The 115343-nt window shown below is 66.3% G+C and carries 101 protein-coding genes, 2 tRNA genes and 9 pseudogenes (1 of these 112 running past the window's edge); 43 read left to right on the forward strand and 69 right to left on the reverse strand.

Annotated elements, in window-relative coordinates; translation table 11 throughout:
- Positions 1-32 precede the first annotated feature (32 nt).
- The 5 genes and pseudogenes from H7J89_RS17700 to H7J89_RS17720 all read right to left on the reverse strand — a co-directional run bounded on the left by H7J89_RS17700 (position 33) and on the right by H7J89_RS17720 (position 4503).
- Positions 33-1196: pseudogene (locus H7J89_RS17700) on the reverse strand (IS3 family transposase).
- 259 nt (positions 1197-1455) lie between these two features.
- Positions 1456-1777 (reverse strand): annotated as a pseudogene (locus H7J89_RS17705) (hypothetical protein); the annotation flags it as partial.
- A pseudogene (locus H7J89_RS26010) lies at positions 1776-2134 on the reverse strand (AMP-binding protein); the annotation flags it as partial. The pseudogenes H7J89_RS17705 and H7J89_RS26010, both read right to left, overlap by 2 nt.
- 557 nt (positions 2135-2691) lie before the next feature.
- Entirely contained in the window at positions 2692-2889 is a 198-nt protein-coding gene (locus H7J89_RS17715; RefSeq protein WP_264045079.1) for a hypothetical protein, read from the reverse strand.
- A gap of 51 nt (positions 2890-2940) precedes the next feature.
- The gene (locus tag H7J89_RS17720; RefSeq protein ID WP_264045081.1) at positions 2941-4503 is read right to left on the reverse strand and encodes a helicase HerA-like domain-containing protein; all 1563 of its coding nucleotides are present in this window, start codon (positions 4501-4503) and stop codon (positions 2941-2943) included.
- A 121-nt stretch (positions 4504-4624) separates the two neighbouring features.
- On the opposite strand from H7J89_RS17720, the gene orn reads away from it, so the two are divergent.
- From orn to H7J89_RS17735, 3 genes are all read left to right on the forward strand, one after another.
- A complete protein-coding gene (orn, locus tag H7J89_RS17725; RefSeq protein WP_264045083.1) occupies positions 4625-5272 on the forward strand; it encodes an oligoribonuclease in 648 nt (215 codons plus the stop codon).
- A gap of 45 nt (positions 5273-5317) precedes the next feature.
- Positions 5318-5393, forward strand: a tRNA-His gene (locus H7J89_RS17730).
- A gap of 90 nt (positions 5394-5483) precedes the next feature.
- Complete coding sequence (locus tag H7J89_RS17735; RefSeq protein ID WP_264045085.1) at positions 5484-5882, forward strand: Rv1352/Rv1906c domain-containing protein; 399 nt, start codon at positions 5484-5486, stop codon at positions 5880-5882.
- A gap of 8 nt (positions 5883-5890) precedes the next feature.
- Here the strand turns inward: H7J89_RS17735 and H7J89_RS17740 are convergent, their stop codons facing one another.
- From H7J89_RS17740 to H7J89_RS17750, 3 genes are all read right to left on the reverse strand, one after another.
- A complete protein-coding gene (locus H7J89_RS17740) occupies positions 5891-7087 on the reverse strand; it encodes a L,D-transpeptidase (RefSeq protein ID WP_264045087.1) in 1197 nt (398 codons plus the stop codon).
- A gap of 144 nt (positions 7088-7231) precedes the next feature.
- Entirely contained in the window at positions 7232-8134 is a 903-nt protein-coding gene (locus tag H7J89_RS17745; RefSeq protein ID WP_264045089.1) for a DMT family transporter, read from the reverse strand.
- A 64-nt stretch (positions 8135-8198) separates the two neighbouring features.
- A complete protein-coding gene (locus H7J89_RS17750; RefSeq protein ID WP_264045091.1) occupies positions 8199-10553 on the reverse strand; it encodes an MMPL family transporter in 2355 nt (784 codons plus the stop codon).
- A 278-nt stretch (positions 10554-10831) separates the two neighbouring features.
- Between H7J89_RS17750 and H7J89_RS17755 the strand changes: the two genes are divergently transcribed.
- The 3 genes and pseudogenes from H7J89_RS17755 to H7J89_RS17765 all read left to right on the forward strand — a co-directional run bounded on the left by H7J89_RS17755 (position 10832) and on the right by H7J89_RS17765 (position 14218).
- A complete protein-coding gene (locus H7J89_RS17755) occupies positions 10832-12070 on the forward strand; it encodes a GNAT family N-acetyltransferase (RefSeq protein ID WP_264045093.1) in 1239 nt (412 codons plus the stop codon).
- 176 nt (positions 12071-12246) lie between these two features.
- Positions 12247-12322: transfer RNA gene (locus H7J89_RS17760), tRNA-Lys, on the forward strand.
- Between the two features lie 155 nt (positions 12323-12477).
- Positions 12478-14218 (forward strand): annotated as a pseudogene (locus H7J89_RS17765) (DUF3556 domain-containing protein).
- Positions 14219-14222: 4 nt separating this feature from the next.
- Here the strand turns inward: H7J89_RS17765 and H7J89_RS17770 are convergent.
- Positions 14223-14450, reverse strand: coding sequence for a DUF3618 domain-containing protein (locus H7J89_RS17770; protein WP_264045095.1), 228 nt, complete (start codon positions 14448-14450; stop codon positions 14223-14225).
- A 98-nt stretch (positions 14451-14548) separates the two neighbouring features.
- Between H7J89_RS17770 and bcp the strand changes: the two genes are divergently transcribed.
- Both bcp and H7J89_RS17780 read left to right on the forward strand, forming a co-directional pair.
- The gene (gene bcp, locus H7J89_RS17775; RefSeq protein WP_264045097.1) at positions 14549-15022 is read left to right on the forward strand and encodes a thioredoxin-dependent thiol peroxidase; all 474 of its coding nucleotides are present in this window, start codon (positions 14549-14551) and stop codon (positions 15020-15022) included.
- Positions 15023-15164: 142 nt separating this feature from the next.
- The gene (locus tag H7J89_RS17780; RefSeq protein ID WP_264045099.1) at positions 15165-15452 is read left to right on the forward strand and encodes a hypothetical protein; all 288 of its coding nucleotides are present in this window, start codon (positions 15165-15167) and stop codon (positions 15450-15452) included.
- 14 nt (positions 15453-15466) lie between these two features.
- Here H7J89_RS17780 and H7J89_RS17785 read toward each other — a convergent pair whose 3' ends face one another.
- The 5 genes from H7J89_RS17785 to H7J89_RS17805 all read right to left on the reverse strand — a co-directional run bounded on the left by H7J89_RS17785 (position 15467) and on the right by H7J89_RS17805 (position 28699).
- Positions 15467-16792, reverse strand: coding sequence for a dipeptidase (locus H7J89_RS17785; RefSeq protein ID WP_264045101.1), 1326 nt, complete (start codon positions 16790-16792; stop codon positions 15467-15469).
- A 10-nt stretch (positions 16793-16802) separates the two neighbouring features.
- Positions 16803-17201 carry a holo-ACP synthase AcpS gene (gene acpS, locus H7J89_RS17790; protein ID WP_046182674.1) on the reverse strand — a complete coding sequence of 133 codons (399 nt, stop codon included), beginning with the start codon at positions 17199-17201 and terminating at the stop codon, positions 16803-16805.
- Positions 17202-17232: 31 nt separating this feature from the next.
- On the reverse strand, positions 17233-26469 hold the full coding sequence (locus tag H7J89_RS17795) for a type I polyketide synthase (protein WP_264045103.1): 9237 nt from the start codon (positions 26467-26469) through the stop codon (positions 17233-17235).
- A 544-nt stretch (positions 26470-27013) separates the two neighbouring features.
- Complete coding sequence (locus H7J89_RS17800; protein WP_264045105.1) at positions 27014-27736, reverse strand: DUF1906 domain-containing protein; 723 nt, start codon at positions 27734-27736, stop codon at positions 27014-27016.
- Positions 27737-27796: 60 nt separating this feature from the next.
- Positions 27797-28699: a MerR family transcriptional regulator gene (locus H7J89_RS17805; RefSeq protein ID WP_264045107.1), complete on the reverse strand. Its 903-nt coding sequence runs from the start codon at positions 28697-28699 to the stop codon at positions 27797-27799.
- Positions 28700-28739: 40 nt separating this feature from the next.
- Here H7J89_RS17805 and H7J89_RS17810 point away from each other — a divergent pair, with 40 nt between their 5' ends.
- Positions 28740-29945: an aromatic ring-hydroxylating oxygenase subunit alpha gene (locus tag H7J89_RS17810; RefSeq protein ID WP_264045109.1), complete on the forward strand. Its 1206-nt coding sequence runs from the start codon at positions 28740-28742 to the stop codon at positions 29943-29945.
- On the opposite strand, the gene H7J89_RS17815 is transcribed toward H7J89_RS17810, so the two are convergent.
- Positions 29928-31289: a lipocalin-like domain-containing protein gene (locus tag H7J89_RS17815; protein WP_264045111.1), complete on the reverse strand. Its 1362-nt coding sequence runs from the start codon at positions 31287-31289 to the stop codon at positions 29928-29930. The genes H7J89_RS17810 and H7J89_RS17815 overlap by 18 nt on opposite strands.
- Positions 31290-31380: 91 nt before the next feature.
- Here H7J89_RS17815 and H7J89_RS17820 point away from each other — a divergent pair, with 91 nt between their 5' ends.
- Positions 31381-32847 carry an aldehyde dehydrogenase gene (locus H7J89_RS17820; protein ID WP_264045113.1) on the forward strand — a complete coding sequence of 489 codons (1467 nt, stop codon included), beginning with the start codon at positions 31381-31383 and terminating at the stop codon, positions 32845-32847.
- 107 nt (positions 32848-32954) lie between these two features.
- On the opposite strand, the gene H7J89_RS17825 is transcribed toward H7J89_RS17820, so the two are convergent.
- The 6 genes from H7J89_RS17825 to H7J89_RS17850 form a co-directional block, all read right to left on the reverse strand.
- Entirely contained in the window at positions 32955-33377 is a 423-nt protein-coding gene (locus H7J89_RS17825; protein ID WP_264045116.1) for a maleylpyruvate isomerase family mycothiol-dependent enzyme, read from the reverse strand.
- On the reverse strand, positions 33367-33816 hold the full coding sequence (locus H7J89_RS17830) for a MaoC family dehydratase (protein ID WP_264045118.1): 450 nt from the start codon (positions 33814-33816) through the stop codon (positions 33367-33369). The genes H7J89_RS17825 and H7J89_RS17830 overlap by 11 nt, the downstream gene beginning before the upstream one ends.
- A complete protein-coding gene (locus H7J89_RS17835; protein WP_264046063.1) occupies positions 33813-34343 on the reverse strand; it encodes a MaoC family dehydratase in 531 nt (176 codons plus the stop codon). The genes H7J89_RS17830 and H7J89_RS17835 overlap by 4 nt, the downstream gene beginning before the upstream one ends.
- A 5-nt stretch (positions 34344-34348) precedes the next feature.
- A complete protein-coding gene (locus H7J89_RS17840) occupies positions 34349-34774 on the reverse strand; it encodes a nuclear transport factor 2 family protein (protein ID WP_264045120.1) in 426 nt (141 codons plus the stop codon).
- A gap of 95 nt (positions 34775-34869) precedes the next feature.
- Positions 34870-36456, reverse strand: coding sequence for an AMP-binding protein (locus H7J89_RS17845; RefSeq protein ID WP_264045122.1), 1587 nt, complete (start codon positions 36454-36456; stop codon positions 34870-34872).
- Between the two features lie 21 nt (positions 36457-36477).
- The gene (locus H7J89_RS17850) at positions 36478-37605 is read right to left on the reverse strand and encodes an aromatic ring-hydroxylating oxygenase subunit alpha (protein ID WP_264045124.1); all 1128 of its coding nucleotides are present in this window, start codon (positions 37603-37605) and stop codon (positions 36478-36480) included.
- Positions 37606-37756: 151 nt separating this feature from the next.
- Here H7J89_RS17850 and H7J89_RS17855 point away from each other — a divergent pair, with 151 nt between their 5' ends.
- Positions 37757-38998 carry a cytochrome P450 gene (locus tag H7J89_RS17855; protein WP_264045126.1) on the forward strand — a complete coding sequence of 414 codons (1242 nt, stop codon included), beginning with the start codon at positions 37757-37759 and terminating at the stop codon, positions 38996-38998.
- A gap of 51 nt (positions 38999-39049) precedes the next feature.
- Here the strand turns inward: H7J89_RS17855 and H7J89_RS17860 are convergent, their stop codons facing one another.
- Together H7J89_RS17860 and H7J89_RS17865 are read right to left on the reverse strand one after the other, a co-directional pair.
- Positions 39050-39241, reverse strand: coding sequence for a ferredoxin (locus tag H7J89_RS17860; RefSeq protein ID WP_046185638.1), 192 nt, complete (start codon positions 39239-39241; stop codon positions 39050-39052).
- A gap of 17 nt (positions 39242-39258) precedes the next feature.
- Complete coding sequence (locus tag H7J89_RS17865; protein WP_264045132.1) at positions 39259-41643, reverse strand: CaiB/BaiF CoA-transferase family protein; 2385 nt, start codon at positions 41641-41643, stop codon at positions 39259-39261.
- A 99-nt stretch (positions 41644-41742) separates the two neighbouring features.
- Between H7J89_RS17865 and H7J89_RS17870 the strand changes: the two genes are divergently transcribed.
- Positions 41743-42564, forward strand: a complete 822-nt coding sequence (locus H7J89_RS17870) for a FadR/GntR family transcriptional regulator (protein ID WP_264045134.1) — start codon at positions 41743-41745, stop codon at positions 42562-42564.
- Between the two features lie 10 nt (positions 42565-42574).
- Complete coding sequence (locus tag H7J89_RS17875; RefSeq protein WP_264045136.1) at positions 42575-43294, forward strand: SDR family oxidoreductase; 720 nt, start codon at positions 42575-42577, stop codon at positions 43292-43294.
- 3 nt (positions 43295-43297) lie between these two features.
- Here the strand turns inward: H7J89_RS17875 and H7J89_RS17880 are convergent, their stop codons facing one another.
- The gene (locus H7J89_RS17880; RefSeq protein WP_264045139.1) at positions 43298-44155 is read right to left on the reverse strand and encodes an LLM class flavin-dependent oxidoreductase; all 858 of its coding nucleotides are present in this window, start codon (positions 44153-44155) and stop codon (positions 43298-43300) included.
- A 77-nt stretch (positions 44156-44232) separates the two neighbouring features.
- On the opposite strand from H7J89_RS17880, the gene H7J89_RS17885 reads away from it, so the two are divergent.
- The 6 genes and pseudogenes from H7J89_RS17885 (at position 44233) to H7J89_RS17905 (ending at position 49979) form a co-directional block, all read left to right on the forward strand.
- Positions 44233-45306: an acyl-CoA dehydrogenase family protein gene (locus tag H7J89_RS17885; protein ID WP_264045140.1), complete on the forward strand. Its 1074-nt coding sequence runs from the start codon at positions 44233-44235 to the stop codon at positions 45304-45306.
- Positions 45303-45926, forward strand: a pseudogene (locus H7J89_RS26015) (acyl-CoA dehydrogenase family protein); the annotation flags it as partial. The gene H7J89_RS17885 and the pseudogene H7J89_RS26015, both read left to right, overlap by 4 nt.
- 60 nt (positions 45927-45986) lie before the next feature.
- Positions 45987-46400: pseudogene (locus H7J89_RS26020) on the forward strand (acyl-CoA dehydrogenase family protein); the annotation flags it as partial.
- Positions 46397-47554: an acyl-CoA dehydrogenase family protein gene (locus tag H7J89_RS17895; RefSeq protein ID WP_264045143.1), complete on the forward strand. Its 1158-nt coding sequence runs from the start codon at positions 46397-46399 to the stop codon at positions 47552-47554. The pseudogene H7J89_RS26020 and the gene H7J89_RS17895, both read left to right, overlap by 4 nt.
- Positions 47551-48486, forward strand: coding sequence for an acyl-CoA dehydrogenase family protein (locus tag H7J89_RS17900; RefSeq protein WP_264045145.1), 936 nt, complete (start codon positions 47551-47553; stop codon positions 48484-48486). Before H7J89_RS17895 ends, H7J89_RS17900 begins: the two co-directional genes overlap by 4 nt.
- Positions 48483-49979 (forward strand): class I adenylate-forming enzyme family protein, encoded by a 1497-nt coding sequence (locus tag H7J89_RS17905; protein ID WP_264045147.1) that lies wholly within the window; start codon positions 48483-48485, stop codon positions 49977-49979. The genes H7J89_RS17900 and H7J89_RS17905 overlap by 4 nt, the downstream gene beginning before the upstream one ends.
- Before the next feature lie 18 nt (positions 49980-49997).
- Here the strand turns inward: H7J89_RS17905 and H7J89_RS17910 are convergent, their stop codons facing one another.
- The 10 genes and pseudogenes from H7J89_RS17910 to H7J89_RS17955 form a co-directional block, all read right to left on the reverse strand.
- Entirely contained in the window at positions 49998-50420 is a 423-nt protein-coding gene (locus tag H7J89_RS17910; protein ID WP_264045149.1) for a hypothetical protein, read from the reverse strand.
- A 39-nt stretch (positions 50421-50459) separates the two neighbouring features.
- Positions 50460-51305: a TauD/TfdA dioxygenase family protein gene (locus tag H7J89_RS17915; protein WP_264045151.1), complete on the reverse strand. Its 846-nt coding sequence runs from the start codon at positions 51303-51305 to the stop codon at positions 50460-50462.
- Between the two features lie 28 nt (positions 51306-51333).
- Positions 51334-51669, reverse strand: coding sequence for a hypothetical protein (locus H7J89_RS17920; RefSeq protein ID WP_264045153.1), 336 nt, complete (start codon positions 51667-51669; stop codon positions 51334-51336).
- Between the two features lie 3 nt (positions 51670-51672).
- Positions 51673-52941 carry an aromatic ring-hydroxylating oxygenase subunit alpha gene (locus H7J89_RS17925; RefSeq protein WP_264045156.1) on the reverse strand — a complete coding sequence of 423 codons (1269 nt, stop codon included), beginning with the start codon at positions 52939-52941 and terminating at the stop codon, positions 51673-51675.
- Between the two features lie 19 nt (positions 52942-52960).
- The gene (locus H7J89_RS17930; protein ID WP_264045158.1) at positions 52961-53704 is read right to left on the reverse strand and encodes an SDR family NAD(P)-dependent oxidoreductase; all 744 of its coding nucleotides are present in this window, start codon (positions 53702-53704) and stop codon (positions 52961-52963) included.
- Positions 53705-53735: 31 nt separating this feature from the next.
- Positions 53736-54002 (reverse strand): annotated as a pseudogene (locus H7J89_RS17935) (2Fe-2S iron-sulfur cluster-binding protein); the annotation flags it as partial.
- A 117-nt stretch (positions 54003-54119) separates the two neighbouring features.
- A complete protein-coding gene (locus tag H7J89_RS17940) occupies positions 54120-54572 on the reverse strand; it encodes a MarR family winged helix-turn-helix transcriptional regulator (protein WP_264045161.1) in 453 nt (150 codons plus the stop codon).
- Positions 54556-55818, reverse strand: a complete 1263-nt coding sequence (locus H7J89_RS17945; RefSeq protein ID WP_264045163.1) for a metal-dependent hydrolase family protein — start codon at positions 55816-55818, stop codon at positions 54556-54558. The genes H7J89_RS17940 and H7J89_RS17945 overlap by 17 nt, the downstream gene beginning before the upstream one ends.
- A complete protein-coding gene (locus tag H7J89_RS17950) occupies positions 55815-56153 on the reverse strand; it encodes a hypothetical protein (protein WP_197089730.1) in 339 nt (112 codons plus the stop codon). Before H7J89_RS17950 ends, H7J89_RS17945 begins: the two co-directional genes overlap by 4 nt.
- Positions 56150-57418, reverse strand: coding sequence for an aromatic ring-hydroxylating oxygenase subunit alpha (locus tag H7J89_RS17955; protein ID WP_264045165.1), 1269 nt, complete (start codon positions 57416-57418; stop codon positions 56150-56152). The genes H7J89_RS17950 and H7J89_RS17955 overlap by 4 nt, the downstream gene beginning before the upstream one ends.
- Positions 57419-57586: 168 nt before the next feature.
- Between H7J89_RS17955 and H7J89_RS17960 the strand changes: the two genes are divergently transcribed.
- On the forward strand, positions 57587-59032 hold the full coding sequence (locus tag H7J89_RS17960) for an aldehyde dehydrogenase (protein ID WP_264045166.1): 1446 nt from the start codon (positions 57587-57589) through the stop codon (positions 59030-59032).
- A 73-nt stretch (positions 59033-59105) separates the two neighbouring features.
- On the opposite strand, the gene H7J89_RS17965 is transcribed toward H7J89_RS17960, so the two are convergent.
- Entirely contained in the window at positions 59106-59963 is an 858-nt protein-coding gene (locus tag H7J89_RS17965; protein ID WP_264045169.1) for an SDR family NAD(P)-dependent oxidoreductase, read from the reverse strand.
- Between the two features lie 185 nt (positions 59964-60148).
- Between H7J89_RS17965 and H7J89_RS17970 the strand changes: the two genes are divergently transcribed.
- The 3 genes from H7J89_RS17970 (at position 60149) to H7J89_RS17980 (ending at position 63048) form a co-directional block, all read left to right on the forward strand.
- Positions 60149-61180, forward strand: a complete 1032-nt coding sequence (locus H7J89_RS17970; RefSeq protein ID WP_264045171.1) for a hotdog fold thioesterase — start codon at positions 60149-60151, stop codon at positions 61178-61180.
- 169 nt (positions 61181-61349) lie between these two features.
- Complete coding sequence (locus H7J89_RS17975) at positions 61350-62555, forward strand: amidohydrolase family protein (protein ID WP_264045173.1); 1206 nt, start codon at positions 61350-61352, stop codon at positions 62553-62555.
- A gap of 112 nt (positions 62556-62667) precedes the next feature.
- Positions 62668-63048 carry a hypothetical protein gene (locus H7J89_RS17980; protein ID WP_264045175.1) on the forward strand — a complete coding sequence of 127 codons (381 nt, stop codon included), beginning with the start codon at positions 62668-62670 and terminating at the stop codon, positions 63046-63048.
- On the opposite strand, the gene H7J89_RS17985 is transcribed toward H7J89_RS17980, so the two are convergent.
- From H7J89_RS17985 to H7J89_RS17995, 3 genes are read right to left on the reverse strand one after another with little or no spacing between them, the layout of a single operon-like run.
- A complete protein-coding gene (locus tag H7J89_RS17985; RefSeq protein WP_264045177.1) occupies positions 63005-63310 on the reverse strand; it encodes a hypothetical protein in 306 nt (101 codons plus the stop codon). The genes H7J89_RS17980 and H7J89_RS17985 overlap by 44 nt on opposite strands.
- A gap of 1 nt (position 63311) precedes the next feature.
- Entirely contained in the window at positions 63312-64805 is a 1494-nt protein-coding gene (locus H7J89_RS17990; RefSeq protein WP_264045179.1) for a molybdopterin-dependent oxidoreductase, read from the reverse strand.
- 13 nt (positions 64806-64818) lie between these two features.
- On the reverse strand, positions 64819-65319 hold the full coding sequence (locus H7J89_RS17995) for an oxidoreductase (protein ID WP_264045181.1): 501 nt from the start codon (positions 65317-65319) through the stop codon (positions 64819-64821).
- 209 nt (positions 65320-65528) lie between these two features.
- Here H7J89_RS17995 and H7J89_RS18000 point away from each other — a divergent pair, with 209 nt between their 5' ends.
- Complete coding sequence (locus H7J89_RS18000) at positions 65529-67499, forward strand: SpoIIE family protein phosphatase (protein ID WP_264045183.1); 1971 nt, start codon at positions 65529-65531, stop codon at positions 67497-67499.
- Here H7J89_RS18000 and H7J89_RS18005 read toward each other — a convergent pair.
- From H7J89_RS18005 to H7J89_RS18030, 6 genes are all read right to left on the reverse strand, one after another.
- The gene (locus H7J89_RS18005) at positions 67496-68740 is read right to left on the reverse strand and encodes an acyl-CoA dehydrogenase family protein (protein ID WP_264045186.1); all 1245 of its coding nucleotides are present in this window, start codon (positions 68738-68740) and stop codon (positions 67496-67498) included. The two genes, H7J89_RS18000 and H7J89_RS18005, sit on opposite strands and share 4 nt — an antisense overlap.
- Positions 68737-69879: an acyl-CoA dehydrogenase family protein gene (locus H7J89_RS18010; protein ID WP_264045188.1), complete on the reverse strand. Its 1143-nt coding sequence runs from the start codon at positions 69877-69879 to the stop codon at positions 68737-68739. The genes H7J89_RS18005 and H7J89_RS18010 overlap by 4 nt, the downstream gene beginning before the upstream one ends.
- A 96-nt stretch (positions 69880-69975) precedes the next feature.
- The gene (locus H7J89_RS18015; RefSeq protein ID WP_264045190.1) at positions 69976-70947 is read right to left on the reverse strand and encodes an alpha/beta hydrolase; all 972 of its coding nucleotides are present in this window, start codon (positions 70945-70947) and stop codon (positions 69976-69978) included.
- 138 nt (positions 70948-71085) lie between these two features.
- Complete coding sequence (locus tag H7J89_RS18020; protein ID WP_067260962.1) at positions 71086-72234, reverse strand: amidohydrolase family protein; 1149 nt, start codon at positions 72232-72234, stop codon at positions 71086-71088.
- Positions 72231-73277: an amidohydrolase family protein gene (locus tag H7J89_RS18025; RefSeq protein ID WP_264045194.1), complete on the reverse strand. Its 1047-nt coding sequence runs from the start codon at positions 73275-73277 to the stop codon at positions 72231-72233. Before H7J89_RS18025 ends, H7J89_RS18020 begins: the two co-directional genes overlap by 4 nt.
- The gene (locus H7J89_RS18030; RefSeq protein ID WP_264045197.1) at positions 73274-73657 is read right to left on the reverse strand and encodes a Rieske (2Fe-2S) protein; all 384 of its coding nucleotides are present in this window, start codon (positions 73655-73657) and stop codon (positions 73274-73276) included. The genes H7J89_RS18025 and H7J89_RS18030 overlap by 4 nt, the downstream gene beginning before the upstream one ends.
- Positions 73658-73782: 125 nt before the next feature.
- On the opposite strand from H7J89_RS18030, the gene H7J89_RS18035 reads away from it, so the two are divergent.
- A complete protein-coding gene (locus H7J89_RS18035; protein WP_264045199.1) occupies positions 73783-75009 on the forward strand; it encodes a cytochrome P450 in 1227 nt (408 codons plus the stop codon).
- On the forward strand, positions 75006-76163 hold the full coding sequence (locus H7J89_RS18040) for a Zn-dependent alcohol dehydrogenase (RefSeq protein WP_264045201.1): 1158 nt from the start codon (positions 75006-75008) through the stop codon (positions 76161-76163). Before H7J89_RS18035 ends, H7J89_RS18040 begins: the two co-directional genes overlap by 4 nt.
- Here the strand turns inward: H7J89_RS18040 and H7J89_RS18045 are convergent.
- The 8 genes from H7J89_RS18045 to H7J89_RS18080 form a co-directional block, all read right to left on the reverse strand.
- Complete coding sequence (locus H7J89_RS18045) at positions 76156-76893, reverse strand: SDR family NAD(P)-dependent oxidoreductase (RefSeq protein ID WP_264045203.1); 738 nt, start codon at positions 76891-76893, stop codon at positions 76156-76158. The genes H7J89_RS18040 and H7J89_RS18045 overlap by 8 nt on opposite strands.
- Positions 76890-77330: a VOC family protein gene (locus H7J89_RS18050; RefSeq protein WP_264045205.1), complete on the reverse strand. Its 441-nt coding sequence runs from the start codon at positions 77328-77330 to the stop codon at positions 76890-76892. The genes H7J89_RS18045 and H7J89_RS18050 overlap by 4 nt, the downstream gene beginning before the upstream one ends.
- Before the next feature lie 68 nt (positions 77331-77398).
- Positions 77399-79303 (reverse strand): YhgE/Pip domain-containing protein, encoded by a 1905-nt coding sequence (locus H7J89_RS18055; RefSeq protein WP_264045207.1) that lies wholly within the window; start codon positions 79301-79303, stop codon positions 77399-77401.
- Positions 79304-79305: 2 nt separating this feature from the next.
- Positions 79306-79983, reverse strand: a complete 678-nt coding sequence (locus H7J89_RS18060) for a hypothetical protein (protein ID WP_264045209.1) — start codon at positions 79981-79983, stop codon at positions 79306-79308.
- Positions 79970-80626: a TetR/AcrR family transcriptional regulator gene (locus tag H7J89_RS18065; RefSeq protein ID WP_264045210.1), complete on the reverse strand. Its 657-nt coding sequence runs from the start codon at positions 80624-80626 to the stop codon at positions 79970-79972. The genes H7J89_RS18060 and H7J89_RS18065 overlap by 14 nt, the downstream gene beginning before the upstream one ends.
- 155 nt (positions 80627-80781) lie before the next feature.
- Entirely contained in the window at positions 80782-81603 is an 822-nt protein-coding gene (locus H7J89_RS18070) for an SDR family NAD(P)-dependent oxidoreductase (protein WP_264045212.1), read from the reverse strand.
- A 47-nt stretch (positions 81604-81650) separates the two neighbouring features.
- Entirely contained in the window at positions 81651-82886 is a 1236-nt protein-coding gene (locus H7J89_RS18075) for a cytochrome P450 (protein WP_264045214.1), read from the reverse strand.
- Complete coding sequence (locus H7J89_RS18080) at positions 82883-83905, reverse strand: LLM class F420-dependent oxidoreductase (RefSeq protein ID WP_264045216.1); 1023 nt, start codon at positions 83903-83905, stop codon at positions 82883-82885. Before H7J89_RS18080 ends, H7J89_RS18075 begins: the two co-directional genes overlap by 4 nt.
- Positions 83906-84046: 141 nt before the next feature.
- Between H7J89_RS18080 and H7J89_RS18085 the strand changes: the two genes are divergently transcribed.
- The gene (locus tag H7J89_RS18085; RefSeq protein ID WP_264045218.1) at positions 84047-85543 is read left to right on the forward strand and encodes an acyl-CoA carboxylase subunit beta; all 1497 of its coding nucleotides are present in this window, start codon (positions 84047-84049) and stop codon (positions 85541-85543) included.
- Positions 85544-85547: 4 nt separating this feature from the next.
- Here H7J89_RS18085 and H7J89_RS18090 read toward each other — a convergent pair whose 3' ends face one another.
- From H7J89_RS18090 to H7J89_RS18105, 4 genes and pseudogenes are all read right to left on the reverse strand, one after another.
- Entirely contained in the window at positions 85548-86591 is a 1044-nt protein-coding gene (locus H7J89_RS18090; RefSeq protein ID WP_264045220.1) for a TIGR03857 family LLM class F420-dependent oxidoreductase, read from the reverse strand.
- The gene (locus H7J89_RS18095; RefSeq protein WP_264045222.1) at positions 86588-86968 is read right to left on the reverse strand and encodes a nuclear transport factor 2 family protein; all 381 of its coding nucleotides are present in this window, start codon (positions 86966-86968) and stop codon (positions 86588-86590) included. Before H7J89_RS18095 ends, H7J89_RS18090 begins: the two co-directional genes overlap by 4 nt.
- On the reverse strand, positions 86968-88086 hold the full coding sequence (locus H7J89_RS18100) for an alpha/beta hydrolase family protein (protein ID WP_264045225.1): 1119 nt from the start codon (positions 88084-88086) through the stop codon (positions 86968-86970). Before H7J89_RS18100 ends, H7J89_RS18095 begins: the two co-directional genes overlap by 1 nt.
- A 9-nt stretch (positions 88087-88095) precedes the next feature.
- Positions 88096-88452, reverse strand: a pseudogene (locus H7J89_RS18105) (cyclohexanone monooxygenase); the annotation flags it as partial.
- A gap of 89 nt (positions 88453-88541) precedes the next feature.
- Between H7J89_RS18105 and H7J89_RS18110 the strand changes: the two are divergent.
- The 7 genes from H7J89_RS18110 to H7J89_RS18140 all read left to right on the forward strand — a co-directional run bounded on the left by H7J89_RS18110 (position 88542) and on the right by H7J89_RS18140 (position 96127).
- The gene (locus H7J89_RS18110) at positions 88542-89552 is read left to right on the forward strand and encodes a Rieske 2Fe-2S domain-containing protein (RefSeq protein WP_264045227.1); all 1011 of its coding nucleotides are present in this window, start codon (positions 88542-88544) and stop codon (positions 89550-89552) included.
- The gene (locus tag H7J89_RS18115; RefSeq protein WP_264045229.1) at positions 89549-90169 is read left to right on the forward strand and encodes a cysteine hydrolase family protein; all 621 of its coding nucleotides are present in this window, start codon (positions 89549-89551) and stop codon (positions 90167-90169) included. Before H7J89_RS18110 ends, H7J89_RS18115 begins: the two co-directional genes overlap by 4 nt.
- Positions 90166-90786 (forward strand): PaaI family thioesterase, encoded by a 621-nt coding sequence (locus tag H7J89_RS18120; RefSeq protein WP_264045231.1) that lies wholly within the window; start codon positions 90166-90168, stop codon positions 90784-90786. Before H7J89_RS18115 ends, H7J89_RS18120 begins: the two co-directional genes overlap by 4 nt.
- A gap of 8 nt (positions 90787-90794) precedes the next feature.
- On the forward strand, positions 90795-92447 hold the full coding sequence (locus tag H7J89_RS18125) for an acyl-CoA synthetase (RefSeq protein ID WP_264045233.1): 1653 nt from the start codon (positions 90795-90797) through the stop codon (positions 92445-92447).
- Positions 92448-92540: 93 nt separating this feature from the next.
- Positions 92541-93746 carry a cytochrome P450 gene (locus tag H7J89_RS18130; RefSeq protein WP_264045234.1) on the forward strand — a complete coding sequence of 402 codons (1206 nt, stop codon included), beginning with the start codon at positions 92541-92543 and terminating at the stop codon, positions 93744-93746.
- Positions 93747-93767: 21 nt separating this feature from the next.
- Positions 93768-94985, forward strand: a complete 1218-nt coding sequence (locus H7J89_RS18135; RefSeq protein WP_264046065.1) for a CaiB/BaiF CoA transferase family protein — start codon at positions 93768-93770, stop codon at positions 94983-94985.
- Positions 94982-96127, forward strand: a complete 1146-nt coding sequence (locus tag H7J89_RS18140; RefSeq protein WP_264045236.1) for a thiolase family protein — start codon at positions 94982-94984, stop codon at positions 96125-96127. Before H7J89_RS18135 ends, H7J89_RS18140 begins: the two co-directional genes overlap by 4 nt.
- 32 nt (positions 96128-96159) lie before the next feature.
- Here H7J89_RS18140 and H7J89_RS26055 read toward each other — a convergent pair whose 3' ends face one another.
- From H7J89_RS26055 to H7J89_RS18150, 3 genes are all read right to left on the reverse strand, one after another.
- Complete coding sequence (locus tag H7J89_RS26055) at positions 96160-96291, reverse strand: DUF8730 family Cys-rich protein (protein WP_504928407.1); 132 nt, start codon at positions 96289-96291, stop codon at positions 96160-96162.
- Between the two features lie 38 nt (positions 96292-96329).
- Positions 96330-96704, reverse strand: coding sequence for a thioredoxin (gene trxA, locus H7J89_RS18145; RefSeq protein WP_264045238.1), 375 nt, complete (start codon positions 96702-96704; stop codon positions 96330-96332).
- A gap of 98 nt (positions 96705-96802) precedes the next feature.
- Positions 96803-97180 carry a carboxymuconolactone decarboxylase family protein gene (locus H7J89_RS18150; RefSeq protein WP_264045240.1) on the reverse strand — a complete coding sequence of 126 codons (378 nt, stop codon included), beginning with the start codon at positions 97178-97180 and terminating at the stop codon, positions 96803-96805.
- 207 nt (positions 97181-97387) lie between these two features.
- On the opposite strand from H7J89_RS18150, the gene H7J89_RS18155 reads away from it, so the two are divergent.
- Positions 97388-98845, forward strand: coding sequence for an NAD(P)/FAD-dependent oxidoreductase (locus H7J89_RS18155; RefSeq protein WP_264045242.1), 1458 nt, complete (start codon positions 97388-97390; stop codon positions 98843-98845).
- An 11-nt stretch (positions 98846-98856) separates the two neighbouring features.
- Positions 98857-99030 carry a hypothetical protein gene (locus tag H7J89_RS18160; RefSeq protein ID WP_264045244.1) on the forward strand — a complete coding sequence of 58 codons (174 nt, stop codon included), beginning with the start codon at positions 98857-98859 and terminating at the stop codon, positions 99028-99030.
- 42 nt (positions 99031-99072) lie between these two features.
- Here H7J89_RS18160 and H7J89_RS18165 read toward each other — a convergent pair whose 3' ends face one another.
- The 6 genes from H7J89_RS18165 to H7J89_RS18190 are packed head-to-tail and all read right to left on the reverse strand — an operon-like array spanning position 99073 to position 105914.
- The gene (locus tag H7J89_RS18165; RefSeq protein ID WP_264045246.1) at positions 99073-100272 is read right to left on the reverse strand and encodes an acyl-CoA dehydrogenase family protein; all 1200 of its coding nucleotides are present in this window, start codon (positions 100270-100272) and stop codon (positions 99073-99075) included.
- A 14-nt stretch (positions 100273-100286) separates the two neighbouring features.
- Positions 100287-101345, reverse strand: a complete 1059-nt coding sequence (locus H7J89_RS18170; protein WP_264045247.1) for an acyl-CoA dehydrogenase family protein — start codon at positions 101343-101345, stop codon at positions 100287-100289.
- 2 nt (positions 101346-101347) lie between these two features.
- Complete coding sequence (locus H7J89_RS18175; RefSeq protein ID WP_264045249.1) at positions 101348-102178, reverse strand: amidohydrolase family protein; 831 nt, start codon at positions 102176-102178, stop codon at positions 101348-101350.
- A complete protein-coding gene (locus H7J89_RS18180; RefSeq protein WP_264045251.1) occupies positions 102175-103827 on the reverse strand; it encodes an acyl-CoA synthetase in 1653 nt (550 codons plus the stop codon). The genes H7J89_RS18175 and H7J89_RS18180 overlap by 4 nt, the downstream gene beginning before the upstream one ends.
- A gap of 11 nt (positions 103828-103838) precedes the next feature.
- Positions 103839-105041: an amidohydrolase family protein gene (locus tag H7J89_RS18185; RefSeq protein ID WP_264045254.1), complete on the reverse strand. Its 1203-nt coding sequence runs from the start codon at positions 105039-105041 to the stop codon at positions 103839-103841.
- A gap of 30 nt (positions 105042-105071) precedes the next feature.
- On the reverse strand, positions 105072-105914 hold the full coding sequence (locus tag H7J89_RS18190; protein WP_264045256.1) for an enoyl-CoA hydratase: 843 nt from the start codon (positions 105912-105914) through the stop codon (positions 105072-105074).
- A 283-nt stretch (positions 105915-106197) separates the two neighbouring features.
- On the opposite strand from H7J89_RS18190, the gene mbp1 reads away from it, so the two are divergent.
- Complete coding sequence (mbp1, locus tag H7J89_RS18195; RefSeq protein ID WP_067203966.1) at positions 106198-106434, forward strand: microaggregate-binding protein 1; 237 nt, start codon at positions 106198-106200, stop codon at positions 106432-106434.
- Between the two features lie 84 nt (positions 106435-106518).
- Here the strand turns inward: mbp1 and H7J89_RS18200 are convergent, their stop codons facing one another.
- Both H7J89_RS18200 and H7J89_RS18205 read right to left on the reverse strand, forming a co-directional pair.
- On the reverse strand, positions 106519-107526 hold the full coding sequence (locus H7J89_RS18200) for a dihydrodipicolinate synthase family protein (protein ID WP_264045259.1): 1008 nt from the start codon (positions 107524-107526) through the stop codon (positions 106519-106521).
- Between the two features lie 42 nt (positions 107527-107568).
- Positions 107569-107649, reverse strand: a pseudogene (locus tag H7J89_RS18205) (short-chain dehydrogenase); the annotation flags it as partial.
- A 239-nt stretch (positions 107650-107888) separates the two neighbouring features.
- Between H7J89_RS18205 and H7J89_RS18210 the strand changes: the two are divergent.
- A complete protein-coding gene (locus H7J89_RS18210; RefSeq protein WP_264045261.1) occupies positions 107889-108701 on the forward strand; it encodes a TetR/AcrR family transcriptional regulator in 813 nt (270 codons plus the stop codon).
- Positions 108702-108720: 19 nt separating this feature from the next.
- Here the strand turns inward: H7J89_RS18210 and H7J89_RS18215 are convergent, their stop codons facing one another.
- Together H7J89_RS18215 and H7J89_RS18220 are read right to left on the reverse strand one after the other, a co-directional pair.
- On the reverse strand, positions 108721-109617 hold the full coding sequence (locus H7J89_RS18215; protein WP_264045263.1) for an enoyl-CoA hydratase/isomerase family protein: 897 nt from the start codon (positions 109615-109617) through the stop codon (positions 108721-108723).
- Entirely contained in the window at positions 109614-110321 is a 708-nt protein-coding gene (locus tag H7J89_RS18220; RefSeq protein WP_264045265.1) for a hotdog family protein, read from the reverse strand. Before H7J89_RS18220 ends, H7J89_RS18215 begins: the two co-directional genes overlap by 4 nt.
- Before the next feature lie 131 nt (positions 110322-110452).
- Between H7J89_RS18220 and H7J89_RS18225 the strand changes: the two genes are divergently transcribed.
- The 5 genes in view from H7J89_RS18225 to H7J89_RS18245 are tightly spaced (at most 9 nt apart) and all read left to right on the forward strand, a layout consistent with a single transcriptional unit that may run on beyond the window.
- A complete protein-coding gene (locus tag H7J89_RS18225) occupies positions 110453-111265 on the forward strand; it encodes an enoyl-CoA hydratase/isomerase family protein (protein WP_264045267.1) in 813 nt (270 codons plus the stop codon).
- A gap of 9 nt (positions 111266-111274) precedes the next feature.
- A complete protein-coding gene (locus H7J89_RS18230) occupies positions 111275-112087 on the forward strand; it encodes an enoyl-CoA hydratase/isomerase family protein (RefSeq protein ID WP_264045268.1) in 813 nt (270 codons plus the stop codon).
- Positions 112084-112878, forward strand: a complete 795-nt coding sequence (locus tag H7J89_RS18235; RefSeq protein WP_372513794.1) for an enoyl-CoA hydratase/isomerase family protein — start codon at positions 112084-112086, stop codon at positions 112876-112878. Before H7J89_RS18230 ends, H7J89_RS18235 begins: the two co-directional genes overlap by 4 nt.
- The gene (locus H7J89_RS18240; RefSeq protein WP_264045274.1) at positions 112878-114359 is read left to right on the forward strand and encodes a class I adenylate-forming enzyme family protein; all 1482 of its coding nucleotides are present in this window, start codon (positions 112878-112880) and stop codon (positions 114357-114359) included. Before H7J89_RS18235 ends, H7J89_RS18240 begins: the two co-directional genes overlap by 1 nt.
- On the forward strand, positions 114349-115343 hold the 5' portion of the coding sequence (locus tag H7J89_RS18245) for a class I adenylate-forming enzyme family protein (RefSeq protein WP_264046066.1). The gene runs 610 nt beyond the window's last position; the window shows 995 of its 1605 coding nt (coding positions 1-995); it begins with the start codon at positions 114349-114351; the stop codon falls past the right edge of the window. Before H7J89_RS18240 ends, H7J89_RS18245 begins: the two co-directional genes overlap by 11 nt.

The raw sequence follows: 115343 nt of genomic DNA on the forward strand, positions 1-115343 counted from the left end.
GGGTCTGCTGCACGAATAGGTGACATGTCCAGTTACGCGGCCTGATCGGCCGGTGGGGTCATGATTGCTTCGAATTCGACGGGGGTCAACCGGCCCAGGGCGAGTTGACGGCGTCGTCGGTGGTAGGTGCGTTCGATCCAGGTGATGATGGCGATGCGCAGTTGCTCGCGGGTGTCCCATCGGCGGCGGTCGAGGACGTTTTTTTGCAGCAGGCTAAAGAAGCTCTCCATGGCGGCGTTGTCGCCGGCGGCCCCGACGCGGCCCATCGATCCGGCCATGTCGTGGCGGCCGAGGGCATGGACGAATTCCCGGCTGCGAAATTGGCTGCCGCGGTCGCTGTGGAGCACAGCCCGCGACCACGCCGCGGCGTGCGACCGCACCGTCCAACGCCTGGGTTGCCAGCTGTGACTTCATCGTCGAGTCCATTGAGTAGCCGACGATTCGGTTGGAGAACAGGTCCTTGATCGCACACAGATACAGCTTGCCTTCACCGGTCGGATGTTCGGTAATGTCGGCCAGCCACAACGTGTTTGGTTCCTGGGCGGTGAAGACGCGGCCGACGAGATCATCGTGCACGGGCGGCCCTGTCTTGCCGTTCTTGCCCCGTTTCTTNTTGCCGAACACGCTCCACCACTGATTGGTAGAACAGATCCGCCAGGCGGTGCGCTCAGCCATTGATGTCCCGGCATCGCGAGCCTCGGCGACCAGGTAGCGGTAGCCGAACTCCGGGTCATCGCGGTGCGCGTCGAACANGGCGTTGGCGCGGTAGGCCTCGGCCAACTCGGCGTCGGTCACCGGATCGGCCAGCCAGCGGTAGTAGGGCTGGCGGGCGAGCTTGAGTACCCGGCACGTCACCGCCACGGCGATCCCGTCAGCGGCGAGCTCTTTTACGAGCGGGTAGAGCCTTTTCCCGGCAGAGTGGCCTGCGACAGATACGCCGCGGCCCGGCGCAGCACCTCGTTCTCCTGCTCCAACAACCGGTTGCGTCGGCGCAGATGACGCAGTTCGGCCGATTCGGCGCGGCTGGCGCCGGGTTTGGCGCCATCGTCGATATCGGCCTGGCGCATCCACTTCGTCAAGGTCATCGGATGAATCCCGCAATCGCTGGCGATCTGCTCGATCGTCACCCCGTCCTCGCGGTTACGGGCGACCCGCACGACATCGTCACGGAACTCTCGGGGATAAGGCCTAGGCACAGCGACATCCTTCCAGCCCACCCCACCAGGGCAAGCCAACTCAGATGTCACCTATCCGTGCAGCAGACCCCNCGGGCGACCCGCACGACATCGTCACGGAACTCTCGGGGATAAGGCCTAGGCACAGCGACATCCTTCCAGCCCACCCCACCAGGGCAAGCCAACTCAGATGTCACCTATCCGTGCAGCAGACCCCACCCCCCGCTACTTACACCACTCACCGGGACATGAACTTTCCTACCCATGAGCCAGGAGTCTGTATCTGCACCGGCTCGCCAAACCCCCTCACAGAATCGGGCCGCCAGGTTGGGACGCCGGATGACGACCATTCGCACGGCATCACACAGCCGCTGCTGGTCGAGGGCACCGCTCAACGTGATATCCAGCTGCACCGCGTACACGTCGTCGCGGCCGTGCGCTGTGCTGGTGAGAAAGTGGAGCCCCTGTTGCAGCGGGGTCGGCGGCAAAATATCGGCGATCCGGTATTGCCGCTCGAGCTCGTCGATGTCCTGCTGGCTCAGCCGAACAAGCTCGAAATCCGACGAGGCGAAACCGCCCCCGCCGCGCATGACATGCGCGCAGGTAGGCGGCGCCAGCCTTCAGCACCGCCAGCATGGCGACGACAGCCTGAACCGAGCGCTCCAACAGCAACGCCACGCACGTGCCCGGGCCGATACCTTGCCCAGATGGCAAGTACGCCAACCGATTTGCGGATTCATTCAGTTCCCGGTAGGTCAGGTACAGGGCCCCGCAGACGACCGCCACCGACTGCGGCCTCCGGGCACCTGCGCGGCAAACACCGCCGGGACCGACGCGGGCGCGGGCGGGGTCAACGCCGCGCGATTACCCCACCCACCCAACCGGGCGTGCTCGGCCTCGTCGAGCGCATCTATCGACGGCAAGCGTCGGGTAGCGTCCGCGGCCATTGCCGCCACCACCCGGTCCAGCCGCTTGGCTAAATCGACGTCGCCACGGTTGGGAAACAACTGCCCAGCACCCTGGGCGCTGAGAAAAAGCTGATCGCCGTCCTTGAAGAACACCAGTCCGGACTGGTCCACCAGCCCCGAATGGGTCAGGGTCGCCGATGCCGGAGCACCAGCAAAATCGCCCATATGTGCGGTCGGAATGATGTTGACGACAACGCGATTCGACACCGGCCTGGTGTCGCCGCCCCACGCCCTGCTCTCGAGAGCGTGCACCGGAAAACGCTGATGGCGCAGTGCCTCTCGCATTCGCGCGTCGACGTGCTCGCAAAAACCGGCGATCGTAGAATCGGGCCGAGCCTGGAACACCACGGGCAGGACCCCGGAAGTCATTCCGGGGACCGTCCGCGCCTGACGACGCACCCGCCGGCTGACGGGAAAATCGAGCGCCAATTCCGGACGCTCGATGCCGCAGCCACGCACCAGGAGCGCGCACGTCGCGATGATCATCGACGAGCTTCGCACCGCGAAGGTTCGCGACAACTCATGAATCCCGGCGACGGCCAACGGGTCTAGCCGAACCGGGTGCGGTCGGTGTCACGGGTCAGGAGCCGCGCATTTTCCAAACCGGCGTCACCGACGAACACATTCATCACGCCGTCGAGCGGCGCCAGGTACGACAGACGCTTGCCATCCGGTGAGATCTTCGCCCCGACGCGCTCTGCATTGCCCAGCAGCACTTCGAGCGGGATGAGCCTCACATCGACCATGCCGGCCTCCCTGTCGACGTCGAGCTCAAACCTAAGACCAAAAGGCGGGTGTTACTTCCGGCGGCGACGGCCGGTGCCGAACTTGGCTCTGATGAGTTCGCGGATCCCGGTGTTCACCGCACTTTGCACTTCCCGGTCGTGCCACAGCCGTGCTAACAGGCTGGGGCCTTTGGGCTCCGCCGGCTGCGGCATCGGCGGCGGCGGCTCGTTCGCCGGGACCGGCGGACAGTCGGACTGGGCCTGCGGCGGCTGGGTCGGCCGATCAGGCGCGCCGACCTGCGGCGGGGCCGATCGTTCGATCGTCTGGCCGTATTTCTGTTGCAGCGGACTGGCTTTCGCCGCGGCGGCGATCGCGTCGGCACCGATCGAGGCCATCAGCGACCGAGGCACCCGCATCCGGGTCCACGCGACCGGTGTCGGCGCGCCCTTCTCGGACAGCACGGTGACGACGGCCTCACCGATGCCCAGCGACGTCAACGCCGACTCCAGGTCGTACACATCGGTTTTCGGATAGGTGCGGACGGTCTTGCTCAGCGCTCTCTGATCGTCCGGGGTGAATGCCCGCAGCGCGTGCTGGATGCGGGCGCCCAGCTGGGAGAGCACGTCGTTGGGCACGTCGGTGGGGAGCTGGGTGCAGAAGAACACCCCCACACCCTTGGAGCGGATCAGCTTGACGGTCTGTTCGACCTGTTCGAGGAAGGCCTTGGAGGCATCGGCGAACAACAGGTGGGCCTCGTCGAAGAAGAAGACCAGCTTGGGCTTGTCGACGTCACCGACCTCCGGCAGCGCCGCGAACAGGTCGGTCAGCAGCCACATCAGGAAGGTGGAGAAGATGACGGGGCGCAACGACTGACCACTGAACTCCAGCAACGAAATGGTGCCGCGGCCCTGCCCGTCGACGCGCAGCAGATCGTTGGGGTCAAGCTTCGGCTCGCCGAAGAAGGTGTCCCCGCCCTCGCCGCCCAAGTTCACCAGTGCCCGCAGAATGACGCCCGCCGTCGTCGACGACACCCCGCCCAGGTCTTTCAGGTCCGCCTTACCCTCCTCGCTGGCCAGGTGGCTGATGACGCCCCGCAGATCGTCCAGCGTCACCAGCGGACGATTGTTCTCGTTGGCCCAGTGAAAGATCAGTCCCAGCGTCGACTCTTGAGTAGGGTTGAGCCCCAACACTTTCGACAGCAGAACCGGACCGAAGCTGGCGACGGTCGCGCGTACCGGTACGCCCACTCCCCCGGTGCCCAGCGACAGGAACTCGACCGGGAATCCGGTCGCCGCCCAGTCGTCGCCGGTGTCTTTGGCCCGGGCGGCGGTCTTGTCGTTGCCCTCACCCGGCCGGGCCAGCCCCGAGAGGTCGCCCTTGACGTCGGCCATCATCACCGCAACGCCCGACGCGCTGAGTTGTTCGGCGATCAGCTGCAGCGTCTTGGTTTTGCCGGTTCCGGTCGCACCGGCCACCAGACCGTGCCGGTTGATCGTGGCGAGCGGGATGCGGATCTGTGCCGTCGGGTCGGCCGCGCCGTCGACGACGACCGTGCCCAATTCGAGTGCCTGTCCGTCGACGGCATAGCCGTCGGCGATCCGGCGTGCGGGTGTCTCCGCTGATTCGGTGCTCATCGTGCTGCGCCTCCCGTTCCCAGTGGTTTGAGCGTGCGGTCCGGCAACGCTCACACTACTTCTCCGGTGGAATTAGGGGCGATGGCCAGCGCAAGCGCCGAGTGGGCCTAGTCTGAGCGCTGTGCGAGACGAGTTGGTGTGGATCGACTGCGAGATGACGGGGCTGGACCTCGGCTCGGACAAGTTGATCGAAATCGCGGCCCTGGTCACCGACGCCGATCTGAACGTTCTGGGTGACGGCGTCGACGTGGTGATCCACGCCGACGACGCGGCGCTGTCGTCGATGATCGAGGTGGTCACCGAAATGCACACGCGTTCAGGGCTGATCGACGAGGTGCGCGCGTCGACCGTCGACCTGGCGACCGCCGAGGCGATGGTGCTCGATTACGTCGGCAAGCACGTCAAGCAGCCCAAGACGGCGCCGCTGGCGGGCAATTCCATCGCCACCGATCGCGCGTTCATCGCCCGCGATATGCCGGCGCTGGATTCGTTCCTGCATTACCGAATGATCGACGTGAGCTCGATCAAGGAACTCTGCCGGCGCTGGTATCCGCGGATCTACTTCGGCCAGCCGATCAAGGGCCTGGCGCACCGCGCGCTGGCCGACATTCACGAATCGATCCGCGAGCTGCAGTTCTACCGGCGGACGGCGTTCGTCTCCCCGCCGGGACCTCCTACCAGCGAGATCGAGGCCGTGGTCGCCGAACTGGAGGGCGACGGCAACGGCCCGGGCCAAATCGATTCGGCCGCCGAGCCACCGACCGGCTAGTATCGACGTCGCCGCTCGATGGCCTCAAGGCCGCTGGCGGCGATGGTGGCTGTAGTTCAGCTGGTAGAGCACCAGGTTGTGATCCTGGATGTCGCGGGTTCGAGCCCCGTCAGCCACCCCAATCGGCCGGAAGCCATGGCTGCTTCCCCGACCGCCGGGTCGTTTCGGCCCCCGCAACGCGATTGCACCCTAAACGGGAGGGAAGCGCGCCGTGCCGCAAAAGCGTCATCGCCTCCCCTTGACCGCGGCGATCGCGGGCTGCGCTGCCGTGCTCGCCGGCTGCGACGGTTCGAATGGCACGGCGACCACCGTCACGTCGACGGTGCCCGCAGAGACCAAGACGGTGACGGTGACCGCCGCGCCGCCGCCCCCGCCGGGACCGAAGACGACCATCGAGTCGGACGGCACGTTCATGGTCGGCACCGACATCGCGCCGGGCACCTACCGCAGCGCCGGGAATTACGGGTGCTATTGGGCGAGGCTGCGCAGCCTGGACACCAACGACATCATAGACAACAACGTCAACGACGGCCCGCAGGTGGTGCAGATCCTGCCGGCCGATCGCGCATTCATGACCAGAAACTGTGCGGCCTGGCACAAGGTCGACTGAACCGCCCGTCAGGTGTTGGCGTTGCCGGCTTTCCACTGCGGCCAGGGAATGTTCCAGTCGCCGAGGCCCTCGGTGCCCGGCAGTGTCGGCCCCACCGTGTTGATGACCTCGACGACGTCGCCGGCCTTGCTGTGGTCGTAGAACCACTCGGCGTTGCTGGGACTCACGTTCAGGCACCCATGGCTGGTGTTGGTGTGGCCCTGGGCGCCGACCGACCACGGCGCCGAGTGCACGAAGACGCCGCTGTAGGACATCTGCGTGGCCCAGTCCACTTCGGTGCGATATCCGTTGGGTGAGTTGACCGGAACGCCGTAGGTCGACGAGTCCATGATGATGTGCTTGAACCGGCCGCCGATGATGTAGAAGCCGTTGTCCGTCGGGGTGCTGTCCTTACCCATCGACGTCGGCATGGTCTTGACCACTTCGCCGTTGACGCGCACGGTCACGGTCTTGGTGGTGTCGTCGGCGGTCGAAATGACCTCGTCGCCAATGGTGAAGTGGGTCTTGACGTTGTCCTCACCGAACATTCCGTCACCCAGGTCGACGCCGTAGGTGTTGACGGCCACGTCGATGGCGGTTCCGGATTTCCAGAAATGCTCGGGGCGCCAACGCACTTCGCGATTGTTGAGCCAGTAGAACGCGCCCTCGACGGGCGGGTTGGTGCTGATCTTGATGGCCTTCTGCGCGGCGGCGCGGTCCGCGATGTTCTCGTCGAACCGGATCGCCACCGGCTCGCCGATGCCCACGACCTCGCCGTCGCCCGGGGCGACGTAGGGCATCGTCAGGTGCGCGGGCGAAGAAGTTTGGAAGGTCATCTGCCGAATCGCCGCGCCCCCCATGCCCAGCGCCTTCACGCTCAAGGTGTAGCGCCTGTTGTAGCCGAGCTGCTCGGTGGTCGACCAGCGCAGTCCGTCGGGGCTGAGCTGGCCGCTGATGGACCTGCCGTTCTCGTTGACCATGGTCACCGACGCGAGAACGCCGTCTGCGACGCTGACCGTCACGGGAGCGTCGACCGTGACGCCGACGGCGCCGTCGGTCACCGTGGAGGTCAGCTTCGGAACGAGCAGGTCGGCGAATGGGGTGCCCTTGTCGAAGATCACTTTCGCCGGTGCCGCGGTAGGGTTGCCACCGCAGGCGACGCCGAACACAGCAACCGACGCGATCGCGACGACCAGCCACGATCGTCGCGTGCGCAAAGGCGTCATCGAGTGACCTTCCGTGGATTCCGAACTGGTTGGTCACCGCTGACCACAAACAGTGCATGCATTGTAAGGCGTTTAGTGGCATTCGCATGCCGACCTTGACAGGTCCGCGATCATGTGTCACGCAGCGCCCTCGGGGCGGCGGGCTCAGGCCGGTTGGTCGACCCTGTCATCGAGTTCCGCCTCGACCCGATCGCTGGTATTCACGGCCTCGACGCGGGCGAGCTTGACGATGGCCGCCGCCATCACCAGCACGGCCGCCGCCAGGGCGATCGTCCTCGCGCTGCCCGTGTCCAGTGTCTCGCCCAGGACGACGACGCCGAGCGCCACCGCCACGACCGGTTGCGCCACCTGCAGGGTGGGCATCGACGCGGTCAGCGGGCCGGCCCGGAATGCCGCCTGGCTCCACACCACGCCGCCCACCGTGACGAGGATCGCGGCGTAAAGCTCGGGGGTGCGGGCAACGGCCCAAGGGCCGTCGTGGAGTCGAGCGACGACCACCTTGGCGAGCACCGCGAAGACGCCCCACAGGGAACCGGAAACGAAGGCGAACAGCGCCGCGGCCGCGGTGCCGCCCCAAATCCGCCCCGCCACGACGCAGCCCACGAGCAGGGGGCCCAGCACCACGGCCACCAAGGCCCACGTTCCCAGGGACGCGGACGAATGACCGGTCCGCGGATTGCCGACGACGACGACCACGGTCACGGCGACGGTCAGCAACCCGGCCCAGGTCCACTCCGCGCCGGTCATCTTTCGATGAAACAGCCTGGCGTTGATCGGCAGCGCAAACAGCAGCGAGCACATGAGCAGCGCCTGCACCAAGAGCACCGAACCCTGGCCCAGAGCGGCGGCCTGCAGTCCGACGCTCATGACGAGCAGCGCCGCACCCCACCACCACCGCCCGTTCCGCAACAGGCTAGCGAACAGTCCGACGTGACCAATCGACTTGTCCTCGATGCAATGCGCCGCCCGTTGCTGCAGAACGTCACCGGTCGCGACGCACAGCGCCGAACTGAGCGCGAGCACTGCGGCGATCCCCGTGTGAGCCATAAGGTTCTCCGTCGATGTCGGAAGTCAGGCGCGAAGGCCGGCAGGCAGCGGCGAAGGTCGTGCGTCAGCCACGGTTCGCCGCTTTGGTCGGCCATCTCCTGATCGCCGGTCGTGTCGACTCGGGCGCGTCGGCGGCCCAGCGCCGCCGGCCCACCTCCGCGGCCGCGTCCTCACCGGTGTCCGACCGATTCCGCAGCCACTCCAACGGTCTGGGCGCCCACCAGGTCCATCGGCCGAGCGCGTGAATGAAGGCCGGCACCAACACCATTCGCACCAGGGTGGCGTCGGCCAGCACCGCGAGCGTCAGCCCGACGCCGAGCATCCGCATGAACGACACGTGCGCGGGGATCAGCGCGGCGAACGAGATCGACATCACCACCGCCGCGGTGGTGACCACCCGGCCGATGCCGGCGATGCCCAAGGCGGTGCTCTCGTCGGTGGCCGCGCGCGCCTCGGCCGGGGTCGGTGGCGTCTCCTGGATCGCCTGCGACGCCAGCCGGTATTCGTGGATCCGCGACACGAGAAACACCTCGTAATCCATGGCCAACCCGAATGCGATGCAGAACAGCAACACCGGGATATTGGCGTTCAACGTCCCGTTCGGCGTCGTTCCCAGCGCGCCCAGGTTGCCGTCCTGGAATATCCACACCATCGCCCCGAACGCGGCCGTCAACGACAGCACGTTGCACACCAACGCCTGCAGCGGCAGCACCGCGCTGCCGGTCAGCAAGAACAGCAGCGCGAAGGTGACCAGGGCGATCAACGCGAAGACCAGGGGCAACCGCGTGGTGATGGCGCCGACACTGTCGCGGTTGATCTGCGCCAGCCCGGTCATCTCCACGGGATGTCCGGCCGGCCCGGCGACCTGGTGCAATCGGTCCAGCTGAGTGTTGGAGGCCTGCGAGTACAGCGGCGCGGAGCTCGTGACGGACAGGAACGCAGCGCCGTTGGCCAGCCCCGTCGCCGCGGCGGCCGGACCCACCCGGTTCCCCGCGACGAACGTTCCTGCCGGAGCGCTGACGGCGGACACGTCGGGCACCCGCGAAAGGTCGGCGGCGTAGCGCTCGAGGTCGGCCGGGGTCACACCGCGCGCGTCGGGAACCACGACGGTGACGCCCGTTCCGAACCCGTTGGCGAAGTCGTTGTCCAACATGTCGGCGACCTGACGGGAAGACGCCGACCGGGGCAGCACCCGCTCGTCGGGGAAGCCCCATTTCACGTCGAGGAAGGGAACGCCCAACAACAACAGCAAGGCGACCACGCTCAGACCGACCGGCAGGGCGTGGCGCAACACGAACCTGGTGGACCGGTACCAGAACTGGTCTTGGAGCGGCTGGTGCGCGTGATCACGGAACGACCGCTGCCCGTGCAAGACGCGGTGCATCACGCGACGGGCGTCCATCGCGTCCAGCCGCGGGCCCAGCAGCGCGATCGCGGCGGGGGTGACCACGACCGCCGCTACCGCGACGATGGCCGCGGTGGCCACGATGGTGTAAGCCGACGACTTCAGGAAGTACATCGGGAAGACGGCCATCACGGCCATCGACAGCCCGACGGTGGTCGCCGAGAACAGTACGGTGCGGCCGGCGGTGGCCATGGTGCGGATCAGCGCCCGGTCCCGGTCGCCGCTGCGCGCCAGCTCCTCGCGGAAACGGCTGATGATCAGCAGGTTGTAGTCGATCGCCAAAGCTAGGCCCATCGCGATGCTGAGATCCAGCGCGTACGTCGACACGTCGGTGGCGAACGTGATCAGCCGCAACACCGACATGGTGCAGACGATGGCCAGGGCGCCCAGCGCGATCGGCAGCGCCGCCGCCACCACGCCGCCGAGCACCCACACCAGCACCGCGAAGCTCAGCGGGATCGCGATCGACTCCATCAACAGCAGGTCGCGCTCGTTCTGGTCGTTGATCTGGGCGTAGGCCACGGCCATGCCGCCGGCACGCACGGTCACACCCTCGCGGTCGTGCACCAGTTCGTCGGTCAACGTGCTGGCGTACTTCTGGGCGTCGTTCTCCCCGCCTTTCAGGCCGGCGACGATCATCCCGGACTTCTGGTCCTTGCTGACCAGCTGGGCGGCCGCTTGCGGCGGCGACGTCCACGCCGACGACACATTCAGCACCCACGGCGAGGTTTTCAGGCGGTTGGCGATGTCGGTTCCGACGTCGCGCGCCTGATGGCTCTGCACGCCGGCCGGGGCGGTCACGACGATGAGCATCTGCTGGTCGGTCTCGTTGAACTTGTTTCGCAGAACCTCGGTGGCCCGGGAAGACTCCGAGGTGGGGTCCTGGAAACCGCCCCCCGACAAGCTGTTGATCACCGGCAGACCGAAGGCCGCGGCTGCGACTAGCACCAGGACGGCGATCCCGATGATGCGCCGCGGGGCGGCGATGGCGAGACGGGTGATTGCCTGCAGCATCTGTGGCCCTTTCTGCGCTAGTCCCAGCCCATGCCTATACCCGGCCCGGAGCCGCCTGACGCCCGCCGCACCGAATTGGTGTCGCCTCCGGATACGGTCGCGGCTGCGAGTGATCATCGCCACTCGCCCGCGGATAAGTGCAGGCGTTCTTCCACCACTAATCTAGAACCGTGTTTGATGTGCCGGTCGTCGGGTATCGGTCGGGAGTGGCGCCGTATTAGGAAAATTCGGTATACACGGCGCCGGTTCGGTTGGACCAGTGTCGGATTGGATGAGCGATGAACACGACGGACAATGCCATCGCGATTAGGCACCCAACCGAAGACGACTGGCTGGCCCTGTATGAGAACCAGGCGCGCACGTTCGGCGACCCGGTGGATTCGCGTACCGTCGAAGCCTGGAAACGCCGAGTCTCGCTGGAAGACATTCTGATTGCGGAAGACGTCTCCGATCCGCAGGATCGATTTCCGGTCGGCACGTCCATCATCTACCCTTCCCGGCTGACCGTTCCGGGCGGCATCAGCCTGCGGGCTGCGTGGTTGACGATGATCTCGGTCGCATCGACGCATCAGGGCAAGGGAATTTGGGCCCAGCTCAGCGCACAGGGACTGGGAATTCTGCTGGACCGCGGCTACCCGATCATCTGCGGTGTCCCGACCCAAACCGCGATTTACGACGGTTTCGGCGCCGGCGTGGCGACGCACGGCCACACTTACGTGATCGAGCGGCGCGCGGCAAAATTGCGGGCCGCGCCCAGTACCAATCGGGCACGCGAGGTCAACGCCGCCCACGCACGACGTCTCCTCCCGGAAATCTACGAGCGCTGGTGCGACGTCACCCCCGGCGCCGTCGCGCGCAACAGCGCTTGGTGGGAGGACTATTTGGAGGACAGGCCGACGCAGCGCGGCAACCGGTCCGCCCTGTATCACACGGTCCACCCGGACGGCTTCCTGACCTATCGGATCGCCGATCAGCCGCACCACACCTTCCAGCCACCCTTCGGCACGGTGATCGTCGAGGACTTCTGCCCCATCACCGACGAAGCGCATACTGAACTGCTTCAGACGTTGCTGTTTCTGGACATGTTCGACCGCATAGAGATCGAGGTACCGCGCGACGACCCGCTGCCGCTGAAGTTGCGCAATCCGCGCGCCGCTCGCACCAAAGGGATCAGCGATTTCCTCTGGGCGCGCATCAACGACGTGCCCGAAGTGCTCGGCGCCCGTGAGTACAGTGCCGATGCCGACGTCGTGCTGGACGTCGCCGACCCGCTCAACCTCGCGGGAGGGCAGTTCCTGCTCCAGACGCGGGATGGCGCGGGCAAGTGCACGCCGCACGACGGGCCCCCCGACATCAAGATCTCACTGGCCGACTTGACGACGATTTACATGGGCGCTTACCGGGCCCGCGAGCTGTTCCGCGCGGACCGCATCACCGAACTGCGTCTCGGCGCGCTGCGCGAACTCGACGCCGCTTTCGGCACCGACCGGGCGCCGTACTGCGGAACGCTTTTCTAAACTTGAGTTCAAGGGCCGCAGGCCATTTCGCCGCGTAAGTTCGGCGGCACTCCCGTCGACCGGCCCGCCACCAGCGGCCGGCCCGCGCGGTCGCCGCTATCCTGGAAAAGATCGGAGGATTTCACAGCGCGGCCGGACGCCTGTTATTGTCGCGTACGCGGTCTCGGCCGTCGAAAGCGCCGTTAGCTCAGTTGGTAGAGCAGCTGACTCTTAATCAGCGGGTCCGGGGTTCGAAACCCTGACGGCGCACCACCGAAAAATCCCAGGACGCCTTTGGCGTCCCGGTTCGCCCGCAAATTGGACCTCGCGACTTTTCGGCGTAATTCGCCTGCCGCTTGAATGACCCTGCAGGTAGCTTCTCCTTCACAGCGAGTGCCCGCGGAACGAGCCGTGTCGAAGGAGCTGCAATGGGGTTCATCCAGCCGAATCTGCCCGTCGTCGACGTGGCCGAATGGAGCAAGCAACCCCGCGCCCAGCGGATCGTTCCGATGGTGCGCCACATCGCCGAGAACGGGTTCGGCACCCCGCTGGTGATGCATGTCATGTACGGGGTGAAGATCGCGCTCTACATCCTCGGCGGGTGGGTGTTCGGGTGGTGCACGACGGGCATCGGCAGCTTCACCGGCGTCGCCGCCTGGTGGTCGGAACCGATCGTGTTCGAGAAGGCCGTGCTGTACACGATGCTGTTCGAAGTCATCGGTCTGGGTTGTTGCTTCGGGCCACTGGCCGGCCGTTACTTCCCGCCGATGGGCTCGATCCTGTACTGGCTGCGGCCCGGCACCATCCGGTTGCCGCCCTGGCCCGATCGGGTGCCGCTGACCCGGGGCAGCGTCCGCAGCCCGCTCGATGCGGCGCTCTACGGCGCGCTGCTGGTGTTGCTCGCCATCGCGCTGGTGTCCGACGGTACCGGCCCAATCCCCGCCCTGCACACCGAGATTGGCGTGCTGGCGCCCTGGCACACCGTCGCGATCCTGGCGGCCCTGGCCATCATCGGCCTGCGCGACAAGGTGATCTTCCTGGCCGCGCGCGGCGAGGTCTACGCGCCGCTGGCGCTCGTCTTCCTGTTCGCCGGCGGACTCCATCATCGGGGCCAAGGTGGTCTTCATGGTGATCTGGCTCGGGGCCGCCACCTCAAAACTCAACCGGCACTTCCCGTTCGTGATCTCGACGATGCTGGCGAACAACCCATTCATCCCGTCTGGTCCGCTGAAGCGGTCGATGTTCAAGCACTATCCGGACGACCTGCGGCCAAGCTCATTGGCGGGTTTCATCGCCCACTTCTCCACCGCCGTCGAAGGCCTGGTGCCGCTGGCGCTGCTGTTCTCGCACGGCGGATGGCCGACGGCGATCGCCGCGTTCGTGATGATCGTCTTCCACCTGAACATCCTGCTGGCCTTCCCGATGGGGGTGCCGTTGGAGTGGAACGTGTTCATGATCTTCGGGGTGCTGTCGCTGTTCGTCGCGCATGCCCCCCTCGGCTTGTCCGACCTGGCCAACCCGTTGCCGGTGGCGATCCTGTTCGTGGTCATCGCCGGCATCGTCGTCGTCGGAAACCTCTACCCGCGCAAGGTGTCCTTCCTGCCGGGCATGCGGTACTACGCGGGCAACTGGGACACCACCGTGTGGTGCGTCAAGCCGTCGGTCGACGAGAAGTTCCGCACCGGCTCACGCGCGCTCGGGCCGATGCAACACCTGCAGCTCGAGCGCCTCTACGGCTCCAAAGAGGAGACCCTGGTCCCCCTTCACCTGGCCATGGCGTTTCGCGGGATGAACACCCACGGGCGCGCGCTGTTCACCCTGGTGCACCGCGCGCTGGCCGGCTACGACGAGGACGACTACAACCTGTGCGAGGGCGAGGTGCTGTGCGCGATGGCGCTCGGGTGGAACTTCGGCGACGGGCACATGCACAACGAATGCCTCATCGAGGCGCTACAGGAGCGGTGCAATTTCCAGCCCGGCGACGTGCGGGTGGTCATTCTCGACGCGCAGCCCATCCACATCCAGCGGCAGGAGTACCGGCTCGTCGACGCGGCGACCGGCGAATTCGAGCGCGGCTATGTCGATGTCGAGGACATGGTCACGACGCAGCCCTGGGCCGACGACATTCCGGTGCACGTGCAGAGCGGCACGGGTGCCGGCATGGCGTGACGCGTCAGCGGTTGCGCACCCGGTGCACCACCACCACGACGACGAGGACACCGACGCCGGCCAGTGACACCGCCACCGCGGGCTTCTTGACGAACTCGACCGCCTTCGCCTTCAGATCCTCGGCGAGGCGGCGCGGGTTGGCTCGCACGGCGAGCGAGTCGACGGTGGCCGCCAGCTGGTCGCGGGCGACGTCGATGTCGCGCTTGATGGCCTCGGGGTCCCGGTCCGCCACGTGTCTGTCCTCCCAGTCGGCCTGATGCACCTGACGCACTACCCTAGATCAGCTGGTGATAACCCCAACGCTCCGGTGAACAGAAAGGGGCCCAGAAATTGGCCGAGACCACGCGGCTTGCGCTGGGCGATAAAGCGCCCTCGTTCAGCCTGCCCGACGCCGACGGCAACCAAGTGTCGCTGGCCGATTACAAGGGGCGGCGCGTCATCGTGTACTTCTACCCTGCGGCCTCGACGCCGGGCTGCACCAAGCAGGCCTGCGACTTCCGCGACAACCTGCACGAACTCAGCGACGCCGGCCTCGACGTCATCGGCATCTCCCCCGACAAGCCGGAAAAGCTCGCCAAGTTCCGCGACGCCGAGAAGCTGACATTCCCACTGCTGTCAGATCCCGATCGCAAGGTGCTGACGGCCTGGGGCGCCTACGGCGAGAAACAGATGTACGGCAAGACCGTGCAGGGCGTGATCCGTTCGACCTTCGTGGTCGACGAGAAGGGCAAGATCGCCGTCGCCCAGTACAACGTCAAGGCCACCGGACACGTCGCCAAACTGCGGCGCGACCTCTCGGTCTGACCACGCCGAGGTCGCGCGTCACCGCCCCAGGTTCTCGTTGATGCCCCGCCATGGATTGGGATCGGTAGCCGCAAGCGAGCGCTAAGAATTTCGGCAAGTGGTTCGCCGTGACATTCGGCTCGACAGTGGCGAAAGGATCCGGATGAATACACCGCTGGGTCGGATCATCGGGGCGGCGCTGGTTTCCGCCGGCGTTGCGGTGGTTGCTACGGGCCTAGCCGCACCCGCCGGGGCAGGGCCGTCCTACTGGCATTACTGCCCCGGCCAGAAATGGGGCTACACGGTGCCAATACCGCCAGGATTCGACCTGAGCGTGTGCCACTGGTTCGCCGTTACCGTTGACAACGGCCCGTCGGGCCCGGTGTATCACTTCGCAGAAGCTGATCCGGCCCAAGTACCCCCGCCGGCGCCCGGCTTCCCCTGGCCGTGAGACTTCCGCTGCGGTCAGCCCAGGTTGGCCAGTAGCAGCGCCTCGGCGACAGCGGCGCGTTCCAGCACCCTCAGGTGCAGGCTTTCGTTGATGCTGTGCGCCTGGGTGCCGGGGTCCTCGACGCCGGTGACCAGGATCTTGGCTTGCGGGAACGCGTCGGCGAACTCGGCGATGAACGGGATGGAGCCGCCCATGCCCATGTCGATGGGTTCGGTTCCCCACGCCTGCCTGAAGGCCGCCCGCGCGGCGTCGTACACCGGGCCGCTGGCCTCGATGGCGTAGGGCTCGCCGATGTCGCCGCGGGTGATGCTGACTCGCGCGCCCCAGGGAGCATGTTTCTGCAGATGCGACGTCAACGCGTCCAGGTGCGCTTCGGCGTCACCGCCCGGCGCCACACGCATGCTGATTTTGGCGCGGGCTCGCGGGATCAGCGTGTTCGACGCTTTGTCGATGGGCGTGGTGTCGATACCGATCACCGTGATCGCGGGCTTGGCCCATAGCCGCTGAGGCGCCGAACCCGAGCCGATCTCGGACACCCCATCCAGCAGCCCGGAGTCGGCGCGCACCCGCTCGGGCGGGTAATCCACAGCGGCAGCGCTACTTTCGTGAAGGCCGGCGACGGCTACGTTGCCGTCGTCGTCGTGCAGGCTGGCCAGCAGTCGCACCAGCACGCTCAACGCGTCGGGCACCACCCCGCCCCAGAGCCCGGAGTGCAGCCCGTGGTCGAGCGTGGCGACCTCGACCACGCAGTCGACCAGGCCCCGCAGCGAAACCGTCAGCGCCGGAACGTCGGTGCTCCAGTTGTCCGAGTCGGCGATGACGATGACGTCGGCGGCCAGCGCATCGCGGTGGGCGGCCAGCAGCCGGCCCAACGAGGGCGAGCCGGATTCCTCCTCGCCCTCGACGAAGACGGTCACACCGACCGGCGGTCGGCCGCCGTGCGCCTTGAACGCCGCCAAATGCGTTGCGATGCCGGCCTTGTCGTCGGCACTGCCGCGCCCGTACAGCCGTCCTGCGCGTTCGGTGGGCTCGAACGGTGGCGACGCCCACTGGCCGGCATCGCCCTCGGGCTGCACGTCATGGTGGGCGTAGAGCAGCACGGTCGGCGCGCCCGGGGGCGCGGGATGGCGCGCGATGACGGCCGGCGCGCCGTCCTCGCTGACGATCTTCACATCGCCAAAACCGGCCTGCGACAAAAGATCCGCCACTGCCTGCGCGCTGCGGTGCACCTCGTCGCGCCGGCCGGGGTCGGCCCACACCGATTCGATGCGCACCAAGTCCTCGAGGTCGCGACGCACCGACGGCAACACCTCGCGGACGCGCTCAACAAGCTCACTCATGGTCTCGAGGCTAGTCGGCGGTCGTCTCCAGGATCGCCACCGCGGCCGCGGTGTCCCCCTCGTGCGTCAGCGACACGTGAATCGTCACGTCGGCAAGATGTTTGGCGATGTCACCACTCAGCCGCACCCGGGGCCGCCCCCACATGTCGGTGACCACCTCGATGTCGCGGTGAATGTCCTCGGGCAGCACGGGCCGCTGCGCGAAGCGGGATCCCGACCAGGCCTTGATCACCGCCTCTTTCGCCGCCCACCGGGCCGCCAGGTGCCGAGCCGCCGAAGAGCTCTTGTCCGACGCGTCGCGGCGCTCACCCGGTGTGAACGTCTCGGAGAAGACGGTTCCCGGCTGGTCGACCTGCTCGGCGAAATCAGGGATGGAGACGACGTCGATCCCCACACCGACAATTCCCATGGGTCGCCAGGCTAACGGATGGTCGAAGACGTCATCCGGCCGAGACCTCGTAGGCGTCGCCCTCACCCAGCCGCGACGCCGGGTTCAGCAGCATCGCCGCCTCCTGGCGCTTCTCCGGTGCGTCATGGTCGAAGCGGCGGCCCGACGGCCGCTCGTACATCGGCGCGCCGCCGGCGATGGCCGAGGCCAACCGGCGCTGACCGGCCAGCAACCGCGCCTCCGCACGCCGCTGGTAGTCGGCGCGCTGATCGGCGTCCAGTGCGGCGATGAACGCCTGCGGGTGCACCAGCGCCACCAGCCCGGACACGTGGCCGAACCCGAGGCTGGTCAGCATCCCCGCCTTGAGCGGGAACTTCTCGCCGAGCCGCAGCGTCTCGCGCACCCAGACGAAGTGGGCCGACCCGGCCAGCTCGTCGTCGACACAATCCAGGCTGCGGTTGGGCGGGATCACCCCGTCGCGCAGCATCTGGCACAGGCCCATCATCTGGAACACCGCAGCACCGCCCTTGGCGTGGCCGGTGAGGCTCTTCTGCGACACCACGAACAGCGGGGCGCCCTCGGAACGGCCCAACGAGTCCGCCAGCCGCTCGTGCAGCTCCGTTTCGTTGGGATCGTTGGCCAGCGTGGACGTGTCGTGCTTGGAGATCACCGCGATGTCGTCGGCCCCGACGCCGAGCTTGGCCAGCGAGCGCGCCAGCGCCGAGTCCCTGCCGCCGCGGCCGGCGCCCAGTGCGCCCAGACCCGGGGCCGGGATCGAGGTGTGCACGCCGTCGGCGAACGACTGCGCGTAGGCCACCACGGCCAGCACCGGCAGACCCATCTTGAGGGCCAGGTCGCCGCGCGCGAGCAGGATGGTTCCGCCGCCCTGGGCCTCGACGAAGCCGAGCCGTCGCCGGTCGTTGGGCCGGGAGAACTTCGAGTCGTGAATGCCCCGGCCCCGCATCATGGAAGTGTCGGCCGTGGCCGCCATGTCACCGAAGCCGATGATCGCTTCCAGCGTCAGGTCGTCGAATCCACCGGCCACCACCAGTTCGGCCTTGCCGAGGCGGATCTTGTCGACGCCCTCCTCGACCGACACCGCCGCGGTGGCGCACGCGCCGACCGGGTGGATCATCGCGCCATAGCTACCCACGTAGCTCTGAATGACGTGCGCGGCAACGACATTCGGCAGCACTTCCTGCAGGATGTCGTTCGGCTTGTTCCGGCCGAGCAGGTTGCCGTGATACATGGTCTGCATCGAGGTCATGCCACCCATGCCGGTGCCCTGGGTGCTGGCCACCAGGCCGGGGTGCACCCATCGCATCAACTCGGACGGGGTGAATCCCGAAGACAAGAACGCGTCGACGGTGGCGACGATGTTCCACAGCGCCACCCGGTCGGTGGAACTGGCCATGTCCTGGCTGATGCCGTACACGGTCGGATCGAACCCGCTGGGGATCTGCGCGCCGACGACCCGCGACAACTTGGTCTTGCGCGGCACCCGAATCTCGGTACCCGCCTTGCGCGTCACCTGCCAGTCGCTTGAATCGGGAACCGGCCGCACCACCGTGTGCTCGGGATCGAACTCGACGAACGCCCGGGCGTCGGCCTCCGACGAGACGACGAAGGTGAAGTCCTTGTCCAGGAACACCGACACCAGCAACGGCGACGCGTGGTCGGGGTCGATAGCGCCGTCATCGACGAACTCGCGAATGCCCACCCGCTCGACCACGGTGTCGTGGTAGCGCTCGACCAGCTCGGCTTCGTCCACCAAATCGCCGGATTCCGTGTCGTACCAACCCGGTTGGGGGTCGTCCTCCCAGCGGATCAGTCCGGTGGTCCAGGCCAGTTCCAGGACGCCGGCGGCCGAGAGTTCGTTGTCCACCTCCATCTCGAAGCGGGTGCGCGACGAACCGTACGGGCCGAGCTCGGCGCCACCGACGATCACCACCAGGTCGGCGGGGTCGACGTCCAGGTCGTCCCATTCCGGGGGCGGCGCGGGGGTGAAGCCGCGCGGCGGCGACGGCAGAGCGGCGATGGTGCCTTCGGCCGCCGCGTCGTCCGTGGCCTGCTCGCCGGACGTGGCCTGCTCGCGCGCCTTGGCGGCCAGTTCGGCCATGTCGAGGTTGGCCTCGGCGAGGCCGCCGGTCAGGTCCGCCTTGATCGGCGCGCCGGCCGCCGCGACCTTCGACTCGACGTCGCAGAGGTCCAGCAGCATGGCCGCCATCTGCTCGGTGGAATACGTGGTGACGCCGGCCTCCTCGACGGCCTCGACGATGGCGTCGTTGTGGCCCATCAGCCCGGTGCCGCGGGTCCAGCCGATCAGCGCGTGCGCGAGGCTGACCCTTGCGGCCCAGGAGGTCTCGGCGTGCCAGCGGCTCACCAGGGCGTCCAGGGCCGACTTGGCCTCGCCGTAGGCGCCGTCCCCGCCGAACATTCCGCGGTTGGGCGACCCGGGCAACACCACGTGCAGCCGCGACGCGATGTCGCGCTCGGCGCCGATCTTGGACAGGCCGCCGATCAATCGCTGCACCGCCCAGAGCAGGACCTTCATCTCCATCTCGGAGCGAGAGCCGGCCTCCGAGAGGTCGCCGGCGACGCGCGGCGCCGCGAACGGGAAGAGCAGCGTGGGAGTCTGCGCGTCCTTGATGTGAATGGATTGCGGCCCAAGGCTTTCGGTCTGCTCCGTGCCGATCCATTCGACCAGTGCGTCGATATCGGAGTAGGACGCCATGTTGGCGGCGACGACCCAGAGCGCCGCACCGTACCGGGCGTGGTCGCGATACAGCCCGCGGTAGAAGGCCAGCCGCTCGTCGTCGAGCTTCGACGTGGTGGCGATGACGGTGGCGCCGCCGTCGAGCAGTCGCGCGACGACCGACGCGGCGATCGAGCCCTTCGAAGCGCCTGTCACGACGGCGACTTCGTTGCTGTAGGGGCCGGGATCGGGGTTCTCGGCGCCGGCGGCGATGCGGCCGTAGAGCGACGCGTGAATCTGGCGACCGGCGGCCAGCGATTTGCCCTGCCACCAGGTGGCCTGGGTCGCGACGACATGGCCTGCGCCCTCGAACCTTTCGGACAGGCTCTTCCACTGGGCGTCGATGTCACCCTCGTCAGTCAGCCAGAGCTTGACCAGGTCCTCCCGGGCGCTGGCCCACCGGTCGTCGAACACGACGGCCTGCTTGGCGTCGAAAGTCGGCGCCACCAGACGTGGCCAGTCCGCGCCGAGTTCGGCGGTGACCAGGTCGATGAGCTCGGCGTCGGTGGCCGCCGGCGCCGCGCTGACCGGGTCGTCGTGGCCCAACTGGCCCAGGATCAGGCGGGCCGCCGAAGCAAGCACCCCGTCGCGACCGGTGATCTGATCGGTGAATTCGCTCAACGCGGCCGCGTCAACGGTCGCCCCGCCGCCGCCACCCGACGATGGCAGCGCCACCGAGATGCCGCGGCGCGCGGCGACGGATGTGACCGCGGCGTCGATGACCTTGTCGACCGAGGCGGCGTCGGCCAGCGCACCCTCGTGCAGGTGGCCCATGGCGCCGCCGCGCACGCTGGTGCCCTCGCGGGTTCCCAGCGCCACTTCGACCGTGACGTGCTTGGCCCAACCGTCGCCGAGCTCCCACGTCTTCTTGACCCGCTCGGCAATGGCGCCGGGCCGCTTGCCCGAGGGCCCCAGCACCGTGCGCAGCTGATCGTTGATCGCGTCGGAAAGCACTGGGCCGAAGGGCTTGTAGGTGCGCGCCAGCTTGGTCACCTGCGACCGCAGCCCCGCGAGGTCGGCCTCGGCGGCGCCGTCGATGGCGCCCAGGTTCAACTCCGAACCGAGGTCCACCAGCAGCTGGTTGCGCCGAGACGAGGCACCGTCGGTGATGGACTCGATGGAGTCCAGCTCCTCGATCTGGTCGATGCGCATCTTGGCCGACAGTGCGATCAACGCCAGGGTGGCGTCGGCGGCGTCGAACCCGATGTCGTCCGGTCGGGGGCCACCTGACGGCGCGGCCGCCGGTGCGGCCGGTGCGGCCTCCACGGGTGTGGCCCCCTCGGCGACCGGCTCCGCAACGTCTTCCGCTTCCGGCTCGGGGTCGGTGTCGGTGGCGAACAGCACCGCGGCGTCGCGCTCGGCGTTGAGCACTTCGACTGTGCTGTGGGCATATTCGGGCAGCTTCAGGGTGTTGGTGGCCAGCCCGGCGACGGTCGGCGCCGACTTCACGCCGATCTCGACGAACCGTTCCACGCCCAGGCCGCCCGCGGCCTCTTCGGTGAACAGCAGGTCCTGGGTCTCGATCCAGCGCACCGGGCTGGCGAACTGCCATGCCAGCAGCTCGATCAAGACGATGCGCGCCATGTCGTTTCGGCGTTCTGCGAGCCAGGTGTCGTAGTCGGCGAGGATCTCGTCGAGCGGCTCGGCGGGCACCAGGTCCCGGATCTCCTGGATGAAATCGCGGTCCAGGGTGAACGGGCGCGGCACCAGGTTGGGGATGTAGCGCCCGATGATGACGTCGGGATTCTTGTCCCGCGGCATGACGCGTTCCAGCGAGCGGCGGAATTCGGCCACCCCGACGCGCAGCACCCGCGAGTGGAACGGCACGTCGATGCCGGGCACCAGGATGAACGACCGCTTGCCGCCGGTGAGCTCACGACGGCGCTCGACCTCGGCTTCCAGCTCCTCCAGACCGCGGACCGTGCCGGCGATCGCATACTGCGAACCACGCAGGTTGAAGTTCACGATCTCCAGGAATTCACCGGTGCGGTCGGCGATTTCGGCGACGAACGCGGGCACCTCATCATCTGGCAGGTCGATCTGCGAGGGCCGGATCGCCGCCAGCCGGTAGTTGGAGCGGCCCAGCTCGTCGCGCGGCACGATGTCGTGCATCTTGGAGCCGCGGTGGAACACCGTCTCCAGCAACGCTTCCAGCTCGTAGATGCCGGTGACGCAGGCCAGCGCGGTGTACTCCCCGACGGAGTGGCCGCAGGCAATGGCATCTTCCACGAACGCGCCCTGCTCACGCATCTCGGCGACCTGCGCCGCCGCCACGGTCGCCATCGCGACCTGGGTGAACTGCGTCAGGTACAGCACGCCCTCGGGGTGGTTGTAGTGCACGCCGCTGGCGATGATGCTGGTCGGGTTGTCGCGCACCACGTGCAGCACCGAGAAGCCCAGCGTGTCGCGGGTGAACTTGTCCGCTTTGTCCCACACCTTGCGGGCGGCCTTGGACCGGGCGCGCACATCCATGCCCATGCCCTTGTGCTGAATCCCCTGGCCGGGGAAGGCATAAACCGTGTGCGGGGCGGCCAGTCGGGCCGTCGCCGACATCACCAGGTCTGAGCCTATGCGGGCGGAGACATCCAAAACCTCTGCGCCCTGGTCGATTCCGACCCGCTCGACGCGGAAGTCGACCTCATCGCCGGGGCGCACCATGCCCAGGAACCGCGCGGTCCAGCCGACCAGCCGGGCCGGGGGGCGCGCCTGGCCGTCGGTGGCGGTCACCGCGTGCTGCGCGGCGGCCGACAACCACATGCCGTGCACGATGGGCGATTCCAGACCGGCCAGCAAGGCGGCGGCCCGGTCCGTGTGGATCGGGTTGTGGTCACCGGAAACCACGGCGAACGGCCGCATGTCGACCGGGGCGGTCAACCGGACGTCGCGGCGGCGGCGACGCGGGGTGTCGGTCGCGTTCTCCGACACTGCGCCGCCGGCCCGCACCGGCTCGGTGAGTTCGGCCGCACCCGTGCGCCCTAGGATCGCGAACCGCTCGTCGAGGGTGGCGATCGTTGCGCCGTTGGGGTCGGCGATCGTCACCGAGACGCGGACGACACGGCCCATGTCCGTGTCGATGGCCGGCGAAGCCGTTGCGGTGACGGTCAATTCGGCCGCGACCTTGGGCAGCGCGCCAACCACGTGGGCGGCATGGTCGAGGTGGACCAGACTCAGCAGGCCCTCCACGACCGGGACGCCGGCGTCGGTGACCGCCGAGCCGATCGCCGCGAAGACCGCGGGCCAGCACAGGCCGACCAGCGCGTCGGGCACGGTGGTGAGACCGGGAGCCAACGGCTCCCCGAAGGTGGCGGTGACTCCGGTGTGGTCGGCGACCCGCTCGGGGTCCCAGTCCACCGCCACGGTGGTGGTCCCGTCGACGACGGCGGGCAGGAATTCCGGCCCGTCGACTCCGGCGGCGATTGCCAGCACCGCGCGCATGGCGGTCGCGGCGTCTTCGGTGGAGACCACCGGGGTGCCACCATCAATCGTGTTGGGGGGCAACGTGAACGGGATGTCGATCCAGATGCCCGACACCGGGACACTCAGCACCACTCGGTCGCCGTCGACCTCGAGCCGCGCCCCGGTGAACGAGTGCGTGGCGCGACGGCTTTCGGGGCCTTCAGAGCCTTCGTGCACGAGCCAGTCGGCGGGGTCGGCGATTCGGTGTACGGGGTTGATCGCGGTGCGGCCGGCCCACTGCACGTCGGGAGCGTCGAGCACGACGGCGAGCGGCCCGGTCACGTCGGGGCGACCCAGCCGACGCGACGCGACGGCCCGCGGCTGGCGGCCGGAGGACAACACCTCGTCAATGGCGGTCTGCTCGAAGCGGTCCAGCAATTCACCGACGGGCTCATCCATGCGGGTGATGCCGGCCACGGCCGCGGTGCCCGGGATGATGCACACCTGGTCGGCGTCGTAGCGGGCATCGTGCGCCTGCCACAGCGAGTCGCTGCGCCACCAGCGCCGCACGTCCTTGTCGATGACCGGCACGAAGTTGACCGGCTTGCCCAGCGTCTTGCACAGGGTGACGAAGAACGGGACGTCGGCCGGGTGCAGCTGCACGGTCTCGGCGTCGGGGTATTCCCCAAGCAGCGTGGCGATGGCCTGCTGGGGGCTCTCCAGTAGCGCCGGGTCATCGAAGAGCGTCTCGATCGGGCCGGAATCGTTTGCGTGCAGACGGGCTTCGGCGCGCTGCAGCATCTGCTGGAACCGGTCGCGCCAGGTGTCGGCCAGCCACGGGCTGCCCGGTGCGGCGGTGTCGGCGGTGGAGTTGCCCTCGCCGATGGTCAGCTCGACGTAACGCTGTAACCACTGCAAGTACGTCATGTCGGCGACGTCGCCGAAGTACGGCTTGGCGGTGTTGGCCATCGCCGCGATGATCTCGTCGCGACGCTCGGCGACGGCCTCCGCGTCACCGGCGACCTCGTCGAGCAGCCGCCCGCACCGCGAAGCGCTGTTGTCGATCTCGTGAATGTCGGCGCCCAGCTGGCTGCGGCTGGATGCCATGCCGCCCACGGCTTTTCCGGCGCCGACCCACTGTTCGGTGCCTTGCGTCTCGACCAGCATCCGCTTGACCGAAGGCGACGTGGTGGCCTCCTTGGTCGCCATCGCCGCGGTACCGACCAGGATGCCGTCGATCGGCATCAGCGGGAAGCCGTAGGCCTGCGCCCACCGACCGGACAAGTACTCGGCCGCCCGCTCGGGCGTGCCGATGCCACCACCCACGCAGACGGTGATGTTGGGGCGCGACCGCAACTCCGAATACGTTGCCAGCAGCAGGTCGTCGAGATCTTCCCACGAATGGTGACCACCGGCGCGGCCACCCTCGATGTGCATGATCACCGGCTTGGTGGGCACCTCGGTCGCGATGCGGATGACCGAGCGGATCTGTTCGACCGTGCCGGGCTTGAACACGACGTGACTGATGCCGACGTCGTTCAATTCCTCGATCAGCTCGACGGCATCCTCGAGATCCGGGATGCCGGCACTGATCACCAGGCCGTCGATGGCCGCGCCGGACTGACGCGCCTTCTGCACCAACCGCTTTCCGCCGACCTGCAGCTTCCACAGATACGGGTCGAGGAACAGCGCGTTGAACTGATACGTGCGGCCGGGCTCGAGCAGCGTGGCGAGCTCATTGACGCGACCGGCGAAGATTTCCTCGGTGACCTGCCCACCGCCCGCCAGCTCGGCCCAGTGCCCGGCGTTGGCCGCGGCGGCGACGATCTTGGCGTCGACGGTGGTCGGGGTCATGCCCGCCAGCAGGATCGGCGAGCGTCCCGTCAACCGAGTGAACTTCGTCGAGAGCTTGACCCTGCCGTCGGGAAGGCGAACGACGTTGGGGGCGTAGGTCGACCACGCCCGCGCCACCTCGGGGACGGCTCCGACGGTGAAGAGGTTGCGCTGCCCGCCGCGGGTCGCGGCGGGCACGATGCCGACGCCCAGGCCGCGGATCACCGGCGCGGTCAGCCGGGTCAGGATGTCGCCGGGTCCCAGGTCGAGGATCCAGCGCGCACCGGCCTCGTGCACACGGCTGATCTCTTCGACCCAGTCGACACGTCGCACCAGGATCGCTTCGGTCAGCTCACGGGCCAGCGCGACATCGAGCCCCACCTTCTCGGCCCAGCCGCCGACGATGTCGATGCCGTCGGCCAACCGGGGCGTGTGGAAGCCGACCTCCACCTGCACCGGATCGAAGACCGGCGAGAACACGTCCCCGCCGCGGAGCTTGTTCTTGCGGGCGGCCTCCTCCTTCTCGGAGATCTGCTGGCAGTAGAGCTCGAACCGGGACAGCTGTTCGGGGGTGCCGGTGATGACGACCGAGCGACGGCCGTTGCGGATGGACAGCACCGGCGGCAGCACGGTGCGGACGTCTTGCGCGAACTCGTCGAGCAGCCGGCTGATGCGCTCGGGGTCGGCGTTGGTCACCGACACCATGGGCGGGCGGTCGCCGAGCACGGAGATGCCGCGCCTGCGGGCGACCAGGGTCCCGGCCGCGCCGATGAGCTGAGCCATTGCCAGCAGCTCTGCGTCGCGGGCGCCCGCGGCCTTGAGCGCCTCGACCGCGAGCACCCCTTGCGAATGCCCCGCGACGGCCACCGGCGGGGTGGCTTTGAGGTCCATGCCTTGGCGGCCCAGCGCGCGCACGGCCGCGATCTGGGTGAGCAGCACGCCCGGGATGGACACCGCGGCGGACGTCAGGTGCTTGTCCGACGGGATGGGATCCTCGGCCGCCAGCGCGCGCACCCAGGTGAGCGGCTCGAAACCGATCGGCCGTACCACCACCAACTCTTTGGCGACCGGCTCGAGTAGCAGTTCCACCTCACCGGCCAGCGTTGCCAGGTCGGATTCGATGCCGGCGGACGACACGAGTTCTTCGAGGGTTTCCAGCCAGGCGCTGCCCTGGCCACCGAACGCAACGGCGTACGGCTCGCCGGCCGTCAGTCGGTCGACCAGAGCGTGGGTGTCACCGGCTGCCGCGTGGGGGCCTTTTCCATCGCGGTCAGCGGACATCCGGTCGTGCTCGTGGATCGTCACGTCTGTATCTCCCTCAATGCGTCATGTACGTCTTACGTATCAGTGCGTTCAGCCGGTCCGAAGGGGACAGGAACTCACAGAGTCCGTCGATTCCGCATCGAATCGCGACCGAAAATCTGTCTGGCTGGTGCGTTGTCGGCGGACCCCCCCGGGTGGGTTGAGCGGCGCGGCGGACTGCATCGGCTGTACTAAGAGTGTCATAAGGACGGACCCCCGTTTTGTGTGGTGATCGGTTACTGATGAGTTCTACGCACGGGTAGCCGTGTCGTGGATAACACCGGGTTTAATCCGCCGCGCGGGCGCCGCGAACAAACCTGCTGCATGCAGGTGGTTACGGTCGAGTAGCTATAACCGCCCTGATCAAAGCAGTTTTGTTATGTAATCGTTATGTAAAAATTTCGAGCCGTGGAGTCGCGTCGAGCGCGCTTCCGTCGCGTCATCGAGGTGACCCGTGCGACCGCTGTGCCGGAGAATGAGCGAACGAGTGTTTGCTGGGATCTCTAAGAGTGGCGGCCGGCCGGCGACCGGAGAGGGCGCGGGGAGGCTAGGCCCACTGCCCGAATTCCGGCTTGAGGATCTCGTTGATGTCCACCCCGACCCCGCCAACGCTGCGTTTGTCGATCTCGACCTGGTGTAAATGGGCGGCCGGGTGGGCGAACCCCTTGGGTGAACCCCAGTTGTGCTGCCAGAAATAAGTGCCCAAACCGTCGTGCAGCGCCCAGTCGATGGTCTTCGAATTGGCGTACACACCTGTGCGCTGATGACCGATCACCGACTCCCAGGACCGCAGGTAGGGAGCTACCTGCTGTTTGTACTGGTCATAGGACGGGTCGTCGTCGATGGAGGCGTAGATCGGCGCGCTGGCGGGGCCGCCCGCAGCGGCATGCAGCTGCATTCCGCGCTGCGCGTGCTGGAGACCGGCGTTGGCTCCGCCGAGCCAATCGGCGGTGTTGCCCTTGCCGTACTGGTAGCACGAGACGATCTTGAGTCCATTGCTGTTGAGGTCACGCGCCTCGGCGACCTGGATCGGCTTGCCCAACATCCAGTTGCCGCCGGGGCGCCGGTCCGACACGTACCTGATCGAGCCCACGGCGCCTGCGGCCCTGATCTGGCTGGCTGGGATGACCCCGGCCGCGTAGTCCAACAAGGTGCCGAGCGACGCCGACGCAGGTGCCGGACGCAGCGACGCACCGGCAACGCCCAGGCCCATTAAGGCAGGGGCCGCTGCCGCCAATTTGAGTACGTCGCGTCGCGAAACCGATGACACAAGCGTCAGAGTACGACAGCAACACCACCTGACACATTGACCACACGGGTCACATCTGCATCACAGTGGCGCATCGTGGGTTTGGCTCCGCTCCGCGCCGGGCAACACGATGACGCTCACGGCCTCCAGGCCGCGGCGAGCGGTCTGACGAGCGATCTCGTCGAGGAAGTGGGCGGCCGCGCTGTTGATCGATCCCGCCCAAGCACGGAACCCCTGCACGATCACGGGGTCACGCTCCAAGGACGGCTGCACGCCGCGAAGCACGCTGACCACGTCGTCGGGCAGCGGGTCGGCGAGCTGCCGGTCGATCCAGCTCTCAGCGAGTTCGGTTGCGGCCGCCCTGTCGTCGCCGAGCGCGATCACGTCGCCGGCGAGGTTGCGCAACCGGTCGAACAGCACCTGACGCCCCGGGGTTTCGGCCAATTGGGCCAGCAGGGTGCTGGCCGCCGGCGGTAGGACCATCTGCCCGAACAAGACCGGCACCGGCAAGTCCCACTCGTCGAACAGGTCGGCATACATAGTGGCGATGGGCGCGGACAGCGGCGCGGTGAGCCGCCCCATGACCCCGATGCTGTCGCGGTGGGTGGTCGCCAGCCTGCGCAGGATGTCCTCGCTGACGTCGGAGCCGGCGCAATCAGTGGCGGCGCGGGATTGGTCGATGGCCGCGATCAACTGGTCCAACCGGTCCCGCTGGCGCATCAGCAATGTTCGGTGCTCGTCGAGAACACCCGCCAACGTGGTGCGCCCACCCGCGATCAAGCGCTGGATGTCGTTGATGCTCACGCCGAGACTTCTCATCAGATCGATGCGCAGCAGGTCGAGCACCTGTTCCACGTCGAAGACCCGGTAGCCGTTGGACAGATGCTCGGCGCGCAGCAAACCGATTTTCTCGTAATGACGGATGCGACCGGAAGCGATCCCCGTCAGGGCCGTGACGTCGCCGATCAGCAACTGCTCAGCCACTCCTTGACCTTACAACTGTCGCAAGGTCTGTACTGAGCGGATGGAACGCGAGCAGCTGATCGACCTCACCCGCCGTGCCTTGAAGTTGGCGCGCGACAGGACCACCGACCTCGCCCCCGCCGAGCACCGCGTCGAAGCGACGTCCTATACGTCGGCCGGGCGCCATGACCGAGACCGGGCCATGATCCTGGCCAGTCCCCAGTTGGTCGGCTACGTCTCGGAGCTGCCCGCCCCCGGCGCCTACTGCACGAAGACGGTGATGGGCCGGTCAATCCTGCTGACCCGAACGGCCGATGGATCGGTCAAGGCGTTCGACAACGTCTGCCTGCACCGCCAGTCGCAGGTCGCAACCGGCTGCGGCAGCGCGAAGCGGTTCACCTGCCCGTACCACGCGTGGACCTACGACAACACCGGCCGGTTGGTCGGCCTGCCCGGCCGCGAGGGCTTCAGCGGCGCGGCGATCGCAAGGGCGGCGAAGCCGGCCGAAGCGGGTCGCCGCCCAACCACCGTGACCGTCAAGGCCGACGGCCTGACCGAACTGCCCGCCGTCGAATTCGCCGGATTCCTCTGGGTCGCACTGGATCCCGGGGCCAGCCTGGATGTCGCCGCACACCTGGGCCCCCTGGCCGACGAGCTCGATTCGTGGGGCATCGGGCGGTGGGCGCCATTGGGTGAGAAGGTGCTCGACTGCCCGATCAATTGGAAGCTCGCGGTCGACACCTTCTCGGAGAACTACCATTTCGCCACCGTGCATCAGCAGACGTTTGCCACCATCGCCCGCAGCAACTGCACGGTGTTCGACGCGTTCGGACCCCATCACCGATTGATCTTCCCGCTCAACACGATCCTGGCACTGGACGACGTCCCCGAAGAGCAGTGGGACCCGTTCCAGAACATGGTGGTGATCTACGCACTGTTCCCCAACATCGTGTTGTCGGTGACTATCGCCAACGGCGAGCTGTTCCGGATCTACCCCGCCGACCGGCCCGGGAGATCGATCACCGTGCACCAGAACTCGACACCGCTGGACGTTTCCGACGAATCGGTCGCCGCCGGCGCGCAGGCCGTATTCGACTACGCCCACGCCACGGTGCGCGACGAGGATTACCGACTGGTCGAACGCCTGCAGACCAACCTAGAGTCCGGCGCCCGCGACCATCTGCTGTTCGGCCGCAACGAGCCCGGCCTGCAGCATCGCCACAACGCCTGGGCCCGAGCGCTTGGCGAGTCAGCCGCTCTCGGTTGACGCGTCGGCGGATAGCACCGCCACGAGGTCGTCCAACAGCGTTGCCAGCGAGTCGGTTTGCGCGGCACGCACCGTGGTCAACAGCCCGACCGCTTCGCGTCGGCGGCCGCGGGCCAGCAGCTGCACCAGCAGTCCCGCCGCCATCTGTAGGTCCCGGTCGGCCGGTTCCATGTTCGCGACGGTGGTGGCCAGCACCTCGACCAACTCCCAGTCCCGATAGAGGGCCAGCGAGCGCTCGTTGAACGCGAAGCCGGTCACCGGCTGGCCCCACAGGGTTCCGCGGTAGCGATACGGACCCTCCATGTATTCGATGGGCAGGCCGTGCGCGGGGGCGGGCACCAGCGGCTCCCCGACGATGTCGAGTTGCATGGTGCGGCAGGTGATCCGGTGCCGGTCCGGCATGTAGCGGGCGGCCGCCTGCGGCCGCACCAATGGCTGCACCGCGTCCGGCCACCGCACGTAGCTGCTGACCGTCACTTCGACGTCTTCGGCACACTCCGGCGGCATGCCCGGGTCCGGATGGCTCGTCGTCACACCCGTAAACGGCTGCAGCGCATTGCCATTGGTGCGGTCGAACTGCCGCCAGATGCTCAGGTCCACGCCGTTGTCGAAATTGATGGTGCGCCATTCGTGGGATCTGGCCCGCGGGTCTCCCCCGGTCCCTCCGCCGCCGGCGTATTTCGGGAACCACTGCCGGTCGATGTGCCCGCTGCTGCCGGAAACCTGCTGGACGAGGTCGCCCCAGCGCAGGGTGCCCGTCATCGCCATGCCGGTCTGGAAATACGAGTAGGTTTCGGTCTGGCCGAAGCAGCAGATCTTCCCGTTGTAGGTCGACGCACCCACCGGTGTCGGTGCACGCGTTGGTGTCACGGCCAGGTCCAGCCGCATGGGCCGACCCGACTGGTCCTCGCCGACCAGGCTGACGCGGTACGTGTAGGGCAGCAGCTCTCCGTCGCCATCGCGGCAGGCGGTCCACGACGCGGTGCCCGCCGCGCTGGAGTAGTGGATGTCGAGATGGCCCGGGGCCAATGTCAGCTTGCGCCGCGCCCCGGGTTCGAGGTTCGCCGGCGGCATGTCGTAATCCGTGAAGGTGCCGTAATCGCCGGTGTCCAGATCGAAGAGCGCCATCGTGTAGAAATCGGCGACCAGGGTGCCACCGGGCCGGTTCTTGTTGAAGATGGTCAGGAAGGCAAACGACCGGTCGGTCTCGGCGGCATCGAGCTGCCCGGCGATGAACCAGGTGTCCGACTCCTGATCCGGGTGTTCGCCCTCGGCGGCGGGGAAATCCAGTTGGCTGTCGCCGGGCACCAACTGGAACGGGTAACTACGCCAATCGCTGGTCATATCGGCCCTCGCTGCTTTTTTCGCTATGTTAGCGTCAATAGAGAAATCCCGGTCACTGGCTACTTGCGCCCAACCCTCGAGGAAGTGCCCGATGACAGAAAACTCTGGCCACCGGTCTTATGACGAACTCTTCATCGGGGGTCAGTGGCGCAAGCCCGCCAACCCCCAACAGCTCGCCGTCATCTCCCCACATTCCGAAGAACCGGTCGGCCATGTCCAGCTGGCCGGCCCCGAGGACGTGGACGCCGCCGTCGCCGCCGCGCGGCACGCCTTCGACCGCGGGCCGTGGCCGCGGATGACCCATGCCGAGCGGATGGCCAAGGTCGAACAGCTCGCCGCGATCTACGCCGGCCACATCGAGGAGATGGCCGACCTGATCACCGACGAAATGGGCTCGCCGCGCAGTTTCAGCCGAATGGGCCAAGCGGCGGCCGCGGCGTCGCTCATCCATCTGGCGCTGGCCGCCGCGCGAGAGTTTCCGTGGGAGGAACGGCGCCAGGGTGTGCTCGGCGAAGTGCACCTGCGCAGGGCCCCGGTCGGCGTGGTCGGCGCGATCGTTCCGTGGAACGTTCCGCAGTTCCTGATCATGCCCAAGCTGATCCCGGCGTTGATCGCGGGCTGCACGGTCATCATCAAGCCCGCGCCCGAAACCCCTTTGGACGCTTTGTGGTTGGCGGAAATGATCGAGCAGCTGGACCTGCCCGAGGGGGTGGTCTCGGTGTTGCCCGGTGGACCCGAGATCGGTGAGGCGCTGGTGCGCCATGCCGGTGTGGACAAGATCGCGTTCACCGGCTCCAGCGGCGTCGGGCGCCGCATCGCGGCGCTGTGCGGTGAACAGCTCAAGCGGGTGAGCCTGGAACTCGGCGGCAAGTCCGCCGCGATCATTCTCGACGACGCCGACATCGGCAAGACCGTCGCCGGATTGAAGACCGCCGGCCTGATGAACAACGGCCAGGCGTGCGTCGCCCAGACCCGCATCCTGGTCAGCGATCGGCGCCACGACGAGGTCGTTGACGCGCTGGCCGACATGATGTCGGCCCTCAACGTCGGCGATCCGGCCGATGACGCCACCGACATCGGACCCCTTGTCGCGCAACGACAACAACGTCGCGTCCAGGACTACATCAAGTCGGGCCAGGCCGAAGGCGCCCGCGTGGTCCTCGGTGGCCAGGACAGCCCGTCAACACGTGGCTGGTATGTGCAGCCAACGCTGTTCGCCGACGCCACCAACGACATGCGCATCGCCCGGGAGGAGATCTTCGGTCCGGTCCTGACCGTGCTGCGCTACCGCGATGAGGACGACGCCATCCGAATCGCCAACGAGAGCGACTACGGCCTGGCCGGGTCGGTGTGGACCTCCGACATCGCACACGGCCTGGAAATCGCGGCGGGCGTGCGCACCGGCACGTACGGCATCAACATGTACACGCTTGATATCGGCGCCCCGTTCGGTGGGTTCAAGCAGTCGGGCATCGGGCGCGAGTTCGGCCCGGAGGGCCTCCACGAATACGTCGAGCTGCAGACGCTGGTATGCAAAGGGCAGCTCCCGCCGCTATGAGGTCTTCGATCGCCACGACGGGTCACGGCCGAGACGCGCGAGAAGCTTTGCCTGCGCATCGCCTTCGTCAGGCACCGCAACCGGAACGCTGAACATCCCCGACGAGCTCAGGGCCCGCGGGTCAGCAGGCAGGCCGTCGTAGAACTGCCGGCACCATGCGGGATCCAGCCGATCGTCCGCCCCACCGCGCGAGCGAGATCCCACGTGTGCACCAGGACATCGCGCGTCAGGTTCGGCATCAACCTGTACGCGTCCAGCTGAGTCATTCTGCCGGATTCGAAGGCCGCCCTCAGCGCGTCGTAAGTCAGTTGCCATCGCGCCTGCGGATCGTCTCGCGGTCGGTCCGGCTTCAATTGCAAGGGACGCAACACAAGTACGTCATGGAAACCGATCACGTGCTCGAGCACTCCTCGCGCATCCCATTCTTCGCATGGGGAGCGCCGATCCCACCTGCCATGCGCCGATCGGACGGCCTCGCCGAACCGTCGGCAGACCGCGAGATGCAGTGCGGCTACCTCGTCATCGGCCACTTGCTGGCATCTGCAGGGTGAGCTCGACCGGGCAGCACAGCGCGCCGTGCTGATTGGTCACCTGGATCTCGATGTCGACGAGGCAACGGGGCGGGTCCACCGAGTCGTCGCGACGCTTGGCCACCGCGCGTCCCCGGCCGACCATCGTGTCGCCGGCATACACCGAGCCCGCCAGCCTCAAGGAGCGCCGCACCACCCGGCTGCTCGGGCCGGCCCAATCGGTCGCGACGCGGTCGGCGAAGCCGGCGAGGTGCATCGTGTTGACGTAGATCGTCGGATTGCCCTGGCGCTGCGCGTATTCGGGGTCGAAGTGGCCCGGGAAGTAGTCCCACGTCGCTCCCGCGTTCTCCACCACTCGCTGGTAACTGATGTGGTCAACCACCTCGGGCAGGTCGACGGGAACGGTGATCTCGTTGAAGTCCAGGTCGTCGCCGGTCACGGGGATGCTCCGGGCGTGAAGCGGAACAAGGTGTTCCGGCAGGTGGCGACCAGCGTTCCGTCCTGGCGGCGGTAGGTCTCCAGCGTCTCGACGAAATGACCCACGCCCAGCCGCGTCCGCTTCTCCGGCGACACCGACACCAGCTCCTCGACGACGGTAAGGACGTCGCCCTCAACGATGGGCAACACGAACTCGACATCATTGGCCGCGTTGATGAACGTGGTGCCCGGCAGCGGCACTCGCAGCACCAGCGACGCCTCCGGCGGCCTGCCCTGCGGCTGCCACGGCGGAGGGATCAGCCAACCCATCAGCAAGGCCGGCGGCGCCAGCAGACCTCCCCATTTCCGGTGGGCGAATTCGGCGTCCCAGTAGGACCGATTGCCGTCGTGGACCATCGCGGCGAACAACTGGATGCGTGCACCGCTGACCGCCGTGGCCGCGGTGCGCGGCTCGCTCGTCGCGCCGACCATGCGCAGCGCGTCTTCATAGGTGCCGAAGGCCAGCTGGTAACCGAGGTCCGGGTCCACGCGGCTCACATAACGAGCGGGTGCCGACTGGGCACCGAATCCCATTGCAGCGCACGGGAAGTGAAGTACCAGCCACCACGCTCGTAGATCAGTGTGTCCCGGAATACCCCCGTGGCACGCAGCGTGGTGTCGCCGTACATGCTGGCGAAAAGCAAGACGACGCAACGCTGGACGGCGTTGACCCCGTCGACCCGGATCTCGTGGTCGACCGTCACCAGCCGTTGTCCGTCGCCGCCGTCGAACGCCGCACGCAGATCGTCGAACGTGTCGCCATCACGTTGGTAGGTGGCGCCGGCGTGGCGGAACGTGGCAATCCAGCGCTCGCGGTCGTCCTCGGAGTACGCCCGGTTGTGCCGGGCGTTCAGATTGAGGATGGCAGCGCGGCCCGTGGCGGCCTGCAGCATTTGCTGTTCCTGATAGGACATGGTCATTTCGGTCTCCAGCCTCTCCCGGGAAACGACTGCCAACGAGCGGACGGATGCAACGGTAAAGTCACTTGCCGACTAACACGTAACATTAACGTAACTTACCGGCTAACGATATAGCCCTGAGCTTCACGATCCCACGCCTCTCGAGTCACCCCCCGCTCGCGCAACAAGTCCTTACGTATCCGCCCGATGACAGTTTTCGGGAGTTCGCTGACGGTCTCCACGTATCGGGGCACGCAGAAGTACGGCATCCGCGCCGAGCAGAAATCGAGCAGCTCGGCGTAATCCACTGTGGCCCCGGGTCGCAACGTCACGATCACCAGAATGTCGTCTTCACCCAACGCGCTGGGCACCCCGACCGCGGCGGCTTCCGCCACGGCGGGATGGCTCGTGACCACGGTTTCCACCTCGACCGAGGAGACGTTTTCACCGCGCCGGCGAAGCGAATCTTTTGTGCGGTCGACGTATGTCAGGTTTCCCTCCGCGTCGAGCCGGCCGACGTCGCCGGTGCGAAACCATTCCGGGTGTGAAATGACCCGCATGCCTTGCGCGACATAGCCTTCGCTCATCACGTGCGGGTACCGGGGCCGGCAGGCGATTTCCCCTGCCGCGCCGGCGGGCACCGGGTCACCGCCTGCGTCGACGATCCGCACGTCGAAATTCGGATTGGGCCGGCCCGATGTTCCGGGAACCCCTTCGTCGGCCAGGGCCTTGACGGCGATCGGAAACGCCTCGGTCATCCCGTACATCGTGACGATGCGGCAGCCGTAACGCTTTTCGATCTCGCGATAAGCCTTGGCGTCGATCGGAGCCGCCGAGATGAACCGCAACGGCAACTGGGCGTCACGCGGATCCGCGGGCAGGTTATGCAACATCGACACCATCGCGCCGGCGCCGGCGAAGCCGACGGCACCGCGGGCGCGGATGTCGTCCCACACCTCGGCGGGGTGAAACGCTTGCGCCAGCACCGTCGTCGCGCCGAGCAGCATCGGGGCGAGCACGCTGGGGGCGGCGCTCAGGTGAAACAGCGGCATCGCTGTCCACAGCACCTCCCCGGCGCGCAATTCCCAGGCCGACGCGACCGTCGCGGCCACCGTGAACAGGTAAGGCCAGGTCGTGGCAACCGCTTTCGAAGACCCGGTGGTGCCCGACGTATAGAAGAGACAGCCCACGTCGTCCGCCGCCGCGTCGACGTCTGCGACCGGAGGGGCGCCGCCTCGGCTCAACTCCGCGTCAAGTGAATCACCTTGCAGCACAACGGTCGGCGCGATCTTTAACGCCCCGGCAACCTCGTCTACCCGGGGCCGGCGGCCGGCGTCGGTCAGGATCACCTTGGCCTCCGACAGCCGCAGGGCGTGCAGCAGGAAATCCCCTTTGTTCGCGGCATTGACGGCCGCGCTGACCCCGCCGATGCGCGCCGCTCCCAACCAGAAGTAGACCCATTCCGGGCAGGTTCCGGTGAACAACGCCACGCTATCGCCGCGGCCGACACCTAACGCGGTGAGTATGTTCGCGGCTGCGCAGGAGCGCTGCCGCATCTGCTCGAAGGTCACGTCAACGCCGGCGATCGACATCATCACCCGGTCGGGATACTGCTCGGCCCGCCGGTCGAGCACGGCCGGGACCGTGAAACTTTCGACGCCGAAGTCGGCGGGCCCGGGAGGTCCGCTCCGGTCGGGACTCATGAGACTTCCAGGGGCTTTCGCTCAGGCTTTCGCGGCCGCCGGGTCGGGCTCACCGTCGGCCGTGTACCCGAAGTCGGACGGCGACGGCTGCGTGCCCGGGTAGAAGCGGTGCGCCCAGCGGCGAAGGGCGGCATAGTCGTGCGCCTCTTCGGGAGCCAGGTTCGGCTTCTCCAGGTACTTCATGTTCTCCCACGTGAAGAAGTCCTGCTTGATCACCTCTTGCTGCAGCGCCAGGAACTTGGCCGCGCGACCGGTCGGCGCGTCACCGGTGTCGCCGGGCTCGCGGACGGACGCCTGCGTGTAGAAGTAATCGGTGTAGTCCTCGTCGACCGGCGTCTGCCCGGTCACCTGAACCGTGGCCACCAGCTCGCTGGGGAAGCGGACGACCCCCAGCCCCAGCGAGTAGTTGTCGTAGATGATCTTGGCGTCGACCGGCCCATTGGGAGTCAGCCAGGTCGACGCGCGGCCGCCGCCGAAATGCGCGTTGACGGTCGCGTGCAAGTGGTAACCGGACACCTCGAACGACGCGGTGGTGGCCGGGTTGGCGGCCTTGTGGACGTATTGCACGTGATACGGGTCCGCGGCGTTCTCGATGATCATCTGCGGGTGCACCTTGACCCGGTTGATCATCTGCGTGTGCGGGTGCAGTGGGTAGTACTCGTTCGTTTCCAGCTCGGGCAGCACCGGGGGTTGCCAGTACGGCGGCCGCCCGTGCCGCTCGTGCCACACCAGCACGAAGCCGTACCACTCCATGCTCGGGTACGTGCGGATGCGGACGTTGTTCTTGCACCCGATCTTGCTGTACGGGATCAGCGCATTGCTGCCGTCGCCACGCCAGCGCCAGCCATGCCACGGACAGACGATGTTCTCGCCTTCTACGGTGCCGCCGACGGCGAGGTTTGCGCCGAGGTGCTGGCAGTAGGCGTCCATCACGTGCACCTGGCCGGACTCGGTGCGGAAGATGACGAGTTCCTCACCGAAGTAGTGGGCGCGCTTGACCTGACCGGCGGTCAGGTCCGATCCGAAGGCGACGATGAACCAGCCCGTCGGGAACCGATACGTCGACAGGGCAATGCCCGACTGCCCGAACTCGCGTTCCGATGGATCCCCGGCCGAATCCGACGCCGGGTCAGTAATTGTGTGCGTCACAAACTCTCCATATCCCGCCCAGACCAAGGCGAGCCGAGCGCAACTTGGCCGCCCTTCACTCACCGCGGTTCGACGACGAGGTCTATTTTTACTACTTAAGCATTGAACGTCAACGCGGCAGCAGACGCGCCCGGGCAGAGCGGAGTTTCAGATGACGGCTGCGGCAGTGGACCTTTCCGATTTCGCCCTGTGGCGCAACGGGTTTCCCGACGAATTGTTCACGGACTTGCGCCGCAACCGGCCACTTTTCCGCCACGACCTGACCCCGGGCGTCGCCAAGACGGTCCAACGCCAGTTCTGGGTGGCCACCAAGCACCGGCACGCGGTCCGGCTGCATCGCGATGTCGAGTCCTTCACCGCGGTCGACGGCCCGCTCATCCAGCCGGTGGGGATGTTCTCGTCGTACCCCACCATCATCAACATGGACCCGCCCGGGCTGAACAAGCGCCGCAAGCTGATCTCGAACGCATTCAATCCGCGGGCGATCGCCAAGCTCGAGGACGGCATCCGGGCGAGGGCCGCGCGCCTGATCGACCACCTGCTCGCCGAGGGCGGCGGTGATTGGATCGAGGACGTGGCCGACGCCCTGCCGATGACGGTCATCGGCGACATCATCGGCATACCGGAGGACGACCGACCCCGAATCTTCGACGGCCTGGACCGCATATTGAAGGCCAACTCACCGGAGGTGCAGCTGAGCCGGCAGGACGAAACCGACCTCTACGCCAACATCTTCGGGTACGCGATGGACCTCACCGCCGAGAAACGACGCAATCCCACCGACGACATCTGGAGCACGTTGGCGACCGCGGTGATCACCGGCGAAGACGGTGATCACTTCAGCTTGCCGCCTCACGAACTCGAATTCTTCTTCTTCGTGCTGGCGTTCGCCGGCAGCGACACCACCAAGAATGCGCTGGCCATCGGGCTGCAGGCATTCGTGGCGAACCCGGAGCAGATCGATCGCTATCGCGAGCAGGAAGCCCTGCGGCCCAGCGCCATCGAGGAAGTATTGCGCTGGGCGTCACCGGTCGCATACTGGACGCGTACCGCGAAGGTGGACGTCGAGATGGACGGCCAGCGCATCGCGAAGGGCGAGCGGGTGGTGTCGATGCTGCGTTCGGCCAACCGCGACGAGGAGGTCTTCGAATCTCCGTTCACCTTCGACATCGGTCGTCAGCCGAACCCGCAGGTGGCCTTCGGTGGCGGCGGGCCGCATCACTGCCTGGGCGCCATGCTGGCGCGCGCGGAACTGCGCGCCGTGTTCGACGAACTGTTGCTGCGGTGCGACAACATCGCCCTCGGCCCGGCGAAGGTGGCTTATCCGAACCTGACCACGAACATGTCGATTTACGACGAAATGTCGATCTCGCTGGGCGAACGCACATCATGATTGCCCGACTTACTCGCGCCGTCCCCGTGCCCGCCGTCAGGCGCTGATCCCTCAGTCGATCAGCCGCAGCGCGGCCTTGGGGCACTGGTCCACCGCGGCGCGCACATCGATCTCCAGCCGCGGCGGCACGGGCCCGTCCGCGATCTGCACCACGTCCTCGTCCCCCAGCTCGAAGACTTCCGGTGCCAGCGATTCGCAGAAGCCGTTGGCCTCACAAAGGTTTTCGTCAACCGTCACGCGCATCAGATGCCCTCCACTTCTCACAACCCCTTGGGTCGGGTCCCGATCACCCCGCTGGTTGCGAGGCGCGTCAGTTCTTCGTCGGTCAACCCGCACCGCTCGCGCAGTATCTCTTCATTGTGCTCGCCCAGCCGCGGCGGTGGCCGCAGCAACCACCTGTCCTGGCCGGCCAACTGGGCGAACGGCGGGCACGGATAGAGACCGGCGCCGGTGCTGGGGTGATCCAGGGTCTCCAAGAATCCCCGATGGCGCAATTGGGGATTCTCGATGACCAACGACGGCGACACCACCGGTGCGGCGGGGATGCCGGCGGCGGCCAACCGCTCCACCGCCGGGTCGAGGGGTTGGCGGGCGAACCAATCCGCCAGCCGGCGATCGACGTCGTCGGCCCGCTGTCGCCGCCCGGCGACGGTGGTCAGCTCCTCGTCGCACCACGCCGGTCGATCCATCACCTCGACCAGGGCACGCCATTGCCGGTCGTCGCGCACGGTGACCGCAATCCAGTCGTCGTCGCCCGCACACCGGTAGATGTTTTGGATCGAGTCGCCGTGACCGCGGTTGCCCCGCCGGGTCAGGGTTATCCCGAAGACCTCGGATTCGATCGCCTGTATCGCGGTGGCGTTCAGCACCGTTTCGAGCATCGGCAGCTCGAGTTGGAGCCCCGACCCGGTGCGTTCGGCGAAATTCAGCGCGGCCAACACAGCGAACGCCGCGTGCACACCGGCCAGCGGATCGCAAGCCCCGCGCGGTGTGACCGGCGGAGTCTCGGGCAGCCCGGTCACCCAGGCCAGCCCGGCGATCTGCTCCATGGTGGGGGCGAATCCGACGCGGTCCCGCCACGGTCCGTCCAGCCCGAACGCGGGCATCCGGGCGACGACGAGCTTGGGGTTGACGTTCAGCAGCGCATCGGCCGTCAGGCCGAACTGGTCCATCACGCGCGGGGAGAAGTTCTCGATCACCACGTCGGCGCCGGCGGCCAGCTCGGTGAACAGGCGGCGCCCGTCTTCGGAGCCCAAATCCAGTGTGACGGAACGCTTGTTGGTGTTCATGGCGTGGAAGACCCAGCCGTACTCCCACCAATCGTCGACGTCGGTGCGCATGCCGCCCGAGTATCGAATGCCGTCGGGGCGCTGTATCGACTCCACCTTGATGACGTCGGCGCCGAACGCGGCCAGCAGGTGGGTGGCCGCAGGACCGGCCCAGAACGCGGTCAGGTCGACGATGCGCACACCCGCCAGGGGTAGCCCGACCGGCGTCGCGGCCGCCGCGGATTCGCTTCGGGGCCAAACGGTCTCGTCGTAGGCCTCGCCGAGCGCTGGGGCGGCCCGTGGCGGGGCGGGCGCGCAAGCTGACATCAACCAGGGTGGCCGGGGCTGCTGGAAGCCGGCGGGGTTGCGGACGAACGCCCCGCGCTCGGTCACGTATTCCATCTCCCGGATCGTCGAGCCGTTGCCCAGCGCCGCGATGGGCAGCCGGAACAGTTGGCCGAGTTCGACGATTTCCTCGACGGTGCGTTCGGCCAGCCATGGGCCGATCTGTTCGCGGATCAGGTCACGATAGGCCCACCTGCCGATCTGGAAGCGGAGCTGTTCGATCTCCTCGAGCTGCGGGCATTCGACCATGGCAAGGAAGTCGAGCCATTGCTGGCCGGTGACCATGGTGATCCCGACGTACCCGTCCTTGGCGGGCTCGATCGATGGCACTTCGAGCGTCCGGCGGATCGGGGGCACCCGCAGCAGCTGGGAGTGCAGCCATTCGCTGCTCTGCATCGCGGTCAACGCCTCGAGCATGGAGAGATCGAGGTGCTCACCGGGGCCACCGCGCTCAACACGGCGGCGCACGGCCAGTACGCCGAACGCGGCGTAGACGCCGCCCATGTACTCCCCCAGGTCGCCGCCGATCGCGATGGGCGGCCCCGCCGGATCGCCGCGGAAGCCGGGCGAGCCCGCCCAGGCCTGCAGGGTGAATTCGCTGGCGGCACGGTCGGCGTACGGTCCGGTCCAGCCGAAGTCGGAGATCGTGACGATGATTGCGCGCGGACAGTCTGCCATCAGCCGCTGCGGGTCAACGCCCAACGCCGCGGCCTGCTCCCGGCCGGCAGTGACCACCACCACGTCCGCGGCGGACAGTTCGGCGGAGAAGCGCCCCACGTCGGGCGGGTAAGTCATGCTGCGCTTGCCGGCATTGAGGTAGGCGAAGAACGGCGAGCTCTCCCCGTCCGGCACCGGCGATCCGGTGGCGGAATACCGGCGGAGCCAATCGCCTTGCGGCGGTTCAATTTTGCACACCTGCGCCCCGGCGTCGACCAGCAGCTTCCCGCAGTAACTGCCGGCGATCCGGTCACTGATCTCGACGACACGCAGGTCGTGCAGCGGTGTGGGCCGGCTGTCGGACCGCTCGCTCACTTACACCCGCCCTCCCGATCGACACGCGATCGAAGAAGCTGTTTATACCAGTACTGCTAAAATAGCTAAGCCAACGAGTTGCTATGCATCGAGGATCGGATGACCGCCTTGGGAATTGGGAGCGACGCCCGTCGCCGATTGTCGGCGCCGCGGATCGCAGAAATCGTAGCCGACGAGTTGCGCCGCCAGATCATCAACGGTGACCTCGCCGACGGCGATCTCTTGCCGCGTCAAGAGGTGCTCGTCGAGCAGTTCAACGTGAGTCTGGTTTCCCTGCGCGAAGCGCTGCGGATTCTGGAAACCGAGGGCCTCGTTTCGGTGCGACGGGGAAATCGTGGGGGCGCCGTTGTGCACGCCCCGGCGAAGACCAGCGCCGCGTACATGCTCGGGCTCTTACTGCAGAGCGAGTCCGTAGCGGTCGCCGACCTCGGCATGGCCTTGCAGGAACTCGAGCCCGCCTGCGCCGCGCTGGCCGCCCGCCGGCCGGACCGGGCGGACACCTTGGTCCCAGAGCTCAACCGGGTCAACGACTCCATGGCCGAGAACATCGAGGACGGCGGGCTGTTCACCGAAATCGGCCGTGAATTCCACGATCTCGTGGTCCGCCGCTGTGGAAACCACACCATCATCGCGGTGGTCGGCAGCTTGGAGACGCTGTGGACCAGCCACGAACAACAGTGGGCGGACGAGAGCGCGGCACGAGGCACCTACCCCTCGCTGGCCCAGCGCCGCGCGGTGCTCAGCACCCACGTCAAGCTGACCGAGACCATAGCGGAGGGCGACGTCGACCGGGCGCGCCGCATCGCGGGCCGCCATCTCGCCGACACCCAGACCTACGTGCTCTCCGGTCGGCACGATCAACGAATTCACGCGCTGTCGCCGCAGGCATTGTCGCGGACGCGGGATTTCCGCCAAACCTGAGAGGCAGCCCGTGAGAACCGCATTGGTCACCGGCGGCAGCGGCGGGATCGGCAAAGGGTGCGGTCGCAAGTTGGCCGAGCTGGGTTACGACGTGGTGCTGGCGGCGCGTCGCGAGGCCCCGTTGCGCGCGGCGGCCGAGGAGATCGGCGCGCGCCACATCGTGGCCGATGCCTCGGATCCGGACGGATTCGCTGCCGCGACAAGCGCATTGGAGACGATCGACCTGGTCGTCCACGCCGCCGGCACGCTGGGTGGAACGTACGCGCGCAAACAGACGTTCGAGCAGTGGCGGACCATCATCTCGGCCAATCTGGATTCGTGCTTCGTGGTGACCGCCGCCGCCCTGCCCCGGATGCGCGCGGGTTCGCGGTTCGTGTTCATCTCGTCGTCGGCGGCGCACGAACCGATGATGGCGCGAACCGCCTACTCGGCGTCCAAAGCCGGGATGAACGCCTTCGCCCGGGCCTTGGCGCTGGAAGTCGACCGTGACGGCATCAGCGTCCACATCGTCACCCCGGGCCCGGTGGAAACCGAGATGCTTTCCGACGTTCCCTTCGAGATGTACGCCATCCAGGTCTCGGATGTGGCGGAAGCGGTGGCCTGGCTGGACACCGTCGACCCGTCGGTCGACCTGCCGGAGATCCGGCTCAGCGCGGTCCAGCGCGGACCGTTCGCCCGGCCGCCGGTCGTTCCCACGGAAGCGCGGCGGCGCGCAGAGCAACGGGGTTGACGGCTACGGCGCCGGGAACGCTTTGATCACCGTTTCGCCGAACTCGTGCAGGGAATCGGGAACGGCGAAATCGGCGAACCACACGTAGAACCGCTCGACGCGCTGGGACGCCAGCCCGGTGAAGTGGCCGATGAGTTCGTCGGCATCGCCACACACCAGCCCCGCGCCCAGGTTGCCGAACCGCCGCGTGCTGACCTCGCGCACCGCGTCGGGGTCGGTACCCGATCGTACGAATCCCACCATCTGCTGAACGGAGAGCCGGGCCGTGCCGGCCGCCGGGGCCAGCGTGGGCAACTTGTCGAGGTGGTTCGCCGGCAGGTTCCACCAATCCGCGTATCTGCGAACGAGTTCCATCATCCGGCGCCCGGTGCCGCCCAGGACCAGCGGTATGGGATGGGACCTCGGCGGGGCTTGCGGAGCCGAGCCGGCGTCCGGATCGTCACCCCAGTATTGCCGCAGCAGCGCCAGGTGCCGATCCAGCTGCTCGACCCGGGCGACCGCGTCCTGCTGGCCGACGGCGAATCTGGTGAACTCCGCGGGCCAGGACCCCGCACCGAGGCCCAGGTCGAACCTGCCCTCCGATGCGTCCGACAGGGTGACGGCTTGTTTGGCCAGCACGGCGGGGTGGCGGAAGGCATCACAAAGCACCAGATGGCCGATGCGCAGCCGCTCCGTCTTGGCCGCCACCCAACTCGCAATGCCCATTGCCTCCCAAATGCTTTCATCGGGCAGACCGGGCGCCTCGAGATGATCGATGAACGCCATGCCGTCGAAGCCACTGGCCTCGGCGTGGCGTGCCCGCTCCACGATGTCCGTCGCCGACAGCCGCACCTGCGGCAGGAACACATACCACTCGACCATGCACCCACCTATGCGCTTGTTCCTGTGCGATTGCGACAGGGCCGCTAGTTTACTATTTTTATTATGTTAGGGGTCTTATGGATGTCGGACTGAATTCGGAGCAGTTGTCGCTGCGCGACTCGGTGCGCGACGTCCTACGCACCGAGTGCCCGCCCGACGCCGCCCGCCAGGCGATGACGGATCCGGAGCGGTGGCGCACGCTGTGGAAGACGGTGGTCGATCTCGGTTGGACGGAACTGGCCGCGCCCGGGGCCGGCGACTACGGACCGGTCGAGCTCGCGGTAGTGCTCGAGGAATGCGGTGCCGCCATCGCGCCGATCCCGTTGTTGAGCAGTGTCGGCCTGGCCGCCGGTGCGCTGCGGGGCACGGGTCTCGACGCGGTTCTCGACGACATCGCCGGCGGCGCCGTCGCCACCCTGGCCGTGCACCCCAGGGGATCTCGGCTGCCCGGGGTGCCGATGACCCTGCGCGGCGGGCGCCTGCGCGGCCGCGCGGTCGCGGTCCCCAACCTGACCCGCTCCGAGCTGCTCGTCACGCTGGCGCGCGCCGACAGCGGCCCTGATGGCACAGTGGTGGCGGTCGCGCGCTGCGGCGACGGGGTGACCGTGATCGCGGGCGAATCGACGGATCCCGCGCACCCGCTGGCAGAGGTCGAGGTCGACGCAGAGCCGTTGGCTACCGCGCCTGTCGATATCGAAAGCGCGTTGACGGCGCCGTTGGTGGCCGCGGCAGCCGACCTGGTAGGCACGGCGAGCGCAGCCTTGCACCGCGCCGTGGAGCATGCCAAGACGCGTCGTCAGTTCGGCACCCCGATCGGCGCGTTCCAGGGGATCAAGCACGCGCTCGCCGACAACTACGTCGGCCTGGAGCGCGCCCGCAGCCTCACCTACGCCGCAGCCGCCCGGCTCGGCGATCCGGCCACGACGCCCGCGGACGCCTGGACCACTGCGGCGCTCGCCAAGGCGGCGGCCGGCGACGCGGCCGCCAATTGTGCGAGAACCGCGGTCCAAGTGCACGGAGCGCTCGGGCAGACCTGGGAGCACGACGCCCACCTCTATGTCCGCCACGCCTGGCAGGCCGCCGCGATGCTGGGCGACAGCCGCGTGCTCTATCACGAGGTGGGCCGCCGTTTCGCGGGAGGCGCGGCATGACCGCGGTCATCGACGAATTCGGCACCTGGTTGAGCGAGTTTCTGCCGAAGGACTACTACGAGAATTATCGCGAGTACCGCTGGGACCTGAAGCTGCGGCGCGATTACCAGCGCGCGGCCTTCGAGGCCGGATGGATACAGCCGACCTGGCCGCGCGAACACGGCGGCCGATCGCTGGGTCTGCGCGATGCGATGGAGGTCCGGCTCGAGGCGGCGCTGCGGTCCGCGCCCAAGCTGCCCAACATCGCGGGCCCCAATGTGGCCGCACCCGGCATCCGTCAGTTCGGCACCCCCGCCCAGATCGACCGCCTGCTGGCTCCCCTGCTGCGCGGTGACGAATGGTGGGCGCTGGGAATGTCGGAACCGGAAGCCGGATCCGATTTCGCCGGCCTGCGCACGCGCGCCGAACGCGACGGAGACGTGTTTCGGGTCAACGGCCACAAGATCTGGACCACCCAAGCCCACGAGTCGCGCTGGTGCACCCTGTATGCCCGCACCGATCCGGAGGCACCGAAACATCGGGGCATTTCCTGCCTGATCCTGGACCTGCATTCGGCGGGGGTCCGCATCGAGCCCATCCGCATGGCGTCGATTTCCGACGAGACATTCTGCGAGGTCTTCCTCGACGATGTCGAAGTTCCGATGGAAAACCTGCTGGGCCCGCTCCACGGCGGGTGGAACGTCGCGCTGTCGTCGTTGCACCACGAACGCCAGATGATCTGGATCATGAACTGGGTCGAGATCAAGCGCGGACTCGAATCGGTACGCAGGGCACAGCCGACCGCGGATATCTGCACCGAGCTCGGTTCCCTGCTGGCCGATGCCGAAGCGTTGCGGGCCACCGGATACCGCGCCCTGGGCAACGAATTGGCGGGCCGGCCGAGCCCCGAAGCGGACACCATGAAGCTGTTGGGATCGATTACTTTGCAACGTGTTTGGGAGCTTGCCGCCGTTGCCGAAGGGACGCAGTCGCTCAGCGACCCGGATCTGCTCTTCGAACGCCAGGACGCGCTGGCCGCGACCATCTACGGCGGAACATCGGAGGTCCAGCGCAACATCATCGCCGAGCGGCTGCTCGGGCTGCCGAAGGGATGACGACGATGGATTACGACCTCGGCGATGACGCCGCACAACTGCGAAACCACCTGCGCGAGCTGGTATCCAACCACATCCCCGCCGACTTCCTGGGCGCCTGTACCGAGAACCCGCAGGATCTCGCCACCACCGAGACGTTCTGCAAATTGTTGGCCGCCGAAGGCCTGCTGGCGCTCGCGTGGCCGAAAGAGCATGGCGGCGGCGGTGGCTCGGTGTGGCAGCAGACGGTGCTGCGCGAGGAGATGTGGGCCCAGCACGAGCCCCGCGGTCCCCAATACATGGGGATCAACTGGGTGGGCCCGGCACTGATGCGCTACGGAACCGCCGAACAGAAGGCCAAGCACCTGGCCGCCATCGCCGCCGGCGACGTAATCTGGTGCCAGGGTTTTTCCGAGCCGGAGGCCGGCACCGACCTCGCCTCGTTGCGTACCCGTGCCGTGCCGGACGGAGACGGCTGGCGCATCACCGGACAAAAGGTGTGGACGTCGTACGCGTTGATGGCGTCCTGGTGTGTGCTGGCGGCCTGCACCGACCCCGAGGCCCCAAAGCCTAGGCGGCTCACACTCTTTCTGATTCCGATGGATCGGCCCGGCTTCACGGTCCGGCCTATCGGGTCGATGCTGGGGCCGCATCACCTCAACGAGATGTTCCTCGACGACGTGCAGGCGTTCCCCGGTGATGTTCTCGGCGAGGTGGGCGACGGCTGGCGGGTCATGCGCGAGGCGCTGGCATTCGAGCGTGTGGGCATCGCCCGCTACGCGCGCTGCGAATCGTTGCTCGAGCGGATGAGGACCCAGCTCGGCGACGATTGGGGCGCGCTTCCCGAATCGCTTCGCTCGCGGTGGGTGCGGGCGCTTGTCGATCTACGGGTGGCCCGGCTGCTCGCCTATCGAGCCGTGTCGCTGCAAGATGACCCGTCGGCGGGCGCGGCGGCCAGTGCGGCCCGCATCGCCACCACCACGTGCGACCAGCAGGTCGCCGAGCTACTTTTCGACGTGTTGGGCCCGGTCGCGCTGGACAGCGGCGCCGGCGCCGCGCTGCACGGGGCGATCGAAGACCATTGGCGTTACGCGCAGGCCGCAACCGTGGCATCGGGCACCATCGAAGTGCAGAAGATGTTGGTGGCCCGGGACGTGTTGGGAGAGCACCGGTGAAAACTGATCTGCCACAAGACATCAGCGACTTCGCTGCGGTCGCGGCCAAGCGGTTGGGTCGGCTGGGCGGGCCGCAGGCAGCGTTGCGCGCCGAAGCCGACGACGGCATCCGGGACGCGGCGCGGATGGCATTGGCCGAGGTCGGCGGGTTCGAGCTCGATGTCCGATCGGCGCCCGACGACCTGCTCGCCGCGGCCGTGCTGTGCCGCGCCGCCGGCGCTACGGCGTTGCCCTATCCCCTCGTCGAAGAGTTGCTGGCGATCGACGGCGCCCGCCTTGCCCTGGTCGATCCCGATGCGCCGCGCATCGACCATGGCGACCTGCCCGGTGACTGGATCGCCGCCGACCTCGACGGCACCCGGTATCAGCCGCGGCCGGCTTCGCGGACCAACGCCAAGCTCGGTCCGTTCCTGGTGCCCGCTTCCCTCGGTGAACCCGATGGAACTGTTCCGGCCGGCGACGTTAACCTTCATCTCGTGCTGGGATCATGGCGGATTCTGGGATCGGTGCAGCAGGCGCTGCAAATCGTCACCGATCATGTGCGCGCCCGAATTCAGTTCGGTAAGCCACTGGCGGACTTTCAGGCCGTCCGCTTCGCCGTGGCGGAGGCCGCGGTCGCGGTGCGCGGACTGCACGAACTGGCGAAATTCACCATCTGCCGTCCGGAATCGCTACCCATAGAGGTTCGTTCGGCGGACGCGCTGGTCCTTCGGCTCAAGGCGTCCGACACCGCGCGACAGGTGCTACGCACCTCGCACCAACTGCTCGGCGCGCTGGGCTTCTGCGATGAGTCCGATGTCAGCGTGCTCGACCGGCATACCCAGCCGCTGATCCGTCTGCCGCTGAGCGGCGAGGCGCTCGCGTTGCGCCTCATCCCGGGCGTCCCGGACGGCTCCTTCGAGACACTGTTCAGTGGGCCGGTATCGGCGTGACCAAACCTGCCGCGGCCGAAGAATCGGCCAACCCGTTAGCGGACGGAATCCCCTTCGGAACCAAACTTCAACAGCTCGCCGAACAGCGTCGCGACGACATCGGGGTGACCGTCGTCGGCCTCGACGGCACCGCGCAGTCACTGACATTCGGTGAACTCGACGCCCGCGCCAACCAGTGGGGCCGCGCACTGGCCGCCTACGGCGCGGAAACCGGTTCCCTTGTCGCGCTGGCCATCCCGAACTCAATTCACCTGGTGCTGGCCACCCTGGGGTGCTGGAAGATCGGCGCCGTTCCCGTCCCCATGCACTGGGACCTACCCGAGTGGGAGCGAGACAGGGTGCGCGAGGTGATCAACCCCGCAGTCGTCGTGGACGAGGTGAGTCGGTGGCGCCTCGAGGAGCAGGCGGCGGGCGAATCCGCCGACGCGCTGCCCGAGGCCGTCTCCCCCCATGTCAACGGAATCTGCAGCAGCGGTTCGACCGGGGTACCGAAAGTGATCCTCAGCCTTGCGCCGTCGCTATGGACCCCCCAGCACGGCGAGCCGTTCCTGTCGAACTGGACCCCGATCGCTCAGCCACAGACCATCATGGTGCCCGCGCCGATGTATCACACGAACGGCTTCGCCACCTTCTTCTTCCTGCTGGCCGGCGACCGTTTGGTGGTGCTGGAAAAGTTCGATGCCGCACTGGTTCTGGATGTGATCGAACGCTTCAAGATCACCAACTTCACCGCCACGCCGACGATGCTGGCGCGCATCGCGGCCCGGCCGGATGTCCGGGAGCGGGACCTGTCCAGCATCGTGTTCATCCTGCAAGGCGCCGCCGTGATGCCGCCGTCGCTCATGCATACCTGGTTCGAACTGCTGAGCCCGCAGCAGATCGTGTCGGCATACGGCATGACCGAAAACCTTGGGCTCACGGCCCTACGCGGCGACGAGTGGCTCGCCCACCCGGGCAGTGTCGGCCGCGGCTTCCGGGATACCGAGATCCGGATCCTCGACGCCGGAACGAAACAGCTTGGTCCCGGTGAACACGGCGAGATCTACCTGCGCGCACCGATGAGCGCGGGATCGCGCTACGTGGGGGGCGCGGCGCCGCTACCGTCCACCGAAGATGGCTTCCGCTCCGCCGGCGACATCGGCTACCTGGACGAGGATGGCTACCTCTACATCGTCGACCGCCGAGTCGACATGATCGTCACCGGCGGCGCGAATGTCTTTCCGGCGGAAGTTGAGTCGGCTTTGGCGGGACATCCCGACATCGCCGACGTCGTCGTCATCGGCCTTGCCGACCCGCAATGGGGACGCCGGGTGCACGCGGTGGTGCAGCTCGCCGGCGGTGCGACGCTCACCGAAGAGCAGGTGATCGAGTATGCGAAGAGCCGGCTTGCCCACTACAAGGCCCCCAAGACCGTCGAATTCGTCGACGCGATTCCCCGCACCGCGGCGACCAAGGTCAATCGCTCGGCGATGATCGAGGCCCGGGGCGGCTGACGGGGCCGGACGCTGTGGTCAGCCGACCGGTGCGATCCCCGAGCTCGAGATGGTGAAGCCGCGACCCGAAACGACGGTGCACGTCACCCCGCCGGTCTCCGACCGGCATGTGAACGGGCCCGCTCCCATCGTCTGCCCGTAACCGAGGATCGGAGTGCCCTCCGCCGGATTGGCCAGACAGCTCACCCCCGCGCAGCGGGACAGGCCCCCACCGGTGTCCATCCGTACGGACGCCGGTGGCGACAAGGTGAAGCAGAACGTTTCGTCGGGTAGACCGCGACGCTGGTAGTCGATCTCGCAGCTGATGTTGCGTGACGGGGACAGGAAAGCCACGTAGTTGTCCTGATCGGCGGCGGCCAACGGCGTGAACGCCTGCGGCGCGAGAACGGTTCCGGCACCGCCCAGTACGGTCGCCGCGGCGGTCAGCGCTTTTCTCAACACATGCCAACCGTGCCACAAAGAGGCAACCCGCGGACCGATTTATCGAATCGGTTCGTCACCGAGCACGGTCGTGCGCAGCATCTCGCGCTGCGAGGTGGGGTCGTAGGGGGCCGCGCGGTGAAGCACTCCCCGGTTGTCCCAGATGACGGTGTCGCCCACCGACCAGTGGTGGCTGTACACCTTGTCCGTTCCAGTGGCGCGCTCGAGCAGCTCCTCAAGCAGCGCTCGGCCCTCATCGAGATCCATGCCCACCACGTAGTCGGCCGACGCGCCCAGCACCAGCGATTTGCGGCCGCTGCGATGTGTCCACACCAGCGGGTGTTCATGGGTGCGCCGGGATCGCCAGCGGGCCACCTGTTCTGGCGAGGCGTCAGGATGGGCGCGCCGCTGAGAGGCCTCCAGCGAATGCACGACGCGCAGCGACCCGTAGCGATCCTTCTCTTCTTCTGTCAGTTCGTGGTAGGCGGCATAGGAGTTGGCGAATTCGGTTTCGCCACCCCACTCGGCCACCTGCACCGCCGACAGGACGGTGGCCTTCTGCGGGCACTCGTCGTCGAGCGGCGTGCATCCATCGATGTGCCAGTCGAACGTGGCCTTCAAGATTTCCGCCGAGGAGTTCTTGGCCGGGTTCAGTGAGATGGGGTAGATGCCGGCGACCGGGTGGTGGCCGTCGGCGGAGTGATCGACCTCGCCCAGTAGACGACAAAAACTCACCTGGGCCTCTGGATCGAGCTGCAAACCGCGGAAGACCAGAACTCCGTTGTCCTCCAAAGCATCCAGGACCGCCTCGCCGACCGGGTCGCCGGAAGCCAGGCGGCCTGGATCGAGCCCGCTGACCTCCGCGCCGACGGACGCGGTGAGCTTGTTGATGGTGAGCAGACTCATGGCCTGTCCTTCCTGATCAATGCCCGCCTCAGGGCGACGGCTCGACGGTGCGGATCATGACCGCGTCGGCGGCGCTGACGGGTGCGGGCTGGTTCATGATCTCCACCGCCATCGCGACCATGATCAACGAATAGATCATGTGCAGCAGGTTGAGCGCATCGTCGGGCACGTTGTCGAGCGGGAACTTGTCGCAGTATTCGATGGCCTCTTCAAGCCGTGGGAAGAACGCGTCGTAGAACTCGCGCATCTCGGGCATCGTGCTGGCGATACGGGCATTCCAGCGTTCGGTTTCGGTTGCCAGGCACCACTGTTGGGCGTACTTCTCCAATTCGGCGAACGCGCTGGGCAGCAGGGCGTCTGACATGGGTCACACTCCTGCCGGCGCCGAAGCGGATTCGCGCTGGTACGCGTCGACCCAGTCCGTGACGACCTTGTGCAGGTGACGCACCAGGATCTCTTGGTCGTTGAGTGGAAACTCATCGACGACGCCGTATTCGAGTGCCGCCTGCGTGCCACCGAGCATTCCGGCGTCCTGCAGCGCGAACTCCTTGAGCACCACCGCCGCCACTTCGTGTTCGATGCGTTCGCGCACGCTGCGGGCCGGGGGGAAATAGGTATAGGCCTCGAAGCGATGCGTGTTGTGTGAGGTCGGCCAATACCGGTAGAGCAGATACCAGCCGCCGTAGATCAATATTTCGATGTTGGGGAAGATCTGGAAATTGCTGATGCCCCATGGCTCGATGCCACCCGGGTTGAGGCCAGGCGGTAGCGCACCGATATCCGGTGTGCGCCACGGGCCGACCAGCCCGCTCTGGGTGGCCCGCTCGATCGGATACATGTACTCGGGAGGCAGCAGCCACCGTCGCCGCCCGGCGGTCGACACCAGCCGGTGCGGACCGTCGAGCTGGAAGTGCCCACAGGTGAATCCAGTGTTGGGGTCGCGTACGTCGGGAGGCACTTGTTGCGGATGCAGCGAAGGTACGTGGTAGTACTCCTGGAACGCGTCGGCGAAGATTTTCCAGTTGCTGTTGTTGTGCGCCACCCACTCGTAGCGTTCTGTCAATTTGTCGAAGGGGTACCCGTCGAGACCCGCGACCATGGGCCCGAGGAATTCGCGCAGGTTCTGTCGCGGTTGGGCATCGAAGTTGATGAAGACGAACCCATTCCAGACGTCACAGCGCACGGGTCGCAGCCCGTAGTCGGACGGGTCGAGGTCGAAGAATTCGGATTCCTGCTGCACGAATGTCAACGCCCCCTCGAGGTCGTAGCGCCACCCGTGGTACTTGCAGGTGAATTGCCGACAGGTGCCTCGGGTCTCCTGAGCGGGAAAGTCGTTCCACACCAGCTTGTTTCCCCGGTGGCGACAGACGTTGTAGAAGGCGCGGATGCGTTCGTCTCGCGCTTTCACCAGAATGATCGAAGTCCGGACCACCTCGAGCTCTTTGGTGAGGTAGCTGCCGACGCGGGGCAACTCCTCGACCCTGGCGACGTTGAGCCAGGCGCGTTTGAAGATCGCTTCGCGTTCGAGCTCGTAGAACTCCGGCGACGTGGAGTCGCCGAATGACACCGGGCCGGTGCCCAGTTCGGGATAGTGCTCGGTCCAGGATCCCTCCGGTGGCCTGCCCGATCGCGTCATCTGAACCTCCTGATCGATGTCACAACACCGCTCCGCCGTTGACGCCCAAAACCTGGCCGGTGATGAATCTGGCCTCCTCCGAACACAGGAATCCCACCGCCGCGGCGACGTCGGTCCCGGTGCCCAGATAGCCCAACGGGATGTTGGCGGCGATCTGATCGTTGGACGGCAGGTAACCGGCCGCCTGCCCCTGATGCTGCATCGGGGTTTCGATGCCCGACGGCGGGATGTTGTTAACGGTGATCCCGTGCGAGGCGTATTCGCGTGCAAGCGATTTGGTCAGGGTGATCACACCGCCTTTGGATGCCGCGTAATGGGCGGCGAACGGTGAGCCACGTTGAGCGCTTGACGACGAGATCATGACGATCCTGCCCCAATTCGCATCGACCATGTCCGGGAGCGCGAGTTGGCAGCAATGAAACGTCCCGGTCAGATTGACGTCGATGATCCGCGCCCACGATTCGGCGGTGATGTCGGCGAAGGCCGAAAAGCCGAACAGCCCGGCGCTGGTCACCAACACGGTGACCGGGCCCAACTCGCTGCGGACCTTGGCGAATGCCTGCTCGAGCGCGGGCCGGTCGGTGACATCGGCACCCACTCCGATCGCGGTGACGCCCTCGGCACGCAGGTCATCGGTGACACGCTGCGCCGCTTGCTCGTTGACGTCCAGGACCGCGACCTTGTGTCCCCGCCGGCCCAATTCGTGGCAGGTGGCTTCGCCCATGCCCGAGGCGCCGCCCGTCACCACGGCCACCCGGCTCATCGACTGCGCCCCATTGCGGTTGTTCTCCCCTTCACTCGTAGACCACGCGCACGGTCCGGCTGGTCGGCAACGCCTGGCAGGTCAGGACCCACCCGTCGTCCACCTCGTCGTCATCGAGTGCGTCGTTGTTGAGCATTCGGGCGCTGCCCTGCGTCAGCCGCGCCATGCAGGTTGCGCAGGAGCCGGTTTCGCACGAGGACGGTGCGGCCAAGCCCGCCATGCGGGCGGTCTGCAGCAAGGTATCGCCCGCACAGTAGGCCACCGTCGTGGCGCGCCGGTCCAGCTCTATGGTCACTTCCTCGGTCACGACCCCGTCGCCATCGTGCGACCCTGACGCGGCGGTCGCTCTGGGCTCTGGCATCTCCCAAACAGTATCAACTACTTGCGATTAATATCAAGTACTAGATACTGGTCTTCAGTTCTCCACGCGGTCATTGAAAAGCTCGTGGCCGGTGCCCTTTTCGACCACCCGGCCCAGCAGTTCACGCAGGGTTTGCTGCTCCTGCTCGCTGAGGACACCGAACACCTCTTCGTGAGCGGCGATCGCGTTGTTGACGACCGTTGCGGCGACTTTGCGCCCCTCCCCCGTGAGGTACGCCTGCAGAATGCGGCCGTGCTGGGGATCGCGCTTTCTTTCCACCAGGCCGCGGCGCTCCAGCGCGGTCAGCGCGAGCTGAACCCCTTGCGGGCTGATCAACAGGCGGCGGGCCAGTTCGGCGCCGGAAAGGCCGGGCTCATTGGCGAGTTGGCGTAACACACCGATCTGGGCAGTGCTGACACCGTGCACTCGCATCGCGTCGTTGATGGTGGTCAGCGAGTAATAGAAAGCCTGCTTGAGCAACCACAGGATGTTATCGGTGAGTTCCATGGTTGCCTCCCTGTTTGAAAACCTCGCCGCCCTTCATGACAAACGGCACGTCGAGCGTGGCGTCGATGTCCTGCGCGGGATCGCCGGGCACCGCGATGATGTCGGCGAGGTAGCCGGGCGCCAGTCGGCCCAGTTCGTCGTCGGCATCGATGAGCTCCGCGGCCACGACCGTGGCCGCCCGGATCGCCTGCATCGGCGTCATGCCGCGCTTCACCAGCGCGCCCAGCTCCTTGGCGTTGTGGCCGTGCGGAATCGCCGGCGCGTCGGTACCGCACGCGATCCGTACTCCGGCGGCAATCGCCTTGGGCAACATGGCTTTCGCCCGCGGGAACACCTCTTCGGCTTTCTTGTGCAGCTCCGGTGCGATCCGGTCGACCGCCATCGCCTCGGTCAGATACGTGGTGGAGACCAGGAAGGTGCCGTGGTCGACCATCAGCTGTATCGTCTCGTCGCTGGCCAGGAATCCGTGTTCGATGCAATCGATGCCGGCCCGGATGCACGCCTGGATCGCGCCGTCGCCGACGGCGTGCGCCGCCACCCGCACGCCGGCCCGGTGGGCTTCGTCGGCGATCGCGGCGAACTCGGCGTCGGAGTACTGCTGGGCTCCCGGTGCCGTGCTGTGGGACATGACCCCGCCGGAGGCCGACACCTTGATCAGCTTCGCCCCGTGGCGAATCTGGTAACGGACACAAGCGATCACGTCCGGGACACCGTTGGCGATGCCCTCGGCCACCGACAGCGGCATGACGCCGGGCGCGAGCCGCTGGAAAACCGTCGGATCCAGGTGCCCGCCGTAAGGGGTGACGGCGTGGCCGGCGGGATAGATGCGGGGCCCGGCGTGCCAACCCTGATCGATGGCGCGCTGCAGCGCAACGTCAAGCAGGTAACCACCGGTCTTCACCATCAACCCCAGGTTGCGCACGGTGGTGAAACCCGCCTCCAGGGTGGTGCGCGCATTGACCGCGCCACGCAAAGTGCGATAGGCCGGATCGTCCTGGACACCGTGCATCGGCGACGGCAAGCCCTCCGGCCCACCGGGGCCGCCGATCAGCAGGTTGAGTTCCATATCCATCAGGCCCGGCAGCAGCGTCACGTCGCCCAGGTCGATGACCGTCGCCCAATCCGGCACGCCGCCTTCGGGATTGATGGCGGCGATGCGCTCACCCTCTACCACCACGACCGCGGGTGAGCGAACCTGGCCGTCGACCACGTCGCCCCACCGCGCCGCCCGCAGGACGGTGGTCATGGAACGGGCTCGGACACGCAATCCAGCGTGGACGCACCGGAGTCGGGTACCCGGGGTTGCTTCCAGCACTCCACCGGAAACGACACCATGATCATCGAATACAGCAGGTGCATGAGATTCAGCACGTCATCCGGGAGGTCGTCGAGGGAGAACTTGTCGCAATACGCGAGGGCCTCTTCCGCGCGTGGCGTGATCGCGTCGTAAAAGGCCTTCATCTCCGTCATCGTGCTCGCCAGCCTCTTGGCGTAGCGCTCCGGTTCGGAAGGCAGACACCAGTCCGCGAATTGCTCCAGGTCGGCGAATTCGCTTGGCAGCATGGGAGACATCGCGGTCACACCCCCGCCGTAGCGGTGCGACGATACCGATCGATCCACGCCGCGGTCTCCTTGTGCAGATGCCGGATCAGGATCTCCTGGTCGCAGAGCAGGAACCGGTCGAGGACCTGGGATTCGATCATGCTCTGAGTCGCCTCCAGCGTATTCGCGTCCTGCAGGCCGTATTCCTTGAACGAAACGGCCGCGAGTTCCTGGGCGACGCGTTCGCGCGGAGTGCGCGGCTGCGGGAAATACAACGTGCCCTCGAAGAGGTGGGAGTTGTAGGAGGTTGGCCAGTAGTGGTACGTCAGATACCAACCCTGGCCCCAGAACAGGATCACGAAGTTGGGGAAGAGCTGGAAGGAGTCCAGCCCCCATGGATCGCATTTCGCCGGGTTGAGCCCGGCGGGCAGCTTCCCAAGATCCGGCTTGTCCCATGGACCGAACAGGCCGCTCTGGCAGATGTCCTCGATCGGCTTGCGCATCTCCGCCGCCATCTCCCACGCACGCACTCCCGACGTGCTGACCAGCCGATGCGGGCCTTCCAGTCGGTAATGCGGGGCCTCAAAACCGGCCTCGGCAGCCGCTTTCGAGTACGCGGTTGGCGACTGGTTCGCGTGTAGCACGGGGGCGTGATAGAACTCCTGGAACGCGTCCATGTAGAGCTTCCAGTTCGCCTTGACCTCCGAGCGGTAGTGCCAGCGCGAGGTCATCCGGTCGAACGGATACCCCTCCAGCGCGGTGACCATCGGCCCGAGGAACTCCCGCAACGACTGTTCGGGCTGCTTGGCGAAGTTGACGAAGATGAAGCCTTCCCAGACCTCGCAATGCACCGGCACCAACCCGTAGCGGCTCTTGTCGAGGTCGAAGAACTCCTCCTCCTGCTGCACGAACGTCAGGTTGCCGTCCAGGTCGTACCGCCAGGCGTGGTATTTGCAGGTGAATTGGCGGCACACGCCGCTGGTCTCCTCTAGCGGCATGTCATTCCACACCAACTTGTTGCCCCGATGACGGCACACGTTGTGGTAGGCCTTGATCTCCCCGGATTTCGTGCGCACCAGGATGATCGAGGTGTTGACGGCCTTGAGTTCCTTGGTGAAGTAACTACCCGTACGCGAAAGTTGCTCGACACGGCCAACATTGAGCCAGGCGCGCTTGAAGATGGCCTCTCGTTCCAGCTCGTGGATTTCCGGGCTGATGGAGTCCTCGTACGAGACAGGTCCGGTTCCCAGCTCGGGATAGTGCTGTGTCCAGCTGCCCTCCGGCGGCTTGGGGAATCGAGCCATGAACGCTCCTATCCGATCCGACGTCACACGGGCCGCCCGACGGCCGGTGCACTCCGAATGGCCGCGCGGCCATCGGTTTCGGCGATTCCGCAGGACCCCGTCGGGGCCGACGGTATATGCTCCACGACATAATCGCAAGTAGTTGATATTGCCGATGGGAGTCTTTCGATGGAGCAAGACCTTGGGTTGCGGATCGCTCCGGGCCGCTCGGTGCTGTCGCACGGTGAGGTATTCGAGGTCATATCCCCACACACCGAGGAACCCATCGCCGAGGTGGCCGCTGCCGAAGCCGCGGACGTGGCGGCGGCGGTCCAGGCCGCACGCGCCGCGCTCGACTCGGGGGCCTGGAGCCGCACCATCCCCGCCGAGCGGATCGCCGCGATCCGGCGGCTCGCCGACGCCTACGACCAGCGGCGCGCGGAAATGGCCGGCATCATCACGGCCGAGATCGGTGCTCCCAGCTCCTTCGCCCAGCGCGCCCAGGTTGGCCTGCCCGCGATGATGATGCGCGCATTCTGCGACCTCGCCGAGCGCCACGCCTGGAAAGAGACCCGCCGCGGCTTCTTCGGTGCAGACGTGCACGTGCACAAGGAACCCGTTGGCGTCGTCGCCGCGATCGTGCCGTGGAACATGCCCCAATTCCTCATCGCCACCAAACTGGTGCCCGCGCTGCTCGCCGGCTGCGCGGTCCTGCTGAAGCCGGCGCCCGAATCACCCTTGGACGCACTACTTTTGGCGCAGATTCTCGATGAAATCGACCTGCCGCCCGGTGTGGTCAGCGTCCTGCCCGGCGACAGCGCCGTCGGCGAACTCCTGGTATCGCACCCCGGGGTGGACAAGGTGTCGTTCACCGGATCGACGGCCGCGGGGCGGGCCGTGGCGGCCGCGTGCGCGGCGAACCTCACGAAGGTCGGTCTGGAACTCGGCGGCAAATCGGCCGCCATCGTCCTCGATGACGCCGCACCCGAGGCGGTCGCCACCGGAGTGCGATCGGCCAGCCTGTCGAACAGCGGGCAGATCTGCAATGCCCTGACCCGCCTGCTGGTCCCTCAGCACCGACACGACGAGTATGTCGACGCACTCGCCGCGGAGATGACCAGTCTGCGGGTGGGTGATCCCAGCGACCCGGGCACCCAGCTGGGCCCGCTGGTGTCCCGCCGCCAACAGACTCGCGTCCGCGATTACATCCGGATCGGCCAGGAAGAAGGCGCGCAAGTCGTCACCGGCGGGACCGAGATGCCCGAAGGGCTCGACCGCGGCTGGTACGTCGCGCCGACCCTGTTCGCCTCCGCCGATAACGGCATGCGCATCGCCCGCGAAGAGATCTTCGGCCCCGTGCTCACCGTCATCCCCTATCGCGACGAAGACGACGCGGTCGCAATCGCCAACGACTCCGACTACGGCCTGGCCGGATCGGTATGGAGCGCTGACACCGACCGGGCTCTGTCGATTGCCGCCCGGGTGCGCACCGGCACCCTCGGGATCAACCAGGGCTACACCATGGACCCGTTCGCTCCGTTCGGCGGTGTGAAGGGCAGCGGCTACGGTCGAGAACTGGGACCCGAGGGAATCGACAGCTACCTGGAACCCAAGTCCATCGCGATTTCGTCGTAATCGTCACGCGCACCTCAAGTTTGGGGATCGCACATCGGCACCGCGGAAGTTCATTGCCGCGCCAGGCCGATCGTCAACCCGCCGACGGCGCCGAGGCCTGCTCCATTGCGCGAACGCGCTTGAGCATTACTTTTGCCGCTCGCATCGACAAGGCGGGCGAGAGCCGCTCGAGGTACCAAAACGCTTTCCACCACGCGGGCACCACGATGATCGCGTCTCCACGTAACACGGCGCGAAGCGCGCGCTCGGCAAACTTTTCAGGCGCCAGCGGGTGCAGCCGCTCCCACATATCGAGGATTTCCTGGTTGCTGATTCCCGCCATATCGGTCCGTCCGTACTTGCCGCCGGTAAGTATCGGGGTCCGGATCACGCCGGGGCAGAGCACCGAGACGTGCACTCCGTGGCGCTCGGCCTCTAGCCGTAGCGATTTCGACAACGCGACGACGGCGTGTTTGGTGGCGGTATAGCTTGCCTGACCCGCGGTGGTCATGAGACCGGCCATCGAGGCCGTGTTCACGATATGCCCGGAGTGCTGCCGGATCATGATCGGATACACCGCTTGGATACCGTGCACGACACCGCGCAGGTTCACGTCGAAGACGTCGTTCCAGTCGTCGAGCGTGTACTTGTCGACCTCACCCGCGACTCCGATGCCGGCATTGTTGAACAGGTAGTCGATCCGCCCGGACTCCTGCACCGCCTCGGCGACGGCGCGCTCAAACGACGGGTAGTCGCGCACATCGAGCTCGATCGCGTGCGCCTTACCACCGCCGCTGTTGAGGCGTTGTGCGAACTCCCGCGCAGGGCCGATCTGCCGATCGGCGATCCAGACCTCGGCACCCCCGTCGACCAGTGCGGTGCTCAACGCCGCGCCGATGCCGGACGCGCCGCCGGTGACGAATGCAACCTTCCCGGACACGCTCGCTGCCATTCCAGCAGCCTAATCCCTGAATCGCGGCTGGTAGAGCGGATCATGACAGCAAAGCCGCCGAGATGACGCGCGCCGGCCGGGAACCACGAACGGGACGGAAACCACGGTTTCTCGGATACGCCGGGTGCCCACGGTAACCTCATTCTCATAGCGCGCACCGCGCCGAGGAAGGGGACGAATCGCTCATGACCGACCTTGGCGACGACGTCGAAGTGACGCGCGGCGACCGCTTCATCAAGACGGCCGTCGAGATATTGGGCGAGACGGGACGCACCGACTTCACCGTGCAAGAGGTCGTCGCCCGGTCCAAGACATCGCTGCGCGCCTTTTACCAGCATTTCAGCAGCAAAGACGAGCTGCTGCTCGCGCTGTTCGACCGGACCATCGCGCAATCGGTTCAGACGTGGCGCGCCGAGACCGACGGGCTGGACAGCACCGCGGCGCTGAAGCTGGTGATCGATCGCATCAGCCAGCAACCGGAGTCGACCACCCAAGACAGCCTCAATCGCGCGTTGACCCTCTATAACCAACATCTGGCCGAGACCCGTCCCCGCGACTACGCCCGGGTGCTCTCGCCCTTGCATCGACTCATTCGCGACATCGTGGGTCAGGGCATCACCGAGGGCGTCTTCAACCCGGGAGTGGACGTCGGGGCGGCGGCCGCCATCGTCATGCAGACGGTGATGGGGGCACAGCGATTGCATTGGCTGGGAACGGAATTGAACGGAGCTCCGGTCGACGTCGGTCAACTGTATGACTTCTGCAGTCGCGCCCTGGGTATCCGGGACGGCGAAGAAGATTCGCCCACGCCGTCGCTGAGCGAACTGTTCGCCCAAATCGGCATGCGGCCGGGAACCCGAGATGGCGAATTCGCGATGACGATGCCGGTCAGTCCGGCCGTCGTCAACACTTCCGGCGCGCTGCAGGGCGGCCTGATCGCGACACTCGTCGACGTGGCGGGCGGACAATTCGGGCTGGACTACCTGCAGCCGGACACCACGATGACGACGGCGGACCTCTTCATTCGTTACCTGCGCCCGATCCGGCAGGGCTCCGCATTCGCCGTGCCCCGGATGCTGCGGTCCGGGCGACGGGCGATGGTGATGCAAGTGGACATCTACGGCGAGGCCGACGATGAGCTCGCCGCGACCGCGACGGTGAATTTCGCCGTCATTGACGGGGCGACGCCGAAGCTCCCCAACTGGCCGGACGCTTAGCCGCCGACGACGCACGTCACGCCAGCGCGGCAGCTGGCGACGAACGTCACGCCAGCGTGACGTCCAGCGCGGCGACCGACCCGACTGGCGGCGCTACACGCGACGGGCCCAAAGTGGTAACGTCATTACCACCTACCGAGAACCCGAGTACTTCCGCAAGGAGATCGCCATGCCGTCTCGCGAACTTTCCTTCCCCGTGTTCGACGCGGACAACCACATGTACGAGCCGCAGGAGGCGCTGACCAAGTACCTCCCCGAGAAGCGCAAGAACGTCATCGACTACGTGCAGGTGCGCGGTCGCACCAAGATCGTGGTGCGCGGCCACATCAGCGAGTACATCCCGAACCCGACCTTCGAGAAGGTCGCCAAGCCGGGCGCCCAGGAGGACTACTTCCGCAACGGCGCGCAGGGCAAGAGCTACCGGGAGATCCTCGGCGAGCCGATGAAGGCCATCCCCGCCTTCCGCGAACCGGGCGCGCGGCTGGAGGTCATGGACGAGCTGGGCATCGACTACGCCCTGATGTTCCCGACCCTGGCCAGCCTGGTCGAGGAGCGCATGAAGGATGACCCGGAGATGACCCACGACGTCATCCACGCGCTCAACGAATGGATGTACGAGCAGTGGTCGTTCAACTACCAGGACCGCATCTTCGCCACCCCGGTGATCACGCTGCCCATCGTCGAGCGTGCTCTCGAAGAACTCGAATGGGTCCTGGAGCGCGGCGCCCGCACGGTGCTGGTCCGGCCGGCGCCGGTGCCCGGCTTCAAGGGCAGCCGATCGTTCGGCCTCGAGGAATTCGACCCGTTCTGGCAGGCCTGCATCAAGGCCGAGATCCCGGTCTCGATGCACGCCTCGGACAGCGGCTATTCGGAATTCGCGAACGTGTGGGAGCCCGGCGATGAGTTCCTGCCGTTCAAGCCGACCCCCTTCCGCAGCTTTGCGATGGGCCACCGGCCGATCCTGGACGCGATGGGTGCGCTGGTGTGCCACGGCGCGCTCTCCCGCAACCCCGAGCTGCGGATCCTGTCCATCGAGAATGGCGCCGACTGGGTGCCCGACTTGTTCAAGGGCCTCAAGGGCGTCTACAAGAAGATGCCCCAGTCGTTCAGCGAGGACCCAATCGAGGCGTTCAAGCGCTGCGTCTACATCACGCCCTTCTGGGAGGACCGTTTCACGGAGATCGTCAAGATGGTGGGTACCGACCGAGTGCTGTTCGGCTCGGACTGGCCGCATCCCGAAGGCCTGAAGGACCCCATCTCCTTCGTCGACGAGCTCACCGACTTCGACGAGGCGGACGTCGCAAAGATCATGGGCGGCAACCTGATGAAGCTGATGAAGGTGTCGGCGCCGGCGAAGAAGCCCGTCTCGGCCTGAGCTGTTCGGCGCACACCCTGCAGCGCCACATTTCCCTCCCGGCGGGCTGAGCGGGATGGCGCCTACGAAACTGGGTACCCGCCCTTGCGTGATCAGAGGGACGGGAGGACAGATGAGCGTGGCATCGGAAGGCCGGGCACCGGTCAGCATCGACGCCGACGTCGAGTTTCTCGCCGAGGAAGTTGCGGCCCTGAAGGCTTTGGGCCGAAAGGATTCGGTCGACGACGGCGAAGTTTACGACTTCAGCGTACGTTGGGGCGCGGCACTGGCGGGGCGACTACCCCGCCTGGTGCACTACAGCTCGCTCGGTCTGCTAGACGACACGAACGAGCACCGGTTCCAGTCGCTATGTGAGGATCTCCGCGGGGTTTCCGGTCTCGCCGAAAAGCTCGGGCTGCCGCGCCCGGCGCTGCCCGGCGATCCGATCGCGCAGGCAACGGGACGCCGCTTCAGGATGCGGTCGCGTTCTCCGAAGCCGAGGTCCCCAGGCTGAGAAAGTCCCTCTCCGGCAACACGATTGCAGTGCGCGGCTTTGGACAATCCGGATTGCGGCACGTCAGCGCCACCATGTAAGCGTCATCGTCCTCGTTGAGGAATAGAAATCCCAAATACAAGGCGTGCCCGACCTCGAACTCCGTTCCTCCGCACGCCTCGCAGTGACCGCCCTTGGCGGAAACGTTTTCCATAACACGGTGCCGCGCGGCGGAATTCAGGGCGATGAGTTCCGGCCGCACCATCGGATCGCCATCGGTCATGTCAAATCTCCACGTCTTTGTCGTAGTGGACATGGTCCTCACGCCAGCCACCCAGACCTTTACCGATGCCGGAATAATCGTTGATGAACTCAATCCCGTTGATCCACTTGACCATCTTGAATCCAACCTGCGTCTCCACCCGCAATCGCAGCGGCGCACCATGTTTGATGGGCAACGGCCGCCCGTTCATCTCATACGCCAGCAGCGTCTGCGGCTTGTAGGCGAGTTCGAGGTCCACCACCTCGTAGAACTGGCCCCCCGGTCTCTCTGCCGCGGGTTCGTCACGCCCGGTCTCCTGCATGCTGAGGAAGCAGATGTATTTGGCTTGCGGCAAGGGCCGCACCACATCCGCCAGCTGGGCCAGCAGAATTCCGCTCCACTCGCCGATACTGGTCCAGCCTTGCACGCAGTTGTGCATCGTCCGCTGCGTCTGCCGCTCGGCCAGCGCTCGCAGCGCGGCCAAGTCCAACGTCACCGGATTTTCGACGAGCCCACCGACCGGTAGCCGCCAGTCGACGAAGTTGTGGACCGCCATCACTTTGTATTCCGTACTCGCGGGCGGCTTTCCGTTCACCCGGTGATCTTCGGTCAACTTGCGAACAGGATAGTCCTGCCGGGAGTTCAGCGGACGCAGCAAGAGCAGCCGGGCACCGGTAACCACGGCGCCGAGTATGCGGCGCACCTGCACGGGATGGCGGAGGCTCCATTTGGTGGCGGCGATGTGGACGGCGACGATCGCTCCGATGATCATCAGCGACAACGCCGTCGCCCAATGGATGTTGCGCACGGAGCCGAAGATCATCGACGCCGTCAGTTGACCCCAGCCCCAGAAGAAGATCATCGACAGGTGGATCGCGATGAACACGACAAAGGCCACCAACCCCAGGAAATGCAGGCTTCGAGCCCACTGCCGGCCGCCCCACATCCGCACATACCAGGGAAAGCGCGCCTCGATCGCCGGCGACTGCGCGGCCCCAGTCAGGATCTGAAATGGCGCGAGGATGAACACGACCCCCGCATAGGTCAGCTTCTGAATGGCGTCCATCGGCTCGCCGGGGAGCAGCGGCGGCAGGTTGAACGACATGTAGGTGACGATGTCGTTGGCAGCCTCGGGAAAGATCGACCACGAATAAGGCCAGTATCGATGCCATTGGCCGGTCGCGAATAGCAGGACGTAGTAGGACGACCCGAGCAGAATCCAGCAGATCACCGTGAAGAAGTGCCAATGCCGACCCATACCCAATTTCTTGTGACCGGGCAGCGCGACGAGCGAGCTGTAGGACTCTTCTTCGTCGAGGGTGTCGTATAACCGGTTGCGCGGCATGACCTTGCGGGTGAAGCGCGCCCATTCGCTGCCGGGTTTGCTGTCGTCGTGCCAATACAACTTCGGGTGGGTGCCGAGGATCTCGATGCCGCTGCGGATGATCAGGGTGACGAACAGAACGTTGAGCCAATGGTCCACTCGCAGCCACGCCGGGTAGTCGAGTGTCGTCATGCCTGGGCTCCAGTCAGTCGTACCACTGCTGCCGTTGCGGGTAGGCCACGTTGACGCCGGACAGCACCGTCGTGTGCACCGAGATGAACGCGGCGGCGAACACCAAAGCGAACGTGCCCGGCGCCAGATCCCATCGGCCGGTCAGCGACTCCAGCCCCGGCGGGCTGACCCAGCGGCTGACCAGGTAGACCACGAGGAAGGCCAGGCAGACCAAGCTGCCGAGATACCACCCCGCCTGTGGCACACGCGGTTTGAAGGCGAACACCATCGCGGCCGCGGCCGTCAGGCTACACACCGCCAGCAACGCCGAGTAGACGGCGAAGTACCAGGGAACGCCGGGTTCCCTGATCCATACGTAGGCATGCACCGCCACCAGGCCCACCAACAGCGAGCCGCCCAACGCGGTCACTGTTCGCGGCAGGTTGAACGCAACCCAGCCGTTCAGGGTGAGCACCGGCGAGGTCACGATGCTGCGCCAAATCGAGATCAACCGGCGCGGGCCGACATTGACCATGCGAGCGTGGTACCCACGCTGATTACTTACAAACCGTCCTGGTTAAATTGCCGGGCTCGAGCCGGCCCGCGCGCCACGCTGGGAAAACTGTTGCATTGAGCATGCGGCTGCCATTGATACGCTTACTGACTGTGCCTGGCGAGTGCTCAGCGCTTTGTGACCAGCTTGCGGGACTCAGCCCGAGAAGGGGTCCGTAGGAGGAACGGTCAATGGCGGCCGAAAGAAACTGGGACAAGACCGTGGGCGCGGCCGACGACGTCCGCCGCATTTTCGAGAACGTCCCCGCGCTGTTGGTTGGCCTCGAAGGGCCCGACCACCGATTCGTCGCGGTCAACGCCGCTTACCGAGCGCTCAGTCCGCCGATCGACAGCATCGGGCTCCTGGTGCGGGAGGTCTACCCCGAGCTGGAGAGCCAGCAGATCTTGCCGATGTTCGACCGGGTCTACGAGACGGGCGAACCGCAATCGGGAACCGAGTGGCGGGTGCAAGCCGACTTCGAGGGCTCGGGGACGGCACAAGAGCACTTCTTCGACTTCATCGTCACGGCGCGGCGCGGCGACGACGGCTCGATCGAGGGGGTACAGCTCGCGTTCGTCGACGTGACCGACCGGGTGCGGGCACGGCTGGCCGCCGAGTCGCGCATGAAGGAGTTGTCCGAGCGGTACCGCAACGTGCGCGACTCGGCCACGGTCATGCAGCAGGCACTGCTGGCGCCGTCGGTACCCGTCGTTCCGGGCGCCGACGTGGCCGCCGAATACCTCGTCGCCGCGGAGGACACGGCCGCCGGTGGCGACTGGTTTGACGCGATCCCCCTTGGGGATCGGCTGGTGCTCATCGTCGGCGACGTCGTCGGCCATGGCGTCGAGGCGGCCGCGGTGATGTCGCAATTGCGCACGGCGCTGCGGATGCAGATTGTGGCGGGGTACCCGCTCGCCGAGGCGCTGGCGGCGGTCGACCGCTTCCACGAACATGTGCCCGGCTCGAGGTCGGCCACCGTGTGCGTGGGGTCGCTCGACTTCGGCACGGGCGAATTCCAGTACTGCACGGCCGGGCACCCGCCACCGTTGCTCGTCGGTTCGGAGAGCGATTCGCGTTACCTTGAGCCGTCCGGCGCCGGGCCGCTGGGCAGCGGCACGGGTTTCCCGGTGCGCACCGAATTCCTGGACGTGGGCGACGCGGTCATGCTCTACACCGACGGTCTTATCGAACGTCCCGGCCGGCCGCTGGTGGCCAGCACCGCCGAATTCGCCGACTTGGCGGCCACCATCGCGCGTGGCCAGGGCGGGTTCGTGATCGAGTCCTCGGGGCGGCCCATCGACCGCATCTGTTCGGAGACGCTGGAACTGCTGCTGCGGTCGACCGGCTACAGCGACGACATCACACTGCTTGCGGCGCAACGGCGTACGCCGCCACCACCGCTCCAGATGACGCTGGATGCCACGATTCATGCCGCGCGCGCGGTTCGCTCGCGCCTGCGTCAGTGGCTCTCCGAGGTCGGCGCCGCGCCCGATGACATTTCCGACATCGTGCACGCGATCTCGGAGTTCGTCGAGAATGCGGTCGAACACGGCTACGCCACAGAGGTTTCCGACGGGGTCGTCGTGGAGGCGTCGCTGGCCGGGGACGGCAACCTGTACGCGTCGGTCATCGACCACGGGCAGTGGAAGGATCATCGCGAAGGCGAGCAGGGTCGTGGCCGCGGGCTTGCCATGGCCGAAGCCCTGGTATCCAGTGCCCAGGTCACTCACGGGCCCGGCGGAACCACCGCCAGGTTGACGCACCGCCTGTCGCGGCCCGCCAATTTCGTCACAGATACACTCGTCAGCCGGGCCGATCGGCAGCAGCGGTCGACGAACTCCGAATTCGTCTCCGTGGTCACCGAACCGGGCCGCATTGTCGTCAGCGGCGACGTCGACTCCACCACCGCCTCCACACTGGATCGCCAGATCGCGGTCGAAAGCCGTTCCGGCGTAGCGCCGTTGACCATCGATCTGAGCGCCGTTACCCAGCTCGGGTCGGCCGGCGTCAGCGCGCTGGCGGCCGCGCGCGACCGCGCACAACGACAGGGCAGTGAGTACGTGCTGGTGGCCCCGCCGGGAAGCCCGGCGCACCATGTCTTGTCGCTGGTACAACTCCCGGTGGCCGGCGGGCTCGCCGAGAATCTCGTCGCCGAGGGCTAGGGCCGGTCGGATCGCCGGCCGTGCCGCACCTGCTTGAACGGCACGCCCCGGTCGGCTGCGTATTCCCGCGGAAAGCCAAGCACCCGCTCGCCGATGACGTTGCGCGCCATCTCCGTGGTGCCGCCGCCGATGGCGACATTCTGCCGCGACAGATACCGCAGCCCCGCCTCCAGTCCTTCGCCGATTTGTCCCACGACGCCGGCCGCACCCGCGATCGCGAGCGCGGTGTCCATCTCGAGGGTCACTGTTTCGGAGTGGAAGAGCCTGATGAGCGTGCCCGCCTCAGGAGGCAGGACACCATCCCTGACGTTGCGGTACACATGGTCGATCAGCTGCTCGGCCACCGCGCGATGCACCAGCACCCGCCCGGCCAGCTCGCGCACCCGTTCGTTGTCGGCCTGGCCCGTCTTCTCGGCAAGGTCGGCATAGTCGATCGGCGTCGTGTGGCCACCCTCGTGGCCTGCGCCACTGGCGAACTCGGAGCCCTGCCCCACCGCCCGGCGCTCGTGGTACAGCTGCCGCGACGCCACCGCCCAGCCATTATCGACCTCCCCTACGACGGCGTCGTCGCCGACGTCCACCCCATCGAGGAACTCCTCGCAGAATTCGGTGGAACCGCTCAGCATGGTGATGCGCCGCAACGTAATTCCCGGATGAGCGATGGGCACCAGGAACATCGTCAAGCCCTCGTGCTTGGGCACATCCCAGTTGGTGCGAGCCAGACACAGTCCGTAGTCGGCGGCGAACGCGCTGGTGCTCCATGTCTTGGCGCCATTGAGTACCCAGCGGTCGCCCCGGCGCTCGGCGCGGGTCAGGACGCCGGCCAGGTCGGATCCGCCGCTTGGCTCGGACAGCAGCTGCACCAGCACCTCGTCGCCGCGCAGCGCCGCCGCGATGTGTTGCTTCTTCTGATCCTCACTGCCGGTGTCGAGCAGCGTGGCGCAGCAGATGGTGAACGTCGGGGTGTTGAGGATCAGCGGCATCTCGTAGTCGATGGTCTCCGCGTCAAATGCCTTCTGGTACTCGTAGTCCAGGCCGAGGCCGCCGTACTCGCGCGGGAAACAGATCCCGGCGAATCCGCCTTCGTACAGCCGCTTTTGCAGCTCCCTTGCCCGCAGCCAGGATCGTTCGTCGTCGCGCGGGGCGGGCGGTGGGCACTCGGGATCGATGCGGGGCATGTTGCCCGCCAGCCATTCCCTGGCCCGGGCCGCGAACTCGGCAACGGATTCGGTCGGCGTCATTTGTTGGAACGACCCAACTTCTCGTGTTCATACACGCGTAGGTTGTGTTCCTCCGGTGTTCCGAACATGGAGCGGTACAACGTGATTCGGCGCAGGTAGAGGTGCAGGTCGTGTTCCCAGGTGACGCCGATGCCCCCGTGCATCTGCACGCAGGCCTGGACGATCTGGCCGGCCATCTCGCCCACGTAGGACTTGGCGATGCTGGCCGACAGGCCCGCCCCGGGTGAGTTGGCGGCGACGTCGGCGACCGCCGCGGCCGTGGTGGCTCGGCAGGCTTCCAGCCACAGCTTCATGTCGGCGAACTTGTGCTTGAGGGCCTGGTAGGACGCCAGCGGGCGCCCGAAGGTGTGCCGGTCCAACGCCCACTGGACGGTCAGGTCGAACACCGTCTGCAAGACGCCGACCACCTCGGCGCACTGCAGGATCTGGGCGATTCGGCTCTGCCGGTCGATCAGCGTGGCGGTCTCGGCGGCGGTGCCGACCGCCGCCGATCGATCCACCATCACGCCGACGAAATGCGCCCGGGCATATTGCTTGACCAGGTCGACCGACTGCTGGGGCTCGATCGTGACGCCGGGCGCGTCCGTGGGTACCAAAAACTGGCGGAGCTCCTCACCGCTGCGAGCCACCACCAGCAGCACCGCGCTCTGCGCGCCGGCCTCGACCCGGTCCTTGGTGCCGTCGATGCGGTAGCCCGAATCGGTCGGGGTGGCCGTCACCGACGGATTCAGCGGCGCCCACCCCCGGCCCGGCTCCGAAACCGCCCACGATGCCACGGTTTCACCGGACACCAGCGCCTCGATGATGGCCGTGTGCGGTTGCCAGTCCGCACACTCGACGAGTGCGGACAGTACGACGCTGACCGGATACAGCGGCCCGGGCGCCACGGTCTTGCCGAGCTGTTCGGCGACCATGGCCAGATCCGCCAAACCGCTGTCCGAAACGCTGCCGCCGCCCAATTCCTCCGGTACCAAGAGGCCCGTCCAGCCGAGCTCCGCGGCGCGCCGCCACCAGGCCGGATCAAACGACACCCCGGCGGCGTGCAACTCCCGCACGCGCCGCAGCGGCGCTTCCTTTTCCAGAAACGCCTGAGTGGTCGAGGTGAACAGCGTCTTTTCGGGAGAGTCGAGTGTGGTCATGCTGCCTCTCGTGGAGAGTTCTCCGGCGTTTTCGATGGTAGCAACGAGCTCTACGGTAAGAGATACCGGAGTTCCGTCGATAGCACTGCTCAGCGTTCACATGGCGAACACGCGGCGCAGCGACCGCGCGTGCAGCGCCCGGTTCTCCTGAGAAACCACCCAATCGGGAACCAACGCATCGAAACCGTTGAATGCCGCTGCGATGACGTGCAATTCGGTGTGCACGTAGGCGTGCAACAGCCTGTTCGCGTAGTCGATGGCTTCGTCGCGGCACGGATCGATCTCCGCGCAGCTGATAAACGTCGGCGGCAGGCCCTCGAGGTTCGCGCGGTGCGCGGGGACGTGCTGGCCGTTGGCGCTCGCGTGACCGAGGTAATGACCCCACGCCCGGCTCACGGCCGGCCCATTGAGGCCCGGCGTGCGCTGGAACTCGCGCCGGGATTGGGTGGCGTCGGAATCGAGCATCGGCTGGTGCAGGATCTGCACCAGAATCTGTGGGCCTTCGTCATCGAACATGCGCTGACTCAGGCCCGCGACCAGCGCCGCGCCCGCGTCGCGGCCCATCACCGCGATGCGGTTTACGTCAACCTTCAGCTCGGCGCAATTGCGGATGGCGTAGTAGAGGCCGGCCTCGACATCGTCCAACGCAGCCGGGCACGGGTGTTCCGGCGCGAGCCGGTAGTCAACCGATACCACCAGGCATCCGCCTTCTTTGGCCAGCTCTACGCACGGTGCATGATCGGTGTCCAGGTTGCCGGTCACGAATCCCCCGCCGTGGGCGTACAGGACAATGGGTGCACCTGACCCGGCTCGATCGAGGTCGGGACCCCGGTAGAAGCGGAGCTTCAGCTCATGGCCGCCCGGCCCGGCGATGCTGCGCGTTTCGACGGCCACATCGACGGTGCCGACCGCGGCGGCGCGCTCGGCTGCGAGCCGGTTGGCGTGCTCCCGTTCGGCGGGCAGTGTCTCGGCGCGGAATTCGACGACGCCCAATGCGGTGGCGGCCTCCCGGAGCACCGGGTCGATCCGGTTAAGGCCCTGTGGCCGCGTCAGATTCGTTTGTGTCATACCTTCTCGTCTTCCGGGGCTCGTCATGCGGGCTCGTCCGGTCCGGGCGCGGGGCCGTGCCGGAAACCTTCTTCAAGGTAGACCTGCGATTCCGGGTGTTGAAAGACGAGGTGCGTATCGCTTCAGCTCGGGCGGAATTCACCGTTCGCCGGGAAGCGCCTTGACCGTCGCCGGCAGCCCGTAGAGAGCGGTCGCGTTGCCGCGCATGATCCGCTCGCGCTGGTCGGCCGGGAATCGGTTGATCGCATAGGTTGGCGAGTCGTAGCTCCAGTGCGGGTAGTCCGTCGAGAACATCAGGTTGTCGCCCAGGTCCATCATCTCGAGGTACTCGCGGAACTGCACGGTGTCAGCATCTTCCAGCGGCTGGGTGGTGAACCGAACATGTTCGCGCACATACTCCGACGGACGGCGACGCACGTGGGGCAGGTCGCCGCGGCGGGCTTCCCAGATGCGGTCCATCCGCGACATCACCGGCATCGCCCACGTAAAGCCACCTTCGACGAACACCACCCGCAGGTCGGGGTGGCGGTCGAAGGCGCCGTCGAAGACCAGGCTCATCAGGTGCGAGACATATAGCAGTGGCCAGGACGCGAAGAAGTCGTGCCAGTGCGCGGGGTTGCCGACGGGATAAAGCGGGATCAGCTCGAACGGTGTCTGCCCCATCAGGTGCGTGGCGACCGGGAAACCGTTGCGCGCCGCGGCTTCATAGAGCGGGTCGAAATGTGGGTTGCCGAAGGGGATCCCACGAGTCTGCGGTGTCATCAGCACCTGGGCCATGTATGGGTGTCCCGCCCACCGTTCGACCTCGCGCGCCGCCTGTTCGGGCGTCTGCGCGCTGACGCTGATCGATCCGCGCCAGCGGCCGTGCTCGTTGTTCGTGTCGAGCCAGACGTCGGCAAGCCAGTCGTTGTAGGCGGACTTCAGAACGTGTTCGGCCTGTGGCAGCTGGGCGTCACACATCGGTTCCAGCGTCGCAATGCTGACGCCGGCGTCGAGCAGCAACTGCTTGGCGGCGAACTCCGGGTCGCTGCCCGCGAACCCGCCACCCGGCGGGGCGGCATCCATGCGCAGCGACATGGTCTTGTACGAATCCGGTGTGTCGTAGAAATGCGGCACCGGGGTGACGGCGTTTCCGGTCGGCCATATCTTGTCCACCCATTCGGGCGGCGCGTACGACTTGAGCACGTCGGTCGAGACGGGCAAGGGGTGCACGTCGGTGTCCACGATGCTCACCGCAATTTCGTCGTCATGACCGGTCGGCGAATCGACCCGTTCGATCGTGGTCATCGGACACGCTCCTTCAACCCGTACAGCTCGCTGGCGTTTCGCCACAGCACCTTGTCGCGTTGGGCGGGATCGAGGCCCTCGGCAATGGTCTGCGGCGGAGTAGTGGACCAATGGGGATACGCCGACCCGTACATCAGCAGGTCGGACTTGCCGCTGAACTCCAACCAGCGCTGCGCGTCGCCGGCGTCGGTCGGCCCGTCGAACGCCGACGAGCAGAACCTGACGTGGCCAGGCAGGTATTCGCTCGGGTAGCGGTCGACCCACGGTGTCTGGTCGCGCATCGACACCCAGAAGGTGTCCAGCCGCCAGATCAACGGGGTGAGGATGTCGTAGCCGCCGTCGGCGAAGACGAATTTGAGGCCAGGGTGCCTGCCGAACATGCCCTCGACGATGAGGGTGGCCAGATGTACGAAGTAGTTCAGCGGCATGAACGCGGCATATCCCGGATAGGTATGAGCGTGCCCCGCGAAGGTGGGCGGGTAGTCGACGCCGTTCCCGCCGTTGATGTGCACCGCCACTGGCAACCCGTGGGCGGCCGCGGCCTCCCAGATCGGCTCGAACATCGGTTTGCCGTAGGGCTCGCGTGACTGCATCGGGACACCGACCTGGACCAGCTTCGGGTGATCGCCCAGGCGCTCGATCTCCGCGACCGCCCCCTTGGGGTCTTCCGGATTGACGCGGATGGTGCCCCGGAATCGATCGGTGTTGTCGGGCTCGATCCAGCGGTCGAGCAGCCAGTCGTTGACCGCTGCGCAGATTCTGCTGTTGAGTAGGTAGTCGGCGATGTTGCCGCGGGTCAGCGGGTTGAGGATGGCGTACTCGACGCCCTGCGCGAACAGGTCGCGACTGACCGTCTCCGGGTCGGACCCCGGGTAGTGCTCCCCGTAGAGGTCCTGCCGGTAATCGCCGCCGGGCGCGGAGTACCACTGCTGTTCGACGTCGGGGATCGACCGCAGCTGGTGGGCGGCGGGCAGGTAGCGCCGGATCTCCGCGTTGGAGCGGAAGTGCGGCTGCACGTTGGCATCTATGACCTGGTTGATCATGCGGTCAGGTACACCTCCCCGTCGGCGACATCGACCTGGTAGGTGCGGATACGCCGCGTCGGATCGGCGAGATTTTGACCGGTGGTGATGTCGAATTCCCAGTTGTGCCAAGGGCACCGGACGATTTGACCGTCGCGGACGCGCCGCAGCCCGCCGGGTTCGTCGGGGGCGAACTCGTTCGTCCCGCCGAGAAGACCCAGGCACAGCGGGGCGCCTTCGTGCGAGCAATAGTTCACGATCGCGTAGAACTGGCCGCGCACGTTGTACACGCCGACGCCGAACTTCCCGACGTCGACCAGCTTCATTCCGCCGGGCGGCAGATCGTCCAGCGAGCACACGAATCGCCGCTCGGCCACTTCCATCACCGCCTCCGACGCCACGCAGCATCAATACTGTGCCCGTTACGGTAACCACGACAAGCCGTTGGGCTTAGTTGCTATCTATACTATGATAGCGATGATCCCGCATACCAATCCGCTTACCGGCTGCCCAGGAGGAGCGCTGAATGACGCTCAGCACCGACCCCGCCAACCAGCCCGTCACACTCGACCTCACCGGCGAAACGAGCCCCTACCCGTTCTTCGAATACATGAGGCGCACTGACCCGGTTTGGCACGGCGCGCTGACGGACCACTCGCAGATGCCAGAAGAGCTGCGGCCGAACGACGAGTGGGTGCTGTTCGGTTACGACCCGGTGTTCCAGGCGTTCCGCGACGACCGCATCTTCAGCTCTCACAAGTACGACGAGACCATCGGTTTGGTGATGGGCCACACCATTCTGGCGATGGGCGGCAAGGAGCACCACGATCATCGCAACCTAGTGGCCAAGGCCTTCCGCGCCACCGCCCTGGAACGCTGGGAGCCGTCGGTCATTGGACCGGCGTGCGATCAATTGGTCGACGAGATCAAAAACGACGGCCACGCGGACCTGGTCAAGGCGGTGACGTTCGAATTCCCCACCCGCATCATTTCCACGCTGCTCGGCCTGCCCCCTGAGGACCTCGACTTCTTCCGGCGGTTGTCCCTGGACCTCATCTCCATCCCGACCGACATCATGGCCGGGCTCAACGCGGCCGCGGAGCTGCACGGCTACTTCCTCGAACAGGTCGAACAGCGGCGGCGCAAACACACCGACGACATCATCGGCGATCTGGTGGCCGCCGAGATCGACGGCGAGAAGCTCACCGACGAGGCGATCATCGCGTTCCTGCGCCTGCTGCTCCCCGCCGGGCTGGAAACCACCTACCGGTCGTCGGGCAACCTGCTCTACCTGCTGCTGACCCACCCCGAGCAGCTCGAGCTCGTCTACCGGGACCGGTCGCTGATACCGATGGCGATCGAAGAGGGCCTGCGCTTCGAAACCCCACTGACCATGGTCATGCGGACCACCACCCAAGACGTCGAAATCGGCGGCAAGACAATCCCGTCCGACGCGCAGATCGACATGTGCATGGGCTCGGCCAACCGCGACGAGACCCGGTGGACCGACCCCAACACCTTCGACATCCGCCGGCCGCGCCAAGCGCACATCGCGTTCGCCGGCGGTATCCACATGTGCCTCGGCATGCATCTGGCCCGGCTCGAGACCCGGGTCATGCTGAACAGCCTCTTCGACCGCGTCAAAGATCTGGCCTTCGTGGCCGATGACGGAACCGGCCAGGAATCGAAGATCGTCGGGCTTACGTTCCGTTCCCCCAACAAGCTTCCGGTCACGTTCGCCCCGGCCACATGAAAAGCCGCGCGGCGCTCCTGCACGACGTCGGCGGGCCCTGGTCCGTCGAGGAATTCGAACTCGATCCGCCCCGCGCCGGCGAAGTCCTGGTCGAGATGGCGGCGGCCGGCCTATGTCACTCCGACGACCACATCCTCAAAGGTGACATGTCGGCGCCCAACGAGGTGATGCGATCCCTCGGCCTGCCGACCATGTTCCCGACGATCGGAGGTCACGAGGGATCCGGCATCGTGCGCCAAGTCGGCGATGGTGTAACGGATTTCGCCCCCGGCGATCACGTGGTGATGTCGTTCGTCGCGGTATGTGGACAGTGCCGCTGGTGCGCGACAGGTATGGAATACATCTGTGACGTCGGCGCTTTCACCCTCACCCCCGGAATGCCCACCGACGGGACCTTTCGCCATCACACCGCCGACGGCCGGCCGCTGGGCCATCTGGCCAAGGTCGGGGCGTTCGCCGAACACACTGTGGTGTCGACGAATTCACTGGTGAAGATCGACCCGAACCTGGCGCTGGCGCCGACCGCGCTGCTGTCGTGTGCGATTCCGACCGGTTACGGTTCGGCCGCCAATCGCGCCGGAGTGCGCGGCGGTGACACGGTCGTCGTCATCGGCGCGGGCGGAATCGGCACGGGTGCGATCCAGGGCGCACGGATCAGCGGCGCCGCGCAGATCATTGCCGTGGACCCGGTGGACTTCAAGCAGAAATCGGCGCTGCGGTTCGGCGCGACCCACAGCGCTGGAACGATCGCCGAAGCGCAGGAAATGCTGCGGGACTTGACATATGGCGTCATGGCCGATGCCGTCGTGGTCTCCCCTTCGTTGATCACCGCCGGTGACGTCCGCGATGCGCTGCAGCTGACCCGCAAGGGCGGGACGTGTGTGCTCACCGGCATGACATCGCAGTTGACCCGGTCGGTAAAGATCGACCTGCAGGACTTCATCCTGATGAACAAGACGCTGGCGGGGACACTCTTCGGCTCGTGCAACCCGAGGGCGGACATCGCCCGGCTGGCAAAGCTCTATCAAACCGGGCAGCTCCAGCTTGACGAGATGATCACCCGCCGCTATCGCCTCGATGAGATCAACGATGCCTACGACGACCTCCGCAACGGCAAGATCATTCGGGGCATCATCGATTTCGGGCTCAGCTGAGCCCTTTCCGGCCCAACACCCGTTGCAGTTGACCGTAGGCGTCGATCGGACTGTGCAGCGCAAGGCCGCCGTCCGCGTGGACGACTTGGCCCGTCACCCAGGGCAACTCGAGGACACCCATGATCGCGCCCGCCACGTCGGCGGCGTCCCCCAGCCCGCCCAGCGGCGTCCGTTCGGACAGGCCTTCCACCCAGCCTGGTAACTGTTCGGGTTTCGCCAGCATCGGCGTGCGCGTGACGCCCGGCCCGACCGCGTTCACCCGGATGCCGTGCGCGCCCCACTCCGAGGCGGCGACCTTCACCAACATGTCCACCCCGGCCTTGGACACGCAGTAGGCACCCATGTCCCGATCGGCGACGGTGCCGCTGATGCTGGAGACGGCAACGATCGAGCCGCCGACCCCGGCGTCGACCAGTGCCCGCGCCCCGGCGCGAATCGTCAGCCAGGTGCCCGTGAGGTTGACCCCCAACACCCGATTCCAGTCCGCGGGTGACTGCTCGAGTAACAGGCCCGACGCGCCGACTCCGGCGCAGGTGACGATTCGCGCGGGCGCGCCGTGGTCGCGCACGGTTTGCTCCATGGCGGCCGACACCGCGTCGGGATCGCTGACGTCGCAGGCGATGTCGCCACCGACCAGATCCCACACCACTACGTCATGGCCCGCATCGCGCAGCCGTCCGGCAACTTCACGCCCGATTCCGGATCCGCCGCCGGTGACCAGCGCCGTCATTGCGCCGGCCCGATCAGCTCGACCAGTACGCCGTCGGGCGCGGTGATGACGGCCATCGGCACCGTCTTTCCGCCCAGAGCCGGCATGGTGATTCGATGAACACCGTCGGCGAACCCCAATTCGGCGAGCCTGGCGAGCGTTTCGTCGACGTCGCGCTGTAGGGAGAGCAGAAAGAAGCCGTGCCGCGGACACTGGGGCGGCACAACCGCCTCGTCGGCGCCGTCGAAGACGACCAGTTCGACGATGCCGGCATCGGATGCCTGGGGATCGCCCAGGAATATCGATTGCAACCGGTCGGTCTTGGCGCCGAACAGTTCTGGCCAATTCCCGGTGAACGTGTGGTCGAAAAGTTCGGCGAGTCCTAGGCCGTCACGCCAGAACCGCTTCGAGCGCTCGACGTCGGCGGTACAGATCGCGGCATGGTGAACACCCAACATCGGCTTCCTCTCGATTGCAGAGCTTGTCCACCATCATGCAACGTCGATTGTTGACGCGGAACGTTTGGCTACATCTTGATCGCGGGGATCAACCTGCTGAGATTCCAGACCCGGTCTCTTCGCGCGCACAGGCAGGAGATCGCCAGTGCGACAGCCGTTATCCCAATCAGGACGATGATCGCCTGCCATAGTCGGGCGTCGATCCCGCCGAGTATGAGCTGCCGGAGTCCGTTGACGCCATAGGTCATCGGGTCGAAGCGGTGCAAGATCTGGAAAGGCCGTGACGTGGTTTCCACGGGATACATGCCGCCCGCGCTGACGAGCTGCAACATGAGCAGGGCCATGATCAGCACCCGGCCCACCGCCGGACCGACAAGCGCGTTGATCGCCTGGGTCGCGGCCACGAATGCACCGGAGATCAGCATCATGAACCCCAGCATCGCCGCCGGGTGCACGGCGTGCACACCGAGGGCGAATCGGACCACGCAGTAAAGGATGATGGCTTGGAATACCGCGATCGCGGCCGCAGGCAGGTAGCTGGCCAGCACCACGCGGATCGCGAGCACCTCCGCTGCGATGGCGCGACTCTGCAAGGGGCGCAGCACCATCCACAGCACCAAGGCGCCGAAGAACAAGGCGAGCGTGAGGAAGAACGGGGCCATGCCGGTGCCGAAGTTGGGCGCGGCGTTCTCATGTGAGGCCTCGAGTTTTACCGGACCACCGATGGTGTCGGCGACCGCATCCTTTTGCTGGGTTGTCCAGTTGGGCACCTGTTTGGCCCCGTCGGCGAGTTTGGTCGCCAGCTCGGCCGATCCCGTCTTGAGTTGTCGTGCGCCGTCGTCGAGTTTGGCGATGCCGCCGGCCAATTCGGCGTTGCCGGTGGCAACCTGCTGGGCTCCGTCGCGCAGCTGGGTGAGCCTGTTCGTCAGGTCCTGCCCCTTGCTGCCGACCTGGTCGAGCGCCGAACCGAGCGGACTGCCCGGGGTACGCAACCCCGATGTCAAGGCGATCGCCGCGTTCTGCGCATCGGCGAGCTGTTGGCGGATCTGGGGCGTGAACTGGTGGCCCCGGAGCTGATCTTGGATGCCCCGCAGGTTGTTTGCCAGCGGATCCTGTCGTGCGGAGAGCTGATCGATCACCGATGAGAGCGAGTTTGCGGCAGCATCCTGCGCCGTGGCGATCGCACCGATCTGGTCGTTGGCCTGCTGAAGCGCGGATGCGCCCTGTTGCAGTTGTTGCGTGCTGCCGCCGATTTGCGAGACCGCCTTGGTCACCGCGAGCAGCGGGTCGGTGGCCTGGTTGATTCCGTCTGAGAGTTGCTTGGCTCCAGCGGCAAGCGTTGCCGAGCCGGACCGGGCGGTGTCCAGACCGGCCACCAGCTGACCGGCGCCGTCATCGAGTTGAGCGGCCCCGTCGGCGGCCTGCTTGATACCCGATCCCGACGAAACCACCACCGACAGCACCTGATTGACGGCTTGTCCGGAGATCCGGCTGGACACGGCGTTGAGTACCTGCCCGATGGCGGTGCGACCGATGCTCGTCGAGATGTAGTTGTTGGCGTCGTTGTAGACGGCGATCAGGTTGGCCTTCTTGGGTTGCCCGGTCACCGGTGACGCGATCGCCGCGCTGAAGTCCGGCGGCAACTCGACCATGAAGTAGTACTTGCCGTGGTCGACTCCGTTGCGTGCCTCCGGCAAGTCCACGACGTGCCAGTCCAAACCGCCGTCCGCGGTGAGGCTTTTGGCGATCTCCGCCCCCGCGTTGAACTGCTGCCCGGACACGACGGCGCCACGGTCGGAGTTGACCAGCGCCACCGGCATCTTGTTGGTGTGGCCGAAGGGATCCCAGAACGCCCACAGGTATAGCGCCCCATACACCAGGGGCAGCAGCATCAGCACGACGATGGCAACGCGCGTCAATCGGCTACGGCCGAAACGTTTGATCTCCGAGCCGAAGGCGAGTCCAGCCAGCATCTTCAGTCCTCTCCGGTCACGATGCGGTGATCGTGTAGTTCGTGGTCGGGTGCGTCCCCACCGAGCGGGTTGGTCACCCCGACGACGACGGTGCGCTGCTTGGCGATCACGCCGAGCCTGTCGGCCGCGATCGCTCGCCGGGAATTGTCACGAACCTGTTCGAGATCGCCGACCACCAGGATCGGACGATGCGACAGCAACGCCAGCGTGATTCGCATCAAAAACAGTTCCAGGTCCGACAATTCCACGATGTAGGTGTCGTGGGACGGTGGAGGTACTTCACCGAAAACCTCGGTCAGCTCGGCCGGACCCGCTTGCAGCGGCACCGATGAATACCACGGCGCCAACCACCGGCGTTGCTCGGCGAGCACGGTCCCCACGGTCACCGACTCCTCCAGGTCGTCAATGTCTTCGAAGGCCGCGATCGAGCAGTGCCGACGGATCGCGTGCGCGGTTGTTTCGCCGAGGACGGTCAGCGTGCCGCGGCTTGGCTTGAAACGTCCCGCGAGCGTCAGCAGCAGCGTGGTCTGGCCAGGTCCGCCGGGCATCTGAATCGCGTGAAAACCCGGGGTGAGCGCGAGATCGATATCCGAGAAGAGGGGGCCGTGCTCGCCGTCGACGCCTAAACCGCGGGCCGTGATCACCGGCGCCGCAGCTTCCGGCACGTCATTTGTATCCATGGTGGGCCTCTCCCCGATCGGCGGAAACCAGGACCGATTCCAGCGCCACGGTGATGAGCTCCGCGAGCAGGTCGGGGTTCATGGCCCCAGGACGCAGGATTTCTTCCATCGCGATGCCGAGGTTGATCGTGACGACGAGCTGGGCGACGTCGGCCAGCTCGCGATCCGACGCCACGGAGGGGGTCGATCTGACGATGTGCAGCGCTTGGTCGGCGGCGGCGGCGCGGCGGCGTTCGATGAGGCGCTCGCGTAGTTGGGGGTCACGCTGGGCGCGCAGCCAGTATTCGACGAACAACACGTAATAGTCGGAATGGTCGCGAACAGTGTCAAGTACCGATCTACTCAATTCGCGTGCGGCCGCGACGATGTCGCCGCCGCTGCGGTCCAGCGCTGTCGCAATCTGCTCGCCACGAAGCTCGAACTGGCGGTCGAGGAGAGCCAAGACCAGCTCGTCCTTGGATTCAAAATTCGAATAGACCGCACCCTTGGTGAAGCCCGCGGCCTGCCCGATCGCATCGATAGTTGCACCGGCGAACCCTTCGGCGGCGAATACCTTCGACGCCGCGTCCAGGATCCGGTCGCGGACCTCGTCGCGAGTGGGGCGGGTTCGGAGCGGCTTGACGGGCGACATGACCAGCAGCATACTCCTCAGTATCGATTGGATACCAACTGGTATCGAGAAGAAGGGTGCGAGGCTGGCCTGGCTCCACGGCATCGCCGGCCGCCCGCAGTCACGCTGGCGTGACGCTCGGCGCCCGACGCCACGCTGGCGTGACGCTCGGCGGTCTGTGGCCGCGGCTAGGTGACCTTGGCCAAGGTGCGATCCCACAGCTCGCGCGCGAGCACGGGATCGTCGGCCGCGCGGTTGGCCCTCGCAACTTTGCCCTTCGAGTAGTACTCGCCGGATGCCCAGTCGACGCCGGGGGTGCTGGAGGCCAACCACACCAGCTGGTCGGCACCCTGGTCCGGGGTTTTGATGAGGCGGCTGACCGGGGTGCGCTGCATGGTCGTCAGGAAACGTGAACCCGACGATTGACCGATGTTGGTGTTGACGAAGCCCGGATGCACCACGGCGGCCGAAAGCCCGTCGGCGTGGTAGCGCCGATGTAATTCCCTGGTGAACAAGATGTTTGCCAGTTTCGCCAGTGCGTAGGCGGTGCTCGGTGTGCGCCCGGCGGTCGTTTCGAAATCGCCGAGGGTGACGTGGCGGAGCAGCCGCTGCGACGAGCTCGACGTGTTGACGATGATGGCGTGCGACGCGACGAGCACGTCGAGCAACATGGTGGTGAGCAGAAAGGGCGCCAGGTAGTTGACCTGAAGAGTGATCTCGTGGCCGTCTGCGGTCTCGCGCAACTTGCTGAACACACCACCGGCGTTGTTGCCCAGTACGTCGATGCGCGGGTATTCCGAGCGGATTTTGTCCGCCAGGGCCCGCACTTGGCACAGGTCCGCGAAGTCGGCGGAGAAATGTGCGGCGTCCAGCTCAGCGGCAATGGCGGCAATCTTGCTTTGCGTCCGTCCGACCAGTACAACGTTCGCGCCGCTGCGGTGTAGCCGGCGGGCCGCCGCGGCGCCGATTCCGTCACTGGCGCCCGTGATGACGATCGTCCTACGCGTCATTGCCTCGCCTTCACGGGGAGTCTAACCAGGGCGGGAGGGCTTCCGGGTCAAGCCAACGTGTAGCGCACCGGCAGGTGCTTGAGGCCGCCGACGAACGTGGTGGCGACCAACTCCGGGTCACCGGTCAGTTCAATGGATTTGAGCCTGGGCAGCAGCTCGGTGAAGAAGCTGTTGACCTCCATGCGAGCCAGCGCCGCGCCCATGCAGAAGTGCACCCCGTAGCCGAAGGCGAGGTGCTTGTTGGGGTCGCGCCCGACGTCGAAGCGGAACGGGTCGACGAAGACATCCTCGTCGCGGTTGGCCGAGACGTAGGACAGCAGCACCGAATCCCCCGCCGCGATGGGCACTCCACGCACGGTGGTGTCCTCGGTAGCGGTGCGCATGAATTCCTTGACCGGGGTGACCCAGCGAATCATTTCCTCGGTGGCCAGTGGCATCAGATCGAGGTTGTCGCGCAGGCGCTCGAGCTGGTCGGGATTTTCGATGAGCGCCTGCAGGCCACCCGAAATGGTCGCACTGGTGGTGTCGTGCCCGGCGGTGGCGACGATGAGGTAATACGACACGGTGTCGATGTCCGACAGCGGCTCGCCATCGACGCGGGCGTTGGCGATGGCGGACGCCAGATCCTCGGTAGGGTGCTCGCGGCGGGACTCGGTCACCCCGTTGAAGTACTGGAACATGTCGAACAGGGCGGGCAGCTGATCCTCGTTGGTGGTGCCCCGCTTGAATTCGGAATCATCGCTGCCGAACAATTCCTGGGTCAACTTGAGCATCCGCGGGAAGTCCGCCTCCGGCAGGCCCAGCAGCGACATGATCACGTAGAGCGGGTAATTGACCGCCACCTCCTGGACGAAGTCGCACTCCGGGCTGGCGGCCATCATCTTGTCGACATAGATCCTGGCGAGTTGGTCGACGCGAACCTTCAACGCCCGCATCGCCTTCGGACGAAACCAGTCGGAGCCGATCGCGCGCACCACCCTGTGCTGCGGATCGTCCAGGTGGATCAGCGTGCGCACGCCCGCCGCGGCTTGCATCTCGTCGCCCTCAACAGTCGTCAGGACGGGGCGTGGCCAGTTGGTGAACAGCATGTTTTCACGTTCGATGTCCATGATGTCGGCGTGCTTGGTGATCGCCCAGAACGGCCCGTAGTCCGGCACGTCGACCCACGACACCGGCGCGCTGGCGCGCAGGTGGGTCAGCGCCGCATGCAATCGCCGCTCATCGGTGTATGCCAAAGGATCCGCCAGCAGCTTGGCGGACTCGTCTACCGTGGTAGTGCTCACTCGCGAAACTCCTTCAGTGCGGCCGTAATACAGGACTGGGAGGCGTTTAGGAAGATGGGCAGAATCCGGTCGACCGCGCCCTGGCAGCGGTCCCTGAGGGCGGCGGCGATGGTGTCCACCGGGCCGACTACTGCGAAGGCCGAGAGAGCCTCGTCGTCGATCAGCGAGCCCATGGCGTCCCACTCGCCCGCGAGCGACAGACGGTGCAGTTCGGTCTGCAGGTCTCCCCAGCCGTGCAGCTCCAAAACTTTGCGGTAGGCGGGCGTCGACCCGTAAAAGGCGATCTGCTTGCGCACGGCGGCGGTGGCGGCAGCCAATTCCTCCTCGTTCTCGCCGGTTGCGATCATCACCTCGCTGGACACCTCAAAGTCGCTGCGGGACCGTCCGACTCGCTGCATGCCGCGCAGTAGCGCCGGCGATGTGACCTCGTCTAGGTAGCGTTTGGACACCATCGGGTGTCCGAGATGGCCGTCGGCCACCTCGCCGCACATCTCGGTCATCGCTTCGCCCACGGCCGCGATGAAGACCTTGGGCGTGGAATAGGGGTGCTGCTCGGGGGTGAACATCGGGGTCATGATCTTGTGCGTGTAGAAATCTCCCTCGAAGCGCAGCCTGCCGCCATCTCTCCACACCGACCAGATGGCATGCAGGGCGGAGACGAACTCTCTCATCCGGCGCGCGGGATGGCTCCACGGCATGCTGAACCGCTTCTCGATATGTGGCTGGATCTGGGTGCCGAGGCCGAGGATGAACCGGCCCTTGGAGTACGCCTGCAGGTCCCAGCCGATGTTGGCGACGATCATCGGATTGCGGGCGAAGGCCACCGCGATGTTGGTGCCGAGTTCGAGCCGCGAGGTGTGCTCGGCGGCCAGCAGCAGCGGCAGGAATGGGTCATGGCTGGTCTCCGCCGTCCAGCCCCCGTCATACCCGTCTCGTTCCAGGGCGACCGCCGCCTCCGTCACCCGTGCGAGTTGATTGGGGATACCCCCGTCGACCTTGAGGCGGGCGGCGTCGACCATGCGGGTAACTTTACGGTAAGCAATCCAGTATGTGACCCTGCAGTCGTGGCGATCGCAAGCGCGGCTAGTCGGGCGCGGCCGGTCGCCACTATCGGATCGTGGCGCTCGCCAGACGAAAGTTCCATGAGGTAGGACATAGGCATGCCGAAAGCCCAGGACTGGGGAGAAACGCTCGACGATCTCGGGCGGCGCCGTCAGCGCGCGTGGGGTATGGGTGGCCCCGAACGCCTCGACAAGCACCGCGGCAAGGGCAAGCTCGACGCCCGTGCGCGCATCGACCGCCTCCTCGACCCGGGGACCTTCCGCGAAATCGGCACGCTGGTCGGCGGCGACATCGCGGCCGACGGTCTGGTCGTCGGCTCCGGATCGATCAATGGTTCACCGGTGATGTTGGGCTCGGAAGACTTCACGACCATGGCCGGCAGCATCGGACCCGGCGGCAACTCGAAGCGCTACCGCATCGCCGAACTCGCGCTGCGCGACAAGGTTCCCCTGGTGATGCTCCTCGAAGGCGCCGGCTTTCGCCCTGGCGGCGGACATTACGGCCGCACCCCGACCGACCTGCTCGCGCAGGCGCAATGCTCGGGCCGGGTACCGACCGTTGCCGCCGTGCTCGGGCCGTCGGCCGGACATGGTGCCCTCGTCGCCCCCGTCTGCGACTTCCGCATCATGAGCGCCCAGGGCGCCATCTTCACCGCCGGACCACCGGTCGTCAAAGAGTCCACCGGAGAGGAGATCTCGAAGGAGAACCTCGGCGGACCCGGTACCGCCTTGCCGAGCGGGGTGATCCACAACGTCGCCGAAGACGACGAAGCCGTGATCGCCGATATTCGGCGGTACCTGTCGTATTTCCCGCCGAGCGCGTGGTCGTACCCGGCGCAGCTGCCGCCGGACGGGGACAGCGAGCCCCGTGCGACACCCGAACTGCTCGACATCGTCTCTCGCGACAACCGCCGCATCTACGACATGCGCGCCGTGCTGGACGTGGTCTTCGACCGACCCGACTGGTTCGAAGTCCAGCCGCAGTACGGCAAGGCGATCATCTGCGCGTTGGCCCATCTCGGGGGCCACCCGGTCGCGGTCGTCGCGAATCAGCCCAACGTGCTCGCGGGCTCCATTGACGCCGACGCGGCGGACAAGGCGGCACATTTCATCATGGTGGCCGACTCGTTCCACCTGCCCATCGTGTTCCTTGCCGACAACCCCGGCATGCTGCCCGGTAGTCGTTCCGAGCGCAGCGGCGTGCTGCGCGCCGGTGCGCGGATGTTCGCCGCGCAGACGGCGGCAACCACGGTCAAGTTGCACGTCACATTGCGCAAGGCATACGGATTTGGCTCGATGGTCATGTCGCTCTTGGGTTTCGATCACCAGAGCGCGACCTTCGCTTACCCGGGCGCCACCATGGGCGCGATGAGCGCGGCGGCGCTGGGCCGGGCGACGCATGCCGGTGAGGACATCACCGCGAAGCTGCGCGACGCCGAGTTGCAGGCGTCCTATCGCTCGGCCGAGCATCTGGGATTCGATGAACTCATCGATCCCCGCGAAACCCGTGATGCCTTACTCAGTTCGTTGCTTCGTGGACTGTCCAGCAGGCAGGCCGCCGCCGAACCGGTGAGCCGGACCGTCATCATGCCTTAACGGGCTAAACGCTCCCCCGATAGGCCGCGATCACGGGCTCGAGTTCGTCCGGTGTCGCGCCGTGCATGATCACGGCGTCGGCCCCGTAGTCGAATTCCTTGCGGACGCGATCCGCACATTGCCGGGCAGACCCGGTGGCCGACGGCTCCAGCCACTCCTCGGGGATCAACGTCGCGATGTGCTCGATCTGCTCGGCCGTGGCCTTGTGGTCGATCCCGCCGGCGATCGACGTCACCACAGGGTCGTCTCGGAAGCGCTGCAGCACAGCCGGATCCCAACTGTTCGTCCGCACCATCAGGTCGCCGTAGCCCTGCAGATAGGTGGCCAGGCGCGCGACCGTCTTCTTCAGCCGCAGCTCCTCGGGAAGGTGGTCGCCGACGGTCGCAAAGCACGACCACACCCGCACGCTGTCCGGGTCGCGGCCGGCCTTTTCGGCCGCGGCCTTCACCGTCTTGACACAGCGCTGCAGCGTCTCCGGGGTGAAATAGGTGTGCAGTATGACGTCATCGAACACGCGCCCCCCGAGTTCGAGCGTCTTGGGCCCGAAAGCCACCAGCGCCAACCGGATGTCCTCGTTGAAGTCGGGGTCGAGGAACAGGATCGGGTATTTGCCCATCGGCCCGTCGTGGTTGAAGATCAGCTCGCCGCGCCACAGGCGCCGCATGACCTGGGCCCAGTCCTCCATCTGGGCGGTCGTGACCGCAGGTATGCCGAACGCCCCGTAGATCGCCGCGATGCCCCGGCCGATCCCCAGCGTAAAGCGCCCGCCGGAGAGCCGGTGCATGGTGGTGGCCCACGACCCGGTGATCAGCGGATGTCGGGTGTTGTGATTGGTTGCGGCGGTGGCGATCTGCATACGGGTCGTCACGGCGCACGCGGCCCCCGTCAACGACGACGCCTCCTTGACGTTCCAGCGCTCGGAGATGAAAGCGGTGCCGAGACTCAGCTCCTCGCCGCGGCGGGCCTCGTCGACCAGCGTTGCCGGGCCTTCCCCGCCGGCACCCGCCAGCAGGTAGTAACCCAATTCATCAAGCGTGCGATCGGTCAACTCCAAACTCCTTGCTGATAGCCGCAATTCCAGACTTCGGTGATCTTCCCGTCGACGACGCGGAAAACCTCGATGCTGGCGACGTTGCTTTCGGCGCCGTCCTTGGTGGTCATCGACGAGTCGTAAACGATCGCGACGTGCTCGCCGTCGTCTCCGGCGGCGACGACGTTGAGATCGAACCTCAACTTGTCGAACATCGCCCAGACGTCTTTGACCCGGCTGACCGCCTGGTCGCGGGTCAGGGTATGCGCCTCACCGACCCCGTGCCGGATCACGGTGTCCGCGAACAACTCCTCGGCCAGCTTCAGGTTGTGCTCGTTCCAGACGACGAGGTTATAGAGCTCGACGACTTCGCGGGCTGTGCGCGGGGCCGCCATCAGCCGGCGACCTCGCTCAGGAATCGATCGGTCACCCGCTGCACGCGCCGGGAGAAAATGTGCCCGACGTGGCTGCCGTCGTACCAGTACAGTTGGCCGCCCCAGCGCTCCTGCAACTCGACCGCGGGATCGCGCATTGCCATCCGGTCGTGCCAGGCGCCGACGATGAGTCGGCGATGCGGCGGCGGCGCCGGGTCGACCCGCAGCGGATCGATCACCGAGGTCAGCTTCGCCACCTCCGGGGACGCCAGCAGGTCGCGGAAGCCGTCGCGGGACGACCCCCAGCGCCCCAAGTGCCGGGCGATCATCGCGTTGAGGCCCAAGATCGGCGTGTACAGCGCGACCGCATCGACCTGCCTCTCCAGGTGGGAAACCAGCGCGGCGACGGGAGTTCCCATTGAAATCCCAGCTATCACAACGGCACCGGCCTGCGGCTGCACCCAGCGCACCACCGCGCGAATCTCGGACACCGAACGCATCATGCCGGCGACGTTGCCCAATGGGTCCATGTCAGGGTAGGCGGGCCACTCTCGGCGTCGGCAGCCGTGGCCGGGCTGCACGGGCAGTGCGACGTTGAACCCGAGTTTGTGGTGTATTCGGCCGATGCGACTCAGTAGTAGGTCTTCGGTGCCGCCCTGACCGGCGCCGTGCACCCAGATCAGCCACGGCCGGGGGCCATCGCGGTGCCGGCACAGGTGCACCACCGCTCGCGCCGGCCCGCCCAGCCCCTCGGCCGCAAGCGTTTCCGGCAAGGCCGGGTCATGTTCGAATGTCATCCGTTCATACGAAAGGTTGCCGATGCGCCACCGCCGCACCGAGGTCGCCCGCAACGGCCTCGGCTCGGCGTGCGCACGATCGATGCCCAGGACGGATAGTTCTTCGGCAGCGGCGGTGCAGCCATCGAGCGACCGCATGCCCGTGGGATTCCCACCCAGCAACGAAAACCCGCTTAGGACAAGTTCGTCCAGCATCACCTCGCCGAACTGGCGGAGCCCGCGTGGCGACCCTGGAGCCCAGCGGGTCGATTGGTTCAGGCCGGTCACCGTACGGGGCACCAACATGCCAAGTTCACGAGCCACGTCCCGGGCGAGACCCAGGCCTTGCGTTACCTTCGACATTTCAATCACCTAAGTCAGTTTGAATCCGGCGTATCCGCCGGCCGCGATTTCGTCGCAGCGGCGCCGGTATTCGGGGATCCCGCCGGTGTAACCCATGTACATCCGTTTCTTCCCCGGCACGTTTCCGCCGTTGTACCACGAATTACACGATGGATGGACCAGCACCGTCGGCGCAACGAGCGAAGTGGCGTGGTCGATCCACTCCTGCTGCGCGGTGGCCAAGGCCTCGATGGTGTGGATTCCGCGGGCCCGCAGGTGTGCGATGCAATCGCCGATCCACTCCACGTGTTGTTCTAGCGCGGCGACGAAGTTCGTGGCGGCGCTGGGACTCCCCGGGCCCTGGATGGTGAACAGATTCGGGAAGCCTCCGTCATTTCGCTCCTTGCCGTGCACAGGCCGGACTGCTGAAATCTATACTGTAACGGACTTAGTATCAGGCAATCGGAGGGTTCGGTGTGAAGGTGCCATTCACCTGGAAGGTCACCGGGTGGTTCATGGTCGGGTGGTCGCCCGAATTCCCGGTCGGCGAGGTGCGGCCGCTGCACTACTTCGGCGAGGATCTGGTCGCCTACCGCGACGAGTCCGGCGAGCTACACGTCCTGGAAGCGCACTGCAAACACCTCGGCGCGCACATCGGCCACGGCGGAAAGGTGCTCGGCGACTGCGTCGAATGCCCCTTCCATGGCTGGCGCTGGGGCCCGGACGGCACCAACCGGTACATCCCCTATCAACCCGACCGGCCCAACCGCGCGCTCCGTCTGCGGCTGTACCCGGTGCGCGAGCAGTACGACTGCGTGTTCATCTGGCACCAGCCGGAAGGCAAGGAGCCGCAGTGGGACATGCCGGACATCTTCCGGAAATTCCCGCAATTCGAAACCGACCCGGCGGCGTACTACCGCGCGTACCCGGAGTTCTCTCGACGCGCCGAACGCGAGCCGGTGCATCCGCAGATCGTTGCGGAGAATGCCCCCGACAGCGCACATTTCGAGTACGTACACCACGCCACCGTGACGCCGCGGGTGCTGGACTGGAAGATCGTCGACCGCGAGTGGCAGTTCGTCGCGGGGTGGCCAGACGCGCGCAGCGACAACCCCGACGACCTCGCGCCGCGGTTCCACAGCCACCTGTTCGGCCTGGGCGGAGCGATCAGCGTCTTTGAGGGGGCGCAGAACCATCGGCTGATCTTCACCTGCACGCCGGTCGACGACGAGTGTTCGGACCTCTTCTACTCGATCTGGTGGCCACGCGTCCCCGGCGACACATCCGACGTACCGCAGGGCAAGCTGCGCGACGTGATCGAACAACAATTCCTGTCCACCGTCTTCGACGATCTGCGAATCTGGCGCTACCAGAAGTACGTGGAAAATCCGGCGCTTTCCAAGGTCGACGCGAAAGGGTATATGGCACTGCGGAAGTGGGCGAAGCAGTTCTATGACGTCCCGGCCGAAGTGTCCGCCTCGGCATGACGACGAAACTTGCCGAAATCGCGGCGCCCGAGCACACCGCGATCGTCACGCAGGAATGCCAGGGCGCCGTCATCGGCCCGGACGCCGGACTGGCGATGCTGGCCGAGGAAGCACGACGGGTTGCCCTGCCCAACATCGTGCGGCTGTTGCCGGCGGCCCGGGCGGCCGGGGCACGCGTCGTGCACTGCTTGGTGCAGCGGCGGCCCGACGGGCTCGGCTCCAACCACAACGCCAGGATCTTCGCCATGGGGGACGGTCAGGTCGACATCACCCCGGGCACCCAAGGCGCGGCCCTGCTCCCCGAATTGGGCCCGGAGCCGGACGATCTGGTGCTGAGCCGCTGGCACGGCGTCGGGCCGATGGGCGGCACGGACCTGGACGCGATACTGCGCAACCTGGGTGTCTCCACCATCGTTGTCGTCGGAGTGTCGCTCAACATCGCCATCCCCAACGTCGTCATGGACGCCGTCAACGCCGCCTACCGCGTCATCGTGCCCCGCGATGCGGTCGCCGGCATACCCACTGAATATGGAGAGGCCATCATCGCCAACACGCTGTCCCTGCTTGCGACCATTACCAGCACCGAAGATCTGCTCGACGTGTGGGCGCAGCGATGACCGACACCGCACCCGGAGTTCGCGGCGGGTTCCCCGACGTCAAACCCGTCGAGGACGCCCCCGAAGAACTGGGCCCCTTCGTCGCGGCGCTGCGCCGCCTGCAGGACCTGACCGTGTCCACCAAGCCGGACCCCGCGCTTTGGGCAGCCGCGACCGCGCACCTGGAGAACGCTTGCGCTCTACTGGACGGCCACCAGGTTCCGGAGACCGAGTCGGTAGCCGGCCGAGTGCTGAGCCTGCCCGGGTTGGCCCATCCCTTGATGCCGCCGTGGATGGTGACCGAATTTGACCCCGACGGTGTGAGCATGGCGGGTCATTTCACCGCCTCACACATAGGCGGGAACCGGGCCGTGCACGGCGGAATGATCCCGCTCTTTTACGACTGGCTGCTCGGCATGGTCGTGTCCACCGCGGACATCCGGCCGACCCGCACGGCCTATCTGCACGTCGATTACCGCAACATCACCCCGATCGACGAGCCGTTGACCGCCCGCGGTCGCATCACCGATATCGACGGCCGGAAGATATTCATCTCGGCTACGATGACGGCCGCTGATGGCACGCTGCTCACCGAAGCCAACGGCCTGATGGTCCGACTGCTCCCCCACCAGCCTTGAGAGGCCTAATGTCTGAGACAGCAACACAATTCACGGTACCAGCCGTCGCGACGGCCGTTGCGGCCGCGATTCCCGATCGGGAGCTGCTGATCCAGGGTGAACGGCGGTACAGCTATGCACAGGTGATCGAGCGGTCGCACCGCCTCGCCGCGTACCTGCATTCCCGTGGGCTCGGGTGTCACACCGAGCGCTCCGCTCTTCCCGGCCATGAGCCCGGCCAGGACCTACTCGGTGTCTACGCCTACAACGGAAACGAATTCGTAGAGGCGTTGCTCGGCTCGTTCCAGGCCCGAGTCGCCCCGTTCAACGTCAACTTCCGCTACGTCAAGAGCGAGCTGCAGTATCTTCTGGCGGATTCCGGGGCGACCGCGCTGATCTACCACGCCACGTTCGCCCCGCGGGTGGCCGAAATCCTGCCGGACCTCCCGCAGCTGCGGGTGCTGATACAGATCGCCGACGACTCCGGCAACGACTTGATCTACGGCGCAGTGGATTACGAGAGCGCCGTTGCGTCCTGCGCACCCGAGCCACCACCGGTGCGCCATTCACCGGACGACCTCTACGTCCTGTACACGGGCGGCACGACGGGGATGCCGAAAGGCGTGCTGTGGCGCCAGCACGACATCTTCATGACGTCCTTTGGCGGGCGCAACCTGATGACCGGAGAGCCGTTCGGATCCGTCGACGAAATCGCGGCGGGGGTCGCCGCGGGCCCCGGCACCAAGCTGATGATCCTGCCGCCGCTGATGCACGGCGCGGCTCAGTGGAGCGTGATGACGGCGATCACGACCGGGCAATCCGTCGTCTTCCCGTCGGTCGTTGACCGGCTGGACGCCGAAGAGGTCGTCCGCACCATCGAGCGCGAGCGGGTGAGCGTGGTGACGGTGGTCGGTGATGCGATGGCCCGCCCGTTGGTCGCCGCCATCGAGAAAGGGATCGCGGACGTGTCGTCGTTGGCCGTGGTCGCCAACGGGGGCGCGTTGCTCACCCCGTTCGTCAAGCAGCGGTTGATCGAAGTCCTGCCTGATGCCGTCGTCGTCGACGGTGTCGGATCTTCGGAAACCGGCGCGCAGATGCACCACATGTCGATGTCGGGAGCGGTGTCGACCGGCACCTTCAACGCGGGGCCGGACACGTTCGTGGCGGCCGAGGACCTGGCCTCGATCCTGGAACCGGGTCACGACGGAATGGGCTGGCTCGCGCAGCGCGGGTACGTTCCGCTCGGCTACAAGGGCGATGCGGCCAAGACCGCCAAGACATTTCCCGTCATCGACGGGGTCCGGTATGCGATCCCGGGCGACCGGGCCCGCCACCGCGCCGATGGCACCGTCGAACTGCTGGGCCGCGATTCCGTGACGATCAACTCGGGCGGCGAAAAGATCTTCGTCGAGGAGGTCGAGACCGCCATCGCGTCCCACCCCGCGGTGGCCGACGTGGTGGTCGCCGGGCGCCCCAGTGAGCGGTGGGGCCAGGAGGTCGTGGCCGTCGTCGCACTGGCCGAAGGTGCCCGCGCCGATGCCGAGGAGTTGGTCGCCCACGCCGGGCAATCGCTGGCCCGCTACAAACTTCCCAAGGCGATCGTGTTCCGCGCGGCAATCGAGCGCAGCCCGTCGGGCAAGGCCGACTACCGGTGGGCGCGCGAGCAGGCGGTAAACGGCTGACCGGCGGGCATGCCCATATTGTCTACTGTAAGAATTACAGTACGATCTTACGCAAGGGCATGCCGTTCACGCAGAAGATGCTGGAGAGCCAAGGTGACGACCAACGTTCACGCCGCCGGTGCCGACGGCCGGGCCGTCAGCCTGCGTGATCCCTACCCGTTCTTCGCCCGAAAGCGCCGCGAAGCCGGGGTGTTCCGCGGGACGGTCATGGACTACTCCAAGACGCCGGAGTCGCTCATGCCCAAGCGCGAGTACTCCGCGGTGTCCTTCGATGCGGTGAACACGGTGTTCCGGGACGGCCGAGTGTTCAGCTCCGCACCGTACGACAAGACGATCGGCCTCTTCATGGGGCCGACCATCCTGGCGATGGAGGGAAAGAAACATCGCGATCATCGCAACCTGGTGTCCGCGGCATTCAAGTCCAAGGCGCTGGCCCGCTGGGAGAACACCGTTGTGCGGCCGATCTGCAACGCGCTGATCGACGAATTCATCGCCAGCGGTGCAGCAGACCTGGTTCGAAACTTCACCTTCGAATTCCCCACCCGCGTCATCGCCCAGCTGCTGGGGCTGCCGGCCGACGACTTGCCGATGTTCCGCAAGCGCGCCGTGCAATTGATCAGCTACCACGTCGACTACGAGAGCGCGTTCGAGGCGTCGGCGGCGCTCAAGGATTACTTCGTCGACCAGATCGAACAGCGCAAATCCCAGCCCACCGAGGACATCATCGGCGATCTGGTCACCGCGGAGATCGACGGCGAAAAGCTAAGCGACGAAGCCATTTACTCCTTTCTGCGACTGCTGCTGCCGGCCGGCTTGGAAACCACGTACCGGTCGTCGGGCAACCTGCTGTACCTGCTACTCACCCACCCGGACCAGTTCGCCGCGGTGCAGGCCGATCGCGAACTCTTGCCGCAAGCGATCGAGGAAGGGCTGCGCTTCGAGACGCCGCTCACCACCGTGCAGCGATTCACCACCGAGGACACCGAGCTGGAAGGTGTCGAGATACCGGCACGTGCGGTGGTGGGCGTGTGCATCGGGTCCGCGAACCGCGACGAACAACGCTGGGATCGTTCGGAAGAGTTCGACATCTTTCGCAAGCACCAACCGCACATCTCCTTCGCCGCCGGTGAGCACACGTGCCTGGGTCTGCACCTGGCGCGGCTGGAAACCCGCGTCGCCGTCGAATGCCTGCTGGACCGGGTGACCGACGTCAGGCTGCTCACCGACGACGACCCACACATCCACGGCCAGCCTTTCCGTTCCCCGACGGCGCTTCCCGTGACGTTCAAGGCGAAGTAGGGTCCGGAAATGGTCAAAGTCATGTCGGGCTTCCGGGTCCTGGAACTTGCGCAATTCACCTTCGTCCCGGCGGCGGGCGCCATCCTGGCCGACTGGGGCGCGGACGTCATCAAGGTCGAACACCCGCTGCGCGGCGACACCCAACGCGGCTTCATCAACATGGGTGGCATCCAGCTCGATCCGGAGCGGCACCCGCTGATGGAGCATCCCAACCGGGGCAAGCGCAGCGTCGGGATTGACGTGTCCACACCGGGCGGTCAGGAGGTGATTTACGAACTGGCCAAGACCTCCGACGTGTTCCTCACCAACTACATGCCGGCCCAGCGGCAGAAGCACAAGTTCGACGTGGAACACATTCGCGCGGTGAACCCGAACATCGTCTACGCGCGCGGTTCGGCGTACGGCGACAAGGGCGCCGAGCGTGACGTGGGTGGCTATGACGGAACGGCGTTCTGGACGCGCAGCGGCATCGGGTACGCACTGACGCCCGAGGAGCTGGGTGGCGCACTGGGGCAAGGTATTCCAGCGTTCGGTGACTCCATCGGCGGCATGTTCATCGCCGGCGGCATCTCGGCGGCACTGCTGCATCGCGAACGCACCGGCGAAGCCCTCGAGCTCGACGTGTCGTTGCTGAGCACGGCCTGGTGGGCGGCGGGAGCGAGCGTGACGCAGGGCATGGAGACCGGACAGGTGATGCGCACTCCGATGCCGGGCTCCGCGACCGCCATGTCGGTGAATCCCTTCATGGGCAACTACGAAACCTCCGACGGCGGCACCATCAACCTGTGCATCATCAGCCCGACCGGCCTGATCCGCGACACTTTCGAGCATCTCGGCATCCCCGAGGCGGCCGACGATCCCCGCTTCTCCGACGTGCTGCCCTTGATCCAGAACGCCAGCGCGGCCGCCGAACTGATCGCGAAGGCGTTCGCCGGTAGGCCATTCGACTACTGGCGGGAGCATTTGAAAACCATGAAAGGTCAGTGGGCGCCGTTCCAGAGCCTGCTCGACCTGGTGGACGACGAGCAGGCCCTCGCCAACGACATGATCAGCGAGGTCGAGCTCGCCAGCGGCGGAAAGCCTTTCCGCGTCGTGCGCGGCCCGGTGCAGTTCAACCACGAACCGCTGGTGACTACCCGGGCACCCCAGGCTTCCGAACACACCGAGATCGTGCTGATGGAGCTCGGCATGGATTGGGACCGCATCGAGGAACTGAAGGATTCGGGAGCCATTGCGTGAATGACGTCGCGGTCATCGGTGTCGGCCTGCACCCGTTCGGCCGCTTCGAGGGCAAGTCCGCGATGGAGATGGCCGCCGACGCCATCCATCTCGCGGTCGCCGACGCGGGCATCGAGTGGAAGGACATCCAAGCCGCCACGGGGGGCAGCTGGACCGTGGCCAATCCCGACGCGATCGTCGCCATGGTCGGACTATCGGGCATCCCGTTCACTAATGTGTTCAACGCGTGCGCGACCGCCGCCAGTGCCGCCAAGGCGTGCGCCGACGGCATCCGGCTGGGCGACTACGACATCGGGATCGCCATCGGTCTGGACAAGCACCCGCGCGGCGCCTTCACCGAGGACCCGGCCCTGGTGGGGATGCCGCGGTGGTACGCCGAGAACGGCCAGTACCTGACGACAAAGTTCTTCGGCATGAAGGCCAACCGCTATTTGCACGATCACGGCATCTCGCAGCAGACACTGGCTAAGGTGGCCGCGAAGAACTTTCGCAATGGGGCGTTGAACCCCAATGCGTTTCGCCGCAAGCCGATCGCCGAAGACGACATCCTCAACTCCGCGATGCTGAACTACCCACTCACGCAGTACATGTTCTGTGCACCCGACGAGGGGGCCGCGGCCGTCGTGATGTGCCGCGCGGACATCGCGCACCGCCATACCGCGACGCCGATTTTCCTGCGGGCGGTCGAGGTGCGCACCCGTCGGTATGGCGCCTACGAGGTCAACACCACCTTCGCGCCGGTCCACGAGGACGTCTCCCCGACCGTGTACGCGTCGCGCGCCGCGTTCGAGAAAGCGGGCGTGGCGCCGCAGGACGTCGACGTCATCCAGCTGCAGGACACCGACGCCGGCGCGGAGATCATTCACATGGCCGAATGCGGGTTCTGCGCCGACGGCGAGCAGGAAAAGCTATTGGCCGACGGCGCAACCGAAATCAGCGGATCGATGCCGGTCAACACCGACGGCGGGCTCATCGCGAACGGCGAGCCGATCGGGGCGTCGGGCCTGCGGCAGATCCACGAACTGGTGCGACAACTTCGCGGCCAGGCCGGCGATCGCCAGGTACCGGGTGAGCCGCGCGTGGGCTTTGCTCAGCTATACGGCGCACCGGGCACCGCCGCGGCGACCATCCTGACGACCTGACCTTTCGCTGACCCCGGGACGGGGCCCGGACACTATCTGGCGACACTCTGGCGGCAGGCGCATCGTTGATCAGCGGGCACCCGTTTCATCACGCTCTCGGCGTGCGCCCCACATCCCGCCCAGGTGATCTTGCCGCAGCGCCCGCAGCTCACGGGGTAACACATGGTTGCTTCCTACCGTTCAGCGCGAACCGATTGCGCCACTACGCCTTCACAGCAGCTTTTCGCTCGGCGATCGTGGCGCGGACCTGCGCCATGTCAAGACGCTTGACCTGATCGATCAAATCGTCGAGCACGGCAGGTGACATCGCTCCCGGCTGACTGTAGACGAGGATTCCATCGCGGAACGCCATGATCGTGGGCACTGAGCGGATGCCTACCGTCGCGGCCAGTTCGCGCTCGGCGTCGGTGTCCACCTTGGCGTACACGATATCCGGGTGGGTCTGCGAGGACCGTTCGAACACGGGTGTGAAAGCCCGGCACGGCCCACACCATGGGGCCCAAAAGTCAACGAGCACAATCGGACTTGCGAGTACCGTCGGCTCGAAATCGGCAGCGGTCAGTGACTTGACGGTCATAATTGCTCCTTTCCGAGAGTTTCAGGTGAGGATCGGATCCAGGCCTGAGCTGGTGCAGCAAGCTGGGCTGATTACGGACCGAACGCAATAGTGCCCGTTTATTGCGCCGGTCCAGCGCCGTCCGCCGTCCTGTCAGCGAATTCGCAAAATGCGCTGTACGCGCGCGCACCGTAGATCGTCGCCGGACCACCGTGCATGAGAATGCTGACGCCGATCGCCTCGGCGGCCTCTTCCTTGGATGCTCCGGCACGGGCCGCCCCCTGAGCGTGGGAGGCGATGCAGCCGTCGCATCCGGCGACGACCCCGATCGCCATCGCGATCAGCTCCTTGAACTTCTTGTCCAAGGCTCCCGAGGTCAGTGCGCCGTTGCTCATCTCGGCGAAACCCCGGTACACGTCGGGGATCATCTTGCGCAGGGCACGGTGCTGAGGGTTGAGGTCGTCCAGCACCTCTTGGTAGTGGTTGTGTTCGGTCATGAGAGATACAATACCTATACGGGTAGGGGTATTCCTCAGATTGCGACTGCTTTTCCTTTCGGCGCACGCATGCCTCCCCCAATAGAGTCCATTGGCCCTAGAAACGCGTCATCGCGGAGCGCAATCTGGCCTCGGAGCGCCCGGCGTTCCCGCGCAGCGGTAACCATGTCGTGCGGCGATGTCGGCGCACGACATAGAGGAGCATCAATGGCACGAGTCGTCATTCTCGGCGCTGGTATCGCCGGGCATACCGCCGCGCTACACCTTCGCCGATGGCTAGGCCGCAGTCACGAAGTCGTCGTGATTTCTCCCAACGCCGACTGGAACTGGATCCCGTCCAACATCTGGGTCGGCGTGGGCCGCATGGACCCCGCCAAGGTTCTCATTCCGCTCGACCCCATCTACCGCCGCAAGGGCATCGTGTTTCACCAAGCACTTGCCACCACGATCCATCCGGAGGGCACCATAAATCAGCCGGCGCCATCGGTGGACTTCACCTACACCGATGAGGAACACGGCGGCCAGAGCGGCGCCATTACGTATGACTACCTCATCAATGCCACAGGACCGCGCCTGAACTTCGCGGCCACCCCCGGACTCGGCCCCGCCGGCCACTCATACTCGGTGTGCACCGCGGCTCACGCCGTCGAGGCGGCCAAGGCACTCGATCGGGTCATCGCCAGGCTGGAGGCCGGCGAGAAGCAGCGCCTGGTCATCGGCGTCGGACACGGCACCTGCACCTGCGAGGGCGCGGCCTTCGAGTACGCCTTCAACGTCGAGCACACGTTGCGAGCCGCCGGCGTGCGAGACCTGGCCGAGGTCGTCTACCTCACCAACGAGTATGAACTGGGCGACTTTGGCGTCGGCGGCATGAGTTTCGTCGAAAAGGGCTTCGTGCAGTCTAGCCGGCTGTGGACCGAGTCGCTGTTCCGTGAACGCGGCGTCAAAGCGATCACGCAAGCGGCCGTCCACGAGGTGATGGACGGCAAGCTGCGCTACGAGCAACTGGACGGCAGAGAGCACGAGTTGGACTTCGACTTCGCCATGCTTTTACCACCGTTCAGGGGAGCCGAACTGGCGGCGTACGACAAGGACGGCAACGACATCAGCTCCGTTCTGTTCGCGCCGTCAGGCTTTATGAAGGTCGACGCGGACTACTCGGGCAAACCCTATGACGAATGGTCCGCCGAGGATTGGCCATACACCTACGAGGCCCCGGCCTACCCGAACATCTTCGCCCCGGGCATCGCGTTCGCGCCCCCGCATCCCATCTCCCGTCCGCGCACGAGTCCCAAAGGGACCGTTATCACGCCCAGTCCGCCGCGCACCGGAATGCCGTCGGGCATTATGGCCAAGACAGTTGCTGAAACCATCCGCGACCGAATCACCAAGGGAACGGCCGCTGTTGCGCACCGCGCGTCGATGTCGAGCATGGGCGCCGCATGCGTCGCCTCCGCAGGCACCGGTTTGCGCAAAGGCTCGGCCGCCGCCATGACGATGTTCCCGGTGGTACCCGATCCGGTGAAGTACCCGCAAACGGGTCGCGACATCGCCGGCACCTCCGGTGAGCTCGGATTGGCCGGCCACTGGATCAAGCTGCTGCTGCATTATCTCTTCATTTACAAGGCTAAAGCCCGCCCGTTCTGGTGGCTGATCCCCGAATGAAAGGCACGCCGATGGACGACGAAACCTCCTACTCGGACGTGAACGCGCTGACGGCCGAGCGCATCGCCGATGCACCGCTGCCCACCACGGCAACACTGCGGACGCGTCAGAACCTCTTTGTGCAATTCGGACGTTTCATCCGTATCAATCTCAAGATGCTGCGGATCATCTACGGGCACGGCTGAGGAGCGCCCGGGTCCGAGAGGCATCGACCCGGCCGAGCAGATTCAAGACACCTTCTTGACCGGCGACGCGTAAGCCGGCTTGCCGAGACCGAGCATGTACTGCGCGATCATGTTGCGGAACACCTCCAGCGTGCCGCCGTAGATTCCCACCAGCGGGGCGAATCGGTAGGCGTATTCGGCGCTGCCGTCGTCGGCTGCCGCTTCGGTTCCGTACGGCAGCGTGGAGGCGGTCCCGAGGATGTCCATCAGTTCCGGAGAGATGTCCCGCATTGTTTGCGCGATCGCGACCCGGCCGAAGATGCTCGGGGTGGCCAGCGCCGTCTCCAGTCGGGCGACGCAGCGGCCCAGCCGGTATGCCACCGACTTGTCGTCGATGAGCCGGCGCCCGTCGTCGTCGGCCCGCGTCAGGCTCGCCGCGGCCTTATCCACCGCCTGCGATAGAAAACCGGCCTGGTGCATCATGATTGAGGTGTCTTGCAGTCCGTCGGGGGCGGCGGCGACAGCGCCGTGCTCGACGTTGAGCGGCTCGCGCAGCACGGTCCAGCCACCGTTCACCTCGCCCAGCCGATACTTGTCGTCGACCCGCACGTCGCTGTAGTAGACGATGTTGGTCCGATCGCCATCCACCGTGCGAATTCCCTGGATTTCGATCCCCGGCGAATCCAGTGGCACCAGGAACATGGTCAGGCTCTTGTGCTTTGGCGCGTCCGGGGCTGTGTTGGTGATCAGGAAGACGTACTGACAGTTATGGGCACCGGTCGTGAACATCTTGGAGCCGTTGATGACCCAGCTCGATCCATCCGCCTCCCGCACGGCGCGGGTCTTACAGGTGGCGATATCGGAGCCGCCCTCGGGCTCGGTGTAGCCGAGGCACAACCGGACTTCGCCGCTGAAGACTTTCGGTAGTACCTCGTCGCGCAGTTGCGGCGAACCGAATTTGTTCACCGATCGGGCCACCATCGCGGTCGTTCCCCAGGTCACCCAGGGCACGTGTGCACGCCGCTTCTCCAGCTCCCAGATGCGCCGCCGCACCCGGGTGAACCCTCCTTCGGATTCCGGTTTCCACTCGGCTTCCAGATAGCCTGCCGCGCCGAACTTCAGGTGCAGACCTTCGTCGAAATTGTCACCCGTTTCGCGGTCCCGACGCCTGATCTCCTCGGTCATATGCGTATCGAGGAAACTGCGCGCTTCGTCGCGGAATGCCTTGTCCTCGTCCGACAATTCGACGGGAGAGAAATCCATGATGTCGCCCCTTCCTAGGCCGGCTGCGCCGCGCCCTCGCGGGCGGTCACGATCTCGGCGACCCGTTGCGCCGTGGCGCCCGGATCACCACCGGCCAGTGGCCATCCCCGGGCGCGCACCAGATACGCCGTCGCGGCGGCTTCGGACGAAACCCCGAGTCCGCCCTGGATGTGAACCGCCATGGTCGCCGCCTTGGCGGCCTCCTCTGCCATGAAAACGAAGGCGGAGGGCGCCAATTCGGGCCGCTCGTCGGGTTCGTTGTCCAAGAACCAGGCGGCGCGTCGCGCCAGATTCCGTCCACCCTGGACGGTGATGACCATGTTCGCGAGGGGGTGCGAGATCGCTTGCAGCGTGGAGATGGGCACGCCCAGCGTGTAGCGGGTCTTGGCGAACTCGGCCGCGATCGTCATGGTCTCCTCCACCAGCCCGACGAGCGCCGCCGCGGTGAGCAGCCGCCATTCGTCGAGCGCCAGCCGGTACGTCGCCAGCGCGTCGGGTCCTTCGGCGACGACCGTACGGGTGTCGGTCGCGGCCGGGTCCACCCATGCCATCGGCAGCCTGCCGATGTTGTCGACCTTCGCGGGGCGGCTGGCGAAGGTCAGCCGCACGACTTCGTCGCCGTCGCGGACGATGATGTGGTCGGCGATCGAGCCAGAGGGAATCAACCGCGGACCGCGTCCGGCGTCGAGGCGCGGGTCGAGCGCGGCCAGCTGTTCGCCATCCGCCACGCCGGCGGCTTCCGCCCCTAGCGCGCCGAGACGCCCCAGCAGGCGAGCCGTGCACACATGGTCGATCCACGGAACGGGTGCCAGCGACCGGCCGAGCTCTTCGGCCACCAAGGTGAGATCGACCAAGGTGGCGCCGTCACCGCCGCATGACTCCGGCAGCGCCATCGTCGTCGCGCCCATCCCGCACAACATCTCCCAGAGGTTCTTGTCGAAGCCGGATGGCTCTGCGGCCCGGACGGTTTCGATCGAGCAGTGGGTCTTGAAGAACTGTTTGTAGGCTTCCTGCAGGGCCACATGGTCGTCGGACAGGCTGTAGTCCAGCCGGCGGAGTTCGAAGCGGTCCATCGTTACTCGTCCTTCCCGAAGAAGAAGTCTCGCGCGTTGTTGTAAAGGTAGTTGTCCAGCACCTCGGCGGGCAGGTCAAGGGCACGGGCCTCGGGTATCACGCGACGCATCGGCAACACCGGCCAGTCGGACGCGTAGATCACCTTGTTGGGGCCACGCGTGCGCATGTAGTGCAGCAGGCTCTCGGGCAGCCGCTTGGGCGACCACGCCGACGTCATGAGGCGCAGGTTGGCGTACTTCAACAGCAACCGGATCGCGACGTCCCACCACGGGTCGGCGCCGTGAATCATGCACAGCCGTAGTTCGGGGAATCGCACGCACACGCGGTCCAGGTGCATCGGGTGCTGAACCTCCCCGGGTATCGGTGGTCCCGGAATACCGGTGTTGATGCAGAGCGGAAGGTCCAGTTCCGCGCACTTGGCGTAGAGCGGGTAGTACACGGCGTCGCTCGGCGGATACTGGCCGTCGCCCCAAAAGCTCGGTCCGACTACGGCATACGCGACGGGCAACTCGCCCGAGATGGCGGTCAGTTCGCGCAGCGACCGCACCGGCCGCAGCAGGTTGACCCCGCCCATGGCCAGCGCGAACCGGTCCGGCCTGGCTTCAACGAATTTGCGCGCGGTAGTGGACGGGTTAACAAGCGAGTCCATCAGGATCGCCTTCTGCACGCCCTGTTCGTCCATCTCGGCGAGCAACTCGGAGAGGTCGACCGCGCCGAACATCGACTTAGGGCCCTTGAAGTAGTCGTCCCTGACCTTGAGCATCCACGTCGGCTGAGATTCGGCTTCCCCGAAGTGGACGTTCACCAGGCAGTCAATCGCTTTGGTGTTCATGACTTTCCTTCGGGCTCGGACGGGACCAGCGCGATCGCCGGAACGTGTTGAGTGGCTTGCTCTCTGGCCCAGCGGTAATTGGGCTTGCCGTTCCCGAGGCGTTCGATCTGCTCGACGAAGATGAAGGCTTTGGGCGCCTTGAAATGCGCCAGCTGCGCGATGCACGCGCCGTAGAGTGCGTCCTGGGTGAGGTGGGCATCGGCGTGCGTCGCGACGAGCGCGACGACCTCTTGTCCCCACCGCTCGCTCGGGCGCCCTACGACAAGGGCATCGACGACGCCCGGCTGTGCTCGCAGCACCTCCTCGACTTCTTCGACGAATACCTTTTCGCCACCGGTGTTCACGACCAGCGAATCGCGGCCCAGCAGGCGAATGGTGCCGTCGGGTTCGAGGGATGCCCGGTCGCCGGGGATCACCACCCGCTGTCCCTCAATCTCCGGAAAGGTTCGTTGCGTGGCCTCGGCGTCGCCGAAGTAGCCGAGCGGGATCCGGCCTGTCCGGGCGGCCCAGCCGACCTCCTGCTCACCGGGCCGCAGGAACCGGCTCCGGTCGGCCGACACCACGGTTGCCCCCTCCCTGGGCTGGAAGGTCTCGCTGGCGTTCCCTTCGCGGCTGTGCCCGAATGCCATGTTGCCGCTCTCGGACGATCCGTAGCCCTCGATGATGGTGATGTGCGGCAAGCATTCCATCAGTGCGCGTTTGTGTTTCGCGTTCGTCGCGGCGCCTCCGGTGCCGATCGCGTTCAGCGAAGACAGGTCGTAGGAGCGCGCGCGCAGCTCGGCGATCAGCGGCCCGGCGTAGGCGTCGCCCACCATGGTCATCATGCCCACCTTCTCGCGCTCGGCGGTTTCCCACACCGACCGTACGTCCAGCTTGTTGCGGTCGTCGTAGAGGACCACGGGCAGTCCGGCGCAGAGCGCGGCGAAGGCGGTCCACATGCCGGCGGCGTGCATGAGCGGAGAAACGGCGAACCACGGCTGCCCTCCCCCGGCGACCTTGTCGTGGATCTCGGTGACGCTGGCGTGGTCGGCGCCCACCATTGACGACACGTACATGTCGCTCTGCCGCCACAGCACACCCTTCGGCCGTCCCGTCGTCCCGCCGGTGCACATCATGATCAGGTCATCCGGTGACCCCGCGTCTTCGCGCTCGGCGCCGGCAACGGACAGGGCGTCGTCGAGCGAGATGGCTTTCGGTAGTTGGGGAACCGTGCTGCCGTCGTCGATGGAGATCAGCAATTCGGTGCCGGTCGGGGGCAGCACGTCGGCGAACCGGGCGCCGAGTGAGCGGTGGTAGATGATGGCCCGCGGTCGGATGTAGTCGAGCAGGTCGCGGATTTCCCGGGGCGAGTAGTGGTGGTTCACGTTGACCGGGACGGTGCGCGCCTTGAGGCATCCGATCACCATGTCGGGGTACAGGTCGTTGTACATGATCAGTGCGACGCGGTCCTGGCCGCACTCCCAGCGCTGCAGTTCGTCACGCGCCGCGTAGACGCCGAACCCCTTGCCCTCGAGGTAGTTCGCCAATCGATTGGTCCGGCGCGCGGATTCGGCGAACGTGCTCTTGCGGTCCCCGCACACCGTCATCAGGCGGTCGGGCACCACGTCGGCGATGGCGTCGAGAACCGCGCCCACAGTCCATTCACTCATAGTGCGGGCGGCTAGACGGCCGAGGCGACCGGAACGCCGAGTAGATCGCGGGCGTTGTCGCGCATCACTTTCCGGATGTCGGATTCGCTGAAGCCGTTGAGCTCCTCGGCGAACGACACCGGTGATTCGAGGCCTTCGCCGTGCGGCCAGTCGGAACCGAACAGGATCTTATCGATGCCGATGACGTCGGCCAGCTCGGGCAGATCGTCCTCGTAGTACGGAGCGATCCACACGTTGCTGCGCAATTGCTCCACCGGATCCTCGGGGAAGTCGCGGGGCTGGGTGTTGGCCGCCTTCTTCAACCGCTTGACCAGCCGATGGACGAAGTACGAGCCGTTCTCGATGCTGACCGCCTTGAGCTTCGGATACCGGGTGAACACGCCGTGCACGATCATCGAGGCCATCGTGTCGTGGATCGCGCGGTCGTCGAGGAGAACATTGTCCAGCGGATCCTTCGCGCCGAACCCCTCGAACGTCGCCTTGCCGCCCCACGCCGCCGCGATGTGCAGATAACCGCTGTCGCTGAGGTGGAATCCGACCGGAACTCCCGCCTCGGCCAGCCGGGCCCACACCGGGTCATGGCTGGGATCACCCAACGAGCGCGGCTTGACCAGGCCGGGCACCGGCGCCGGGCGCACCAGCACCAGCTTGGCGCCGCGTCCCAACACGAACTCCACCTCGTCGAGCGCCTTGGCAGGATCGGCCAGCGAAATGATCGGCGCGGCTATGATCCGGCGATCGGGCCGGTCGAAGCCCCAGTCCTCATCGAGCCACAGGTTGAATGCGTGCAGCGACGCCATGGTCGCTTCGATGTCATGCTTGAGCGCCTCCTCGACCCCGCATGCGAAAGTCGGCAGCATGAAGGCCGTTTCGATTTCCTGGGTGTCCATCACCGCGACACGGGCATCGCGGTTCTGGTACTCCGGGTGCTCGGCGAGCCGCTCGACCTTCATCAGCGACGCCGGATCGACGCCTTCGGGAATCTCACCGCGAAACAACAGATCCAGGCAGCCCGGCACGATGATCGGGTCGAAGGTGGGGTTGGGAACGAAATGATTGACCCGGCCCCCGATCACGGCCAAAGTGCGCTTACCCTGAGTGACCATCTGCACGCCGCGACTCTTGAACGCCCGGTCCAGGTGGCGAGTGAAGGCGTCCAGCGGCTCGTAGTAGTGGTTGTCGACGTCAATCGCCTTGTAACCCAAGTCGGCCATGATTCTTCCTTTCGGCATTACCGGCGAGCGCTAAGCGTCGGTCGAGTTGAGCGAGGGGAACTGCGGGGGCCGCTTCTCGAGGAAGCTGGTGATGCCTTCGACAACGTCCGGCCGCGGCATCGCCTCGTGCAGCAACACCTCGGCGCGCGACGTGGCGTCGACGACGTCGCGAGTGGCGTCGCCGTACACCTGCCGTTTGATCACTTCCATGGAAGCCGGCGAGCAGTTGCGGGCGATGTCCTCCGCGTAGTCCAGCGCACGCTTCATCAAATTTTCGGGCGGGACCACTTCCTTGACCAGGCCGAGTTCGGCCGCCTCTTCGGCGAGGAAGGTGCGGCCACTCAGCAACAGATCCAATGCGACGCCCCACGTGGTGAGGCGCGGCAGGATCCAGGAGATGCCGAACTCGGCGATCAGTCCGCGCCGGGCGAAGACCGCGGCGAACTTGGCGCCGGCGGCCGCGAACCGGACGTCGCACATGAGCGCCTGGGTCAGGCCGATGCCGACGCAGGCACCGTTGATCGCCGCGATGACGGGCTTGCGCAGCGTGGTCACGAAATGCGGTGGCCGATCGCCAACCAAGTCGGCGAGGTTGGTCTGGCTCGCCTTCTCCATCGTGTCGCCGTAGGTGGGCGCGGAACTCGGCGCGCCCAGATACGCGCCAGCACAGAAACCCCTGCCCCGCCCCGTCACCACGATCACCCGGATGGCCGGGTCCTGTTCGGCGCGGTCGATCGCGGAGTAGAACCCGGCGGCGATGTCCGGTCCCCATGCGTTGAGACGGTCAGGACGGTTGAAGGTCACAATGGCGACGCCGCTGTCGGTGGCCTCGTAGAGCACTGCGTCCTCGGAAGCGCCGTCGCTGCGGGACATCTACCCCCATACCTCCTCGCGATCGCGTATGAATTCCGCGACGTTTGTACGCATACTGTATACCTATCGGTACCGTTTTCCACAACCGCCGCCACACCCCTGGGAACCCCGGCCGAACAGCGCGTTTCTGCTTACTGAACCGAGGCGTCGACCGCGGGATATGGACCCGCGGATCGGCCCGTATCCGGCCACTGTGGCGAGCAACACGTCCCCATCACGTTTTCTTCGACCACCAATTCGGGAAAGCGAACAAAGATACCCACTAACAGGGAGGGGAAACGCCATGGTGGACATCAAGAGCGGCCCGATCGAGGCGGTCCAGGGCATCGTCGAGGCGATCTTCGGCAAGGCCAAGGAGATCATCGGCACGATCATCGGCCGCAACGATCTGGTTAACGAGGGCCAGGCCCAGCAGGACAAGGCCGACGCTCAGCGCAGCGCGGCGAAGAAGGAAGCCGCGGCCGAGAAGGCCCGGGGCAAGGCCAAGACCGCAGAGGCGCGGCAGAAGGCCGAACAGTAATCGGGTGATAGACGGCCCGGTCATCTTCGCGGTGACCGGGCCGTCGCCTTCGAGTTATCTTGCGGTGCAGGCATTCCGGGGCGGCTATGTTCCGATCAGCCCGAGCCGGCGGTAAGCCTCTTCGATCTGCGCCTTAGCCTCGGGAGGCAACTCCGCTTGCGGTGGCCGCGAATTCGGATACTCGCCTATCGGCAAGCCCAGCAGCGACGCGGCGTATTTGAACGCGCCACCCCAATGAGTGAAGTAATCCGGCCGCCCCGGGTAACAGGTCCACCAGGATCCGACGTCGAGGTCGAACTGGTCCAGTCCCGACTCACGACCGAAATCCATTGCCTCGATCAGCTTGTCGCTTTGCACCAGATCCCAGTAATGGGAGAACAGTCGCCGCTGCGGCGTCTCGAACAGGTAGCCCGCGGTGCCCAGTTGCGCCGGACAGACGATCCCGTCGCGCAGCCATCCCGCGCGATAGACCGTTTTGTCGCATTCCCACAGAACCAGGCCGGGCGCCATTTGGTGCAGCATCCGGCTGTTCGCCGGCCGGAAGGCGCCCTCCTTCGTGGCGCACACCGCGGGCACCTCGTCGTAGATCCGTGCGCTCTCGGCCGCGGTCAGCACGTAACCGGACGACGGTGAGTTGAACATGCCCAGGGCGATGTCGGTGCGGGCAGCGATGTATGTGAAGAATCGCAGCACACCCTCGCCCCCGTGCGCCTCCATCATCGGCGTTTGGATGTAGGCGATGTCGGCGCCGGCCTCTTGGGCGTGCAGCGTCAAGTCCAGGCAGTCCTTCGCCGCCATGGCCGCCGTGCAAGCTTGCACTACGACATCGGGGTTGACGGCGCGGGCTTCTTCGATCGCCACCTCCAGCAAGCGTTTTCGCTCGTCGAGAGTCAGGGACCAGAATTCGGCGAGGCCACTGGTGCACCACAACATCGGGTGTCCGAGGTCGCCGACGCAATACCGCACCAGTGTGCGGTATGCCTCCCAGTCGATGTCGTCACCGTCCGGGCCGCAGAACGGGGTATACAGAGAGTCGCCGATTCCCCGCAACGCCCCGCGCGCCCAGGCGCGCGCCTCACTCGCCGTCGCCACAATCGACTCCTTCTCGTCGGCCGAACTCTTCCCTCCGGGTGGTTAGGTGAAGTCCGAACCACCATCGACGTTGATGTTCGCCCCGGTCATGTACGAGTTGCGCCGCGACGCAAGGGCGGCGTGCGCCAGACCTAAGCCCATGGCAATTCCCGTGGCTCAGCGGGGGACTCGATCAATGGCCTGTGCCCGGTCATCTTCGCCCGTCCAGCCTTCGTTACCAAAAAGCCTACGATAGGTATTACAGTAGCAGATGGAAAAGCGCAGAAAAGCCGGGTTGACGGTCATCGTCGAGCGGCGAAACGCCAGCGTATGCGCAGGTGAGCTTGCACAGCTCTCCGACCGTATGCACAGGATACATCGTGATGGAGGTGCCCGTAGTGGCAAAGCAGGCTACCGCCGATAAGCGTCAACGACGCGAACGCGGATCCATCAATCCCGATGACATCATCAGTGGCGCATTCGAACTCGCGGAGCGAGTATCGATCGACAACTTGAGCATGCCGCTGCTCGGCAAACATCTCGGTGTCGGGGTGACCAGTATCTACTGGTACTTCCGCAAGAAGGACGACCTGCTCAACGCGATGACAGATCGCGCGTTGAGCAAGTATGTGTTCGCCACCCCCTACGTCGAGGCCAGCGACTGGCGCGAGACGCTGCGCAACCACGCGCGCCTGATGCGTAAGACGTTCATGGGCAACCCAATTCTGTGCGACCTGATTCTGATTCGGGCCGCGCTCAGCCCGAAGGCGGCGCGGTTGGGCGCCGAGGAGATGGAGAAGGCGATCGCCAATCTGGTTGAGGCCGGCCTGACGCCGGAGGATGCCTTCGATACGTACTCGGCGGTTTCGGTGCACGTTCGCGGGTCGGTGGTGCTGCAGCGGCTGTACGAAAAAAACCAATCCTCCGACGAGGGTGCGCGCGCCATCGAGGACGCCGTCGCCATCGATCCCGAGAAAACCCCCCTACTCGCGCAAGTAAGCCGGATCGGTCACCGCATCGGCGCACCCGACGAAACCAATTTCGAATATGGCCTCGGTTGCATCCTCGATCACGCCAGCCGGTTGATCGAGGAGGGCAAGGGATCGAAAGCCGGCAAGCCGGCGCCGTCGCGGCAACGCAAGGCGGCCAAGTCGCCCGGCTCGCGGGCGCGCACCAAAGCTCCGGCCGCACGCTAGCCAACCACGTATCGGGTTATCACGCTTCGGGTTTCGGTACCTCGAAATATTCATCGCGGAGCCGGAACGCTTCCTTTGTTCCGTGCTGTGCGCGGGTTTTGACGAAGTTGAACTCGTCCGGCCCGAATTGCAGGTTGGTGCCGAAGGCGTGGAAGAGATAGCTGGCGACTTCCTCACCCTGGTACGCCTGGCTCTGTTCGACGAGACGGAACGCTTCCTTGGCGATCACCACTCCGTCGGCGGGCATCTTCGCCGCCTTCTCGGCCCAGTACCGCGCACGCGCCGGAACGGCGGCTGAATCGCATGTGTCGGTGAAAATTCCGAGATGCTCGAGCTCGCCGGCCTCGATGACGTCGCCGGTGAGCAGTAGGCGCCGGGCCAGCACCGGGCCCAGCCGGTGGAAGAACATGTGCAGGCTGCCGAGCGCCGGGCCGAGGAAGCGGGTCGCCGGCATGCCGATCTTGGTGTCACGCGCTATCACGGAGATGTCGGTCATCAGTGCCATCTCGAACCCGCCGCCGAGCGCATACCCGGCGATCTCACCCACCGTGACCTTGGGAAAGCCCATGAAGTTGTGGTAGAAGCCAAAAGACTTGCGGTCCACGGCGAGTCGCCGGCGCTGGCTGGGGCGGCGCTTGGCCGACGCGTCGTCGCCCGCCTTGCCCTTCTTGCCGTACCAGCCGTACGCGTTGTTCATGTCGGCCCCGGTGGAGAAGACGCCACCGGCTCCACGCAACAGCACCACCGTGAGGTCGTCGTCCTCGGCCACCCGATCCAAACAGCGGGCGACGGCCTCGCGCATGGCGGCGTCGTAGGAGTTGTGTTGCGCGGGATTGTTCAGCGTGATCGTCGCGATGCGGCGGTCGCGGTCGACCTCGAACAGCACACGATCGTCCTGAGCGCCCGGGGCAGTCATCTGTCGGACTCCTTTCGCCGCCTGCCGAATTGAAACCCGGCCAGCTTTTCCGGTGGTGACGCCAACGTGCTCACCTCGCCGGTGCAAAGCACTTCGCCGTCGAGCAGCAGCCGCGCTGTCGAGGCGACACCGCGCTCGTTCTGCGAGCGAGCGATGTCGAACCGCAGCTCGGTCAACGCGGGCGTGGGACGGCGGAACGTCACCACCAATGACCGCGTCTTGCCCGAGAGACCTGCGACGCAGTTGTGGTGTTGGATGACGCAGTCGAAGAAGACCCCCAGGAAGCCGCCGTGCACCAATCCCGGCGGGCCCTCGTAGACCAGCGGGAAGTTGACCCGCCCGGTCGCCTGCTCGGAATCGAGGTGGTCGAACAGATACTCCGGAAAGCACGGGTTGTAGGCGCCAATGTCCGTCGCGTGGTTGAGATAGACGCGCCGGGGGTCGTCGGGGAAGTCGCCGATCCGGGGTGCGTTGTCCACCGGAGCTGCGGCCGCGAGCTCGCGCTCCCACTGGGCGAACTTCTCCACCATGGTGTCGACCGTCGGATGCGGATGTTCGAGTGACAGCAGCAGCGAACTCAGGCGCCGCATGGCGCCGGCGGCGGCCACGGTCTGGGCGAGGGGCCGCTCGCCGAATTTGGCGTCGCCGGTGCCCGGCGACTCTGGTGCGGCCCGCCCCTCCGCTCGCCCCTCCTGCAAGGCCATGCTTGTCTCTTTTCGCTCGGGTTCCGGCCCGGCTATTTCCGGCGGCGGCGTACCCTGCTAACTTATACAGCGTATCAATCGTATTGCCTACTGTATGGGTAACCGTATCGGCAGAAAGGCCGGATTCGACGGTGAGTCAGGAGGCCGACACGGCCGGTGCCGACGGTGCGGTGACAGTGCGCCGGGACGGCGCTGTGTTGCGGCTGACGCTGGATCGTCCATCCCGGCGTAACTCGTTGAACCAGGCAATGATTGGTTCCATGGTCGAGGCGTTGACCGATGCCGCCGCCGACGATTCGTTGCGCGCGGTTCACATCCGTGGCGGCGACGACTTCTGCGCCGGAGTGGACTGGGTCGCCGCCAACGACCGGGAGCGCCCCCGCACCGGCGATCTCGTGCGGCGGATCCCCCATGCCGCTCATCGCGTGATCGAGCTGGTGGCGAGCATCCAGCTGCCGGTGCTCTGTAGCGTGCGAGGATGGGCCGCGGGGTTCGGCTGCAATCTCGCACTGGCAGCCGACTTCACCGTCGCCGCCACCGATGCGGTGTTCTGGGAGCCCTTCGTGGACCGGGGCTTCAGCCCCGACTCGGGAGCCACCTGGCTGCTGCCCCGGCTGGTCGGCCTGGCGCGGGCCAGACGAATGCTGCTGCTCGGCGAGAAGGTCAGTGCGAAGGATGCGGCCGACTGGGGATTGATCCACCAAGCGGTCGACCCTGCCGAGCTCGATGGTGCCGCCGAGGAATTGCTCGAGCGGCTGGTTTGCGGTCCGACCGCGGCGATCGGGCTTACCAAGCAGGCCCTGAGCTTCGGCCAACAGGCCACGCTGAGCCAAGCCATGACCCAGGAGCTGTTCAATCTCGAGCTGTCCTGCCGGACAGCCGATTTCAAGGAAGGCCTGGAAGCCTTCCGGCAGCGACGGACGCCGAAATTTCAGGGCCGATGAGGGAGCAGGATGCCTACTGACTCGTTCGACACCATCAACTACGACGTCGACGGGCATACCGCCACCATCACGCTGAACCGTCCGGACGCCCTCAACGCCCTCAGCCCGCACATGATCACCGAGCTGCGGGCCGCCTACGACGAGGCCGAGAACGACGACAAGGTCTGGCTGACCATCGTGACCGGCACCGGCCGCGCGTTCTGCACGGGCGCCGACGTCAACGCCATTCCCGAAGACGGCAAGGTGATCTACGAGCGCCCCTACCTGTCGACCTACGACCAATGGGAGGCACCGCAGGAGGGCACCCCCCCATTTCGCACGGCCGCCAAGCCGGTGCTCGCCGCGGTCAATGGGTTGTGCTGCGGGGCCGGAATGGACTGGGTCACCACATCGGACATCGTGATCGCCTCGGAGCAAGCAACTTTCTTCGATCCGCACGTCAGCATCGGGCTGGTGGCCGGACGCGAGATGGTGCGGGTGTCGCGCGTGCTGCCCCGCTCCATTGCCCTGCGAATGGCGTTGATGGGCAAGCACGAGCGGATGAGCGCACAACGCGCCTACGAACTGGGTCTGATCAGCGAAATCGTCGAGCAAGACCGGCTTCTCGAGCGGGCGCACGAGATCGCCGGCATCGTCAACTCCAATGCTCCGCTGGCGGTTCGGGGAACTCGTCTGGCCATCCTTAAGGGTCTCAATGTGCCGCTGCACGAAGCCGAGATCATGGCCGAAACGTTCCGCGAGCGCGTGTTGCGCACCGAGGACGCGGCCGAAGGGCCCAAGGCCTTCGTCGAGAAACGCAAGCCCGATTGGCAGTGTCGATGACGTTCGAGACCATCCTGCTCGAGGTCGACGAGACCGACCGGGTCGCGACCATCACGCTGAACCGGCCCACGCAGCTGAACGCGTTCAACCGCACCATGTGTGAGGAGATGGCCCGCGCCTGGCAGCTGGTCAAACTCGACGACTCGGTCAACGCGGTCGTGCTGCGGGCCGCCGGTGATCGCGCGTTCAGCGCGGGGCTGGACATCAAAACCCCCTACGGGCAGCCCGAAAACATCTGGAATCACGAGGATCCCGGCGAGGCTCTCAGCCCCAAGTGGCAGAAGATGTGGAAGCCGGTCGTGTGCGCAGTTCGGGGCATGTGCACCGCGGGCGCGTTCTACTTCATCAACGAATCCGACGTGGTCATCTGCTCGCAGGATGCGACGTTTTTCGACTCGCACGTATCCGCCGGCCTGGTCTGCGCGCTGGAGCCGATCGGCCTGATGAGGCGCATCGGCCTCGGCGAGACGCTACGCATCGCCCTGATGGGCAACGACGAGCGGGTCAGCGCCGACACCGCGCTACGGATCGGACTGGTGTCGGAAGTCGTCCCCGCCGAGGAGCTGTGGGGCCGCGCGTACGAGATTGCCGCGACGATCGCCGCCAAGCCGCCGACCGCGACTCAGGGCACGGTGAAGGCGATTTGGGAGTCGCTCGACAAGCCGTATCGCGCAGCCATGGAGCAGGGACTGATCTATACCCGATTGGGCAACCCGCTCGGGGCGGCGGAACTTGCCGCCCAGCGGAATTCCGGCGGCGAAGACCCCACCCGCACCCCGAAAATCCGCTGATGCCTCCTAACCCGCTCAGTCAGCGCATCGCCGACGTCCTCGACCTGGATCCGGACGCGCGCGCGATCGAGTTTGACGGCCAATGGATTTCGTGGGCGAGGGTTCGCGCCATGGCACAGCGCATCGCCGCCCTCACCGCTGGTGGCGAAGTCGGGATGCTGCTGCGCAACCGCCCCGGTCAGGTGGCGGCCTTTCTCGGGGTGCTGCTGGGCGGCGGCACCGTCGTCGTTATCAACCCGTCTCGCGGTGACGAGCGCACACGGGCCGACATCGCCAGGCTGCGGCTGCCGCTGATCATCGGGGAACACGACGACCTGACGACATTGGTGCCCCCGACGATCGACGCGAGGACCGTGGCGATCTCGGGTCGATTGGACGAGCCCCAGGCTGCCTGCCTGACGGTTCCGCCGGCACGCGAGAGCGACGCACGCCCGGGCGTCGCGGTGCGCATGTTGACCAGCGGCACGACGGGTCCGCCCAAACGCATCGACCTCGGCTACGACACGCTGGCCCGCAGCGTGATGGGCGCCGAGGCCGGCCGCGCCCCGGCGCCCATCGAGCTGCGGCGCAGCGTCGCGATCGTCAACTCGCCGCTGGTGCACATCGGCGGTGTTTTCCGCGTGCTGCAATGCATCGTCGAGGGGAGGTCGTTCGCGCTGCTCGAGCGATTCGAGCTGACTGCGTGGGCAGAGGCCGTGCGCAGGCACCGGCCGCGCACCGTATCGCTGGTACCCGCGGCCCTGCGGACGGTGTTGCACTCCGACGTGCCGAGATCCGACCTGGAGAGCATCCGCGCGGTCACCTGCGGCACGGCCCCGCTGACGGCCGACGACGCCGATGCCTTCACCGACAAGTACGGCATCCCGGTGTTGACCTCATACGCCGCGACCGAGTTCGGCGGCGGCGTGGCCGGCTGGACGCTGCCCGATTACCAGCGATATTGGCCCACCAAACAGGGTAGCGTCGGCCGCGCCAACCCCGGCACGCAGCTCCGGGTGGTCGCCGATGACGGCACGCCGCTCGACCCTGACCAGGTCGGTCTGCTCGAAGTCAAGCCGGGACAACTGGGGCCGTCCGCTCAGTGGATGCGGACCACGGACATGGCACGCATCGACGCGGACGGCTTCGTCTGGATCGTCGGCCGGGCCGACCAGGCGATCATCCGCGGCGGATTCAAGGTGATGCCCGACGACGTGCGCACCGCCCTGGAGAGCCACCCCGCGGTGGCCGCAGCGGCGGTGGTCGGACGGCCCGACGAACGCCTCGGCGCGACGCCGGCCGCCATGGTGGAACTGCGCGAGCCCGCCGGCGTCGAATGCGACGCACTGGTGGACTATCTGCGAACGCGGCTGGCGCGCTATGAGATCCCCACCAAGATCGCGATCGTCGACGCCATTCCGCGGACACCGTCGGGTAAAGCCGATCTCGGTGCGGTCCAGCAATTTTTCAGTGCACCCGCCCACAGCGACCATGCGCGGTGACACCACGACGGTCGCCGGGGTCCTGGCCCACCAGGCCCACTCGCGTGGTGACCATTCGCTACTCGTCTGCGACGGTGAGCGCACCAGTTACCGGGAGGCCGAGGTCCGCTCGGCAAAGCTTGCCCGCGGGCTGCTCGCCATCGGGGCCGGCAAGGGCTCCCATGTCGGCCTGCTCTACCCCAACGGGCCCGAGTTCGTCGTCGCAATGCTGGCGGCGGCGCGGATCGGTGCCGTGGTGGTGCCCTTTTCCACGTTCGTCACCGGTCGCGAGATGGGCGAGCAGCTCCTCGACAGCGACGTCGAAATCCTCTTGATTGCAGCGACTTTCCGTACCCACGACTATGTTCAACGGCTCGAACAGGTGCTGTCGGACCCTGAGTTCCAATCCGACCGGCGCTTGTTCTCCCCAACCGCGCCTCAACTGCGGCAGGTCGGCATCGGCTACCGCCCGGGGGCGCCGCGCCGCGTCCGCGACATCGAACGGTTCTACGGGCTGGCCGAGACCGTGGCCCCCGAGCTGCTCGCGGCGACGCAAGGCGATGTCCACGGTTGCGATCCCGTGGCCATCGTGTACACGTCGGGCTCCACCAGTGCCCCCAAGGGGGTCGTGCACACCCACGCGGCGCTGCTCGGACACCAACGGAATCTCAACACGATCCGCGGTTTGACGGCCGAGGACAAGCTGTTCTGCAATTCGCCCTTCTTCTGGATCGGCGGTTTCGCGTTCGGGCTACTCGCCACTCTGGTTGCCGGGTCGACGCTGGTGTGCTCCAATGCCACCGATCCCGCTGAGACGCTCGACTTGCTCGAAGCCGAAAGACCCAGCATGACTAATGGTTTCAGCGCCGGCATCGCACACCTGGCCGATCATCCGAGCTTCCCGCGACGGGATCTGTCATCGCTGCGGCGGGGCAACCTGTACGCCATCATGGCGCCCGGCGTCCGACCGGCCGACCCGGAACTACGGCACAACATGCTGGGCAT

Source organism: Mycobacterium paraffinicum (assembly GCF_025822865.1).
GTDB lineage: Bacteria > Actinomycetota > Actinomycetes > Mycobacteriales > Mycobacteriaceae > Mycobacterium > Mycobacterium paraffinicum.

Excerpts from the sequence above, each read along its gene's own strand:
- H7J89_RS18230 (WP_264045268.1), top strand. The coding sequence starts at position 111,275 with ATGCCTACTGACTCGTTCGACACCATCAACTACGACGTCGACGGGCAT.
- H7J89_RS17780 (WP_264045099.1), top strand. The coding sequence starts at position 15,165 with ATGAATACACCGCTGGGTCGGATCATCGGGGCGGCGCTGGTTTCCGCC.
- H7J89_RS17880 (WP_264045139.1), bottom strand. The coding sequence starts at position 44,155 with ATGGTCGAGTGGTATGTGTTCCTGCCGCAGGTGCGGCTGTCGGCGACG.
- H7J89_RS17745 (WP_264045089.1), bottom strand. The coding sequence starts at position 8,134 with ATGGCTCACACGGGGATCGCCGCAGTGCTCGCGCTCAGTTCGGCGCTG.
- H7J89_RS18050 (WP_264045205.1), bottom strand. The coding sequence starts at position 77,330 with ATGTTGGGTGTTCACCATGCCGCGATCTGTACCGCCGACGTCGAGCGC.
- H7J89_RS18165 (WP_264045246.1), bottom strand. The coding sequence starts at position 100,272 with ATGGATTTCTCTCCCGTCGAATTGTCGGACGAGGACAAGGCATTCCGC.
- H7J89_RS18080 (WP_264045216.1), bottom strand. The coding sequence starts at position 83,905 with ATGGTCGACGCCGCCCGCCTCAAGGTCGACGGGGGTATCCCCAATCAA.
- H7J89_RS18190 (WP_264045256.1), bottom strand. The coding sequence starts at position 105,914 with ATGTCCCGCAGCGACGGCGCTTCCGAGGACGCAGTGCTCTACGAGGCC.
- H7J89_RS18065 (WP_264045210.1), bottom strand. The coding sequence starts at position 80,626 with ATGCTGCTGGTCATGTCGCCCGTCAAGCCGCTCCGAACCCGCCCCACT.
- H7J89_RS18125 (WP_264045233.1), top strand. The coding sequence starts at position 90,795 with ATGTCTGAGACAGCAACACAATTCACGGTACCAGCCGTCGCGACGGCC.
- H7J89_RS17845 (WP_264045122.1), bottom strand. The coding sequence starts at position 36,456 with ATGAGTCCCGACCGGAGCGGACCTCCCGGGCCCGCCGACTTCGGCGTC.
- H7J89_RS17785 (WP_264045101.1), bottom strand. The coding sequence starts at position 16,792 with ATGAGTGAGCTTGTTGAGCGCGTCCGCGAGGTGTTGCCGTCGGTGCGT.
- H7J89_RS18055 (WP_264045207.1), bottom strand. The coding sequence starts at position 79,303 with ATGCTGGCTGGACTCGCCTTCGGCTCGGAGATCAAACGTTTCGGCCGT.
- mbp1 (WP_067203966.1), top strand. The coding sequence starts at position 106,198 with ATGGTGGACATCAAGAGCGGCCCGATCGAGGCGGTCCAGGGCATCGTC.
- H7J89_RS17815 (WP_264045111.1), bottom strand. The coding sequence starts at position 31,289 with ATGACCAGCGATTGGCGTAGTTACCCGTTCCAGTTGGTGCCCGGCGAC.
- H7J89_RS17970 (WP_264045171.1), top strand. The coding sequence starts at position 60,149 with ATGACCGACCTTGGCGACGACGTCGAAGTGACGCGCGGCGACCGCTTC.
- H7J89_RS18020 (WP_067260962.1), bottom strand. The coding sequence starts at position 72,234 with ATGACCACGATCGAACGGGTCGATTCGCCGACCGGTCATGACGACGAA.
- H7J89_RS18100 (WP_264045225.1), bottom strand. The coding sequence starts at position 88,086 with ATGTCGAAGGTAACGCAAGGCCTGGGTCTCGCCCGGGACGTGGCTCGT.
- H7J89_RS18220 (WP_264045265.1), bottom strand. The coding sequence starts at position 110,321 with ATGGCCTTGCAGGAGGGGCGAGCGGAGGGGCGGGCCGCACCAGAGTCG.
- H7J89_RS17855 (WP_264045126.1), top strand. The coding sequence starts at position 37,757 with ATGACGGCTGCGGCAGTGGACCTTTCCGATTTCGCCCTGTGGCGCAAC.
- H7J89_RS26055 (WP_504928407.1), bottom strand. The coding sequence starts at position 96,291 with ATGTGTTACCCCGTGAGCTGCGGGCGCTGCGGCAAGATCACCTGGGCG.
- H7J89_RS17810 (WP_264045109.1), top strand. The coding sequence starts at position 28,740 with ATGGAACGCGAGCAGCTGATCGACCTCACCCGCCGTGCCTTGAAGTTG.
- trxA (WP_264045238.1), bottom strand. The coding sequence starts at position 96,704 with ATGACCGTCAAGTCACTGACCGCTGCCGATTTCGAGCCGACGGTACTC.
- H7J89_RS17990 (WP_264045179.1), bottom strand. The coding sequence starts at position 64,805 with ATGACGACACTCGACTACCCGGCGTGGCTGCGAGTGGACCATTGGCTC.
- H7J89_RS18240 (WP_264045274.1), top strand. The coding sequence starts at position 112,878 with ATGCCTCCTAACCCGCTCAGTCAGCGCATCGCCGACGTCCTCGACCTG.
- H7J89_RS18045 (WP_264045203.1), bottom strand. The coding sequence starts at position 76,893 with ATGACGGCGCTGGTCACCGGCGGCGGATCCGGAATCGGGCGTGAAGTT.
- H7J89_RS18015 (WP_264045190.1), bottom strand. The coding sequence starts at position 70,947 with ATGACACAAACGAATCTGACGCGGCCACAGGGCCTTAACCGGATCGAC.
- H7J89_RS17960 (WP_264045166.1), top strand. The coding sequence starts at position 57,587 with ATGGAGCAAGACCTTGGGTTGCGGATCGCTCCGGGCCGCTCGGTGCTG.
- H7J89_RS17715 (WP_264045079.1), bottom strand. The coding sequence starts at position 2,889 with ATGGTCGATGTGAGGCTCATCCCGCTCGAAGTGCTGCTGGGCAATGCA.
- H7J89_RS17940 (WP_264045161.1), bottom strand. The coding sequence starts at position 54,572 with ATGGAACTCACCGATAACATCCTGTGGTTGCTCAAGCAGGCTTTCTAT.
- H7J89_RS17870 (WP_264045134.1), top strand. The coding sequence starts at position 41,743 with ATGACCGCCTTGGGAATTGGGAGCGACGCCCGTCGCCGATTGTCGGCG.
- H7J89_RS18060 (WP_264045209.1), bottom strand. The coding sequence starts at position 79,983 with ATGGATACAAATGACGTGCCGGAAGCTGCGGCGCCGGTGATCACGGCC.
- H7J89_RS17915 (WP_264045151.1), bottom strand. The coding sequence starts at position 51,305 with ATGAGTCTGCTCACCATCAACAAGCTCACCGCGTCCGTCGGCGCGGAG.
- H7J89_RS17995 (WP_264045181.1), bottom strand. The coding sequence starts at position 65,319 with ATGGTCAATGTCGGCCCGCGCCGGTTGATCTCGATTTGGCGCAGCATC.
- H7J89_RS18095 (WP_264045222.1), bottom strand. The coding sequence starts at position 86,968 with ATGGCGGCCCCGCGCACAGCCCGCGAAGTCGTCGAGCTCTATAACCTC.
- H7J89_RS18170 (WP_264045247.1), bottom strand. The coding sequence starts at position 101,345 with ATGGACCGCTTCGAACTCCGCCGGCTGGACTACAGCCTGTCCGACGAC.
- H7J89_RS17885 (WP_264045140.1), top strand. The coding sequence starts at position 44,233 with ATGGATGTCGGACTGAATTCGGAGCAGTTGTCGCTGCGCGACTCGGTG.
- H7J89_RS18150 (WP_264045240.1), bottom strand. The coding sequence starts at position 97,180 with ATGACCGAACACAACCACTACCAAGAGGTGCTGGACGACCTCAACCCT.
- H7J89_RS17925 (WP_264045156.1), bottom strand. The coding sequence starts at position 52,941 with ATGACGCGATCGGGCAGGCCACCGGAGGGATCCTGGACCGAGCACTAT.
- H7J89_RS17975 (WP_264045173.1), top strand. The coding sequence starts at position 61,350 with ATGCCGTCTCGCGAACTTTCCTTCCCCGTGTTCGACGCGGACAACCAC.
- H7J89_RS18160 (WP_264045244.1), top strand. The coding sequence starts at position 98,857 with ATGGACGACGAAACCTCCTACTCGGACGTGAACGCGCTGACGGCCGAG.
- H7J89_RS17985 (WP_264045177.1), bottom strand. The coding sequence starts at position 63,310 with ATGACCGATGGCGATCCGATGGTGCGGCCGGAACTCATCGCCCTGAAT.
- H7J89_RS17980 (WP_264045175.1), top strand. The coding sequence starts at position 62,668 with ATGAGCGTGGCATCGGAAGGCCGGGCACCGGTCAGCATCGACGCCGAC.
- H7J89_RS18235 (WP_372513794.1), top strand. The coding sequence starts at position 112,084 with ATGACGTTCGAGACCATCCTGCTCGAGGTCGACGAGACCGACCGGGTC.
- H7J89_RS18000 (WP_264045183.1), top strand. The coding sequence starts at position 65,529 with ATGGCGGCCGAAAGAAACTGGGACAAGACCGTGGGCGCGGCCGACGAC.
- H7J89_RS18085 (WP_264045218.1), top strand. The coding sequence starts at position 84,047 with ATGCCGAAAGCCCAGGACTGGGGAGAAACGCTCGACGATCTCGGGCGG.
- H7J89_RS17920 (WP_264045153.1), bottom strand. The coding sequence starts at position 51,669 with ATGTCAGACGCCCTGCTGCCCAGCGCGTTCGCCGAATTGGAGAAGTAC.
- H7J89_RS18180 (WP_264045251.1), bottom strand. The coding sequence starts at position 103,827 with ATGAGTGAATGGACTGTGGGCGCGGTTCTCGACGCCATCGCCGACGTG.
- H7J89_RS17965 (WP_264045169.1), bottom strand. The coding sequence starts at position 59,963 with ATGGCAGCGAGCGTGTCCGGGAAGGTTGCATTCGTCACCGGCGGCGCG.
- H7J89_RS17930 (WP_264045158.1), bottom strand. The coding sequence starts at position 53,704 with ATGAGCCGGGTGGCCGTGGTGACGGGCGGCGCCTCGGGCATGGGCGAA.
- H7J89_RS18210 (WP_264045261.1), top strand. The coding sequence starts at position 107,889 with ATGGAGGTGCCCGTAGTGGCAAAGCAGGCTACCGCCGATAAGCGTCAA.
- H7J89_RS18215 (WP_264045263.1), bottom strand. The coding sequence starts at position 109,617 with ATGACTGCCCCGGGCGCTCAGGACGATCGTGTGCTGTTCGAGGTCGAC.
- H7J89_RS18040 (WP_264045201.1), top strand. The coding sequence starts at position 75,006 with ATGAAAAGCCGCGCGGCGCTCCTGCACGACGTCGGCGGGCCCTGGTCC.
- H7J89_RS18185 (WP_264045254.1), bottom strand. The coding sequence starts at position 105,041 with ATGGCCGACTTGGGTTACAAGGCGATTGACGTCGACAACCACTACTAC.
- H7J89_RS17740 (WP_264045087.1), bottom strand. The coding sequence starts at position 7,087 with ATGACGCCTTTGCGCACGCGACGATCGTGGCTGGTCGTCGCGATCGCG.
- H7J89_RS17955 (WP_264045165.1), bottom strand. The coding sequence starts at position 57,418 with ATGGCTCGATTCCCCAAGCCGCCGGAGGGCAGCTGGACACAGCACTAT.
- H7J89_RS18115 (WP_264045229.1), top strand. The coding sequence starts at position 89,549 with ATGACGACGAAACTTGCCGAAATCGCGGCGCCCGAGCACACCGCGATC.
- H7J89_RS18135 (WP_264046065.1), top strand. The coding sequence starts at position 93,768 with ATGTCGGGCTTCCGGGTCCTGGAACTTGCGCAATTCACCTTCGTCCCG.
- H7J89_RS18010 (WP_264045188.1), bottom strand. The coding sequence starts at position 69,879 with ATGACCACACTCGACTCTCCCGAAAAGACGCTGTTCACCTCGACCACT.
- H7J89_RS17755 (WP_264045093.1), top strand. The coding sequence starts at position 10,832 with ATGAACACGACGGACAATGCCATCGCGATTAGGCACCCAACCGAAGAC.
- H7J89_RS17895 (WP_264045143.1), top strand. The coding sequence starts at position 46,397 with ATGACGACGATGGATTACGACCTCGGCGATGACGCCGCACAACTGCGA.
- H7J89_RS18175 (WP_264045249.1), bottom strand. The coding sequence starts at position 102,178 with ATGAACACCAAAGCGATTGACTGCCTGGTGAACGTCCACTTCGGGGAA.
- H7J89_RS18070 (WP_264045212.1), bottom strand. The coding sequence starts at position 81,603 with ATGACGCGTAGGACGATCGTCATCACGGGCGCCAGTGACGGAATCGGC.
- H7J89_RS18005 (WP_264045186.1), bottom strand. The coding sequence starts at position 68,740 with ATGACGCCGACCGAATCCGTTGCCGAGTTCGCGGCCCGGGCCAGGGAA.
- H7J89_RS17820 (WP_264045113.1), top strand. The coding sequence starts at position 31,381 with ATGACAGAAAACTCTGGCCACCGGTCTTATGACGAACTCTTCATCGGG.
- H7J89_RS17750 (WP_264045091.1), bottom strand. The coding sequence starts at position 10,553 with ATGCTGCAGGCAATCACCCGTCTCGCCATCGCCGCCCCGCGGCGCATC.
- H7J89_RS18035 (WP_264045199.1), top strand. The coding sequence starts at position 73,783 with ATGACGCTCAGCACCGACCCCGCCAACCAGCCCGTCACACTCGACCTC.
- H7J89_RS17720 (WP_264045081.1), bottom strand. The coding sequence starts at position 4,503 with ATGAGCACCGAATCAGCGGAGACACCCGCACGCCGGATCGCCGACGGC.
- H7J89_RS17840 (WP_264045120.1), bottom strand. The coding sequence starts at position 34,774 with ATGACCATGTCCTATCAGGAACAGCAAATGCTGCAGGCCGCCACGGGC.
- H7J89_RS18155 (WP_264045242.1), top strand. The coding sequence starts at position 97,388 with ATGGCACGAGTCGTCATTCTCGGCGCTGGTATCGCCGGGCATACCGCC.
- acpS (WP_046182674.1), bottom strand. The coding sequence starts at position 17,201 with ATGGGAATTGTCGGTGTGGGGATCGACGTCGTCTCCATCCCTGATTTC.
- H7J89_RS18025 (WP_264045194.1), bottom strand. The coding sequence starts at position 73,277 with ATGATCAACCAGGTCATAGATGCCAACGTGCAGCCGCACTTCCGCTCC.
- H7J89_RS17860 (WP_046185638.1), bottom strand. The coding sequence starts at position 39,241 with ATGCGCGTGACGGTTGACGAAAACCTTTGTGAGGCCAACGGCTTCTGC.
- H7J89_RS18120 (WP_264045231.1), top strand. The coding sequence starts at position 90,166 with ATGACCGACACCGCACCCGGAGTTCGCGGCGGGTTCCCCGACGTCAAA.
- H7J89_RS17945 (WP_264045163.1), bottom strand. The coding sequence starts at position 55,818 with ATGACCACCGTCCTGCGGGCGGCGCGGTGGGGCGACGTGGTCGACGGC.